Source organism: Vreelandella subglaciescola (assembly GCF_900142895.1).
GTDB classification, from domain to species: domain Bacteria; phylum Pseudomonadota; class Gammaproteobacteria; order Pseudomonadales; family Halomonadaceae; genus Vreelandella; species Vreelandella subglaciescola.
The window spans coordinates 56555-171897 of the sequence record NZ_LT670847.1; the positions used below are offsets into that span (position 1 = coordinate 56555).

Annotated in this window: 94 protein-coding genes, 1 tRNA gene, 1 other RNA gene and 1 pseudogene (2 of these 97 running past the window's edge); 66 read left to right on the top strand and 31 right to left on the bottom strand. The window is 59.7% G+C overall.

The window, feature by feature from the left end:
- From mrdA to lipB, 7 genes are all read left to right on the top strand, one after another.
- Positions 1–334, top strand: partial view of a penicillin-binding protein 2 gene (gene mrdA / locus B5495_RS00270; RefSeq protein WP_079550309.1) — the 3' end only. Its footprint begins 1568 nt before the window's first position; 334 of the gene's 1902 nt are visible here — the last part of the coding sequence; its start codon lies off the left edge, out of view; its stop codon occupies positions 332–334.
- 3 nt (positions 335–337) lie between these two features.
- A complete protein-coding gene (rodA, locus tag B5495_RS00275; RefSeq protein ID WP_079550311.1) occupies positions 338–1498 on the top strand; it encodes a rod shape-determining protein RodA in 1161 nt (386 codons plus the stop codon).
- 19 nt (positions 1499–1517) lie between these two features.
- Positions 1518–2591 (top strand): lytic murein transglycosylase B, encoded by a 1074-nt coding sequence (gene mltB / locus B5495_RS00280; protein WP_079550312.1) that lies wholly within the window; start codon positions 1518–1520, stop codon positions 2589–2591.
- A gap of 14 nt (positions 2592–2605) precedes the next feature.
- Entirely contained in the window at positions 2606–3625 is a 1020-nt protein-coding gene (locus tag B5495_RS00285) for a septal ring lytic transglycosylase RlpA family protein (protein WP_231897206.1), read from the top strand.
- Between the two features lie 175 nt (positions 3626–3800).
- Positions 3801–5024: a D-alanyl-D-alanine carboxypeptidase family protein gene (locus tag B5495_RS00290; protein WP_079554821.1), complete on the top strand. Its 1224-nt coding sequence runs from the start codon at positions 3801–3803 to the stop codon at positions 5022–5024.
- Between the two features lie 26 nt (positions 5025–5050).
- Complete coding sequence (locus B5495_RS00295) at positions 5051–5362, top strand: HP0495 family protein (RefSeq protein WP_079550316.1); 312 nt, start codon at positions 5051–5053, stop codon at positions 5360–5362.
- A gap of 1 nt (position 5363) precedes the next feature.
- Positions 5364–6032: a lipoyl(octanoyl) transferase LipB gene (gene lipB, locus B5495_RS00300; protein ID WP_079550318.1), complete on the top strand. Its 669-nt coding sequence runs from the start codon at positions 5364–5366 to the stop codon at positions 6030–6032.
- 57 nt (positions 6033–6089) lie between these two features.
- On the opposite strand, the gene lipA is transcribed toward lipB, so the two are convergent.
- Positions 6090–7175: a lipoyl synthase gene (gene lipA, locus B5495_RS00305; protein WP_079550320.1), complete on the bottom strand. Its 1086-nt coding sequence runs from the start codon at positions 7173–7175 to the stop codon at positions 6090–6092.
- Positions 7176–7456: 281 nt separating this feature from the next.
- Here lipA and topA point away from each other — a divergent pair, with 281 nt between their 5' ends.
- The 4 genes from topA (at position 7457) to B5495_RS00325 (ending at position 11888) form a co-directional block, all read left to right on the top strand.
- Entirely contained in the window at positions 7457–10087 is a 2631-nt protein-coding gene (gene topA, locus B5495_RS00310) for a type I DNA topoisomerase (protein ID WP_079550322.1), read from the top strand.
- A gap of 106 nt (positions 10088–10193) precedes the next feature.
- Positions 10194–10658 carry a hypothetical protein gene (locus B5495_RS00315; protein ID WP_079550324.1) on the top strand — a complete coding sequence of 155 codons (465 nt, stop codon included), beginning with the start codon at positions 10194–10196 and terminating at the stop codon, positions 10656–10658.
- 55 nt (positions 10659–10713) lie between these two features.
- A complete protein-coding gene (locus B5495_RS00320; RefSeq protein ID WP_079550326.1) occupies positions 10714–11346 on the top strand; it encodes a L,D-transpeptidase family protein in 633 nt (210 codons plus the stop codon).
- 278 nt (positions 11347–11624) lie between these two features.
- Entirely contained in the window at positions 11625–11888 is a 264-nt protein-coding gene (locus tag B5495_RS00325) for an Lpp/OprI family alanine-zipper lipoprotein (protein ID WP_079550327.1), read from the top strand.
- A gap of 105 nt (positions 11889–11993) precedes the next feature.
- Here B5495_RS00325 and B5495_RS00330 read toward each other — a convergent pair whose 3' ends face one another.
- Together B5495_RS00330 and mfd are read right to left on the bottom strand one after the other, a co-directional pair.
- Positions 11994–13202, bottom strand: a complete 1209-nt coding sequence (locus B5495_RS00330; RefSeq protein ID WP_231897207.1) for a L,D-transpeptidase family protein — start codon at positions 13200–13202, stop codon at positions 11994–11996.
- Between the two features lie 18 nt (positions 13203–13220).
- Positions 13221–16670: a transcription-repair coupling factor gene (gene mfd / locus B5495_RS00335; RefSeq protein WP_079550329.1), complete on the bottom strand. Its 3450-nt coding sequence runs from the start codon at positions 16668–16670 to the stop codon at positions 13221–13223.
- A gap of 276 nt (positions 16671–16946) precedes the next feature.
- Here mfd and B5495_RS00340 point away from each other — a divergent pair, with 276 nt between their 5' ends.
- The 8 genes from B5495_RS00340 (at position 16947) to nqrM (ending at position 25118) form a co-directional block, all read left to right on the top strand.
- Positions 16947–18428 (top strand): glyceraldehyde-3-phosphate dehydrogenase, encoded by a 1482-nt coding sequence (locus tag B5495_RS00340; protein WP_079550331.1) that lies wholly within the window; start codon positions 16947–16949, stop codon positions 18426–18428.
- Positions 18429–18708: 280 nt separating this feature from the next.
- On the top strand, positions 18709–20058 hold the full coding sequence (locus B5495_RS00345; RefSeq protein ID WP_079550333.1) for a Na(+)-translocating NADH-quinone reductase subunit A: 1350 nt from the start codon (positions 18709–18711) through the stop codon (positions 20056–20058).
- Complete coding sequence (locus tag B5495_RS00350; RefSeq protein ID WP_079550335.1) at positions 20058–21284, top strand: NADH:ubiquinone reductase (Na(+)-transporting) subunit B; 1227 nt, start codon at positions 20058–20060, stop codon at positions 21282–21284. Before B5495_RS00345 ends, B5495_RS00350 begins: the two co-directional genes overlap by 1 nt.
- Positions 21284–22093 carry a Na(+)-translocating NADH-quinone reductase subunit C gene (locus tag B5495_RS00355; protein ID WP_079550337.1) on the top strand — a complete coding sequence of 270 codons (810 nt, stop codon included), beginning with the start codon at positions 21284–21286 and terminating at the stop codon, positions 22091–22093. The genes B5495_RS00350 and B5495_RS00355 overlap by 1 nt, the downstream gene beginning before the upstream one ends.
- Positions 22094–22095: 2 nt before the next feature.
- Entirely contained in the window at positions 22096–22764 is a 669-nt protein-coding gene (locus B5495_RS00360) for an NADH:ubiquinone reductase (Na(+)-transporting) subunit D (RefSeq protein ID WP_079550339.1), read from the top strand.
- Between the two features lies 1 nt (position 22765).
- A complete protein-coding gene (nqrE, locus tag B5495_RS00365) occupies positions 22766–23383 on the top strand; it encodes an NADH:ubiquinone reductase (Na(+)-transporting) subunit E (protein ID WP_079550341.1) in 618 nt (205 codons plus the stop codon).
- Between the two features lie 70 nt (positions 23384–23453).
- Positions 23454–24686: an NADH:ubiquinone reductase (Na(+)-transporting) subunit F gene (nqrF, locus tag B5495_RS00370; protein WP_079550343.1), complete on the top strand. Its 1233-nt coding sequence runs from the start codon at positions 23454–23456 to the stop codon at positions 24684–24686.
- 171 nt (positions 24687–24857) lie between these two features.
- Entirely contained in the window at positions 24858–25118 is a 261-nt protein-coding gene (gene nqrM, locus B5495_RS00375) for a (Na+)-NQR maturation NqrM (protein ID WP_079550345.1), read from the top strand.
- A gap of 78 nt (positions 25119–25196) precedes the next feature.
- Here nqrM and B5495_RS00380 read toward each other — a convergent pair whose 3' ends face one another.
- The 5 genes from B5495_RS00380 to leuS all read right to left on the bottom strand — a co-directional run bounded on the left by B5495_RS00380 (position 25197) and on the right by leuS (position 30991).
- Complete coding sequence (locus B5495_RS00380) at positions 25197–26243, bottom strand: PA2778 family cysteine peptidase (protein WP_079550346.1); 1047 nt, start codon at positions 26241–26243, stop codon at positions 25197–25199.
- Entirely contained in the window at positions 26221–26610 is a 390-nt protein-coding gene (locus B5495_RS00385) for a PA2779 family protein (RefSeq protein ID WP_079550348.1), read from the bottom strand. The genes B5495_RS00380 and B5495_RS00385 overlap by 23 nt, the downstream gene beginning before the upstream one ends.
- A gap of 222 nt (positions 26611–26832) precedes the next feature.
- Positions 26833–27891 carry a DNA polymerase III subunit delta gene (holA, locus tag B5495_RS00390; RefSeq protein ID WP_079550350.1) on the bottom strand — a complete coding sequence of 353 codons (1059 nt, stop codon included), beginning with the start codon at positions 27889–27891 and terminating at the stop codon, positions 26833–26835.
- Entirely contained in the window at positions 27888–28397 is a 510-nt protein-coding gene (locus tag B5495_RS00395; RefSeq protein ID WP_079550352.1) for an LPS-assembly lipoprotein LptE, read from the bottom strand. Before B5495_RS00395 ends, holA begins: the two co-directional genes overlap by 4 nt.
- The gene (leuS, locus tag B5495_RS00400; protein WP_079550354.1) at positions 28394–30991 is read right to left on the bottom strand and encodes a leucine--tRNA ligase; all 2598 of its coding nucleotides are present in this window, start codon (positions 30989–30991) and stop codon (positions 28394–28396) included. The genes B5495_RS00395 and leuS overlap by 4 nt, the downstream gene beginning before the upstream one ends.
- A 185-nt stretch (positions 30992–31176) precedes the next feature.
- Here leuS and B5495_RS00405 point away from each other — a divergent pair, with 185 nt between their 5' ends.
- Positions 31177–31677, top strand: a complete 501-nt coding sequence (locus B5495_RS00405) for a zinc ribbon-containing protein (protein WP_079550356.1) — start codon at positions 31177–31179, stop codon at positions 31675–31677.
- 21 nt (positions 31678–31698) lie between these two features.
- Here B5495_RS00405 and B5495_RS00410 read toward each other — a convergent pair whose 3' ends face one another.
- Complete coding sequence (locus B5495_RS00410; protein ID WP_079550358.1) at positions 31699–33009, bottom strand: hypothetical protein; 1311 nt, start codon at positions 33007–33009, stop codon at positions 31699–31701.
- Positions 33010–33125: 116 nt separating this feature from the next.
- On the opposite strand from B5495_RS00410, the gene B5495_RS00415 reads away from it, so the two are divergent.
- Positions 33126–33749 (top strand): hypothetical protein, encoded by a 624-nt coding sequence (locus B5495_RS00415; protein ID WP_079550360.1) that lies wholly within the window; start codon positions 33126–33128, stop codon positions 33747–33749.
- Between the two features lie 27 nt (positions 33750–33776).
- On the opposite strand, the gene B5495_RS00420 is transcribed toward B5495_RS00415, so the two are convergent.
- Both B5495_RS00420 and B5495_RS00425 read right to left on the bottom strand, forming a co-directional pair.
- The gene (locus B5495_RS00420) at positions 33777–35042 is read right to left on the bottom strand and encodes a dicarboxylate/amino acid:cation symporter (RefSeq protein ID WP_079550365.1); all 1266 of its coding nucleotides are present in this window, start codon (positions 35040–35042) and stop codon (positions 33777–33779) included.
- Positions 35039–35959: a LysR family transcriptional regulator gene (locus B5495_RS00425; RefSeq protein WP_079550367.1), complete on the bottom strand. Its 921-nt coding sequence runs from the start codon at positions 35957–35959 to the stop codon at positions 35039–35041. The genes B5495_RS00420 and B5495_RS00425 overlap by 4 nt, the downstream gene beginning before the upstream one ends.
- 257 nt (positions 35960–36216) lie before the next feature.
- Between B5495_RS00425 and leuC the strand changes: the two genes are divergently transcribed.
- From leuC to B5495_RS00515, 18 genes are all read left to right on the top strand, one after another.
- Positions 36217–37668: a 3-isopropylmalate dehydratase large subunit gene (gene leuC / locus B5495_RS00430; RefSeq protein ID WP_079550369.1), complete on the top strand. Its 1452-nt coding sequence runs from the start codon at positions 36217–36219 to the stop codon at positions 37666–37668.
- Between the two features lie 3 nt (positions 37669–37671).
- Positions 37672–38331, top strand: coding sequence for a 3-isopropylmalate dehydratase small subunit (gene leuD, locus B5495_RS00435; RefSeq protein ID WP_079550371.1), 660 nt, complete (start codon positions 37672–37674; stop codon positions 38329–38331).
- Between the two features lie 18 nt (positions 38332–38349).
- Positions 38350–39435, top strand: coding sequence for a 3-isopropylmalate dehydrogenase (leuB, locus tag B5495_RS00440; RefSeq protein ID WP_079550373.1), 1086 nt, complete (start codon positions 38350–38352; stop codon positions 39433–39435).
- 84 nt (positions 39436–39519) lie between these two features.
- Positions 39520–40632, top strand: coding sequence for an aspartate-semialdehyde dehydrogenase (gene asd, locus B5495_RS00445; RefSeq protein WP_079550375.1), 1113 nt, complete (start codon positions 39520–39522; stop codon positions 40630–40632).
- 262 nt (positions 40633–40894) lie between these two features.
- The gene (locus tag B5495_RS00450) at positions 40895–42319 is read left to right on the top strand and encodes a type IV pilus assembly protein FimV (protein WP_079550377.1); all 1425 of its coding nucleotides are present in this window, start codon (positions 40895–40897) and stop codon (positions 42317–42319) included.
- Positions 42320–42333: 14 nt separating this feature from the next.
- The gene (truA, locus tag B5495_RS00455; protein WP_079550379.1) at positions 42334–43269 is read left to right on the top strand and encodes a tRNA pseudouridine(38-40) synthase TruA; all 936 of its coding nucleotides are present in this window, start codon (positions 42334–42336) and stop codon (positions 43267–43269) included.
- Positions 43266–43904: a phosphoribosylanthranilate isomerase gene (locus B5495_RS00460; protein ID WP_079550381.1), complete on the top strand. Its 639-nt coding sequence runs from the start codon at positions 43266–43268 to the stop codon at positions 43902–43904. The genes truA and B5495_RS00460 overlap by 4 nt, the downstream gene beginning before the upstream one ends.
- 92 nt (positions 43905–43996) lie before the next feature.
- The gene (gene trpB / locus B5495_RS00465) at positions 43997–45253 is read left to right on the top strand and encodes a tryptophan synthase subunit beta (RefSeq protein ID WP_079550384.1); all 1257 of its coding nucleotides are present in this window, start codon (positions 43997–43999) and stop codon (positions 45251–45253) included.
- Positions 45254–45331: 78 nt separating this feature from the next.
- Complete coding sequence (gene trpA / locus B5495_RS00470; RefSeq protein WP_079550386.1) at positions 45332–46147, top strand: tryptophan synthase subunit alpha; 816 nt, start codon at positions 45332–45334, stop codon at positions 46145–46147.
- An 86-nt stretch (positions 46148–46233) separates the two neighbouring features.
- A complete protein-coding gene (gene accD, locus B5495_RS00475; protein ID WP_079550388.1) occupies positions 46234–47337 on the top strand; it encodes an acetyl-CoA carboxylase, carboxyltransferase subunit beta in 1104 nt (367 codons plus the stop codon).
- The gene (gene folC, locus B5495_RS00480; protein ID WP_079550389.1) at positions 47330–48634 is read left to right on the top strand and encodes a bifunctional tetrahydrofolate synthase/dihydrofolate synthase; all 1305 of its coding nucleotides are present in this window, start codon (positions 47330–47332) and stop codon (positions 48632–48634) included. Before accD ends, folC begins: the two co-directional genes overlap by 8 nt.
- 19 nt (positions 48635–48653) lie before the next feature.
- Entirely contained in the window at positions 48654–49283 is a 630-nt protein-coding gene (locus B5495_RS00485; RefSeq protein WP_079550391.1) for an SPOR domain-containing protein, read from the top strand.
- 27 nt (positions 49284–49310) lie between these two features.
- A complete protein-coding gene (locus tag B5495_RS00490; RefSeq protein WP_079550393.1) occupies positions 49311–49859 on the top strand; it encodes a CvpA family protein in 549 nt (182 codons plus the stop codon).
- Between the two features lie 108 nt (positions 49860–49967).
- Positions 49968–51488 (top strand): amidophosphoribosyltransferase, encoded by a 1521-nt coding sequence (gene purF / locus B5495_RS00495; protein WP_079550395.1) that lies wholly within the window; start codon positions 49968–49970, stop codon positions 51486–51488.
- A 23-nt stretch (positions 51489–51511) separates the two neighbouring features.
- Positions 51512–52714, top strand: coding sequence for an O-succinylhomoserine sulfhydrylase (locus tag B5495_RS00500; RefSeq protein WP_079550396.1), 1203 nt, complete (start codon positions 51512–51514; stop codon positions 52712–52714).
- Positions 52715–52738: 24 nt separating this feature from the next.
- Positions 52739–53296: a cytochrome b gene (locus tag B5495_RS00505; RefSeq protein ID WP_079550398.1), complete on the top strand. Its 558-nt coding sequence runs from the start codon at positions 52739–52741 to the stop codon at positions 53294–53296.
- A gap of 28 nt (positions 53297–53324) precedes the next feature.
- Entirely contained in the window at positions 53325–53921 is a 597-nt protein-coding gene (locus B5495_RS00510) for a YceI family protein (protein WP_079550400.1), read from the top strand.
- A 179-nt stretch (positions 53922–54100) separates the two neighbouring features.
- Positions 54101–55381 carry an MATE family efflux transporter gene (locus tag B5495_RS00515; RefSeq protein ID WP_079554824.1) on the top strand — a complete coding sequence of 427 codons (1281 nt, stop codon included), beginning with the start codon at positions 54101–54103 and terminating at the stop codon, positions 55379–55381.
- Between the two features lie 63 nt (positions 55382–55444).
- Here B5495_RS00515 and B5495_RS00520 read toward each other — a convergent pair whose 3' ends face one another.
- Entirely contained in the window at positions 55445–56650 is a 1206-nt protein-coding gene (locus B5495_RS00520; protein WP_079550402.1) for an amino acid aminotransferase, read from the bottom strand.
- Between the two features lie 394 nt (positions 56651–57044).
- Here B5495_RS00520 and cobA point away from each other — a divergent pair, with 394 nt between their 5' ends.
- The 5 genes from cobA (at position 57045) to glpK (ending at position 63963) form a co-directional block, all read left to right on the top strand.
- Positions 57045–57878 carry a uroporphyrinogen-III C-methyltransferase gene (cobA, locus tag B5495_RS00525; RefSeq protein WP_079550404.1) on the top strand — a complete coding sequence of 278 codons (834 nt, stop codon included), beginning with the start codon at positions 57045–57047 and terminating at the stop codon, positions 57876–57878.
- A 135-nt stretch (positions 57879–58013) separates the two neighbouring features.
- Complete coding sequence (locus B5495_RS00530) at positions 58014–59531, top strand: hypothetical protein (RefSeq protein ID WP_079550406.1); 1518 nt, start codon at positions 58014–58016, stop codon at positions 59529–59531.
- Between the two features lie 187 nt (positions 59532–59718).
- The gene (locus B5495_RS00535) at positions 59719–61533 is read left to right on the top strand and encodes an SLC13 family permease (protein ID WP_079554826.1); all 1815 of its coding nucleotides are present in this window, start codon (positions 59719–59721) and stop codon (positions 61531–61533) included.
- Between the two features lie 113 nt (positions 61534–61646).
- Positions 61647–62405: a DeoR/GlpR family transcriptional regulator gene (locus B5495_RS00540; protein ID WP_079550408.1), complete on the top strand. Its 759-nt coding sequence runs from the start codon at positions 61647–61649 to the stop codon at positions 62403–62405.
- 76 nt (positions 62406–62481) lie between these two features.
- Positions 62482–63963, top strand: a complete 1482-nt coding sequence (glpK, locus tag B5495_RS00545) for a glycerol kinase GlpK (protein ID WP_079550410.1) — start codon at positions 62482–62484, stop codon at positions 63961–63963.
- Here glpK and B5495_RS00550 read toward each other — a convergent pair.
- The 5 genes from B5495_RS00550 to betI all read right to left on the bottom strand — a co-directional run bounded on the left by B5495_RS00550 (position 63921) and on the right by betI (position 72415).
- Entirely contained in the window at positions 63921–65609 is a 1689-nt protein-coding gene (locus B5495_RS00550) for a glycerol-3-phosphate dehydrogenase/oxidase (protein WP_079550412.1), read from the bottom strand. The two genes, glpK and B5495_RS00550, sit on opposite strands and share 43 nt — an antisense overlap.
- A gap of 242 nt (positions 65610–65851) precedes the next feature.
- Positions 65852–68344: an acyl-CoA dehydrogenase gene (locus B5495_RS00555; protein WP_079550414.1), complete on the bottom strand. Its 2493-nt coding sequence runs from the start codon at positions 68342–68344 to the stop codon at positions 65852–65854.
- 277 nt (positions 68345–68621) lie between these two features.
- Complete coding sequence (gene betA / locus B5495_RS00560) at positions 68622–70274, bottom strand: choline dehydrogenase (RefSeq protein WP_079550416.1); 1653 nt, start codon at positions 70272–70274, stop codon at positions 68622–68624.
- A 43-nt stretch (positions 70275–70317) separates the two neighbouring features.
- Positions 70318–71787: a betaine-aldehyde dehydrogenase gene (gene betB / locus B5495_RS00565; protein WP_079550418.1), complete on the bottom strand. Its 1470-nt coding sequence runs from the start codon at positions 71785–71787 to the stop codon at positions 70318–70320.
- Between the two features lie 22 nt (positions 71788–71809).
- Positions 71810–72415 (bottom strand): transcriptional regulator BetI, encoded by a 606-nt coding sequence (gene betI / locus B5495_RS00570; protein ID WP_197685629.1) that lies wholly within the window; start codon positions 72413–72415, stop codon positions 71810–71812.
- A 165-nt stretch (positions 72416–72580) separates the two neighbouring features.
- On the opposite strand from betI, the gene choX reads away from it, so the two are divergent.
- From choX to ffs, 3 genes are all read left to right on the top strand, one after another.
- Complete coding sequence (gene choX / locus B5495_RS00575) at positions 72581–73525, top strand: choline ABC transporter substrate-binding protein (protein ID WP_079550422.1); 945 nt, start codon at positions 72581–72583, stop codon at positions 73523–73525.
- 93 nt (positions 73526–73618) lie between these two features.
- A tRNA-Met gene (locus B5495_RS00580) sits at positions 73619–73695 on the top strand.
- 73 nt (positions 73696–73768) lie between these two features.
- Positions 73769–73865: signal recognition particle sRNA small type (gene ffs, locus B5495_RS00585), an RNA gene on the top strand.
- 146 nt (positions 73866–74011) lie between these two features.
- On the opposite strand, the gene B5495_RS00590 is transcribed toward ffs, so the two are convergent.
- Positions 74012–74503: a DUF302 domain-containing protein gene (locus B5495_RS00590; RefSeq protein WP_079550424.1), complete on the bottom strand. Its 492-nt coding sequence runs from the start codon at positions 74501–74503 to the stop codon at positions 74012–74014.
- Between the two features lie 229 nt (positions 74504–74732).
- Between B5495_RS00590 and B5495_RS00595 the strand changes: the two genes are divergently transcribed.
- From B5495_RS00595 to brxL, 12 genes are all read left to right on the top strand, one after another.
- Positions 74733–75293: a DUF1819 family protein gene (locus B5495_RS00595; protein ID WP_079550426.1), complete on the top strand. Its 561-nt coding sequence runs from the start codon at positions 74733–74735 to the stop codon at positions 75291–75293.
- Between the two features lie 141 nt (positions 75294–75434).
- Positions 75435–76043 carry a DUF1788 domain-containing protein gene (locus B5495_RS00600; RefSeq protein ID WP_079550428.1) on the top strand — a complete coding sequence of 203 codons (609 nt, stop codon included), beginning with the start codon at positions 75435–75437 and terminating at the stop codon, positions 76041–76043.
- 117 nt (positions 76044–76160) lie between these two features.
- Positions 76161–79883 (top strand): BREX system P-loop protein BrxC, encoded by a 3723-nt coding sequence (gene brxC / locus B5495_RS00605; RefSeq protein WP_079550430.1) that lies wholly within the window; start codon positions 76161–76163, stop codon positions 79881–79883.
- Positions 79884–79891: 8 nt separating this feature from the next.
- Positions 79892–80065: an AlbA family DNA-binding domain-containing protein gene (locus B5495_RS14505; RefSeq protein ID WP_154045156.1), complete on the top strand. Its 174-nt coding sequence runs from the start codon at positions 79892–79894 to the stop codon at positions 80063–80065.
- Positions 80066–80096: 31 nt separating this feature from the next.
- Complete coding sequence (locus B5495_RS14840; RefSeq protein ID WP_231897251.1) at positions 80097–80447, top strand: ATP-binding protein; 351 nt, start codon at positions 80097–80099, stop codon at positions 80445–80447.
- On the top strand, positions 80347–84000 hold the full coding sequence (gene pglX, locus B5495_RS00615; protein ID WP_079550434.1) for a BREX-1 system adenine-specific DNA-methyltransferase PglX: 3654 nt from the start codon (positions 80347–80349) through the stop codon (positions 83998–84000). The genes B5495_RS14840 and pglX overlap by 101 nt, the downstream gene beginning before the upstream one ends.
- Positions 83997–85181: an AAA family ATPase gene (locus tag B5495_RS00620; protein ID WP_079550436.1), complete on the top strand. Its 1185-nt coding sequence runs from the start codon at positions 83997–83999 to the stop codon at positions 85179–85181. The genes pglX and B5495_RS00620 overlap by 4 nt, the downstream gene beginning before the upstream one ends.
- Positions 85159–85911, top strand: coding sequence for a hypothetical protein (locus tag B5495_RS00625; protein ID WP_079550438.1), 753 nt, complete (start codon positions 85159–85161; stop codon positions 85909–85911). Before B5495_RS00620 ends, B5495_RS00625 begins: the two co-directional genes overlap by 23 nt.
- Positions 85912–85947: 36 nt before the next feature.
- Complete coding sequence (locus B5495_RS00630) at positions 85948–86268, top strand: hypothetical protein (protein ID WP_079550440.1); 321 nt, start codon at positions 85948–85950, stop codon at positions 86266–86268.
- A 169-nt stretch (positions 86269–86437) separates the two neighbouring features.
- Positions 86438–87994, top strand: coding sequence for a Fic family protein (locus tag B5495_RS00635; protein ID WP_079550442.1), 1557 nt, complete (start codon positions 86438–86440; stop codon positions 87992–87994).
- Positions 87995–88107: 113 nt separating this feature from the next.
- Positions 88108–90768, top strand: coding sequence for a BREX-1 system phosphatase PglZ type A (pglZ, locus tag B5495_RS00640; protein ID WP_079550444.1), 2661 nt, complete (start codon positions 88108–88110; stop codon positions 90766–90768).
- Positions 90769–90914: 146 nt separating this feature from the next.
- The gene (brxL, locus tag B5495_RS00645; RefSeq protein ID WP_079550446.1) at positions 90915–93002 is read left to right on the top strand and encodes a protease Lon-related BREX system protein BrxL; all 2088 of its coding nucleotides are present in this window, start codon (positions 90915–90917) and stop codon (positions 93000–93002) included.
- Positions 93003–93342: 340 nt separating this feature from the next.
- On the opposite strand, the pseudogene B5495_RS00650 reads toward brxL, so the two are convergent.
- From B5495_RS00650 to B5495_RS00690, 9 genes and pseudogenes are all read right to left on the bottom strand, one after another.
- Positions 93343–93772 (bottom strand): annotated as a pseudogene (locus tag B5495_RS00650) (transposase); the annotation flags it as partial.
- Between the two features lie 299 nt (positions 93773–94071).
- Positions 94072–94878, bottom strand: coding sequence for a thioesterase family protein (locus B5495_RS00655; RefSeq protein WP_079550448.1), 807 nt, complete (start codon positions 94876–94878; stop codon positions 94072–94074).
- Positions 94879–95005: 127 nt separating this feature from the next.
- Positions 95006–96694 (bottom strand): AMP-binding protein, encoded by a 1689-nt coding sequence (locus tag B5495_RS00660; protein WP_079550450.1) that lies wholly within the window; start codon positions 96692–96694, stop codon positions 95006–95008.
- 53 nt (positions 96695–96747) lie between these two features.
- Positions 96748–97326 (bottom strand): peroxidase-related enzyme, encoded by a 579-nt coding sequence (locus B5495_RS00665; protein ID WP_079550452.1) that lies wholly within the window; start codon positions 97324–97326, stop codon positions 96748–96750.
- Positions 97327–97335: 9 nt separating this feature from the next.
- A complete protein-coding gene (locus B5495_RS00670) occupies positions 97336–98235 on the bottom strand; it encodes a hydroxymethylglutaryl-CoA lyase (RefSeq protein ID WP_079550453.1) in 900 nt (299 codons plus the stop codon).
- Complete coding sequence (locus B5495_RS00675) at positions 98235–100238, bottom strand: acetyl/propionyl/methylcrotonyl-CoA carboxylase subunit alpha (protein ID WP_079550455.1); 2004 nt, start codon at positions 100236–100238, stop codon at positions 98235–98237. Before B5495_RS00675 ends, B5495_RS00670 begins: the two co-directional genes overlap by 1 nt.
- Before the next feature lies 1 nt (position 100239).
- On the bottom strand, positions 100240–101064 hold the full coding sequence (locus tag B5495_RS00680) for an enoyl-CoA hydratase-related protein (RefSeq protein ID WP_197685630.1): 825 nt from the start codon (positions 101062–101064) through the stop codon (positions 100240–100242).
- Positions 101065–101079: 15 nt separating this feature from the next.
- Positions 101080–102687 carry a carboxyl transferase domain-containing protein gene (locus tag B5495_RS00685; RefSeq protein ID WP_079550457.1) on the bottom strand — a complete coding sequence of 536 codons (1608 nt, stop codon included), beginning with the start codon at positions 102685–102687 and terminating at the stop codon, positions 101080–101082.
- A gap of 170 nt (positions 102688–102857) precedes the next feature.
- Positions 102858–104024, bottom strand: a complete 1167-nt coding sequence (locus B5495_RS00690; RefSeq protein ID WP_079550458.1) for an isovaleryl-CoA dehydrogenase — start codon at positions 104022–104024, stop codon at positions 102858–102860.
- 244 nt (positions 104025–104268) lie between these two features.
- Between B5495_RS00690 and B5495_RS00695 the strand changes: the two genes are divergently transcribed.
- Positions 104269–105687, top strand: coding sequence for an IS1380 family transposase (locus B5495_RS00695; protein ID WP_079550240.1), 1419 nt, complete (start codon positions 104269–104271; stop codon positions 105685–105687).
- 241 nt (positions 105688–105928) lie between these two features.
- Here B5495_RS00695 and B5495_RS00700 read toward each other — a convergent pair whose 3' ends face one another.
- Positions 105929–107347 carry an IS1380 family transposase gene (locus tag B5495_RS00700; protein WP_079550240.1) on the bottom strand — a complete coding sequence of 473 codons (1419 nt, stop codon included), beginning with the start codon at positions 107345–107347 and terminating at the stop codon, positions 105929–105931.
- 491 nt (positions 107348–107838) lie between these two features.
- On the opposite strand from B5495_RS00700, the gene B5495_RS14985 reads away from it, so the two are divergent.
- The 3 genes from B5495_RS14985 (at position 107839) to B5495_RS00710 (ending at position 109658) form a co-directional block, all read left to right on the top strand.
- A complete protein-coding gene (locus tag B5495_RS14985) occupies positions 107839–107961 on the top strand; it encodes a hypothetical protein (RefSeq protein ID WP_269457140.1) in 123 nt (40 codons plus the stop codon).
- Positions 107962–108070: 109 nt separating this feature from the next.
- The gene (locus B5495_RS00705; protein ID WP_079550460.1) at positions 108071–109087 is read left to right on the top strand and encodes an IS30 family transposase; all 1017 of its coding nucleotides are present in this window, start codon (positions 108071–108073) and stop codon (positions 109085–109087) included.
- 22 nt (positions 109088–109109) lie between these two features.
- Positions 109110–109658, top strand: a complete 549-nt coding sequence (locus B5495_RS00710) for a TRAP transporter large permease subunit (protein ID WP_231897252.1) — start codon at positions 109110–109112, stop codon at positions 109656–109658.
- A gap of 142 nt (positions 109659–109800) precedes the next feature.
- Here the strand turns inward: B5495_RS00710 and B5495_RS00715 are convergent, their stop codons facing one another.
- A complete protein-coding gene (locus B5495_RS00715; RefSeq protein ID WP_079550256.1) occupies positions 109801–111219 on the bottom strand; it encodes an IS1380 family transposase in 1419 nt (472 codons plus the stop codon).
- A 68-nt stretch (positions 111220–111287) separates the two neighbouring features.
- On the opposite strand from B5495_RS00715, the gene B5495_RS00720 reads away from it, so the two are divergent.
- A complete protein-coding gene (locus tag B5495_RS00720) occupies positions 111288–111476 on the top strand; it encodes a TRAP transporter large permease subunit (RefSeq protein ID WP_079550464.1) in 189 nt (62 codons plus the stop codon).
- 233 nt (positions 111477–111709) lie between these two features.
- Here B5495_RS00720 and B5495_RS00725 read toward each other — a convergent pair whose 3' ends face one another.
- On the bottom strand, positions 111710–113128 hold the full coding sequence (locus B5495_RS00725) for an IS1380 family transposase (RefSeq protein WP_079550466.1): 1419 nt from the start codon (positions 113126–113128) through the stop codon (positions 111710–111712).
- A 138-nt stretch (positions 113129–113266) separates the two neighbouring features.
- A complete protein-coding gene (locus tag B5495_RS00730; protein WP_079550468.1) occupies positions 113267–113713 on the bottom strand; it encodes an RrF2 family transcriptional regulator in 447 nt (148 codons plus the stop codon).
- 250 nt (positions 113714–113963) lie between these two features.
- Between B5495_RS00730 and hmpA the strand changes: the two genes are divergently transcribed.
- Together hmpA and B5495_RS00740 are read left to right on the top strand one after the other, a co-directional pair.
- Positions 113964–115133: an NO-inducible flavohemoprotein gene (gene hmpA / locus B5495_RS00735; protein WP_079550470.1), complete on the top strand. Its 1170-nt coding sequence runs from the start codon at positions 113964–113966 to the stop codon at positions 115131–115133.
- 197 nt (positions 115134–115330) lie between these two features.
- Positions 115331–115343 carry the start of a nitrate reductase subunit alpha gene (locus B5495_RS00740; protein WP_079550473.1) on the top strand. 3764 nt of this gene lie beyond the right edge of the window, so only the first 13 of its 3777 coding nucleotides appear in the window; it begins with the start codon at positions 115331–115333; its stop codon lies off the right edge, out of view.

A 115343-nucleotide genomic window follows, 5' to 3' on the forward strand; every position in this document is an offset into this window, starting at 1 on the left:
TGAAGGCACGGCACGGCGTTCGGGCAAGGGGCTTGAGTATCGCATGGCGGGAAAATCCGGCACCGCGCAGGTGTTTTCGCTGGGTCAGGACGAACGCTATAACGCCGAAGAGTTGGCCGAGCGGCTGCGCGATCATGCGCTGTTTATCGCGTTTGCACCGATTGACGATCCGCAAATTGCGGTGGCGATCATTGTGGAAAACGTCGGTGGTGGCAGCAGTCATGCATCGCCGCTGGCGCGTGAGATGACGGATGCCTGGCTGCTGGATGAAGGCCACCTTCCCGGCAGTGATGATCCCGCTGCCACTAATGCTCGCGCCGAAGAGGAGCGGTAAGCCATGCCCTGGACCACGTTTTCACGTCTGCTGAACCGCCACCCCGTACGCCCGCCGGATAGCGGCATATCGCGGCGTAAAAGCCTGTGGGAAAACATTCATCTGGATCCGTGGCTGCTGGGGCTGTTGTTGCTGCTGATGAGCTCAGGGCTGCTGGTGCTGTATAGCGCTTCCGGACAGCACGCTGAGATGGTGCGCGGGCAGGCGCTGCGCTTTGGCGTGGCGCTTGCGGTCATGGCGGTATTGGCCCAGTTCCCGCCCGGGACCTTTTTACGCTGGGCGCCGCTGGCCTATGGGGTTGGGGTGGCGATGCTGCTGGCGGTGGAGCTGGTGGGCGATATCGGCATGGGCGCGCAGCGCTGGCTGGAGATTCCCGGCGTCATTCGTTTTCAGCCCTCGGAAATGATGAAACTCGCTACGCCGCTGATGGTAGCTGCCTATCTCAGTCGCACCGGCATGCCGCCCCGGCTGCGCCATCTGTTGGTTTCCGCACTGATTATCGGCGCGCCGGTGGTGCTGATTGCCATGCAGCCGGATCTGGGCACGTCGATTCTGGTAGCGACCGCGGCGCTGATCGTGGTGCTGCTGGCGGGGCTTTCGTGGCGGCTCATCGGGTTTTTCCTGCTGGTGCTGGGGGCAGCGCTGCCGCTGCTCTGGATGAATTTGCAAAACTACCAGCGCCAGCGCGTGCTGACGTTTTTAAATCCCGAAAGTGATCCGCTCGGCGCCGGCTGGAATATTATCCAGTCGACCACGGCGATCGGCAGCGGTGGCGTCTGGGGCAAGGGCTGGTTCGAGGGCACCCAATCGCAGCTGGAGTTTTTGCCCGAGCGCCATACCGATTTTATTATCGCCGTGCTGGGTGAAGAGTTTGGCCTGGTGGGCATGACGGCGCTGCTGGCGCTGTACGTGATTATTGTGTGCCGGGGATTGTGGCTGGCGGCCGGCGCACAGGATACCTTCGGGCGGCTGGTGGCCGGCAGTATCATCCTGACCTTTTTCATCTATGTCTTTGTCAACGTGGGGATGGTCAGCGGTATTCTGCCCGTGGTGGGCGTGCCGCTGCCGCTGATCAGCTTTGGGGGCACCTCAAGCGTGACCCTGCTGGCGGGGTTCGGTATTCTCATGTCGGTTCACGCCCATCGCCGGCTGCTGCCGCGTTAACTTTCTGGAGTCAATCCTAATGTATAAAGCCTCTCAGCTACGCTTTCGACTGCAGGCGGCGGCCATGGTGCTGGGCGCACTGGGCGCACTGGGCGTTGCCGGCAGCGCCGTTGCCGCGCCTGATTTTGATCCTCGGCAGGCGGGCTCGGATGCCGCAGTGCTGGTGGATGAGCTTAGCCAGCAAGGCCTGCCGCGTGACTTTCTCGTCGACACGCTGAGCCAGGCAAATGCCAGCCAGGAAGTGCTGGACGCCATGTCTGGTGCCGCCGAGTTTCGTATGGAATGGCCGGAGTACCGGGCTATTTTCATGTCCGATCGGCGCATTGAGGAAGGCGCCGCGTTTATGCGCGAGTATCGCGAGGCGCTGGATAGAGCGCAGGCAGAATATGGCGTGGATCCCGAAGTGATAACGGCGATTATCGGCGTGGAAACCTACTACGGACGCTATACGGGAAAGCACCGCGTGCTGGATTCGCTGGCCACGCTGGCCTTTGAGCACCCGCAGCGCGGCGACTTCTTCCGCGGCGAGCTGGCGGCGTTTTTGCGCCTTGCCTTCGAGCAGGGCGTCGACCCCGGCACGCTGCTGGGTTCTTATGCCGGTGCCATGGGCTACCCGCAGTTTATTCCTACCAGCTACGACGCTTATGCGGTCGACTTTGACGACGACGGCAAGCGCGATCTGTGGCACAACCCGGTGGATGCCATTGGTAGCGTAGCCAGCTATTTTTCCGAGCACGACTGGCGTGCCGGCGAGGCCGTTTACCAGGCGGCAGAAGGGCCGGAAACGCCGCCTGACGCCATCGCGCTGAATCAAACCTCGCGGCCGTCGGTGACGCTTGATGAGGCAGCGCAAGCCGGTATCAAGCCGGTTGGAAGCGGTGCTGAGTCATTTGCTCAGGACCTTGAGCGCCTTGTGGTGCCGCTGCGTTTTGCCATGGAGGAGGGCGCGCCCGAATACCGGCTGGGCGGGTTCAATTTTTACGTGATCATGCGCTATAACCACAGCCACCTTTACGCCATGGCAGTGGCCGAGCTGGCCGAGGCTATTGCGCAAAAGCACGCGTCACTCGATCAAGATGAGGAGCAGGCATGAGACACCGCCGAGGCATGACATGGCCCGTCGTTACGCCCCGCACGCTGTTGTGTACAGGTATTGCCTGCACGCTGCTGACGCTTGCCGGCTGTGCCAGTCAGAGCGCTGCGCCGCCGACGCCTGAAAGCGCTACCGAAGCGCCCGCGAAAAAGGCCGCGACGGGGGGTGGCAACACCGATGATGATGCCTCGGGCGGCGGGCGCTATGCCATGAGCGCCGACGCCTATCCGCTTGATCCGCCTGACGTATCTGACGTGCCCGACGCCATACCGCGCAAGGAGCCGTTGTCCCGGGCGGGCAATCGTTCCACCTACTCGGTGTGGGGGAAAAGCTACCGGGTACTGCCTGATGCCAAGGGCTATAACGAAACCGGCACGGCGTCCTGGTATGGCAAAAAATTTCATGGCTATGCCACGTCCAGCGGTGAAATTTACGATATGTACGAGATGAGCGCGGCGCACCGTTCACTACCGCTGCCCACCTTTGCCCGTGTCACGCGGGTAGGCACCAACAAGTCAGTGATTGTACGGGTCAATGACCGTGGGCCTTTTCATAGCGAGCGGGTGATTGACCTGTCTTACGCCGCGGCCTCACGGCTTGGGCTGACCGACCACGGTACGGGGCGCGTCAACGTGGAAGCCATTGACCCGGACCAGTGGCTGGCCCGGCACGGCAACGTGTCATCGGGTGAGAGGCCACCCCGCGCCATCGCGCGCAAGGATGTACCCAGCAGTGACGTATCAAGCAATGACGTCACACAGCCTGCGGCAGCGCCTGAAGCACCGGCAGGTCAGGCTGAGCCGGCCGCGTCAGATAGCGGCACCTATTGGCAGGTAGCGGCGCTGGAAAGCCGGCAGGGCGCCGTGAAACTGAAGCGTCGCCTGCAAGGCGAGCTGAGCCACGCGGTGCGGATTGCCGAAGCCGATGGCATGTATCGGGTGCAGGTCGGGCCGGTTGGCTCGGTCTCCGGCGAAGCCGCCCTGCGCGACACTTTGCGCCGCGCAGGCTTTCCCCAGGCGTTTATCGTGCGATAATGCGCCCCTTTTCCGGTAAGCGGCAGCGGGTACGCTGTTGTTGAACGTCATCGAATGCTTGATAAGCGAGAGTCATGTAATGAAAGCGTTGTTAAAAAAACCGTTTAATAAACAGCTAAAAACACGGTTAACGAACTCGTCGGGAAAACGGTCAATGTTCAGCCTGGCGGCCCCGATGGGGCAGTCTTTACGCCTGTTCTCTTTACGTACCTTTGTCGGTGCTGCCCTGTTTTCGGCTGCATTGGTGTCGGTTGGCACACTGACATCCATGCCGGCAAACGCGCAGACCATTCCGCAGCCGCAAACCATTATTCCCTCCGCGCCGCAGCTGGCGGCCAATTCATGGATTCTCATGGACGCCAACAGCGGCCATATTCTGGCGCAAAACAACGCCGATGAGCGCTTGCCGCCGGCCAGTCTGACCAAGCTGATGACGGCGTATCTCGCCGAGCGTGAGCTGGATCGCGGCTCGCTCAGTCCGGATGACAAGGTCAACGTCAGCGAAAAGGCCTGGCGTACCGGCGGCTCCAAGATGTTTATTGAAGTGGGCAGTCAGGTGCCCGTGGAAAAACTGCTGCACGGCATCGTCATCGTCTCGGGCAACGATGCCAGCGTGGCCATGGCGGAACATATTGCCGGCGGTGAGGCGCAGTTTGCCGACCTGATGAACCAGCACGCGGCTCGTCTGGGCATGGAAAACACCCACTTTGAAAATGCCACCGGCCTGCCGGTGGAGGGGCACTATTCAAGCGCACATGATTTGGCGCGGCTGGCCCAGCATATTATCAACGACTACCCCGAACACTATAAAATGTACTCCGAGCGCGATTTTGCCTATGGCGGCATCGAGCAGTCCAACCGTAACCGCCTGCTGTGGCGCGACCCTTCCGCTGACGGGCTGAAAACCGGCTGGACCGAGGCGGCGGGCTATTGCCTGGTATCGTCGGCCAAGCGCGAGGATATGCGGCTGGTTGCGGTGGTCATGGGAACAAAATCAGAAGAAGCCCGGGTTCAGGAATCGCAAAAGCTGCTCAGCTACGGTTTTCGCTTTTATGAAACCAAGCACCTCTACGAGCGCGGTGCCGTGCTCGCGAATCCGCGGATCTGGGGCGGCGACATCAACGAAGTGCGCGTTGGCGTCGACAAGGAAGTCTTCATGACGCTGCCGCGCAACCGCAACGAAGAGCTGCGCGCCCGGATTAATTTGAAAAGTGACATGAGCGCCCCCATTTCGGTAGGCGATGACGTCGGCACGCTTGACGTCACGCTGGGCGACAAGGTGGTCGGTACACGCACGCTGGTGGCGCTTGAAGACGTCGAAGAAGGCGGGTTCTTCAAGCGCCTGATGGATCAGGTGCAGCGCTTTTTCAGCGGCTTGTTTAGCCGCTTTACCGACTAAATACGACCAACCGCGTGGAAAGAATTATGCAGCCAAGCGGCACCAAATCATTTCGTGATTTACGCCAGACAGGGGGCAAAACGCCCCCCAAAATCACCTTCCCGTGCGACTACCCCATCAAGGTGGTCGGCGATGCGGCGGACGACTTTTCCGCAGCGGTGTGTCAGGTCGTCGAGCGCCACGCGCCCGACTTCAACGCCGCCAATATTCAGGTGATCGACAGCCGCAACGGTCGCTTTCAGTCGGTGCGTTTGACCATTCGCGCCACCGGCGAGCAGCAGATCAACCAGCTGTTCGTTGATCTGAAAGCCACCGGTCGCGTTCATATGGTGGTGTAGCGTGAGTGACTCCACCGGGATTGCGCTGCACCGTTTGGGCCTGCGTTCTTACCTGCCCGTGTGGGAAGCCATGCGCGAACTGACTGATACGCGCGACGCGCAAACGCCGGATCAGTTCTGGCTGGTGGAACACGAGCCGGTGTTTACCCAGGGGCAGGCGGGCAAGCCCGAGCATGTGTTGATGCCCGGCGATATTCCCGTGGTGCAGACCGACCGCGGCGGTCAGGTCACCTACCATGGCCCCGGCCAGGTGGTGCTGTATCCGCTGTTGGACGTGCGCCGCGCCAAATGGGGCGTACGCGACCTGGTGACGGCGATGGAAAATGCGGTGATCGACGTGCTGGCGGGCTACGGCATTAGCGCCCGCGCGCGGCCGGATGCGCCGGGCGTTTATGTGACCCATAACGGCGGTGAAGGTGGCGAAGACGAGGCCAAGATTGCCTCGCTGGGGCTGCGTATTCGTCGCGGCGCGAGTTTTCACGGCGTGGCGCTGAATGTTGACTGCGACCTGGAACCGTTTTCGCGGATTAATCCCTGCGGCTATGCGGGCCTGCCGATGGCGCGAATGTCAGCGTTGACCGAGCGTCGCGTGAGCGTCGCTGAGGTGGGCGAGCAGCTGGCGCAAGCGCTGGCAGCGCGGCTCGAACGCACGCTTGTGACCCGGGAATAAAAAGCCCCACCTGCCGCTCTACGACAGGTGGGGCTTTGGGCGCCAGATAGGCCAGCGTTAGCCGACGTTCTCGACCGCAATCAGGTTGGCGTTATCGGCGGTTTCCTGGCCGGGCACTGCGGCGGGCGAGGCCAGCCCCAGGTTATTTTTCTCGAATACGCGGTCAGCACGGTAGCTGGAGCGCACCAGAGGGCCCGACGGCACTTCCATGAAGCCTTTTTCCAGCCCCAATACGCGGTAGCGGTCAAACTCCTCGGGCGTAACCCAGCGCTCCACCGGCAGGTGGTTTTTGGTCGGGCGCAGGTACTGGCCGAGGGTGACGATATCCACGCCGATCTCGCGCAGGTCATCAAACGTCTGCAGGATTTCTTCGTCGGTCTCACCCAGCCCCAGCATCAGGCTGGTTTTGGTGATGACGTCAGGGCGGTAGCGCTTGGCGTGGGCGAGTACGTCCAGGGTTTTACGATAGCCTGCGCGCGGGTCGCGCACGCGGCCGGTCAGGCGCTCAACGGTTTCGACGTTCTGGGCAAACACCTCAAGGCCGGAATCCGCGACCCGCTCGATAGCCGCTGGATCGGCGTCAAAATCGGGGGTCAGCGCTTCCACCACGACCTCGGGCGTGCGCGCCTTGATCGCACGGATGCAGCTGGCGTAGTGGCCGGCGCCGCCGTCGTCGAGGTCGTCGCGGTCAACCGAGGTCAGGACGATATAGCGAAGCCCCATCAGCTCGACCGACTTGGCGGTGTTTTCCGGCTCGTCGGTATCCAGCCAGCCCTGAGGGTTGCCGGTATCCACCGCGCAGAAACGGCAGGCGCGGGTACAGACCGCGCCCATCAGCATGATGGTGGCGGTGCCGTTGCTCCAGCACTCGCCCATGTTAGGGCAGTGCGACTCGGCACACACGGTGCTCAAACCGTGGTTGGCGACGTTTTTCTTGACCGCTTCAAAACGCTCGCCGCCGGGAATCCGGGCACGCAGCCATTTTGGCTTGCGCTCCAGCGGCTGGCTTGTAGACGCCGTTTCAGCGGCGGGCGCTGCCGGCTGAGCCTTACGCTGTTTGATCCCGTCCTTGATGACAGACGTGCCGCGTTCGTTGCGGAACTTTGCGCCGCTTTGCACGCGCTGCGAGGTATCGTTGCTCATGGGTGAAAAGAGCCTCTACTGTGCGATGACGGGCTAAACCGCCAAAAATCGGGGGCATCAGCACGTCAATGAATACGTCGGTAAATACGACTAATGTAACATGACAACCGGCACGCAAGATATTCCCGGTAGCGCGGTAATGCCGGAACCGGGCTAGCGCTTCTTTTGGGCGTGGGTTAGGGTAGGCGCATTTTTTCACTCGTGCAAAAGCGCCACGCAGCGCGCGATATGGCCTGTTAACTGCCGTTTTATCGTCGGCACATTTATTTAAGTGGAGCACTATGGGCAAGTCACTGGTCATCGTGGAGTCGCCAGCCAAGGCGAAAACGATCAACAAGTATCTCGGCAACGATTTTATCGTCAAGTCGAGCGTGGGCCACATACGTGATCTACCGACCAGCGGCTCGAGTAAAACCGCTGTCGACCCTAAAGAGCGCGCGCGTCAGGCGGCGATAACCCGCAAGATGTCGGCAGACGAAAAGGTGGTGCATAAAAAGCGCAAGGCGCACACCCAGCTCATCCGCCGCATGGGCATCGACCCGGATAACGGCTGGGAGGCGCAATACGAAACGCTGCCGGGTAAAGAGAAGGTGGTGGCAGAGCTTAAAAAGCTGGCCGCCGATGCCGACGCCGTCTACCTGGCCACGGATTTGGACCGCGAAGGCGAGGCGATTGCCTGGCACCTGCGCGAGACCATCGGTGGTGACGAAGGGCGCTATAAGCGCGTGGTGTTCAACGAGATCACCAAAAACGCGATTCAGGACGCCTTTAAAGCACCTGGCACGCTGAACATTCCCCGGGTAGAAGCGCAGCAGGCGCGGCGTTTTCTCGACCGCGTGGTGGGCTTTATGCTCTCGCCGCTATTGTGGGCCAAAGTGGCCCGCGGGCTGTCGGCGGGGCGGGTGCAGTCGGTGGCCGTGAGGCTGATCGTCGAGCGCGAGCGCGAGATCCGCGCGTTTATTCCTGAAGAGTTCTGGGACGTCCACGCCGATCTGGTAACGCCCGAGGGCGAGGCCGTGCGCTTTGCGCTGGCGCGCCAGGACGGCAAGGCTTTCCGTCCCACGTCAGAGGCCGACACCCTTGAGCGCATTGCCGCGCTGAACAAGGCCGACTTTTCGATTACCGCCCGGGAAGACAAGCCCACGCGTTCCAAGCCCGGCGCGCCCTTTATTACCTCGACGCTGCAGCAGGCGGCCAGCGGGCGCCTGGGCTTCTCGGTCAAAAAGACCATGACCATGGCCCAGCGCCTTTATGAGGCGGGCTACATTACCTACATGCGGACCGACTCCACCAACCTGTCCAACGACGCGGTGGAAGGCGTGCGCGGCTTTATTGGCGAAGAGTTTGGCGAGCGTTACCTGCCCGCAGACGCTATTCGCTACACCAGCAAGGAAAGCGCTCAGGAAGCGCACGAGGCGATTCGCCCGTCAAGCGTTGAGCGCAAGGCCACCGACTTGGCCGGCATGGAGCGCGACGCCGAGCGTTTGTACGAGCTGATCTGGCGGCAGTTTGTGGCCTGCCAGATGACCCCGGCCGAGTACCTGTCGAGCACCCTGAGCATCGACGTGAAAGGTTTTGAGCTGCGCGCCAAAGGCCGCGTGCTGAAGTTTGACGGTTATACCCGGGTGATGAAGCCGTCGGGCAAGAACGAGGATCAGCACCTGCCCGATCTGCCCGAAGGCACGCCGATGACGCTCGACGCGCTGGATCCGCAGCAGCACTTCACCAAGCCGCCGGCGCGCTACACCGAGGCGGCGCTGGTCAAGGAGCTGGAAAAGCAGGGCATTGGTCGGCCATCGACCTATGCGGCGATTATTTCCACCATTCAGGATCGCGGCTACGTCAGGCTGGAAAGCCGGCGTTTCTACGCCGAAAAGCTTGGCGACATCGTCACCGAGCGGCTCAAGGAGTCGTTCCCCGACCTGATGGACTATTCCTTTACCGCGCGGATGGAAGGCGGGCTGGACGACGTGGCCGAGGGTGAACGCAACTGGCGCGCGCTGCTCGACGCCTTTTACCATGAGTTCCGTGAAGAGCTTTCCCGCGCCGAAAGCGAAGACGGCATGCGTCCCAACGAGCCGGTGCCGACCGACATCGAGTGCCCCAAATGCGGCCGTCACATGCAGATCCGCACCGCCTCGACGGGGGTGTTTCTGGGCTGTAGCGGCTATAACCTGCCGCCCAAGGAACGCTGCAAAACCACCATTGACCTGATTCCCGGCGAAGAAGCCGTTGCCGACGACGCCGGCGCAGATGCCGAAACCGACGCGCTGCGCGCCAAACGCCGCTGCCCCCGTTGCGAAACGGCCATGGACAGCTACCTGATCGACGAGGCGCGCAAGCTGCACATCTGCGGCAACAGCCCCGACTGCCGCGGCTACGAAATAGAAGCCGGCAAGTTCAAGATCAAGGGCTATGAAGGCCCGGTGATCGAGTGCGACAAGTGCGGCAGCGAGATGCAGCTGAAATCCGGGCGCTTCGGCAAGTACTTCGGTTGCACCAACGAAGAGTGCAAGAACACCCGCAAGCTGTTGCGTAGCGGCGAAGTCGCGCCGCCCAAGATCGATCCGATCCCCATGCCCGAGCTTGCCTGCCAGAAGGTGGAAGACCACTACGTGCTGCGCGACGGCGCCAGCGGGCTGTTCCTCGCGGCGAGCAAGTTTCCCAAGAATCGTGAAACCCGCCCGCCGCTGGTCAAAGAGCTGAAGGCGCACGCCGACGAACTGCCCGAGAAGTATCACTTCATTCTCAAGGCGCCCAGCGAAGACCCCGACGGCCGGCCGACCCAGATACGTTTTTCGCGCAAGAGCAAGGAGCAGTTCGTGATGACCGATGAAGACGGCAAAGCCACGGGCTGGAAGGCCAACTTTGCAGACGGTCAGTGGGTCGTGGAAGACAAGCGTAAAAAGTAACGGCGAGGGCAGTGAAGCAGGCGTTTCGCCAGGCGTTGTGTGTGAACCCGGGGCGTGTGCCGGTGTCGTACGCGTGGCGTGTCACGAGCATACAAAGGAGAGGGATATGCGCTATAACCAAGTTCGCGATCTGGTGGCCTGGGCCGCTGATTTTCATGGGCGAATGGCCCGCCAGTTCAGCGATACGGCGAAAGAGGCCGAGAGCGAGCGCCTGCAAATGGCGCTCGACTATCTCGCCAGCGAAGAGCTGCGTATGAAAACCGGGCTGGAGGATGCTCTTGCCGACGATTCCGAGCATCAGAAAGTGCTTAACACCTGGTTTGACGATGCGTCGGATTTTCCCCAGCCTCCCGAACTTGAGCGTCTGGCGCAGTACGCCACCTACGACAGCATTGATGCGGCCATGAATGTCTCGGTGGAGGCGCATAACGCGCTTCAGCGCCTGTACGCGTACCGCGCAGAAAAAGCGGCCATTCCCGAATCGGCCGATTTTTTCAACGCGCTGGCCGAAGGCCACGAAGCCGAAGTGCGCCGTATCGTGTCGCAGTTTGAAGAGTTCAGCGATCTTTAGCTAGGAACGTATAGCGAGAACGTACAGCGAAACAGCACAACGAAAGAGTACGCCTATGTTTTTACACCGTCGCCGCTTTCTTGTCGGCGCGCTGGCTTGTATGGCCACCTACGCGGCGCCGGCAAGCGCCGGCTTTCTGGCGGAGATCGCGTTTGTGGATCTGGTCGACAAGCAGCTGGCCACAGCGGTCAGGCCCCGCCATCCGGATGAGCTGTGGGTGCTGGTGGATGATAAGGCGTCGACCCTGGATATTTATCGCGGCCATGACCGCATTGAGCACTTTACGCCGGTGTCGCTTGGCCGCGGTGGGGCAGAAACCCAGCGCATTCGCGGGGGCAGTGTCACGCCGCTGGGCGAGTTTCGTATCAACCGCTTCAATTATGCCAGCCGCTGGCATATTTTCATGGGGGTCGACTACCCCACACCGGCACATGCGCGCATGGCGCTGCAGTCAGGGGTTTATTCACAGCAAGACTACGATGCGTATTTCGATCATTACCGCCGGTACGGCGCACCACCGCAGAATACCGTGCTGGGCGGCGCTATAGGCCTGCACGGGCTGGGTGAAGCCGATCCTGAGGTGCACAGGCGCTTCAACTGGACGCAAGGCTGCGTGGCGATGACGGATACGCAGGTGGAGCGCATGGACGAGCTTGTGGGCATCGGCACTCGCATTGTTATTCGCTAACTCAATTGTTATTCGCTAACTCAATTGTTATTCGCTAACTCAATTGTTATTCGCTAAGCTGTTGTTGTCGAAGATTGTTCAAAGTTTCAGCATTTGGACATGCGATGCTAGACAAACGTTGTGCGCTGTAATACAACTGCGTTTCGCGTCTGTGCTTCGCGGCACAGGTCGCTGCAGTGAGCCTGCTTTTTGCAGGTAGACAAGGTGGTCCAAGGCCTTTAGTCTTGGCGCCTGTCGTTCAATTAATGTAGTACCAAGGAAGACTCAAGGAGAACATTATGACTCTGAAGACGACCCTGAAAATGTCCGCCGCTGCCGCTTCACTGGCAATCCTCGCTGGTTGTGCCTCTTCCGGCGCGCTGGAAGAAGTTCGCACGACGGCAGAATCAGCTCAGGCTGACGCCGCTGAAGCACGTAGCACCGCTTCTCAGGCGCTGAATACTGCAAACCAGGCACAGCGTGACGCACGTGCTGCCCTGCAGATGTCTGAAAAGAACCGTGAAGAGATGAACCGCATGTTCGAGCGCTCCATGCAGAAGTAAGACCGCATGGAAGCCGCAGCGGGCTTTATGCCTTATGCGGTGCTTGTACAAAGCACAAAAAACCCTGCCTCGGCAGGGTTTTTTGTTTGTCTGGTCGTTGCTATTTTATTCTCCGGCTGAGGCACTTTCCAGCTGAATCTCCTCAAGTAACTCTGCCGTGTTGCGTGACTTGGCGGCGTCGGGCGTTGGCGATGCCTGGGGGCCGGTAAGCGCGATGATGCTGGCGTCAGAGTCCCCAATGGCCTGTTTTACCCGGGCATAGTCAATCTCGACGCCGTCTTTGGTTTGCGCGTCGACCATTTTCAGCGCGTCGAGCAGCGGTTCCACATCTACGCTGTTTTCTTCGAGCTGGGGAAACGACTGCACCAGCAGGCTGCCGTCAGCGTCCCAACCGGCCTTGAAAGGTGCGTCGATCAAGTTGACCCGGGTGTTGCCGGGCAGGCGCTCGTACAGCGATTTGATGTCTTCCGGGTACATGCGGATGCAGCCGCGGCTGACGCGCATGCCGACGCCCTCGGGGCGGTTGGTGCCGTGAATCAGGTAGCTCGGAAGGTCCAGCAGGATGGCGTGCCGCCCCAGCGGGTTATCCGGCCCGGCGGGCACGATTTCAGGCGCCGGATCGCCACGCTCGGCGGCTTCGCGACGCATGGAGGCAGGCGGTGCCCAGGCGGGGTCCTTGACCTTGATAGTGGTGCGCGTGACGCCCACGGGAGTGGCGAACTCTTCACGCCCGACGCTGACCGGGTAGGTTTCGACGATGCCCGGTTTGTCGGCGGGATAGTAATACAGACGCAGTTCGGAAAGGTTGATGATAATGCCTTTGCGCGGCGCGTCAGGCAGCAGGTAGCGGCTGGGGATGGTTACTTCGGTGCCCTTGCCGGGAACCCATAGGCTAACGCCGGGATTCGCCATGCGGATTTCTTCGTAGCCGATGTTGTGCTGGCGGGCGATGTCCACCAGCGTCTGCTCCTGGTCCTGCACGACGATGGTGTAGTGCTTGCCGATTACATCGCCTTCGTCGGGCAGGTGAAACTGCCCGCGCGGCAGGTCGTTGGGAGTAGCAGCCGGCGCCGGCTGCCTGGAGGTCTGCTGTTTCTTTGACGCCGCTTGTTCCTGTTGTGCGGTCATCAGCGTTTTAACGCTGCTCAAGGCTGCCGCAGAGATATTGCCCGTCTCTTCAGCAGCAGCGTCTTTCAGCGATACCGCGCTGGCGGTGGCCGGCAGGGTCAGCCAGGCCGCACCGATGGCGGCGGCCAGTAGCGTGACGGCAGGTGCCTTGCGCAGGCGGCGATGGTCAGTTTTTTGTGATGTCATGTGGGGTCCTTGACGTTATCAGGCGGCGGCGGTTTTCTGGTTAAGCGTATGCAGTAGGGCTTCAATCTGCTCAAAACGTGCGTCAACGCTCTCCATGGGCAGCGTAAAGCGTAGCGTGTCAGAGCCGTCCAGGCGGTATTCGGCAGGCGCGCGCTGAATCAGGCTGACAAGCGTCATCGGGTCAACCCGGGTCTTGGCATCAAAGATGAGGCGGCCGCGCGCCGCACCGGCTTCCAGGCGCTTGATGCCCAGCTGTTCGGCGCGCTGGCGCAGTCGCGTCTGGCGCATCAGATGCTTGAGCGGCGCGGGCAATAGCCCGAAGCGGTCGATCAGTTCAACCTGCAGCTCTTTCAGCTCGCCGTCGTCGGTGGTGTTGGCAATCCGCTTGTACATGACCAGACGCTGCTGCACGTCGTGGATGTAATCATTAGGAATCAGCGCCGGCAGGTTCAGGCTGATTTCCACGCCGCTATCAAAGGGTGCGTCGATGTTGGGCGTTTTGCCGGCGCGGATGGCCTTCACCGCACGGTCGAGCATTTCCATGTACAGCGTGTAGCCGATGGTTTCCATCTGCCCGCTTTGCTCGTCGCCCAACAGTTCGCCGGCGCCGCGGATTTCCATGTCGTGGCTGGCAAGGGTAAAGCCCGCGCCCAGGTCGTCTGATGCGCTAATGGCCTCCAGGCGTTTGATCGCATCCCGAGTCATGGCTTTGGGCGGCGGGGTGAGCAGATAAGCGTAGGCCTGGTGGTGGCTGCGGCCAACGCGCCCACGCAGCTGGTGCAGCTGGGCGAGACCGAACTTGTCGGCGCGCTCAATCAGAATGGTGTTGGCGCTGGGCACGTCAATGCCGGACTCGATGATGGTGGAGCACACCAGTACGTTGAAGCGGCGATGGTAGAAATCCGACATCACCCGCTCCAGGCTGCGTTCGGGAAGCTGGCCGTGGGCTACTACCACGCGCGCGTCGGGCACCAGTTCGCGTATTTTTTCCGCGGCATTTTCGATAGTTTTGACTTCGTTGTGCAGAAAATAGACCTGACCGCCGCGGAGTATTTCCCGCAGCAGGGCCTCTTTGATCACGCCGTCGTTGCGCTGCTGCACAAAGGTTTTTACCGATAGGCGCCGGGCCGGCGGCGTGGCGATGATCGACAAATCGCGGATGCCGCTCATGGCCATGTTGAGCGTGCGCGGTATCGGCGTGGCGGTCAGCGTCAGAATGTCGACTTCGGCGCGCAGGGTTTTGAGTTTTTCTTTTTGCGTGACGCCGAAACGGTGTTCTTCGTCGATGATCAAAAGCCCCATCTTGGGCAGCTCGACGCTCTTGGACAGCAGCTTGTGGGTGCCGATCACGATGTCGGTTTGCCCGTTTTTGATTTTTTCCAGTGCGTCGCTTGAACCTTTGCCGCCGGTAAAGCGCGACAGCAGGCCAATATTGACCGCGGTATCGGCAAAGCGGTCGCGGAAATTTTCAAAGTGCTGGCGCGCCAGCAGGGTGGTCGGCACCAATACCACTACCTGGCGCCCGGACTGCACGGCGAGAAAGGCCGCGCGCATGGCCACTTCGGTCTTGCCGAAGCCGACGTCGCCGCAGATCACGCGGTCCATCGGCTGTGGCGCGGTCAAATCCCTGACCACGGCGTTGATGGCGGCCTCCTGATCGGGAGTTTCTTCGAACGGGAAGCTGGCCGAAAAGCGCTGGTAGTCGTCCCCCGGCGTGTCGTAAACCACGCCTTGTTGAGCTTCGCGGCGGGCGTAGATATCGAGCAGCTCGGCGGCGGTGTCGCGGATTTTTTCGGCGGCTTTCTTGCGCGCTTTTTCCCACTGATCCGACCCCAGCTTATGCAGCGGTGCGTGCTCATCGTCGGCGCCGCTGTAGCGCGAAATCAGGTGCAGGCTGTCGACCGGTACGTAGAGTTTGGCGCCGTTGGCGTACTCAAGCGCCAGAAATTCGCTGGCCTGGCCGCCTGCCTCCAGCGCTTCAAGACCCTGATAGCGACCCACGCCGTGGGCCTGATGCACCACCGGTGCGCCGGGCTTGAGCTCGGACAGGTGACGCACGGCAAATTCGTTGTCGTCGGTGGCTTTTTCGCGCCGCCGGCTCTGGCGCACCACGTCGCCGAACAGCTCGGTCTCGGTGATGACGACGACGTTTTGCGCGTCAAGCCAGAGGCCGGCGTCGACCTGACCTTCGGTCAGCGCAAAGCGTTGGCTTCCGTCGATAAAGTCGGCAAAGCGCTCGACGTGGGCGAGTTTGAGCGATAGCGGTGCGAGCAGGTCTTCCAGCGCTTCGCGCCGGCCGCGGGACTCCGCGACAAACAGGATGCGGGCATCCGGCTGCTGGGCGATAAAACGCTCAAGTGCGGCCAGCGGCGTGTGGCTACGCGCGTTGATGGCTACGTCCGGCGGCGGCATGGCGCCGGGCGTCTGGGCGTGGCGGTGATCGGTGTCGTCGGTGAGCTCGATGCGCGGGCGCTGCTTGATCGCGGCAAAGATGTCGCTAACCGGCCAGAAAGCGCGGTGGGGCGGCAACAGCGGGCGCGTCGGGTCAACGCCTAAGTTGGCGTAGCGCGCCTCGATGGCATTCCAGTGCTGTTCGGCGGCGTTGAACACGCCAGGCAACAGCGCGACGTGGGTGGCGTCGGTCAGGTGCTCGAAAAGCGACGCGGTCTGTTCAAAAAATAGCGGCAGGTACTGCTCAAGCCCGGGTGACGGGATGGCCTTGAGGGCGTCATTATACAGCGGGCACTGGCGCGGATCGACGTCAAACAGCGTCTCGAACTGTTCGCGGAAGCAGGCAATAGCGCTGCGCGACAGCGAGTATTCGTGAGCGGGCAAAAGCTCCACGCGCTCGACTTTTTCACTGGAGCGCTGGGAGCCGGGGTCAAAGTAGCGCAGGGTGTCGATTTCATCGTCGAACAGGTCAATGCGAATGGGCTGTTCCATACCCATGGCGTAAAGATCGATCAAGGCGCCGCGCATGGCGTATTCGCCGGGCTCAAATACGGTTTCGACCGCGCGGTAGCCAGCGCGAGTCAACGCTTCACGTAGCGGCTCGCGGTCAAGCGTATCGCCGGCGGCAAGCGTGAGTACGCGCCCGGCGATGTAGTCCACCGGCGGCAAACGCTGCATCAGCGTGTTGATGGGCACCAGCACAATGCCGTGAACGCCGCCCTGAAGCTTGCGCAGGGTGCGCAGCCTGGCCGAGACGATATCCTGATGCGGGGAAAAGCTGTCGTAAGGCAGCGTTTCCCAGTCGGGAAAGGGCAGCACCGGCACGTCGCTATAAAAAGCCAGGGTTTGCTCAAGGCGCTGAGCGCTTGCGGTGCTGGGTGTGATGACCAGCAGCGGAGCGTGCCTTGCGGCACGGGCCAGCGCCAACGCCGCGGCACTACCGGGCGGTGAGGTCCAGAAAAGCGTATCGCGGGTACCTTGGGGCGTGGGCGGTTCGAGCAGGGAAAAAGTCGGCATAGTCGATGGCATAGTCGATATCGGTTTGCGCTGGAAAGGAAAGACGGGAAAGAAAGCCCTGATCATACACGATTGGCTGTTCAAGCATTGTGCAGCCGATCAGTCAGGCCCCGTTGTTTGGTAGATTCGTTAGCTGGCAGGCTCGTCAGCTGAGTAAAGCGTGGCTGTTGTAGCCCGCCTACAGCGGCTGCGACCATCCAGTGATTGCGGTACGGGCGTCAGGTCAGGATAATGCGGCGCACCAACTTCTTCCTTCATTACCCAGAGAGGTCGCACGTGAGTCAGCCAACGCTTGATAATATTTTTCAGGAATGGCAGAGCAACGAAGCCCTTGCCGAGCAGATGATTCCGCTGGTGGGGCTGTTGTACCGTCAAAATAACGTCGTGGCCACCATGTTCGGTCGTTCGCTGATCAAGCAGTCGGTGATCCGGATTCTGAAAGACCATCGCTTTGTGCGCGAAATCGAAGGCACCGAGCTTACCGTGGACGACACGCTCCCCATCATTCGGGCGATGGTTGAGCTCAATCTGGGGCCGGCTCACGTGGACGTGGGCAAGCTGGCGGTGCTGCTCAAGCGTCAGAGCATTGAAGAGCCGAGCGGCGCCGATGTGGAGACGTTCCTGCGTAAGGAATTGGGCGAAATAATTGATGGCTACCAGCCCGGCGTCAGCACCGGCGAGCCTCAGGACGTGGTGCTTTACGGCTTTGGCCGTATTGGCCGTCTCCTGACGCGGGTAATGATCGAGAAGGCCGGCGGCGGCAATTTACTGCGCCTGCGGGCGATCGTGGTGCGTGGTCGCGGCGATGTCGCCAAAGATCTTGAAAAACGCGCGAGCCTGTTGCGCCGTGACTCCGTGCACGGCCCGTTTGAAGGCACCATCGACGTGGACGCCGAGGCGCGCACGTTGACCGTCAACGGCAACATGATTCAGGTGATCTACGCTGATTCACCGAGCGATATCGACTATACCGACTACGGTATCGATAACGCCGTGATCGTGGATAACACCGGCATCTGGCGCGACGAGGCCGGCTTGGGTCAGCACCTTGAATGCCGCGGCGCGGCCAAGGCGCTGTTGACCGCACCGGGCAAGGGCGACATCAAAAATATCGTGTACGGCGTGAATCACGCTGATATCGGTGAGGAAGATCGTATTTTGTCGGCGGCCTCGTGCACCACCAACGCGATTGTGCCGGTACTCAAGGTGTTGAACGACGAGTACGGCGTGGCCACTGGCCATGTGGAAACCGTGCACGCCTACACCAACGACCAGAACCTGATCGATAACTATCATGCAGGCGATCGTCGCGGGCGCAGTGCGGCGCTCAACATGGTGCTGACCGAGACCGGCGCGGCCAAGGCCGTGGCCAAGGCGCTGCCCGAGCTTGACGGCAAGTTGACGGGTAACGCCATTCGCGTACCCACGCCTAACGTTTCCATGGCCATTCTCAACTTGACGCTTGAGAAGAGCACTGATGCCGAGTCGCTCAACGATTACCTGCGCGGCATGTCGATCCACTCGGCGTATCAGAAGCAGATCGACTTTGTTGATTCCGCGGAGGTGGTGTCGTCAGATTTTGTGGGCAATCGCAAGGCCGGCATCGTTGATGCCAAGGCGACAATCGCCAACGGCAATCACGCGGTGGTCTACCTGTGGTATGACAACGAATTTGGCTATAGCTGCCAGGTCATTCGCCTGCTGCAGCATATTTCTCACGTCAATTTTTTGAAACTGCCCCACGAAAAAAATAGATAAGGCGGCGCCAAGCGCTGCGCTGTCCCTTTAACGCCACCTTCGGGTGGCGTTTTGCATGGATTTTTATTCGTACACGGACAAACGACGTGCGTATATACCACCTTTGGGAGACAGGACGGATGTGGCCATTGGCCGCGCTTATCTTTATAATACGGTGGAATTTTGGGGTGGTTCGAGTACGCCTCGGGCCCGACTGGTAATAAACTACGCGGAAAATAAGAATTCGAACCCTTTCGAACCCCTTATCTTCGTATATCCGATCCATCAACTGGGCGAGACTATGATCGAAGTCAAAAAAGGCCTGGATCTCCCCATCGCGGGGGCGCCGGAGCTGCGCATTGCGGATGCGCAGCCGGTGCGCCACGTGGCCATCCTGGGCACTGACTATGTCGGCATGAGGCCGACCATGGAAGTAAAGGTTGGGGATAAGGTCAAACTAGGCCAATTGCTTTTCACTGACAAGAAAATTGCGGGGGTTTGCTTCACGGCACCCGCGGCCGGTGAGGTTGTCGCTATTAACCGCGGCGAAAAGCGTCGTTTGCTGTCTGTTGTGATCAAAGTCGATGAGAACGAAGAGGCCGTGTCTTTCACGGCACATGAGCGCAGTGCCATCGAGAGCCTGGAACGCCAGACGGTCGTTGACCAGCTGGTGGATTCCGGTCTCTGGACAGCGCTGCGCACGCGCCCGTTCTCGCGTACGCCGGCACCAGACAGCAAACCTGCCGATATTTTCGTGACCGCCGTAGATACCCATCCGCTAAGCCCGGATCCTGCGGTGATCATCAACGAAGCGCCCGAGGCGTTTGAAGACGGGCTGAAGGTGCTGGCCCGCCTGACCGAAGGCAAGGTGTACTTGTGCACCGGAAAAGACGCTTCGATCCCCGGCGGTGATGTTAATGGCGTGACTTCGGAAGCTTTTTCCGGACCGCACCCGGCAGGGCTTGTCGGCACGCATATTCATCATTTGTCGCCGGTCGCCCTGCACAAGCACGTTTGGCATATCGGGTATCAGGACGTGATTGCCATGGGCAAATTGTTTGCCGAGGGCAAGCTCGACGTCAGCCGCATCATGGCTGTCACCGGGCCGCGCGCTGAAAAACCGCGCCTGCTGCGCACTCGCGTTGGCGCCAACACCGATGAGCTTCTCGTCAACGAAGTTATTCAACCCGACGACACGCGGGTGATTTCCGGCTCGGTATTCTCCGGCTTTGCCGCCGAAGGCAACCTGAGCTATGCCGGGCGTTTTCACAACCAGTTCAGCCTGCTGGAAGAGGGCAACAAACGCCTCTTCATGGGCTGGCTGTCTCCGGGGAGTGAGCGCCACTCGGTGATGGGAATTTACCTGTCGAAGATTAAGGGGCTGAGCAACTACGCGCCGACGACCTCAACCAACGGGTCGGAGCGCGCCATGGTGCCGATTGGCGCTTATGAGACGGTAATGCCGCTGGATATCATGCCGACTCAGCTGCTGCGTTCGCTGATCGTGGGCGACATTGAGGCTGCCATGCAGCTTGGGTGTCTGGAGCTGGATGAAGAGGATCTGGCGCTTTGCACGTACGCTTGCCCCGGCAAGTACGAGTACGGCCCCATCCTGCGTGACAACCTCACCATGATCGAGAAAGAGGCCTGATGATGGGTATTCGACAAACGCTCGATAATATCGAGCCGCATTTTCACAAGGGCGGCAAGTACGAAAAGTTCTACCCGCTGTTTGAAGCGGTAGACACGATGCTCTACACGCCGCCAAGTGTGACCAAGACGACCGCGCATATCCGCGACGGCATTGATCTCAAGCGCATGATGATCACTGTCTGGCTATGCACCTTTCCGGCCATGTTCTTCGGTATGTGGAACGCAGGTTTTCAGGCCAACAGCGCTATCGACGCCGGCTCCGTTTCCATGGAGGGCTGGCGTGAAGCGCTGATGATGACGCTGTCTTCAGGGCACAACGCCGACAGCCTGTGGGCTAACCTTGTGCTCGGGGCGACCTACTTCGTGCCGATTTATTTCATCACTTTTGTGGTGGGTGGCTTTTGGGAAGTGCTGTTTGCGATGAAGCGCGGCCACGAGGTCAACGAAGGCTTCTTCGTCACCTCGATCCTGTTCGCGCTGATTCTGCCGGCAACGATTCCGCTGTGGCAGGTCGCACTGGGCATTACCTTTGGCGTGGTGATCGGCAAGGAAGTGTTTGGCGGTACCGGCAAGAACTTCCTGAACCCGGCGCTAACGGCTCGCGCGTTTTTGTATTTTGCCTACCCTGCGCAAATTTCCGGCGACTCGATCTGGGTAGCCGCTGACGGCTATACCGGCGCTACTGCGCTGTCTATGGCCTTTCAAAACGGCATGAATCAACTGACGTCTTCCGTCAGCTGGTGGGACGCGTTCTGGGGCTTTATTCCCGGCTCGGTCGGTGAAGTATCCACCTTTGCTATCTTGCTCGGCGCTATCGTACTGCTATGGACGCGGATTGCCTCTTGGCGCATCATGCTTGGGGTGTGCTTGGGCATGATCGCGACGAGTACGCTGTTCAACCTGATTGGCTCTGATACCAACCCCATGTTTGCCATGCCTTGGTACTGGCACTTTGTGGTGGGCGGCTTTGCTTTCGGCATGGTGTTTATGGCGACCGACCCGGTGTCGGCCTCCATGACCAATCAGGGGCGTTGGATTTTCGGCGCCCTCATTGGCTTTATGACCGTGCTGATTCGTGTGGTAAACCCGGCTTTCCCCGAGGGCATTATGTTGGCGATTCTATTTGCCAATCTGTTTGCGCCGCTGATTGACCATTTCTTTGTCCAGGCCAACATCAAACGTCGCGTCAAGCGCGTTGGCGTGCCGGCCGAGGAGACTGCTTGATGGGTAATAACTCGACCAAAAAGACGCTGCTTGTGGCGTTTGTGCTGTGTATCGTCTGCTCCGTGATTGTCTCCACGGCGGCGGTAGCGCTGCGCCCACAGCAGCAGCTCAACCAAGAGCTGGATCGCAAGACCAACGTTCTTAACGTGGCCGGGTTCAACGAGCCGGGCATAGACGTGGAAAGCGTGTTTAGCGAGCAAATGAACGCGCGCGTGGTCGATATGCAAACCGGCGACTATACCGACGAGTTCGACCCTGAGACCTTTGATAGCTTCGAAGCCGCTAGCGATCCGGCGACAGGCCGCACGCTCTCCGGTAAAACGGATATCGCCGGTCTCTCCCGCGTAGAAAACTACGCCACCGTGTACTTGGTAGGTGATCCTGATGATCCCGATCAGATTGTGCTGCCGATTCGTGGCCAGGGCCTGTGGGGGGTGATGCGCGGCTTCTTGTCGGTGAAGGGTGATGGCAATACCATTATCAGTATCACCTACTATGAGCTTAGCGAAACGCCGGGGCTGGGCGGTGAGGTGAATAATCCGCGCTGGCAGGCACTCTGGGAAGGCAAGAAAATCTACGACGACAAGGGCAGCTTGTCACCGGAGATTCACCTGTCTAAAAGTGCCAGCGGTGAACATGAAGTCGATGCACTGTCGGGCGCTACGCTGACCAGTAACGGGGTGACGAACATGCTTCAGTTCTGGTTGAGCTCGGAAGGTTTCGGTGAATATCTGGCTAAGTTTCGCAGCGGCGTGAGCCAGAATGAGGCGCAAAACGCCGACGGCGAACGTGAATTCGAAGGAGCCTAACCATGGCAGACGTCACTCCTAAAAGCGTCTTGTTGACGCCGATCTTTCAAAACAACCCCATTGCGTTGCAAATTCTGGGGATCTGTTCTGCACTAGCGGTCACGACCAGCATGGGGCTCTCACTGGTAATGACATTCGCCGTTATCTTTGTGACCTCGCTGTCGAGCTTCTTTGTCTCGCTGATTCGTAACCACATCCCGTCGTCGATCCGGATCATCGTGCAGATGACCATCATCGCGTCGCTGGTTATCGTGGTGGATCAGATCCTCAAGGCCTACGCCTATGAGATGTCCAAGCAGCTGTCGGTGTTTGTCGGCCTGATCATCACCAACTGCATCGTGATGGGGCGCGCCGAAGGCTTTGCGATGTCCAACTCGCCGGGGCTTTCGTTCCTCGACGGCGTGGGCAACGGCTTGGGCTATGGCTTCGTCCTTATGTTCGTGGGCTTTGTCCGCGAGCTTTTGGGCTCGGGTAGCGTCTTTGGCTTTACCGTACTGCAAACCGTGCAGGACGGCGGCTGGTATGTCGGTAACGGCTTGCTGCTGCTACCACCGTCGGCGTTCTTTGTTATCGGCCTGTTAATTTGGGTAATGCGTTCGATCAACCCCGATCAGGTTGAAGAGAACGAATTCCAGATGAAGGAAAACACTCAGCCGAAGGAGGCCGTGTAACATGGAACATTATCTGAGCCTTTTGGCGAAAGCGATTTTCGTCGAGAATATGGCGTTGGCGTTCTTCCTTGGCATGTGTACGTTTCTCGCTGTGTCAAAGAAGGTGTCATCGGCGCTGGGGCTGGGTATTGCGGTGATTGTGGTGCTGTCGATCACCGTGCCGGTCAACAACCTGGTGTATACCTATCTGCTGCAGGAAGGTGCGTTAACGTGGACAGGCATTTCCGGAACGGAGAACATTGATCTCTCGTTTCTGGGGCTTTTAAGCTATATCGGCGTGATTGCTGCGCTTGTGCAGATCATGGAAATGTTTCTGGACAAGTACGTGCCCGCGCTTTACAACGCGCTGGGCGTGTTTCTGCCGCTGATTACCGTTAACTGTGCCATCTTGGGCGGTGTGCTGTTCATGGTGGAGCGCAAATACAACTTCGGCGAGTCCGTGGTGTATGGTTTTGGCGCAGGTGTAGGCTGGGCGTTGGCGATTGCCGCGCTTGCCGGTATTCGCGAAAAGCTGAAGTACAGCGACGTGCCGGCCGGCCTTCAAGGGCTGGGTATTACCTTCCTCACGGTGGGGCTGATGTCGCTTGGCTTTATGTCTTTCTCGGGCATTCAGCTTTAACGCAGCGGTTTTTCTGGCGGCGCCAGGGCGCCGCCGGAATCGGAACAACCTTCAGCAATAGGAAACCGACATGGTTGATATATTTGTCATCTTGCTCGGTGTTGTCATGTTCACGGTCATCGTCATCAGTTTGACGGTGATCATTCTGGCAGCCCGAAGCAGACTGGTGAGCAGCGGAGACGTGACCATTGAGGTCAACGGCGACCCTGAGCACAAGTTAAGCACCCAGGCCGGCGGCAAGCTCTTGAATACGCTGGCGGCAAACGGCATTTTCCTGTCGTCTGCCTGCGGCGGCGGCGGCTCCTGCGCGCAGTGTAAATGTCGCGTGGAAGAAGGCGGTGGCTCCATTCTGCCGACCGAAGAATCCCACTTCACCATGCGCGAGAAAAAGCAGGGCTGGCGTCTTTCTTGCCAGGTGCCGGTGAAGCAGGACATGAAGATCGAAGTGCCTGAAGAGGTCTTCGGGGTGAAGAAGTGGGAATGTGAGGTTGTCGCCAACCATAACGTTGCTACTTTCATCAAGGAGCTTAATCTCAAGCTGCCCGAAGGCGAAGACGTCGCTTTCCGCGCCGGTGGCTATGTGCAGCTTGTCGCACCGCCCTACGATATCAAATTCGCTGACTTTGATATCGACGAAGACTACCAGGGCGATTGGAAGAAGTTTAACCTCTTCGATGTTGCGCATAAGAACAACGAGGAAGTCATCCGTGCCTATTCCATGGCTAACTACCCGGAAGAGAAGGGCATCCTCAAGTTCAACATTCGTGTGGCCACGCCGCCGCCGGGCACCAGCCACCCGCCGGGTCTGATGTCGACCTACGTGTTCAACATGAAGGTGGGCGACAAGGTGACGGTGATGGGGCCGTTCGGCGAGTTCTTTGCCAAGGACACCGATGCCGAAATGATCTTCATCGGCGGTGGCGCGGGTATGGCGCCGATGCGCAGCCATATCTTCGATCAGCTCAAGCGTCTTGATACCAAACGCAAGATCAGCTTCTGGTACGGTGCGCGTTCCTGGCGCGAGACCTTCTATAACGAAGAGTACGACAAGCTGGAAGATGAGCACGACAACTTTGAATGGCACCTGGCGCTGTCTGACCCGCAGGATGCCGACAACTGGGAAGGACCGACCGGTTTCATTCATAACGTGCTGTACGAAAACTATCTGAAGGACCATCCGGCGCCGGAAGATTGCGAGTTCTACATGTGCGGGCCACCCATGATGAACGCCTCGGTCGTCAAGCTGCTGCTTGATCTTGGGGTAGAGCCGGAAAACATCATGCTGGATGATTTCGGCGGCTAGCGTATAAGTTATTATTTGTGCAAACGCCCGCGGGGCTGGCCGATGCGGTCAGCCCCGTTTGTGTTTTTGCCTGTACTTTATGATAATGGCACTTACGGATGGCGCCGTTGTCAATGAGGTAGACGGCCTGAGTGTTATGCTCATTACATCCGCGTCCAAGAGGTATTAGCAATGACAATCTGGCTACTGGCATTAGGTTTCATGCTGTTGGTAATGACCGCAATGGCGGTCGGTGTGCTGATGGGGCGCAAGCCCATCGCCGGCTCCTGCGGCGGCTTGAATCAGCTGGGGTTGAAAGACGGCTGCGATATCTGCGGCGGCAAAGATGACGTTTGCGAAGAAGAAAACCGCAAGCGCCAAGGCGTTAGCGCCCGCCGGCAAAGTGATGAAGGTCGTGGAGCGGGGTTGGGCTATAACATTGCTCGCCGTTAGATGATCACCCGCTGCTATGCAAAAAAGCCCGAGCTATTACGCTCGGGCTTTTTTTGTAGCTGCACTTGTATGATAGCGCTACAGCGCGTCAAGCGCGGTGCGCGCTTGTTCCTGCCATGCACCGGGCAGCGCGGCAGCTTTTTCAAGGGCCTCGCGAGCCTTGTCGCTTTTCTCTTGTGACTTGTATAAAAGCCCCAGATTCAACCAGGCCACGCCCAGCGTATCGTCGGCAGCGGTGGCGCGCTTGAACGCCTGTGCGGCTTTTTCCGGCTTATCAAGCGCATAGTAGGCGTTACCCAACGCGAAGTAGCCCATGGCGTTTTGCGGCTGCGCGGCGACGAGTGCCTGCCAGCTTGAAAGCGCGGCTTTGGCACCATGCTGTGTTTCGTAGTCGCTGATGGCATCGACGGCGCGCTTGGCGGTAACGCCATTGGGGATACGTCCTGGCTTTGCCAGCACGAACCCCCAGCGTTTGCTGCGCGCCCAGGTGGCATCAAAGCGGCCAAACGATAGCGTGTGCCGACGGATCTCGCCGCTGCGCATGATCAGCGTTTCGTCGGGCAGGTCATAGCCGATTACAATCGCGTAGTGCCACATGGGCCAGGCGGGAAGCGATAGATTCTGCATGACCACCACCGGGTCGCCGGCGGCGACGTGCCCAAGCAAGGCATCAAAGGTGGGGCGGATGGGAAACGCGATGCGTTGGTGGCGGCGCGTGGTGGCCAGCATTTCCGGCTGTACGCTGCCGTCCCGGCCGGGAATAAAGACCTGGGGAATCAGACTGCTGACGCTGATTTCAGCGTCTCTGGCGCCATCCTTCTCAGCTTTTTCGGCAGATGCGGGCGTGGCCGTCCAGGCTGCGTTCGGCGTCGCCGGTGAGTAATTGAGCACCGTCGCCAGCGCGGCTGGGCCGCACTGATACTTTTCCTGCGGATAAAACGGCACGCCCTCAAGCTCAACGTGCGCAGGCAGCGTTTGGTAGCTGCTATCGCGCAGAGCGGGGCTTGCGGCGCAGCCGCTCAATAGCACGGCCAGCAGGGCACAACACAGCAAAACGCCCGCGGGGCGGGCGTTTTGCTGACGGCGGTGGCGCAATGTGCGTTTAGCGGGTAAACGGGAAGACATTGGTCAGGCCCAGAATATCGGTTACCAGCAGGATCACGAAAACGGCAAACAGGGCGCCAATAACACCGCCCGCACCGGCGGGCATGGCATCAAGCTGGTCGGCCATCTGGCTGACCTCGGCATTGCTCAGGGCGGCAACGCGGTCCTGAACCTGATCAACGCTTACGCCCTGAGCCAGCAGCTGGTCTTGTACATCGGCGCGGGCCAGAACGTCGTTGATGCGTTCACGGTCGCTGCTGACCGTATCGGCCTGGAGGGCTGACTGGGTAGTGACGAGACCGGCCGTCTGGGCGGCGGCCACGGGCAGGCTGCTGATCATCAATATGGCAATCAGCAGCATGGCTACGTAGCGACGAAGATAAGGCATGGTTATTTTCCCTTGTTGATAACAGTTGTTGATTTAGCGTTATTGGTGGAGTGGGCGTTATGCGTCAGGTAAGCCGCGTTGGCGCCATGCTTTCGCAAAATCGCGGGTAAAAGAAGGCGGTGCCAGCATCGGCCTTAGTATAGGAAGAAACCCCGGCGTATTTAAGGCTTCCTTGTGCATTAAAGCGCCATGTTTGTAGCGTTGAGTAACTCGTGAGGCGCTTTAATGCAGCCGGTATGTCCAGGCGGCTTCAGCCAGCAGGCCGCGTCCACCGGCAAGCGTCAGGGCCAGATCGTGAAGGCCTTGCCACAGCGGTACCGGAGAGGCGCCCTTGACGGCCAGGTCCAGCCGCTGTGCCATAAGGAGAAGTTTGTGCAGCCGGCGCATGGGCAGGCGTTTAACGGCGCTTTGATACGCCGGGCGGCGGCGGTCAAAGATCATCGGCTTTTGTGCCTTGCAGGCCTGCTCGAAGCTTTGCCCCTGCTCCAGATGCTGATGGAGGGAAAGCAGCGTGCGCATTTCCCGTCCCAGTGCCCAGAGCACGATTGGCGCTTCAACGCCTTCACTTTTGAGCCCGTAGACAATCCGCGAGGCACGCGTTGTTTCGCCTTTCAGGCAGGCGTCTGCCAGGTTGAACACGTCAAAGCGTGTGCTGTCTTCCACGCCCTGGGCGATGTCTTCAACGCTGACACGGGCGTTGGCCGGCAAGATCAGCGCAAGTTTCTGCAACTCCTGATCGGCGGCCAGCAGGTTGCCCTCGGTGCGCTCACCCAGCAGGCGTGCGGCGTCCATATTCAGCTGCAGGCCGTGGCGTTGGGCGCGGTCGCGTAGCCAAAAGCCCAGCCGCGAGGCATCCACCGGCCATACCGGCACAAACAGACCGTTTTTATCCAGCGCCTTGAACCAGGCGCTTTTTTGCTGTCTGGCATCGAGTTTGCCCATGCTGATGAGCAAGACGTCATCGCTGTGAGCCAGCTGTTCGGCGTACTGCCCAAGCACCTTGGCGCCATCCTGGCCCAGCTTTTGACGCCCCAGACGCACCTCGATTAGTTTTCGCGTGGCGAAAAGCGAGAGGTTGCCGGCCACTTCCAGCAGCTTCCCCCAGGCAAAGTTGGGCTCTACGTCGATGACTTCGCGCTCTTCCACGCCCGCCTGACGCGCCGCTGCGCGCACCGCATCGCAGGCGTCGCGGTGCTGCAGCGGTTCGTCGCCGGCGACGATGACCGCCTGAGGCAATCGCTTGGCGAGCGCGCCGGGAAGCTGGTCGGCAAAAACCTTCACCGTAGCGCCTCGACGCTTGCCAGGTGCTCGATGATGCGCTCGGCCAACTGCTTGGACAGCTGCCGGCGGGCTTCATCAATCAGCACATCGCGGTTGAGCAAGTCGTCATCGCTGACGCGCAGCCGCGTGGCGCTACTGATCGATTCGCGGTTCCACACGTAGGCCTGATCAACACGCTGCTGCAATGATACCCGGGCGCTCAAGGTAAATTCGTGCTCGCGACTGCCACGGCCGTCGCCGCCCAGGCGCCGGTTATGCATCTCGACCGCACTGAGCGTCAGCCGCCAGGGGGCATCTTCACGGATGCCGCTGCCACGCGTGTGCAGCAGCTGGGCCAGCGCCTGGCCAAGATCGCTTTGCGTATCGCCTTCAAGCGCGAAGGCCGGCAGCGTCGGCAGGCTGTCGCGGCCACGCAGATGAAAGCCGCAGCCGCTTAACATAACCGCCGCTGATGCTGTCAACGCCGCGCCGATAAAGGCGCGGCGGCCTGGCCGCTGGGTATTCATGGGCTCACCACGATATTAACCAGCTTGCCGGGCACCACGATCACCTTGCGTACGGTTTTTCCGTCGATGTGGCGCTTGACGTTGTCGTCGTCCATGGCTAGCTGCTCAACGGCGGCTTTGTTGGCATCAGCCGGGGCGGCAAGGCGCGCGCGCAGCTTGCCGTTGACCTGCACCACAAGCTCGATGCTGTCGCGGGTCAGCGCGCTTTCATCGAGCACCGGCCAGACGGCGTCGATAGCCGGCTCGTCGTGACCCAGATGTTGCCACAGCGCGTGGCAGAGGTGGGGCGTAATCGGGGCGAGCAGCAGTACGCAGGTGTCGAGCGCTTCGCGGGCAACGGCCAGATCGGCGGGCGTCGTCGTGCCCGTCTCGTGGGTGAAACGCCCGAGCGTGTTGGACAGCTCCATGACGGCAGCAATGGCGGTATTGAACGTGGTACGTCGGCCAATATCGTCGCTGGCTTTGTTGATGGTTTCGTGGGTTTTACGCCGCAGCGCCTTGTGCGCTTCATTAAGCGTGACGCTGTCCAGCGCCGCCGGTGTGCCGGCGTCTACGTGCTCGTGCACCTGGCGCCACAGGCGTTTCAGGAAGCGGTGTGCGCCCTCAACGCCGGAGTCCGACCATTCCAGAGACTGCTCGGGCGGCGCGGCGAACATCATGAACAGGCGCACGGTGTCGGCGCCGAATCTGTCGATCATTGACTGCGGATCAACGCCGTTGTTTTTCGATTTGGACATTTTCTCGATGCCGCCGGCGACTACCGGCTGGCCGTCGTCGGGGAGAATCGCGCTGATCGCCCGGCCCTTTTCGTCGCGTTTGACCTCGACGTCCGCGGGGTTGAACCACTGTTTGCCGCCGTTGGCAGTGGGGCGGTAATAGGTTTCGGCGATCACCATGCCTTGGGTGAGCAGCTGCTGGAAGGGTTCGTCGGAGTCCACCAGACCGAAATCGCGCATCAGCTTATGGAAGAAGCGCGCGTAAAGCAGATGCAGGATGGCGTGCTCGATACCGCCAATGTACAGATCCACCGGCAGCCAGTAGTTGGCGCGCTCGTCGAGCATGGCCTCAGTGTTATCCGCGCAGCAGAAGCGCGCGTAATACCACGACGATTCCATGAAGGTATCGAAGGTGTCGGTTTCGCGGGTCCAGCCGTCGCCCAAGTCGGAAAATTCGGGCATTTTCTTCAGCGGCGAGCCCGAGGCGTCCACGGTAACGTCCATCGGCAACGCGACCGGCAGCTCGTCATCGGTGAGCGGTACGGTCTGGCCTTCGGGGCCGTATTTCACCGGAATCGGCGCGCCCCAATAGCGCTGGCGGGCAACGCCCCAATCGCGCAGGCGGTAGTTGGTTTTAACCTCGCCGCGACCCTGTTCGGCCAGTGCGCGAGCCACGGCGTCAAAGGCGGCGTCAAACTCAAGGCCGTCAAAATCGCCCGAGTTGATCAGCTTGCCGTGCTCGATAAACGCGCCCCCGGAAAGGTCCGGCGCATTGCCTTCTGCATTGGCGATCACCGGCGTGATGGGCAGGCCGTACTCGGTGGCAAACTCCCAGTCGCGCTGGTCGTGGCCGGGGACGGCCATGACCGCACCGGTGCCGAACTCCATGAGCACGAAATTGGCCGCGTAGACGGGCACGGTCTTGCCGGTGAGGGGGTGAATGGCGGTGTGCCCGGTGGCCATGCCCTTTTTCTCTTTGGTGGCCATTTCCGCTTCCGAGGTGCCGCCCTTGGCGCACTCCTCGCGGAAAGCGGCAAGCTCAGCGTTGCCTTCAGCGGCGCTTTTGGCCAGCGGATGGTCCGCGGCCACGGCGACGTAGGTCACGCCCATCAGCGTATCCGGGCGCGTGGTGTACACCGCCAGCGGCTCGCACTCGCCGCCGTCGGTATCCTTGATGGCAAAGGTCAGCTCGACGCCGCGGGATTTGCCGATCCAGTTGCGCTGCATGGTCTTGACCTGCTCGGGCCACTCGACGTGATCCAGCTCCGCCAGCAGCTCATCGGCGTAGTCGGTGATTTTCAGGAACCACAGCGGGATTTCGCGGCGCTCAACCGGCGCGCCGGAACGCCAGCCGCAGCCGTCGATAACCTGTTCGTTGGCGAGCACGGTCTGATCGACCGGGTCCCAGTTGACCGTGGACATCTTCTTGTAAACCATGCCGTTTTCCACCAGTTTGGTGAAAAACCACTGTTCCCAGCGGTAATAGCCGGTGTCGCAGGTGGCAAACTCGCGGTCCCAATCGTAGGCAAAGCCCAGCGCCTTGAGCTGGCGGCGCATGTAGTCGATGTTGTCGTAGGTCCACTTGGCCGGCGGCACCTGGTTTTGAATCGCGGCGTTTTCCGCGGGCATGCCGAAGGCGTCCCAGCCCATGGGCTGCATGACGTTTTTGCCCTGCATGCGCTGAAAGCGCGAGACCACGTCGCCAATGGTGTAGTTACGCACGTGGCCCATGTGCAGCTTGCCGCTGGGGTAGGGGAACATCGAAAGGCAGTAGAACTTTTCGCGGTTGGCATCCTCTACGGCTTTAAAGCACTGATTCTGGTTCCAGTACTGCTGGGCGTCGCGTTCAATCTCACAAGGGCTGTAATGTGCGTCCATCGGTTTATGTCATGCCTTGGGCTGCTCGCCCGAAATGCCGGGCCGAGAGTGAATGATAAAAGTCGAATGTCAGAGCGTTGGCTCGATTGTATCCTATGAAGGTGTAACCTTGAACGGCAAGCGGGGTTTATCCGCACCGGGCCGAAGACAACGCCGCAGCCGAACATGCGGAAAAGGAGAACGTCATGGAAAAGCACAACGAAAACCGTCTGCGCGAAGGCTACGAGCGTCTGTTGGAACGTTTGAAAGACGGCGCCAACGAGCTGACCTGGGAAAACCTGCAGAAAGATCTGGATGACGCGGTCGAGTTTGAAGGCGAACTTTCCGAGTACACCAAGGACGAGTTGGCGCTGCTGCGCGCCTGGGTCGAGCGCGATTTGCGCGACATGCGCGGCTATCTCGGCGGTACTGGCCGGCAAGTGGCCGAATGGTTGGGCATTGATCTGGGGTATCTGTCGCGCCGCGTCAGCGAATCGCTGCTTTCCATTGCCGACCGCAGCGTGGTCGAGCGCGAGCGCTTCGACGAGGATCTGGAGGCCGCCCGCGCCGACTACTGCGAAGGGGAAATGGCGGTTCCCGGCAAGATGGCCTGCGTACACTGCGACGCCGAAGTCACCCTTGAGCGGGTACAGCTGCTGGAGCCTTGCCACCAGTGCGGAAGCCGCTATTTTTCCCGGATGCACTAACGGCCTTGTATCACGCTCGTCTTACAGCCGTGCGGCGAGCACGGCGATGGCGATCAGGGCGAGCGTGCTCATCAGCGCGGCGTAGCCGAGGTTGTGCTTCATCAGATAATAGCCGCTGGTGCCGTAGCGCCCCTGCAATGACAGGTTAATCCCCGAAAGCGGCCCCACGGCGGTGCCCACCGCCCAGGCCGCCAGCGCGACAAAGGCAAACAGCGTTTGTTCGCTGCCTTCCAGGGCAAGAATGGACGCCAGCGTGGACACGCCGATAATCGGGTGCAGCCCGATGATGGCGCTCAGCACAATCACCACAAAGCTCATCATGGCCTCGGGCGTGCCGAAGTGGGCAAACAGCGTCCACTGTTCCTGAGTCGCGGCGTCCACCAGCGTAGAAAGCCCCAGGGTGAAAAGCCCGGCGGCGAGAAACAGCGAAATTTCCCCGCGCATGGCCGGCAGCCGCGTCATGCTGTGCTGGTGAATCCGGCGCAGCGCATAAACGGGGCCTTGGGACAGGTTGAAGGCCAGCGCCACGGTGGGCAGCAAAAACGTGATAATGCCGACGATCGAAAGCGTCGGGGTCAGCCAGAAGTGAAAAAGCATCACCAGTGCGGCCATGCACAGCGGCATCAGCAGGCTTTGGGGCGCCAGCGAAAAGCCCTCGACTTCGGTCAAGTCGAAGCGTCGACGCAGCTCAAGGGTGGTGATCAGCCCTGCGGCCATGGCCAGCGGAAACCCGGCCAGCGCCACGTAGCCGTATTGCATGTTGGGCACCAGCGCGATGACCACCCCCATCGACGCGAAAAACGGCGACCACAGCGCGGCGCTAGACAAACCGCGGTTGAGCGCCAGCAGCTGGGGCGTAGACAGCGGCTTTTCCCGGGACAATCGGTCGCCCACCATAAACACCGCGGAGAGATTTAAAATCGTGCCGAGAAAATGCACCCCCAGCCAGGTGCGCAGCACGCCGCCGGTGCCGGTAACGCGCTGCCCTTCAGTGCGCCGGTTGCCTTGGGTGCCAATCAGCGCAATAAAGCTCACGCCCACCAGCATGGCCACCACGAAGGCATTGCGGGTGAATATGCCCGGCCAGTCAACGCGGGCGCCGTAGCCCCACCGTGCCACCAGCAGCATGCCAATGCCCAGCGCGATCAGCACGCCGGCCTGACGCCGCGAACGCAGCGGAATGTCACGCCACAGCAGCACCACGGCAAGCCACAGCCCATAGCTCACCGCGTAAGTGGTGTTGATAACGCCGCTGAAACCGGCAATTTGCAAAAGTAGCGCGAGCAGAATCAAGCCGCCCGCGATGCGCTGGCGTGGGGTACTTTCGTGCATGGTCGCTTTCCTGAAAAAAACCACCGGCAGGCTAACGGCAACGCCCGGTGAAAGCCAGCGCAGCACGGATGCTATGATGCTGGCCGCCATTCACGACAGTACACAGAGGACAAACCATGTGGGATAAATCCATCTACCAGTGGCTGGGCGCTAGCGTACTAGCCGCGAGCCTGGCGGGCTGTACGTCTGAGAATGGGCCCGACGAGGAGCAGGCGAGCAGCGGCGCCGAGCAGGCCGAGAGCGCCGAAAAAGTTGAATCAGCGAGCGCTGATCCTGGGGGCGCCACGGCGCTCAAACAGACATTGCTGGCGCGCTATCCCGACTACTTGGGTGAGGTGCGCTACTTTCAGGCCGAAGAGGACTTGAACGATGACGGCACCCCCGAAGTGATTGTGCATATCGTCGGCCCGCAGGTGTGCGGCAGCGGCGGCTGCGAAACGCTGGTGTTCAGCCGCGAAGCGGAAGAGTTAACGCTGGTGGCTGAGATCACGCTAACGCGCCCGCCGGTGATTGTCGCTGAGGCTAGCACCCACGGCTGGCATGATCTGGGCGTGGCGGTCAGCGGCGGCGGAGAATCGGGCAGCTATGCCCGCCTGCGCTACGACGGCGAGCAGTATCCCTCCAACCCGACGGTCTCGCCCGCTGAAACCAGCGGTGACAAGATCGAGGGCAGCGTGGCGATCCCTACCTTTGAGGACTTCACCGAGGGTAAGCTGTTACGCAAGGATACCGGCGCCTGATCTGGCTGCTGGGCGATCAGGCGGCCGTTAGTCCGTCAGCGGTTCAGGCACGCTTTTTTCGCGCGTCGCCGGCTTTTCATCATCGACCACCGCAGCGCCGACGATATCGCCGGTGACGTTGAGCGCAGTGCCGCCCATGCCGATCAGCGCATCGACGCCGGCGATCAGCGCGACCACTTCAAGCGGCAGTCCGAACATGCTGAGTACGGCGGAAAGCGTGACCAGCCCCGCCGCCGGCACGCCGGCGGTGCCCACCGAAAGCAGCGTGCCGATCACCACGATAATCACAAAGCCGCTGAAAGAAAGATCCAGTCCGGTAATGTTAGCGGCAAATACCAGCGATACGCCCATGCGCAGAGCGCCACCGTCGGAGTTGAAGATAGCGCCGAGGGGCAGGGAGAAATTGGCGGTTTTTTCCGACACGCCGGCCTTTTTAGCCGCTTTAATCGCAATGGGCAGGGTGGCAATGCTGCTGGAGGTAAAAAACGCCGTGGTGAATGCTTCACGAATGTTTTTGTAAAACGCCCCGACTGAGTGCCGGGACAAGCTGATAAAGGCGGTATAAACCACGCTCCAGAGAACGATCAGCCCCAGGTAAAACACGCCGGTAAAATACAGCAGCGACTTCAGCGTCGCCCACCCCTGGCTGCCAAACGTGGAGGCGCTGATGGCAAAGACGCCGATGGGCGCATACAGTAAAATACCGTTCAGCAGGCGGTAGAACATTTCGTTCATGGCGGTAAAGAAACGGTCGAGTATCGCGCCGTGATCGCGCATTTTTTCATCGCTGGAAAACAGCATCGTCGACACCGCCATGCCGATGATAATCGCGACGAAGAGGATGGCCATTAGATCGCCGGCGGTAAACGCGGCGAAGAGATTACGCGGGACGATTTGCAGCAGAATGTCGGAAAAGTGCGGGATATCCGGTTTATCGACCGAAGCGTCGGGCAGCGTAATGCCTTCGCCGGGGTTGAAGAACAGCGCCAGCGACACGCCAATCAGCACCGCCAGCGCGGTAGTGGTGAGGTAATACAGCAGCAGCTTGCCGCCCATTTTGCCCAGCTGGGGGAGGTTCATCTGGCTGACGGCCAGCACCACCGTGAGAAAAATCACCGGAATGGCAATCAGGCTCAGCAGATGAATCAGCAGGGTGCCCAGCGGTTTGAGCAGCGCGGCCTGCTCACGAAAAATCAGCGCTGTGGCGATGCCCAGCAAAAAGCCCGCCGCCATTTTGAGCACCAGCGGCGTATCGCGATAGGTTTTCCATGGTGTCTGAGTCCATAACGTCATGGTGTGGTTTCCTGCTTGGTAAAGGTGACCCAGCGCATCGCGCTGCTTTCCCGCGCCTGTTCAAGCTCTGCAATCAGGCGGCGGGCGGCGTTGGATAGCGTACGGTTTTTATGCACCAGATAGCCCAGCGGGCGGTACAGCGGCGGGGTGTCAACGTCAAGCGACACCAGTTCGTGGTCGATCATGCTCTCGGGCAACAGGCTCCAGCCAAGCCCCACGCTACACATCATTTTCAAGGTTTCCAGATAGTTGGTCGCCATGCTGGCCTCAAGCTCCAGCCCGTAGCGCTCCAGCCGCCGGCGCAGAAGCGCACGGGTGAAGGTCTGGGCACCGGGGAGGACGCTGGCGTGCCGGCACAGCTCGGCAAGCGTCAACGCAGGTACGTGGCACAGCGGGTGATCCGCCGCACAGACAAAACACATGCGATCCACCCAGACCGGCACAACCTCAAGCTGTTCGTGTGGCTCGGGAGCCAGCGTGACAATGGCGATTTCCAGCGTGCCGTCAAGCACGCTCTGATAGGCCTGTTCGGAGTCCAGAAAGCGCAGCGCCATGTGTACGTCGGGATGGTGCTGGGTATAGCGCCTCAGCAGCGGCGGCAAGCGGTGCAGGCCGATATGATGGCTGGTGGCAAGACTTAGCTGCCCGCCGACCTGGCCGGAAAGATTGGCCAAGGTCCGGCGGCTGTCGTCCACTGCCAGCAAAATATGCTGCGCCCGGGGCAGCAGCAGCTGGCCGGCCTCGGTCAGGGTAATACGCCGGCCTATGCGGTCAAACAGCCGGCTGTTGACCTGATTTTCCAGCACCGCAATACGTTTGCTGATGGCCGGCTGGGTCAGGTGCAGCTGCTCCGCTGCCCGTGAGAAGCTTTGGCAGTTGGCCACGGCCAGAAAGGCCTGGAGGCTTTGGGTATCCATTGCTATTCCTTTAAGGAATCCAAACCATAAATAACATGAATTGCATTTATCTTCGCGGAGGGTAGCATTGCCGGTAGAGGTTACACCATAGCGCCTGTCCTGCGGGTGCATGAGAAGCGTAAGTTATACACATCTTTTATACAAAAATAATTTTATTGAATTATTGTTAATGAGAAGTTGTAAAATATCGCGTTATAAAAGAATGAAGCTATAAAAGACCGCAATGCGTTATATAGGGCATCCGCCCGGGAGAGAACATGGCAGCTCAAACGCTTTATGACAAACTCTGGGAACAGCATCTGGTCAAGCAGCGCGACGACGGCACCGCGCTGGTTTACATCGACCGCCACATGCTCCACGAAGTCACTTCTCCGCAGGCGTTCGAGGGCTTGCGCCTTGCCGGCCGCAAGCCGTGGCGGCTGGATACCAACCTCGCCACCACCGATCACAACGTGCCCACTACGCTTGCCGAGCGCGCCCAGGGTAATAAAGGCATCAAGGACCCGATCTCGCTGATTCAAGTGCAGACGCTGGACGATAACTGCAGTGAATACGGCATTGTCGAGTTCGGTATCAACGATCCGCGCCAGGGTATCGTCCACGTGGTGGGTCCCGAGCAGGGCGCGACGCTTCCCGGCATGACGGTGGTTTGCGGCGATTCCCATACCGCCACCCACGGTGCGTTTGGCGCGCTGGCCCACGGCATCGGCACCTCCGAAGTCGAGCACGTGCTGGCCACCCAGTGCCTGTTGACACAGAAGATGAAAAACATGCAGGTGCGCGTGGAAGGCGAGTTGGGCACCGGCGTTACCGCCAAGGACGTGGTGCTGTCGATTATCGGCAAGATCGGCACCGCCGGCGGCACCGGCCATGCCATCGAGTTTGCCGGCAGCGCCATCGCAGGGCTGTCCATGGAAGGTCGCATGACGGTGTGCAACATGGCCATCGAAGCCGGCGCCCGGGTGGGCATGATCGCCGTTGACGACACCACCATCGATTACATCGGCAACCGCCCGTACTCGCCTGAAGGCGAGCAGTGGGACGCCGCCGTGGCCGACTGGCGCGAGCTGGTGTCCGACGCCGACGCCGCGTTCGACAAGGTCGTGACGTTTGACGCCGCCGACATCGAACCGCAGGTAAGCTGGGGCACCAGCCCCGAGATGGTCACCGGTATTTCCGGCGAGGTGCCCGACCCCAACGCGGCAGCGGACGACACCATCGCCACCAGCCACACCCGCGCGCTTGAGTACATGGGGCTTTCAGCCAACCAGAAAATCACCGATATCCGCCTCGACAAGGTGTTCATCGGCTCGTGCACCAACTCGCGCATCGAAGACCTGCGCGAAGCCGCCGCCGTGGCCAAGGGGCAGAAAGTCGCCGATACGATCATGCTGGCGATGGTGGTGCCGGGGTCGGGGCTGGTCAAGCGTCAGGCCGAAGAAGAAGGGCTGGACAAGATCTTTATCGACGCGGGCTTTGAATGGCGCGAGCCGGGCTGCTCGATGTGTCTGGCAATGAACGCCGACAAACTCGGCGCCGGCGAGCACTGCGCCTCGACCTCCAACCGCAACTTTGAAGGCCGTCAGGGCTACGGCGGGCGCACCCATTTGGTCAGCCCGGCAATGGCCGCCGCCGCCGCGATTGCCGGTCACTTTGTGGATGTGCGTCGCCTGCCCGCCAATGATGTCAGCCACGCGAAAAAGGCCTGAGCCATGAAAAAGTTTACCCGTTTTGAAGGCGCGGTCGCGCCGCTTGACCGCGCCAACGTCGATACCGACCTGATTATTCCCAAGCAGTTCTTGAAGTCGATCAAGCGCACCGGATTTGGCGTCAACCTGTTTGACGAGCTGCGCTATATGGATGAAGGTCAGCCCGGGCAGGACTGCGCCAATCGTCCGGTTAATCCGGATTTCGTGCTCAACAAGCCGCGCTATCAAAATGCTGAAGTGCTGCTCGCGCGGCGCAACTTCGGCTGTGGAAGCTCCCGCGAGCACGCGCCCTGGGCGCTTGAAGACTTCGGCTTTCGCGTGGTGATTGCGCCAAGTTTCGCCGATATCTTCTACAACAACGCGTTCAAGAACGGCCTGCTGCTGGTGGTGCTCGACGAAGACACCGTGGATCGCCTGTTCAAGGCCGTTGAGGCCAACGAAGGCTACGCGCTGGACGTGGATCTGGAGCGCCAGCAAATCACCACGCCCGACGGCGAACAGCTCAGCTTCGACGTCGATGCGTTTCGCAAGCACTGCCTGCTGGAAGGGCTTGACGACATCGGCATCACCCTGCAGGACGAAGACGCCATTCGCGAGTTTGAAGTCGGTCACCGCGCCAAGCGCCCGTGGCTGTTCCGCGATAATGCTTCAACCAGCGCTTAAGACATTAAAGGACGCTTCATGACACGCAACGTACTGTTACTGCCGGGTGACGGCATTGGCCCGGAAATTGCCGCTCAGGCAGCGCGTCTGCTGGAAGCCTGCCAAAAGGCGGGGCTGGATATCGAGGTCGAAGAAGCGCTGGTTGGCGGGTCGGCCTACGATGCCCACGGTGAGCCGCTGCCGGCCGCCACGCTGGACAAGGCCAAAGCGGCCGATGCGATACTGCTGGGCGCGGTGGGTGGGCCTAAATGGGATAGCATCGAAGACTTGTCCAAGCGCCCGGAGAAAGGGCTATTGGGGCTGCGCAAAAACCTGGGCCTGTTCGGCAACCTGCGCCCGGCGCTGCTGTACCCGCAGCTGGCTGATGCCTCAAGCCTCAAGCCCGAGCTGGTTTCGGGGCTGGATATCATGATCGTGCGCGAGCTTACCGGCGGCATTTACTTTGGCCAGCCCCGGGGCATTGAGGAGCGCAACGGCGAGCGCGTGGGCTACAACACCTACGTTTACAGCGAATCGGAAATCGAGCGCATTGGCCGCGTGGCGTTTGAGATGGCGCAAAAGCGCAGCAAGAAGCTGTGCTCGGTGGACAAGGCTAACGTGCTAGAAGTCACCATGCTGTGGCGCGAAGTGATGGAGCGGCTGGCGCCGGAATATCCCGACGTCGAGCTTTCGCACATGTACGTCGATAATGCCGCCATGCAGCTGGTACGCGCGCCCAAGCAGTTTGACGTGGTCGTCACCGGCAACATGTTCGGCGATATTCTCTCCGACGCCGCCGCCATGCTCACCGGCTCGATCGGCATGCTGCCGTCGGCATCGCTCAACGAATCCGGGCAGGGCATGTATGAACCGTGCCACGGCAGCGCGCCGGATATTGCCGGCAAGAACCTGGCCAACCCGCTGGCGATGATGCTCTCGGTGGCCATGATGCTGCGCTATTCGCTGGACGAAAACGCCATGGCCGAGCGCATCGAGAACGCCGTGGGCAAGGTGCTGGATGACGGCCTGCGCACCGCCGATCTGACTGCCGACAGCGCCAGTGCCATCGGCACCGATGCTATGGGCGATGCCGTGCTTGAGGCTTTTGCCCGTCAGTCGGCCTGATAGTCGAACCGGCAGTGCGGCCGCCAAAAAAACAGGCTGCGCAATCGTGTATAATGGCGGCACATTTTTATTGGAGGACTTTTCATGTTGAAAGTCGGTTTTGTCGGATGGCGCGGTATGGTGGGCTCCGTGCTGATGCAGCGGATGCTCGAAGACGGTGATTTCAACGGCATCGAGCCGGTGTTTTTCACCACCTCCCAGGTCGGCCAGCCCGGCCCCGATATCGGCGTGGACGTTCCTGCACTGAAAGACGCCTTCGCGCTCGACGACTTGAAAGCGCTTGACGTGATCATCACCTGCCAGGGTGGCGACTACAGCAAGGCCGTCTACGGCGATCTGCGCAGCGGCGGCTGGAAAGGCTACTGGATCGACGCGGCCAGCACCCTGCGCATGGCCGACGATGCCACCATCGTGCTCGACCCGGTCAACCGCGGCGTTATCGACGCCCAACTGGCCAGTGGCGCCAAGACCTTCGTCGGCGGTAACTGCACCGTCAGCCTGATGCTGATGGGGCTGGGTGGCCTGTTTGAAGCCGATATGATCGAGTGGATGACCTCCATGACGTATCAGGCGGCCTCGGGCTCGGGTGCCAAGCACATGCGCGAGCTGCTCAATCAGATGGGCGGGCTGCGCGATAGCGTCGGTGAAGAGCTCAAGGATACCTCCAGCGCGATTCTCGACATCGACCGCAAAGTCACTGCGGCCATGCGCAGCGGCAGCTTCCCCACCGATAACTTCGGCGCACCGCTGGCCGGCAGCCTGCTGCCGTGGATCGACAGCAAGCTGGACAACGGCCAGAGCCGCGAAGAGTGGAAAGGCGGCGCTGAAACCAACAAGATTCTGGGGCTCGAGAACAACCCCGTTCCCATCGATGGCCTGTGCGTGCGTATCGGCGCGATGCGCTCGCACAGTCAGGCGTTTACCATCAAGCTCAAGCAGGACGTGCCGCTGGATGAAATCGAAGACCGTCTGGCCAAGCACAATGAGTGGGTCAGCGTTGTGCCCAACGAGAAAGATGCCACCATCGAGCAACTCACGCCGTCGGCCATCACCGGCACGCTGCAGGTGCCGGTAGGTCGGCTGCGCAAGCTTGCCATGGGCGGTGAATACCTCTCGGCGTTCAGCGTCGGCGACCAGCTTCTCTGGGGCGCGGCGGAACCCATCAAGCGTATGCTGGGTATTCTGCGCGAGCAATAACCTCACGCGAGTCCGTACATCGCAACGCAGGTACATGGGCAGCGGGCGCTGATTCAAGCGCCCGCTTTTTGTGCGCGAACATAAACCGTGACTATCGTTGAGTTATGTCGCATTTTTGTATCCTGCATTTTGTGCGGCGTTTTTATGCGACATAATAACGGATTGATGATAAATACAGCGCTGATACATAGGGATAGGTGTGTTGGTGTATCAGCGCTTTTGGGCGATTCAGCGCGCCAGATCCAGGGATTCAGAGACGTTCATGAAACAATCATTTGCGCTGGCAACGCTTGTCACGTTGACGTTAGCCAGCCCCATCGCTTACGCATTAGGGTTGGGACAGCCTGCGGTTCATTCGTATCTGCATGCGCCGCTTAATGTGTCTATTCCACTGGTCGATGCCGACCAGTACGACCCCGGACAGCTACGCGTGCGCGTGGCCGGACGCCCGGCATTTCAGGCCGTGGGGCTTGAGTGGAACGCCCTTGCCGCCGGCGTCAGGGCGGAGGTTCATGCCGGCAGCGATACGCCGGAAGTGCGACTGACCTCAACCGCGCCGGCCACTACCCCCTGGCTTGATCTGCTATTGACGCTGAGTTCGCCCGACGGCGATGTCACCCAGAACGTGACGCTGCTGTTTGATCCGTCCGTGAATGCACATCAGGGTGATGCTGCTGAAAATACTGTCGATCCGAGCGGTGCCAGGGCCTTGGTAGCGGGCATTGATTCAACCGCGTCATCTACCCGGGTGCACAACGGCGATACCCTGTGGAGCGTCGCCGAGCGGCTCAAGCCCGCATCGGCCAGCATCGAACAGGTGATGCTGGCGCTGGTGGCGGCCAATCCCGGGGCCTTTCCCAGCGGCAATATCAACGGCCTGAACGCGGGTTTTGAGCTTAGCGTGCCGACAACCGCGCAAATGCTGTCGCGTCGCAAGGCGCAGGCGGCGCAAACCATCGATTACATGAATACCGCATGGCGCATCCGTGGCCCCAATGGCCCGGTTCACGTACCGCTGGGGCCGTCTGGCACCGCCGGTCCGCCGTCGGCTGAGCCAGAAGAAGAGGCGCAAGCCGAGGCGGCAGCAACGTCACCGGCGCTAAACAGCGAAGCCCTTGACGTGGCCAAAGCGCTGGGTCAGGGCGCAGCGGCGAGCGAGCTGGAGCAGGATCAGGCAACGCTTGAGCGTATTATCGGTCAGCGTGACCGGCTGCGCGAAGAGGTGTCCCAGCTGAAGGCCGAGATGTCGCAGCTGACCGACGAGCTTGCGCTCCAGGAAGTGGAGCTGGCGCGTCAGGAAATGCGCGGCGCCACACCGTTGCCCGCGCTGCCGGCAGAAGAAGGGACGGCCGTGCCTGACGGGTCGGCGGAAAACACCGCCGTGTCGCCACCCGCCAGCGAGCTGGCGATTGCGGGCCGCGGCATGATGGCTATCGCGAGCGAGTATCGCTGGCCGCTGGCGGGCGCGGCGTTGTTACTGCTGGTGCTGCTGGTATGGCAGTGTCGACGCCGGCCGTTATCGTCTGCGCCGGAGGCATGGCATGACGAAGCGGATGACAGTGACGATGCCATGCTGGGCAGAAGCCAGGCAGCGGGGCTGGCGTCATCCCGGCGTGATGAGCAGCGGGGCACTGAAGAGGTGGCATTCGGGCCGTCGAGTCAGGATAATACGCGCTCCACCTCCTGAATTGACGTAAGTTAATGACGACGCTGTTCGACCTCTTTGATGAAACAACACCGCTGACCGGGCGGCTGGCCATGGGTATCGAATACGACGGTACCCACTACCGCGGTTTTCAACGCCTGAGCCATTCCGCCTCGGTGCAATGGTCGCTGGAAAAAGCCCTGTCGCGGGTTGCCGCCACCGCGGTGCGTGTTCACGCCAGCGGGCGCACCGATTCCGGCGTCCACGCCACCCGCCAGATCATTCACTTTGACTCGCCCGTGCCGCGCAGCGAGAAAAGCTGGATTTTTGGCGCCAATACGCATTTGCCCAAGGATATCTCCGTGCGCTGGGTGGCCCCGGTGCCCGATGATTTTCATTCGCGCCTGAGCGCGCTGGCGCGACGCTACCGCTACCTGTTGATCAACCAGCTCAACCGCCCGGTGCTTGAGCGCGCCAACGTCACCTGGTGCCGTGATCCGCTGGACGTCGATGCCATGAATCGGGCAGCACAGGCGCTGGTGGGCGAGCACGACTTTTCCAGTTTTCGCGCGGCCGGCTGCCGCTCGAATACGCCGTGGCGCCACATGCATTTTCTCGAAGTCAAGCGCCACGGGCCGCTGGTGGTGGTGGATATTCAGGGCAACGCCTTTTTGCACCACATGATCCGCAATATCGTCGGTGCGCTGGTCAGCGTGGGCCGTGGCACCCAGGATGAAGCCTGGATCGAGCGGCTGTTAGCGCTCAAGAACCGCAGAAAAGGCGACGCCACCGCGCCGGCCTGCGGGCTGCACTTTGTCGATTCGCGCTACGATGAGGCCTTTGCGCTGCCCCAGGAACCGCTGGGGCCCAATTTGCTGGCCTTTACCGGCGAGTGGAGCGGTGAGCGGGCAATCCCCGATTCGCGCATGGTGCGCCTGCGGCGTGGCCGCCCCCGGCAGTTAACTCATCCGGAGAAGGAGCGCACGCCATGAGCACGCCTTGCCCCCGTACGCGGATCAAGTTTTGCGGCCTGACTCGGCAAGCCGATATAGCCCATGCCGTGGCGCTTGGCGTCGACGCGCTGGGCTTTGTCATGTGGCCGCAAAGCAAGCGCGCGATCAGCGTGGATACGCTGGCGATGCTTGCCGCCGAGGTGCCGGCGTTTGTCACCCGGGTGGGGCTGTTTGTTGACGCCGACCCGGCGTTGATCGAGCAGTGTGCCCCGTATCTGGATCTGCTGCAGTTTCACGGCAGCGAGCCGCCGGCGGACTGCGCGCGCTACAACATGGCCTGGATCAAGGCGCTGCGTATGCGTGACGACGTTGACCTGCACCGCGAGGCCGAGCGCTATCGGGCCGCCTCGGCGCTGCTGCTGGACGCCTATCGTCCGGGCGTGCCGGGCGGTACCGGCGAGACCTTTGACTGGTCAAGAATCCCCGCAGCCCTGGCAAAACCTGTTATCCTCGCCGGTGGCCTGACGCCGGATAATATTGGCCATGCCATCCATCAGGTAGCGCCCTACGCGGTGGATGTTTCCGGCGGTATCGAGGCGTTTCCCGGCGGTAAGGACACGGCAAAAATGGCCGCGTTTGTGCATCAGGTCGCCGCGGCGAACCAACCACGATAAAAGCTGCCTGATGGGCAGCGTCTGCTGACTCTCCCGTTAGCTGTTATGACTTGTTTACTGCTTAATTTTTGGCGTTTTTGTGAGGTGTTTCCGTGACCGTCTCTGCTACTCAGTCCAGCACTACTCAGTCCAAAACTACCACGTTCAGTGAGTTGACCCGGATGCCGGATGCCCGTGGCCATTTTGGCCCCTATGGCGGCCGCTTTGTGTCGGAAACGTTAAGCTTTGCCCTGGAAGACCTGGAACATATTTATACCAGCCTGCGCAATGACCCGGCCTTCCAGGCGGAGTTTGATCGCGACCTCGCGCATTACGTCGGGCGCCCGTCACCGCTGTACCACGCCGAGCGCTGGTCCGAATCGCTGGGCGGCGCACAGATCTGGCTCAAACGCGAAGACCTCAATCACACCGGCGCTCACAAGGTGAATAACACCGTGGGTCAGGCGCTGCTGGCGAAAAAAACCGGCAAACCGCGGGTGATTGCGGAAACCGGCGCCGGCCAGCATGGCGTTGCCACCGCGACCGTGGCCGCGCGGCTGGGGCTTGAGTGCGACATTTACATGGGCGCCGTCGACGTCGAGCGCCAGAAGCTCAACGTCTACCGCATGCGCTTGCTGGGCGCGCGGGTGATCCCGGTAGAATCGGGCACCAAAACGCTGAAAGACGCCATGAACGAGGCGCTGCGCGACTGGGTCACCAACGTTGATAACACCTTCTACATTATCGGCACCGTCGCCGGCCCGCATCCGTACCCGCTGCTGGTGCGCGATTTCAACTCGGTGGTGGGGCGCGAAGCCCGCGTCCAGTCCCTTGAGCAGATCGGCCGGTTGCCCGATGCGCTGATTGCCTGCGTGGGCGGCGGTTCCAACGCGCTGGGGCTGTTTTACCCGTTTGTCGAAGACGCCGAGGTGGCCATGTACGGCGTGGAAGCCGGCGGCGACGGCCTGGAAACCGGCCGCCACGCCGCGCCGCTTTCCTCCAACGCGCCCCGCGGCGTGTTGCACGGTAATCGCACTTACCTGATGTCCGACGAGGCCGGTCAGGTGTCTGATACCCACTCCATTTCCGCCGGGCTCGATTACCCGGGCGTGGGCCCCGAGCACGCGTTGTGGAAAGACGTGGGGCGGGTCAACTACGTGACGGCCAACGACGATGCCGTGCTTGAAGCCTTTCGCGAACTGACTCAGATGGAAGGCATCATGCCGGCGCTGGAGTCGGCCCACGCGCTGGCGCATGCCAAGGTGCTGGCGCCGACCATGCGGCCCGACCAGCACATCGTGGTCAACCTTTCCGGGCGCGGCGATAAAGACATCATGACGGTTGCCAAACTCGACGGTATTGAATTTTAACGGCCGGTTTTCCAGAGATAGTTTTTCAGAGATAGTTTTTCAGAGATAGTTAACGAGCCCGTTTTTTAAGAGAACACCATGAACCGTATTGATCAACGATTCAGCGAACTCAAGCAGCAGGGACGCCGCGCGCTGATCCCTTTTATTACCGCGGGTGACCCGGCACCGCGCTACACCGTGGGCTTTATGCACGCGCTGGTGGAAGCCGGCGCCGACGTGCTCGAGCTGGGCGTGCCGTTTTCCGACCCCATGGCCGACGGTCCGGTCATTCAAAAAGCCTGCGAGCGGGCGCTCAAAGAGGGCACGCGGCTGGTCGACCTGTTTGACATGGTGGCAGAGTTTCGTCAGACCGATAGTCAGACGCCGGTCGTGCTGATGGGCTATCTTAATCCTGTTGAACGTATCGGCTACGACGCCTTTGCCCAACAGGCGGCCAGTGCCGGCGTTGATGGCGTGCTGATGGTGGATATGCCGCCGGAAGAAGCCGACGAGCTGGCGCCGCTGCTGAAAACCAACGGCATCGCGGCGATTTTCCTGGTCGCGCCGACGACGTCAGCAGCGCGCGCTGCTACCATTTGCGCCCACGGTGAAGGGTATCTGTACTACGTCTCGCTCAAGGGTGTGACCGGGTCGGCAACGCTGAACGCCGACGATGTCGCCGAACACCTGTCACCGCTGCGCGAGCTGACCGACCTGCCGCTGTGCGTCGGCTTTGGTATACGTGACGGCGCCACCGCCGCTGAAGTGGCCAAAGTGGCGGACGGCGTCATCGTCGGCAGCGCTCTGGTCAACCGCATTGCCGACAACACGGCAACGCCCGAGGCGATTCCCGGCGAGCTGAAGCGCGTGCTGGGCGATATGCGCCGCGCCATGGATGCCGGCGCCGAACACTGAAGAGACTCTTTCACGTATTAACCCGGGCCTGGTACCGCCGGGCGTTAACGTATAACGGAAGCCTTTGATAACGGAAGCTTTGTGATATGAGCTGGCTAGATAAAATTGTGCCCTCCACGATGGGACGAATCCAGCGTAAGGATCGCCGTGCCAGCGTGCCCGACGGTCTTTGGCGTAAATGTCCCAAGTGCGAGGCCGTGCTGTATTTGCCCGAGCTGGAAAAGCTCCACAGCATCTGCCCCAAGTGTGACCACCACCTGCGCCTGACCGCGCGCAAGCGTCTGGAATGGTTTCTGGATAAAGACGGGCGCGAAGAGATCGCGGCCGAGGTGGAGCCCGTTGACCGGCTGAAGTTCCGTGACTCCAAGAAGTACAAGGATCGCCTGGCGGCCGCGCAGAAAGCCACCGGTGAAAAAGACGCGCTGCTTGCCATGCGTGGCCAGCTCGACGGCCTGCCGGTTATCACCGTGGCGTTCGAATTCACCTTCATGGGCGGCTCGATGGGTGCGGTTGTCGGCGAGAAATTCGTGCGGGCGGCAACGCTGGCCCGGGAAGAAGGGCTGCCGCTGATCTGCTTTTCCGCGTCCGGCGGGGCGCGGATGCAGGAGGCGCTGTTCTCGCTGATGCAGATGGCCAAGACCTCGGCCGCGCTGGAGCGGTTGAAAGAAGCCGGCGTGCCGTACGTGTCGGTGCTCACCGATCCGGTCTTTGGTGGCGTATCGGCCTCGCTTGCCATGCTGGGCGACTTGAACGTGGCCGAGCCCAACGCGCTGATCGGCTTTGCCGGCCCGCGGGTTATCGAGCAAACCGTGCGCGAGACCCTGCCCGAAGGCTTCCAGCGCAGCGAGTTTTTGCTGGAGCACGGCGCGATCGACATGATTGTTCACCGCGATGACATGCGTGCCCGTCTGGGCGGCATGCTGCGCAAGCTGACCCATCAGACTCCGGTTGATGCAGTCGCTGATCCGGCGCCTGAAGTGGCCACGGTTGGCATCGAAGAGCCGGAACAGCCGGCTGACGCCGCAGCACCCGAAGGTTCGGATGCGCCGGATGCGCAGGCGCCTGAGGCTCAGCACGCAGCAACGGCGCAAGACGATGCCGCTGCCGATGAGGCGTTGGCCGAGGATCAGACCGCCGCCGAGGAAGTGTCGGACCGGGCTGAGCGCGACGACAAGTCCCGCGATGCCTGACACGTTTTCTAACGACCTGCCCAAGACTCTGCCCGCCTGGCTTGCCCACTGGGAGCAGCTGCATCCGGTGGGCATCGATATGGGGCTTGCGCGCGTGAGCGAGGTGGCCGAGCGCATGGGGCTGATACGCGGTGGCCGCCTGCAAGGAGAGCGCTCGCCGCAGGTCATTACCGTGGCCGGCACCAACGGCAAAGGTTCGACCGTTGCGCTCTTGGCGAGCCTTGCCCATGCCCACGGCAAGCGCGCGGGCTCTTATACCTCACCGCACCTGATCCACTATAACGAGCGGGTCACGCTTGACGGTGAACCGGCAAGCGATGCGCTGCTGGTGCAAGGCTTCGTGCAGGTCGAAAAGGCCCGCCGCGCCGTGCCCGAGATCAGCCTGACCTACTTTGAAGCGGGTACGCTTTGTGCCCTCTGGTGCCTGGCGCAGTCCGCGCTTGACGTGGTCGTGCTGGAAGTGGGGCTGGGCGGTCGCCTGGACGCAGTCAACATTATCGACGCCGACGTGGCGATTGTGACCACCATTGCCCAGGACCACGCCGGCTTTCTGGGTAACGACATTGCTCAGATCGGGCGCGAAAAAGCCGGTATCTTCCGTGCCGGCCGCCCGGCCGTGCTGGGCAGCCAGACGCTGCCGTCAAGCGTTGCCGAGACCGCCGCGGCGTTACCGGCGCCGGTGTATGCGCTGGGCGAGGCGTTTTCCCGCACGCCGCTGGAACACGGCGCGTGGTCGTTTCAGGGCAGCTCGGCGCCTTCGCTGACGGCCTTGCCCGACCCCGGTTTGCCGCTGGATAACGCCGCCACCGCGTTGCAGGCGCTGGCGCTTGCCGGCGTTGAGCTAACGCCGCCAGCCGTTGCCGCCGCGCTTGAACAGGTGAGCCTGCCCGGACGCATGCAGTGGCGCGGCCAGTGGTGCCTGGACGTAGGGCACAACCCCCACGCTGCGGCCTACGTGGCCGAGCGCTTCAAGGCGCTGCCGGAAGGCGGCCGACGCTGGTGTTTGCTGGGCATGCTCGATGATAAAGACGCCGCCGGCGTGATTGCCGCGCTCAAGCCGGTCATCAGCGACTGGGTGTGCGTGAGCCTTGACGGCCCGCGGGGGCGTGACGCGGACGCGCTGGTAAACGACGTAGCGGCGCAGGGCGGGCGCGTTCATCACTGCGCGGGGTCACCCGAGGGGGGCGCCGAATGGCTGAGGGAACGCCTGGCCGACGACGATATCGTATTAGTGGCCGGTTCGTTTTTCACCGTGGGTGCGCTGCTTGCAGCACCACACTTTGGTAGCAGCGGCTGACCTGGCAGAGGACAGACACATGAAATACGGCAAAACAGAGCGCATTAGCGGTATTGTCATCTTGCTGGCGCTTGCCGCCATCCTGGTGCCGTGGCTGATGAGTGACCCGGCACCGCGCGAAGAGCAGCCCCAACCCTCGTTTACCATTGAGCAGCCCGTCGACGTGCCGCGCCACGAGGTGCCCGCGCCGGAACAACCCGATTCCATCGGTCGAGATACCTCCATTATCGATACCGCTCCGCTGGAAAGCGCGACAAGCCCCGCGGATGGCGATGAGCCGGCGTCAGAATCAGAGTCACAAACGGCTGCGTTACCAGAAGACGCGTCACCAGACAGCCAGCCGCAAACAGCGCTCGAGAAAAAAACTGACCCTATCGCCGAGCTGATGCAGGGCGACGGTGCGCCGAAGGCGACGCCCAGCGGCGAATGGGCCGTTCAGGTCGGCAGTTTCGGCCAGGCAGATAACGCCAAACGACTGACAAAAGAGCTCGAAGAGAAAGGTTTTCGCGTGTATACCCGCGCTCGGAACAATGATTTAACCACCGTGCTGGTCGGGCCTTTCGCCAGCTCCGAAGACGGTGAGCGCGCCCGCGCGCTGGTCAAGGAGCGCGCCAATCAGCAGGGGCTGTTGATTCGTGTCAAGGACTGAAGCGTATGACATATCAAGGACAAAACCGTGGCGCTAACCTGGATTGATACGCTGTTTCTGGCCGTGCTGGCGCTTTCCATGCTGGCGGGCTTTGTCCGCGGGCTGGTGCGTGAAGCGCTGGGGCTCGCCGCCTGGGTCGTGGCCTTGATGGTGGCGCGGGTGCTGGCCGAGCCCGTTGCCGAGCTGCTCGAAGACTGGATTTCAAGCTTTGACGCGCGGCTGGTGCTGGCGTTTGCGCTGGTGATTTTTGCCGTGATCCTGATTTGCGGCATCATCATTCGTGCGCTTCACGCAGCAATAGTGTGGGTCGGCATGGGCTTTTTGAACCGTCTGGCCGGCGCCATTTTCGGGCTGGCGCGGGGCGCCGCCATTCTGCTGGTGGCCACCATACTGTTGACGCTGACGCCGCTTGAAGAACTTGATGCCTGGCAGGATGCCACGCTACGCCCCACCTTCGAACAGCTGCGCGGCTGGGCTCTTAGCCAGCTCGACCAGTGGGAGCACGATTTCCCGCCGGCGCCGGAATCGCTCAAAGAGATTCGGCTGCCGGATTTCAACCTGCGTGACGCTTCCTGAACGGCGCAGTAGCACGGCCTGGTGCTGGCAGTTTTTGCCGGCGGCAGGGCGCGTTCATGAATCACTGGCTTACGTCCTCGGTAAGTCGCGAAATAGCGAGGTAACAGCATGTGCGGTATCGTCGGCCTTATGGCCACGCAGGCGGTTAATCAGGCCATTTACGATGCCTTGACCGTTCTTCAGCATCGCGGCCAGGACGCGGCCGGTATGATGACCTGGAACGAAGGACGCTTTTTTCTGCGCAAGAGCAACGGCCTTGTGCGCGACGTGTTTCATACCCGCCACATGGCGCGGCTGAAAGGCAATCTGGGCATTGGCCACGTACGCTACCCGACGGCGGGCTCGTCCAGCGAAGCGGAATCGCAGCCGTTTTACGTCAACTCGCCCTACGGCATTGCGCTGGCGCACAACGGCAACCTGACCAACTCGGACCAGATCAAGCAGGAGCTTTTCTCCAGCGACCTGCGCCACATCAACACCAGCTCGGATTCGGAAGTGCTGCTTAACGTGTTCGCCCACGAGCTGGGTAAGCAGGGGCAGCACCTTGAGCCGGAAGACGTGTTTGACGCCGTGCGCCGCGTGCATCGCCGCTGCAAGGGCGGCTACGCTGCGGTGTCGGTGATCAACGGCGTGGGCATGGTGGCGTTTCGCGATCCCAACGGCATTCGTCCGGTGGTCTTCGGTACGCGCACGGTCGACGGCCAGCAGGAAGTCATGGTGGCCTCGGAATCCGTGGCGCTGGACGTCGGCGGCTTCGAGCTTGAGCGCGACCTTTCCCCGGGCGAGGCGATTTTCGTCGATATGCAGGGCCGCGTGCATACCCAGGTGTGCGCCGACCGCCCGCAGCTGCGTTCGTGTATTTTTGAGCACGTGTATCTGGCACGCCCCGACTCGATTCTGGACGGCGCCTACGTCTACGGCACGCGCATGCACATGGGGCGCAAGCTCGGCGACCGGGTACTGAACGAATGGCCCGATCACGACATCGACGTGGTCATCCCGATTCCCGATACCTCGCGTACCTCGGCGCTGGAAATGGCCCAGCACTTGAACGTGACGTATCGCGAAGGCTTCATGAAAAACCGCTATATCGGCCGTACCTTCATCATGCCCGGGCAAACCCAGCGCAAGAAGTCGGTACGCCAGAAGCTCAACGCCATCGACATCGAGTTCAAGGATAAAAACGTGCTGCTGGTGGATGACTCCATCGTGCGCGGTACGACCTGCCAGCAGATTATCCAGATGGCCCGCGATGCCGGCGCGCGCAAGGTGTATTTTGCCTCGGCCGCGCCGCCGGTGCGCTATCCCAACGTCTACGGCATCGACATGCCCGCCGCCGACGAGCTGATTGCCCACGGGCGTACCGAAGCCGAAGTGGGCGAGCTGATCGGCGCTGACCGGATCTTTTATCAGGATCTGGACGATTTGAAAGCCGCCTGCTATGAAGTCAACCCGGCGTTTGAGGGCTTCGACTGCTCGGTGTTTGACGGCAACTACGTGACCGGCGATATCGACGCGGCCTATCTGGCCGAGCTTGAGGCCAGCCGCAACGACGCCGCCAAAGACGAAAGCGCCGGCGATCACGCGTTGGTGGGGATGCATAACCACGATGACGATCTGGACGATTAACCCAACACCACCGGGAACCCGATATGCACGATGATTCGCAAGACGCGCCGTGGTCGCTGGAGACGCTGGCCATTCGCGCAGGCCACGACCGCACCGCCGAGCAGGAGCACGCCGAGCCGATTTTTCCGACCTCAAGCTTCGTCTATGAAAGCGCGGCCGAGGCGGCACGCAAGTTCAAGGGCGAAGAGCCGGGCAATATCTACTCGCGCTTTACCAATCCCACGGTGCACACCTTCGAAAAGCGCCTGGCGGCGATGGAAGGCGGCGAGCGCTGTGTCGCAACCAGCTCGGGCATGTCGGCCATCTTGTGTACCGCGCTGGCGCTTTTGTCCGCCGGCGATGAAATCGTTGCCTCGCGTTCGCTGTTCGGCTCCACGGTCAGCCTGCTGGATAAGTATCTGGGCAAGTTCGGCATCATCACTCGCTATGTCGAGCTGTCGGATTTGAACGCCTGGGAAGCGGCGATGACGCCGGCCACGAAGCTTCTGTTTGCCGAAACGCCGTCCAACCCGCTGTCGGAAGTCGCTGATATTGCAGCACTGGCCGAGATTGCCCACCGCCACGACGCGTTGCTGGCCATCGATAACTGCTTTTTAACGCCGGCGCTGCAGCGTCCGCTGGCGCTGGGTGCTGACCTGATCATCCACTCGGCCACCAAGTACCTTGACGGCCAGGGGCGTGCGATTGGCGGCGCGGTTGTCGGCGGCCACGATCTGCTTGAGGGCGTGTTTGGTGCGGTGCGCACGGCAGGCCCCTGCCTGAGCCCGTTCAATGCCTGGATTTTCACCAAGGGGCTGGAAACACTCTCGCTGCGCATGCGCGCCCACTGCGAAAACGCCCAGCGGCTGGCCGAGTGGCTGGAACAGCATCCGGGCGTCGCGCAGATATATTACAGCGGCCTTGAAAGCCATCCGCAGCACGCGCTGGCCGCCCGCCAGCAGACGGGCTTTGGCGCAGTACTGGGTTTTGAAGTGCACGGAGGCCAGGCGGAGGCGTGGCAGGTGATTGACGCCACGCGGCTTATCTCGATTACCGGCAATCTGGGCGATGTGAAGTCCACCATTACGCACCCGGCGAGCACCACCCACGGGCGGCTGTCGGATGAGCAAAAGCAGGCGGCGGGTATTACGCCGGGGCTACTGCGCGTTTCGGTAGGGCTTGAAAGCTTTGACGACATTCAGCGCGATCTGGCGCGAGGGCTTGACGCCCTGGCACGGCGCGGCTGAACGTTAACGCGCAAGGGGGCGTTTATGTGGCGAAACACGCGTAGCGGTTGGGGATGGGTCAGCATCGCGCTGCACTGGCTAAGCGCACTGGCGATTATCGGCCTGTTTGCGCTCGGCTGGTGGATGACCGGGCTGGATTATTACAGCGGCTGGTATAACGAAGGGCCGTGGATTCACCGCTCGGTGGGTGTTTTACTGCTGCTGGCGACCGTTGGCCGGCTGGTTTGGCGACTTTTTCAGCCCACGCCCCACGCCGAAGGCGGCCGTTTTGAGGCCCTGGCAGCGCACCTGGGGCATTTGGCCCTGTACGCGCTACTGCTGGTGGCGCTGGTGAGCGGCTACTTGATTTCCACCGCCAAAGGCGGCGGTATCAGCGTATTTGGCTGGTTCGAGCTTCCGGCAACCGTCTACGGCTTTGCCAATCAGGCCGAGATGGCGGGAACTGTTCACTGGTATAGCTCTCTTACGTTACTGGTGCTGGCGGCGGGGCATGCGCTGGTGTCGTTCAAGCACCATTGGTTGGATAAGCGCCTGACGCTTTTACGTATGCTTAGCGCCCGGTATGCCCGGCGTAATTCATGACGGCGAAACCCCTGCAAGGAGAAACAGGATGTTGACAGCAAATACGCTCAAGAAGACCGCTGCGGCGGCGGCCATCACTGCAGTAATGCTGCCGTTCAGCCAGGCACAGGCAGACAGCTATACGGTTGATATCGAAGGCAACCACGCCTTTGTGCAGTTCAAGATCAGCCATCTGGGTTTTTCGTATATTCTCGGTAGCTTCGAGGATTTCAGCGGTGAGTTTAATTACGACCCCGAAAACCTTGAAAATGCGTCGGTAGACTTTGACGTGCAGGTCGCGAGCCTGAACAGCAACCACGCCGAACGCGACCGGCATATCCTCAGCGAGGATTTCCTCGATGCCGATGAATACCCCACGGCAACGTTTGAGTCCACCGGCTTTGAATCCACCGATGATAACGAAGGTGTCGTGACCGGTGAGCTGACGCTGCATGGCCAAACTCAGACCATCGAAATGCCGGTAACGCTGCTGGGCGAAGGCGACGACCCCTGGGGCGGCTACCGTGCCGGCTTTGAAGGCAGCACCACGCTGGTACTTTCCGAGTTCGGCATTGATATGCAGAAATTCCCCGAATCCATGCGCGAGCTTGAGCTTTACGTCACGTTTGAAGGCATTCGCCAGTAACAGCGGGCCGGCAACAAAAGCGCCACCGTCTTGTCCGAGGCGGTGGCGTTTTACGTTTGAGGCCCCTTCTTTTCCCCCACATTCTGGTAAACACGAGGAGTTATTGACCCGTGGCAAACGCGCAGCAGGCGACATCCGCAGGCCCTTTGGGTAAGCAGCTATGGCAACAAACCTGGCCGATGGCCATCGGTGTTCTGGCGCTGCTGGGCTTTCAACTGGTCGACAGCGCTTTTATTGCCCGACTGGGTACGGCGCCGCTGGCGGCGCAGGCGTTTACCTTTCCGCTGTCGTTTCTGATCATCGGTATTCAGGTGGGCATCGGCATTGCCATTGCTGCGCTGATCTCCCGGGCGCTGGGCGGCGGCGAACCCCAGCGTGCCAGGCGTTTGAGTACCCTGGTGCTGATGGTAGGCAGCACGCTGATTGGCGTGCTGGCCGTGGGGCTGTGGCTGGGGCAGCGGCCGGTATTTACCCTGCTGGGCGCTGATCAGGTTGCGCTTGACTACATCCGCCGCTACTGGCCTATTCAGCTGCTGGCGGGCTGGCTTGGCGCGCTGGCATATTTTGCCTACAGCGTTTTTCGCGCCCACGGCAATACGAAATTGCCCGGCAACATGATGCTGCTGACCAGCCTGATTAACCTCGCGCTGGATCCGCTGCTGATTTTTGGCTTTGGCCCCTGGGACGGGCTAGGACTGCCGGGTGCCGCCTGGGCCAGCGTAATCGCCTTTGGCACGGGGCTTGGCTTTACCGGCACCTGGCTGTGGCGCCAACACTGGCTCACGCGTCGTGGTTTGGGCGCGGAAACCCGGCGTTCGCTACGGCCGTTCATGGGGATCGCCGGCCCGGCCATGGTCAGCCAGTTGATGCCGCCGCTGTCGGCCATGCTGGCCATTGCGGTGGTGGCCGCCATCGGTGAGACGCACGTGGCCGCCTGGGGGCTGGCCAGCCGGCTTGAGACGCTGTCGCTGATGGCCATTCTGGCGCTGACCATGTCGCTGCCGCCGTGGCTGGGACGCTGCTACGGCGCAGGAGACTGGGCGCAAATCAAGCGCCTGATGCGCCTGGTATTAAAGGTGGCGGTGCTCTGGCAGCTGGCGCTGGGGATCATCATGGCGCTGGCCGCGCACTGGATTGCGCTGGCGCTGGCTGGCCAACCGGCGGTGCAGGAGGAGCTTGCGCTGTTGATTCGCTTTTTGCTGCCCAGTTACGCCGCATTGGGGGTGTGCATGCTGGTGGTATCGGCGGGGAACGCGCTGGGGTTTCCGCTGTGGTCGATGGTGCTATCGGGCGTGCGGCTGTTTATCTGCTATTTGCCCTGCCTGTGGCTGGGTATGCAGCTGGGCGGCTGGACGGGGCTGGCGCTGGGCGCGGCCATCGGCAACGTGCTGGCCGGCCTGGCGGCGTGGCGCATGCTGAAGCGGTTGCTCTCCCGCCCGCAGCGGACGAGAGAGGTTTAGGAAGGCTTCAAAAAGGCTTCGGGAAGGCGGGCGTTTATAAGACCGTCTAAGCGCTATGGCGCGTTAGTCGTCAATCACGACGTCGTTGACCACGGCGATGGCACGCGCCAGGTAGGGCAGGTTCTGCTGGGAGAAACCGGCGACGTTGGCACGGCCCGAGCGCACCATATAGATGCCGAACTCGTCGCGCAGGCGCTCAACCTGATCCGGCGTGAGGCCGGTGTAGGAGAACATGCCGCGCTGCTCGCCGACGCAGGCGTACTTTTTATCCAGCCCGTAGGGCTTGAGCGCTTCGACGAAGTCGCGGCGCAGCGTGTTCACGCGGTCGCGCATTTCGGTTAGCTCGTCGCGCCACATGGCAGAAAGCTCGGCGTCGTGCAGGATCTCGCTGACAATTGCGCTGCCGTGCGCCGGCGGGTTGGAGTAGTTCTCCCGGGCGACGATGGCAAACTGCGAGCGGATGTTGTCTTTCTGCTCGGCGTCCTTGGCCACGGCAATCAAGCAGCCGGTACGCTCGCAGTAGATGCCGAAGTTCTTCGAGCAGGAGCTGGTGATGATGACTTCGTCGAGCTGCTCGGCAAACAGGCGCACGCCATAGGCGTCTTCGTCGAGGCCCTGGCCAAAGCCCTGGTAAGCGAAGTCGATCAGCGGCAGCAGGTTGCGCTCGCGAACCACGTCGAGCACGGTTTGCCACTGCTCGGCCGACAGATCAAAGCCGGTGGGATTGTGGCAGCAGGCGTGTAGCACGACCACGTCGCCGTCGGGGATTTTCTTGATGGCGGCCAGCATGCCGTCAAAATCCAGACGGTTGTCGGCATCAACGTAGGGGTACTTGTGCAGCTCGATGCCCGCCGCGGTGAAAATACCGTGGTGGTTCGGCCAGGTCGGATCGCTGACCCAGATGCCCTTGCCGGGCAGCTGTTTGGCGATGAAGTCAGCGGCTAAGCGCAGCGCCCCGGTGCCGCCGGGCGACTGGGTGGCGCTGGCGCGATCGGCTTCCAGCACCGGGGAGTCGGCACCCAGCACCAGCGGCAGTACTGCGTCACCGTAGGCCGGCGCGCCGTGAGAGCCGATGTAGGTCTTGGTGGTTTCGCTCTTGAGCAGGCGCGTTTCGGCTTCTTTTACCGCCCGCATCACCGGCGTGTTGCCATTATCATCGCGGTATACACCCACACCCAGGTCGACTTTTTGCGGGTTGGTGTCTTTTTTGAAAGCTTCGATCAGCCCGAGAATGGCATCTCCGGGAACTCGTTCAATACGCTCGAACATTGCGTGGGCTACCTCGTTGTCTGGCGGTATGGATAATGAAGTGGCTTTGGCGTAGACGAAACGCTCGTGGATGACACGTTAGCGCGTCGCCGGTGACGCCAAAACCGAACCTCGTTTCCCCTTCATCATGCCATCGCAAGGCGACATCTGCCACTGCCCATATAAGGGTACCCTGACGCTATTTGCCGCTGTTGCCGTGCTAAACGCGTGTGCTGGCAAGCTGAAAGGGGAGAATGCGGACGTTCAAAGGAATGGGGTTAAATATCCTTTTATTCTTTTTTGGAATTATATATTTATTATTTATTACTTTTTATGCTGTAAAAAGTCCGCTATGTTGCGCCAAAGCGCGTGTGATGTGCGTTAACCGTTAGCTGTATTTTTACCGAGGTGCCGCGTGGCTTTGTTAGATCGTATTTCCCTGCAACCGGCGGGCAGCGTCAGTCTGGTCGGCGCCGGCCCCGGCGACCCTGAGCTGTTGACGCTGAAGGCGTACAAGCGCCTGCTGAATGCCGATATCGTGCTGTATGACCGCCTGGTGAGCCAGGAGGTGCTGGACATCATTCCCGCTCGTGCGCGGCAGCTTTATGTGGGCAAGGCGTGTTCGAACCATAGCGTGCCCCAGTCAGGGATCAATCAGGCGCTGGCTGACTGGGCGCTGGCCGGTCACGCCGTGGTACGCCTGAAGGGCGGTGACCCGTTCATTTTCGGCCGCGGCGGTGAAGAGCTGGAAACGCTGGTGGCCCAGCAGATTCCGGTCGAGGTGATCCCCGGGATTACCGCCGCCTCGGGGTGCTCAAGCTATGCCGGCATTCCGCTGACTCACCGCGACTATGCCCAGTCGGTGCGGCTGGTCACCGGTCATCTGAAAAATGGGCGCTGCGAGCTGGACTGGGCATCACTGGCCCGCCCGGGGCAAACGTTGGTGTTTTACATGGGACTTGGCAGCCTTGAGCTCATTTGCGCGGCGCTGATTGAGCACGGCCTGGCGCCGGAGACGCCGCTGGCGCTGGTGTCTCAAGGCACAACGCGCGATCAGGCGGTGCATGCCGGCCGCCTTGATGCACTGCCCGAAGGCTTTATCAGCGGTGAGATCAAGTCGCCGACGCTGCTGATCATTGGCGATGTCGTGGCGCTGCGCAACACGCTGGCCTGGTTTGATGCGCCCGGTGGCCGCGCCAGCGGCTTTATTGAAGGCCGCCACGCTGCGCCGCTACGCTGCGTGCAGTAAACAGCATGTGCGTGATCCGTCGTACACAGGGTAAAAAAAGCCTGTAAGAAACGCTCGGGTGGTCAGACGCGAATCGCCGTGTATGCTGTTAGGGTGTAGTTATATTTCGGTACTCAACGCGAGAGGGATTCATCCATGGCAGACGATAACCGTCCAGAAGACCAGAAACCGGGCGATAACCACGAGCCGGAAAACGGTCAAGACAGCGAAAACACGCCGGAATCCGGTAACCATTCGTCCAGTGATCAAAACGCACGGGATCGCACTACGGGCGACACGGACGCCAAGCCGCCGATGGGCACCCTGGTGAAGGATAACCGCGTCAAGGCGATTGCCGGTATTGCTGCCATCGCCGTGGTATGGGCGATTATTGCCCAGTCCAGCGCCGGCTCGCGCGCAGAGCGCGTGGAAAATCTCGAAGGCCAGCTGGCTGATTCTCAGCAGCAAAGTCAGAAGTTAAACGCCGAGCTGTCCGAGCAGCAGGATGCAGAGAAAAACATCGCCGAGCTGCAAAATCGTATCGCCTCGCTGAAAGAGCAGCAAAACAAGGCGCAGGGCACGCTTGAAGAGACGCAAAACGAGATTAAAAAGGCCGAAGAAACGCTTCAACAGCGGCAAGGTGAACGCGAAACACAGCAGCAAAAGCTCGACGCGCTTAACCAGAAAGTAGACGAGACCGAACAGAAGCTGGCCACCCTGCGTGAGAACGAAGAAAAGATCGAGACCGCGCAAAAAGAAGCCGTAGCAGCGCGTCAGGAAGCTGAGGACGCACGTCAGGACGCCGAGAAAGCGCGCCAGAAAGCCGAGGAAGATCGCCAGAAAGCCGAAACCGAGCGTCAGCAGGCAGTCGAAGAGCGTCAGCAGGCCGAAGACAAGCTGAGCACGCTGGAAAAAGACATCGACAGCGCCGAGATGCGTCTGCAATCAGCCCAAAAAGACGTAAGCAGCGTGGAGCAAAAGCGCGATGAGCTGACTCAGGCGCGCGATGACGTACAGGCCGAGCGCGATGCGCTGCAGGCCAAGGTCGATGCACTGGGCAAGCAGCGCGAAACCCAGGCGCAGGAGCTTGAGCAGGCGGGCACCAAACTTGGCGATCTCACTTCAATGCTGGGCACCGGGCGCGACGAGCTGGGCAAGGTCAACAGCGGTATCAGCCAGCGTGAGAGCCAGCTTGAAAATCTTCAGACGCAGCTTGACCAGTGGCGCAGCGAGCTGGGTTCGCTGGAAAGCCGCCTGACCGACAAGGCCGATGCCAACGCTGAACAGAACGGCGCGTCAGAGCAGAAAACCGCATCTGGTGAGAAGAACACGTCTGACAAGCAAGGTGCATCAGACAAACAAGCGTCAGACAAGCAAGGATCGGACAAGAAAGAGTCGGATAAGAAAGCGTCAGACAAACAAGAGTCCGACAAGAAAGCGCAGGACAGCCAGGCCAAGAGCGTCCAGTTTGAATCCAGCAGCAATGCTGACACCTCGAAAGACGACGCAAAAGCCGCTAAGTCCGACGCTCAGGACAAGGGCAAAAACGGCCAGGAGAAAGCCAGCGAGGATAAAGCAGACCAGAAGCCAGAAGGTCAGCAGAGCGACAGCAAACAGGCCTCAGACAACGATGGTGCCAAGGCCGCTGACGATGCGCAGGACAAAAGCGCCTGATAGCGTGTGGTTTGCCATAAGCTGGCTGGCGTAGGTAAAACGGGTACTTGTTAACGGCAAGTACCCGTTTTTTGTTGCCGCCAGATGCCATTAACCCAAGGAGTTGAGGGTGATTGAGAGTATTCCGTTCGGGTTTGCCCCCAGCACGCTGGTATTTTTGATTTTGGGCGCCACGCTGGTGGCGTTCATGTGGGGGCGTTTTCGCTATGACCTGGTCGCCCTTTGCGCGCTCTTGCTCTCGGTGATGCTGGGGCTGGTGCCGGCCGACGCGGCGTTTGCGGGATTTGGTCACCCGGCGGTGATAACCGTGGCCGCGGTGCTGGTGCTAAGTCGCGGCTTTGAGCGTGCCGGCGTGGTAGATCTGATTGCCGAGCAGGTATTGAAAGCCGGCGATCGGCTGATATTGCAGCTGATGCTGCTGGTGGGCACGGTGGTGGTGCTGTCCGGCGTGATGAACAACGTCGGCGCGCTGGCGCTGCTATTGCCGGTGGCCCTGCGTTTGGCGCGCGAGCACAACACCTCGCCGTCGCTGTTATTGATGCCGCTGGCGTTTGGCTCGCTGCTGGGTGGACTGACCACGCTGATCGGCACGCCGCCTAACATTATTATTGCCAGCTATCGCGGCACCCTCACCGGCGAAAACTTCAGCCTGTTCAGCTTTTTTCCGGTGGGCGTGGCCGTGGCGCTGGCGGGGCTGGCCTTTATCGTGCTGGTGGGCTGGCGCCTGACGCCCCAGCGGGCGGGGCAGGCATCCAATGCCGATATGTTTGATACCGCAAGCTATCTGGTCGAGCTCAAGGTCGGCGAAGATGCCAAGGCCAACGGCCTGACGCTGCAGCAACTGCGCGAGGAGATCGACGACGCGATTCCCGTGCTGGCGGTGGTCCGCGACGAAAAGCGCCACGCCGGCTACGCGTTTTACCGTACGCTGAAAGCGGGCGATATCCTGCTGCTGGAGGCCGACCCCGACGAGCTAAAGCTGCTGGAAGGCAAGGCCGGCCTGAGCGTGGTCAGCGAGCCGGAAGATACAAGCGAGGATCAGGCGCAATCTCAGGATTACCAGCCGGTGGACAATGCGGCAGCGCAGGCATCTGATGCCACCGCTGAAGAGAAGGCAGAGAAAGCCTCCCGTAAAGTGGATACCGAAGGCCTGCAGCTGGTAGAAGCGGTGGTGCGTACCGACTCGATGATGGCTAACCGCAGCGTGCGCCAGCTGCGGCTGCACCACCAGTTTGGCCTACATCTGGTGGCCGTGGCGCGCGACGGGTCACGGCTTAAACAGCGGCTGCGTGATATCCGCTTTCAGTCCGGCGACGTGCTGCTGCTGCAGGGCGGTGAAAACGAGATGCACGAAAGTCTGGCGACCCTTGGCTGCCTGCCGCTGGCCAGCCGTGAGCTGACGTTTGGGCAGCCGCGTAAAATGGCGCTGTCGATCGGCGTTTTTGCGTTGGCGATTGTGGCCATGCTGCTGAATTTCTTGCCGGCGGCCGTGGCGCTATCCAGCGCTGCCGTGGTGACGCTGTTGATTGGCGTGCTGCCGCTGCGCGAAGGCTATCAGGCGATTGACGGCCCGGTGATCGTGCTGCTGGGGGCCATGCTGCCGGTGGGCAAGGCGCTGGAAACCAGCGGCGGCGCGCAGCTGATTGCCGACGCCATGATGCAGGCCGGCAGCCAGTGGCCAGTAGTGGTGACGCTGAGCGGGCTGTTTGTGCTTTCGATGGTGTTGTCCAACGTGGTCAACAACGCCGCCGCCGCACTGCTCATGGCACCGATCGGGGCCAGTCTGGCGCAGGGCTTTGGGGTGTCGCTGGATCCGTTTTTGATGGTGATTGCGGTCAGCGCGTCCTGCGCGTTTCTGACGCCTATCGGGCACCAGTCGAATACGCTGGTGCTGGGGCCGGGGGGCTACCGGTTTGGCGATTACTGGAAGCTTGGCCTGCCGCTTTCGCTGGTGGTCATGGCGGTCGCGATGCCCATGATTCTATGGCGCTGGCCGCTATAAATGCCCACACTGTGTTTAAGAAAGGCACTTGCTAATAAAGGCACAGGCCAGCAGGTAAACAGGCTGGGCATGAGCCAGCCGAAATATACAAAACGCATATAAAACAGGCACCCATGAAGCAGAATGACCGCCAAGAGGCCATGATCGAGCTGGTGCGCGAGCACGGTTATATGAGCATCGAGCAGCTGGCCGAGCATTTTAGCGTGACGCCGCAAACCGTGCGGCGCGACCTCAACCGGCTGGCGCGCCACGGCCAGCTGCGGCGCGTACACGGCGGCGCCGGGCTTGAGTCGAGCACCGTCAACACCGCTTACAGCACGCGTAAAACGCTGTATCGGGACGAAAAAGCGCGTATTGCTCGCTGCCTGGCCGAGCAGATTCCCGATCATGCCTCGCTGTTTATCAATATCGGCACTAGCAACGAGGTCATTGCTCAGGCGCTGTTGCACCATCGCGGGCTTGAGGTGATTACCAATAACCTCAACGTTGCTGCCATTTTGCAGCACAAGGAAGATTTTACCGTGATCGTTGCGGGCGGGCAGGTGCGCCCGCGTGACGGCGGGTTGATCGGCGAAGCCACTATTGATTTTATCAACCAGTTCAAGGTGGATTACGGCATTATCGGCATTAGCGGTATCGACGAAGACGGCTCGCTGCTGGAGTTTGACTATCAGGAAGTGCGCGTGGCTCAGGCGATTATCGCCAATTCGCGGCGGGTATATCTGGCCGCCGATGCGTCCAAGTTTCATCGCAATCCGGTCGTCCGTCAGGGCAACCTTGCCCAGCTGGACGCGCTGTTTACCGACCAGTCGCCGTCCGGCGCCGTGTGTGAGTTATTGAGCCGCCATGATGTGGCGCTGTATATCGCCTAGCGGGCTGCATCTTGAGCCTTGGCGGGCGCTGGCGTAGCCTCTGGACGATAAGCCAACTTGATAAAGCGAAGCCGCCATGCCGTCGTATATTCTCGCCGTTGATCAGGGGACTACCAGTTCGCGCGCCATGCTGTTTGACCGGCGTGGGCAGGTGGCCGGTAGTGCCCAGCAGGAGTTTACCCAGCATTACCCCAGCGATGGCTGGGTCGAGCACGACCCTGAAGAACTCTGGCAGAGCGTGCTTGCTACCTGCCGCGAGGTGCTTTTCCGCATGCCTGAGGGGGATACTGCGCTGGGACTGGGGATTACCAATCAGCGCGAGACCACGCTGCTGTGGGACCGCGCCACCGGCGAGCCGCTCTACAACGCCATCGTGTGGCAGGACCGGCGCACCGCCGAACACTGCCAGCGCCTGCGCGATGACGGTCATGGCGGAACGGTGCAAGAGCGTACCGGGCTTCTGATCGACCCGTATTTTTCCGCCACTAAACTGGCCTGGCTGCTGGAAAACGTCGACGGCGCCCGCGCGCGTGCCGAACGCGGCGAGCTGGCCTTTGGCACCGTGGATACCTTTCTGATCTGGCGGCTGACCGGCGGGCAGCGCCACCTGACCGATGCCACCAACGCCTCGCGCACCGCGCTGTTCAATATTCATACCCAGCAATGGGATGACGAGCTGCTGGCGCTGTTTGGTATTCCCGCAAGTCTGCTGCCCGAGGTGAGGGACTCAAGCGATGATTTTGGCACCGTTGAGGCGCAGTGGCTGGGCGGCGAGCTGCCGATTGCCGGCGTTGCCGGCGACCAGCAGGCCGCGCTGGTAGGGCAGGCCTGTTTTACCCCGGGCATGGCCAAAAGCACCTACGGCACCGGCTGTTTTATGGTGGTGAATACCGGCGAGGAGCCGGCGCGTTCGCGCAACCGCCTGCTGACCACCGTGGCCTACCGGCTGAACGGGCGGACGACCTACGCCATGGAAGGCAGCATTTTTGTTGCGGGGGCCACCATGCAGTGGCTGCGCGACGGGCTCAAACTGTTTGAAAACGCTGCTGAAAGCGAAGCATTGGCGTGCCAGACCCGCAGCGGCCACAGCGTGTATCTGGTGCCGGCGTTTACCGGCCTGGGCGCGCCGTACTGGGACCCCAAAGCGCGCGGCGCGATTCTGGGGCTGACCCGGGATACCGGCATCGCAGAAATCGTCGCCGCCGGGCTTCAGGCCGTGTGCTATCAGACCCGGGACTTGCAGCGCTGCATGCACGATGACATGCAGGCGCCGCCCGGTAAGCTGCGAGTCGACGGCGGCATGGTCAGAAATAACTGGGTCATGCAGTTCCTGGCCGACATGCTCGGTGTACAGGTGGATCGCCCGGATATTCTCGAAACCACCGCGCTGGGCGCGGCGTTTCTGGCCGGTCTGCAGCTGGGCTGGTACGAAAGCCTTGATGAGCTGGCCGCCCTCTGGCGCTGCGAAACAAGCTTTACGCCCACCATGCCCGACGCCCAGCGCGAAACGCTTTATCAGGGCTGGCTGGACGCCGTGGGGCGAGTGCGCTCGCACTGATCGGCGCTCAAGGTACCGGCTGTTGCTTCCGGCGGGTGAGCAAAATATTCATCAAAGCGCGCCTGCGCCCGTTCGCCGAAAAGCCGTTGGCAGGCTTCCCAAAGCCCCGGCGAATCGCGCAGCGTGGCGTGGGGCACCACCAGTGAAATTTTGGTGCGCCGGCGTAAAAAATCCTCCAGCCGGGTGATCATTTCATCCCGGCAGGCAAAGTCCAGTTCGCCACGCAGGTACTCGGCGCCGTCAATCAGCGGCTCGGCTTCGCGCGGGTCTTGCTCAATGCGTTCCAGCAGCACCAGCGCCTGGCCGGCGTAGCGCCGCCACAGACGTTGGGATAACGGCTCGGTAAAGCCGGCGGGCGTCAGCGCATCCAGCCCCATGCGCCTGGCTTTGCGCATAAACGTCTGTTTTACCGCGTTGGCGGGTTCGCCATACCATTTGGCTGCGGCGCAGGGCAGAGCAACGCCCAGCGCCTGTACTTCCCGGGTCACTTCTTCGCCCACGTTCAGGCAGTCGGTCAGCTTGCCGCCAAAAATGCTCAGGTGCGCCTGTGCGGCGTTGATATCGACCACGTGCTTGCGCGACAGCTGCAAAAAATCGCGTTGGTCGCCCTGTTCCGCCTTGACGGCCAGCGGCCTGACGCCGCAGCGGGTTGAAATAATGTCGGCGCGGGTCAGCGGGGCGCTTAGGGCCAGGCGCTTGTTGATGTTATCCAGCACAAAATCCACATCTTCCCGGGTGATCCCGACCTCGGGGGTGGGCGTGTGGGTGTCGGTGGTGCCTATGCAGGTGCGCGTGCCCATGGGAATCACGAAAAAAAGCCGGCCATCGTCGGCGAAAAACGCCAGCACGCGCCGGGCAGCGGTCAGCTGCGGCACGATCAGGTGAATGCCCTTGGAATACAGGTGATGGTAGTCGGTCTGCTGGCCGGTCAGGGTATTGTGCCGGTCAACCCAGGGGCCGGCGGCGTTGATCATCACTTTGGCGCGCAGGCTGAACGTGGTGTCATCGGTGAGATCGCGTACCCGCGCTACCCACCCTTGATCGGTGTGCTCGGCGCCTTCTGAGGCCACGTAATTGACCGCCGCCGCGCCGTTATCCAACGCGCGGCGGATAAAACCGAACACAAAGCGAGCATCGTTATCGTGCAGGTAGGCATCGGAATACTCGAAGCCGCCAGCCGCCCCCTCGGTGTTGATGATCGGTTCCAAACGTTTGATTTTCCGCGGCGAAAACAGCCGGGGCGTGCGGGTAAAACCGTTGCCCATCAGCCAGTAAAGCCAGGTGCCGGCATAAAGGTAGCTGGGCCGATAGCGAAAGTGCTTGCCAATGGTGGTGAGAAAACGGATTTCCTCAACCGTTGACGGGTAACTTTTGATCAGGTGGTTACGGCTTTTGCACAGCCTGCGCACCAGCGCAAAATCGTTGCTTTCCAGATATTTGATGCCGCCCCATACCAGGTTGGAGGAATGCATGCTGGTACTGCCGGCAAAGTCGCCGCGGTCGATCAGCGCCACCTTGACGCCTTTGCCCGCCAGCGCGGCGGCGGCCGCCGCCCCGTTGATCCCGCCGCCAACGATCAAAACATCAAAAGACTCGTGTTCGAGCCGGTCGCGGTTGCGCTGGCGAAGTGTGCTGGCATTGGGCATGGCAAAGCGCTTCCTTCTGTTTCATAGCGACTATCTATAGCGCCGACGAGTGTAGCAAAAGGCTAGTCTTTGCTTTTCGCTAAAGCAAATAAAACAGCCGTTGTTTTCGAAAGTGAACATAAGGGCGAGGGTGTCGTGAAGAGGATAAGCGTCGTGAACAAGAAAACCCCGGCGCGAGGCCGGGGTCAAGGTGTGCTGGCATTACGCTGTGCCAGAGAGTCATTGCGCTTGGATAACCGAGCCTAGTGCGTTGTGTGCGCCGGATCCGCCGGCGCCTGGTGTCCCGCTATCGGGGCGTTGTGATAAATCACCTTGGCTTTATTGCTTGCCAGTTCGTCGTAGGCGAAGTCGTCCACGGTGAGAAGCTCCAGCACCTGGGCTTCGAAGTCGCGCATGAACTGGGCGTCTTCGTCGCTGATCAGGCCTTTCTCAAGGCCGGCCTCTACCCGCTGCTCGGGGTGCAGCGCCGTTTTAGGCAGCTCGCCCTTGGCGTAGGCTTTGTTGAGCTTACGGTAGAGCGCGTCAGCACGGTCGTATTCAATCAGCAGAGCGTTGTAGGTGGCCAGCGGGTTGGGTTGCGCGCCGTCGTTCTGATCCCAGGTGTTGGCCAGCAGGTGGGTGCGCAGCGCCGAGTGCGTGGAAACACGCTTGGCGATATCACGCGCCAGGTCGTCGTGGGGCTTATTCCAGCGGCGGCCGGTGGGCATCACGATCCGCTTCAGCGTTTTGCCCAGCGCGCGGTTAGGCAGGTTGTCAAAGATCTCGACAAACGCCTGCTCGGCGCGTTGGAGCAAAAAGCGGCAGCTGAAGTGCAGCAGCGCTTCTTCGCCTTCTACCTTGTCGCCGGCTTCCCACTGCTTGAGCACCATCGAGGCCAGGTACAGGTTGGAGAGCACGTCGCCCAGCCGCGCGGAGAGCATTTCGCGCTTTTTGAGCGCCGAGCCAAGGCTCGCCATGGCGGCGTCGGCGCACAGGCCAAAGCCGGCGGAAAGCCGCGCGATATCCTGGGCGTAAACGTTAGCCGGGGCGCTGAACGGCACAGCAGGTTTGCCGAGGCCAAACCCGAGAGTGAAGGCGCGAGCGGCGTTGCCGAAAATCAGCCCGATATGGCCGAAGAACGCTTTGTCGAACGCCTTGGCATCATTGGCATCTTTCGCTGCCAGCTCGTCGAGCACATAAGGATGGCAGCGGATCGCCCCCTGACCGAAGATCATCAGGTTGCGGGTCATGATGTTGGCGCCTTCCACGGTGATGGCCACCGGGTTGGCGCTATAGCCGATGCCGAGGTAGTTGCGCGGGCCAAGCGTGACGGCCTTGCCGCCGTGGACGTCCATGGCGTCGCTAAGCAACACGCGCTGGAACTCGGTCAGCTGGCTTTTCAGAATCGCCGAGGGCACGGCGGGCTTCTCGCCGTGGTCGATCAGGTTCGCGGTTTGGTACACGGTGGCCTGGGCGATGTAGGCCATCGAAGCCATGCGCGCCAGCGGTTCCTGAACGCCTTCCATTTCGGCCACCGGCACGTTGAACTGACGGCGAATGCGGGTAAAGCCGCCGCTCCAGCCCAGCGCATAGCGCGCGGTGCCGGTAGCGCCCGAGGGCAGGGTGATGCAACGGCCGATGGACAAACATTCGACCAGCATGCGCCAGCCTTCGCCGATCATGGGCTCACCGCCGATGATGGTGGAAAGCGGTACGAACACGTCCTTGCCCTTGATCGGGCCGTTAAGGAACGGGCTGCCGATGGGCGCGTGGCGCCGGCCGATTTCCATGCCGTGGGTATCTCGGGGAATCAGCGCCAGCGTAATGCCGCGGTCTTCTTTTTCGCCGAGCAGGTTGTCCGGGTCAAACAGGCGAAAGGCCAGGCCGACGACCGTGGCGATGGGCGCCAGCGTAATCCAGCGCTTTTCAAAGTTCAGGCGCAGGCCCAGCACTTCTTTACCGTCGACCATTTGCTTGCAGACGATGCCGGTATCGGGAAGCGACGTGGCATCAGAGCCCGCGCGAGGGCCGGTCAGGCCAAAGCAGGGGATCTCGCGGCCATCGGACAGGCGCGGCAGATAGTGGTCTTTCTGCTCTTCGGTGCCGTATTTCAGCAGTAGCTCGCCCGGGCCCAACGAGTTGGGCACGCCAACCGTGACCATCAGCGTTTCGTTGACGGCAAGCTTTTGCAGCACCATCGATTGCCCCTTGGCGGAAAAGCCCAGCCCGCCGTATTCTTTGGGGATAATCATCCCGAAAAAGCCTTCTTTTTTCAGGTAGTCCCAAAGCTCCTGGGGCAGGTCGGCGCGCTCCCGGGCGATATCCCAGGCGTTGCACATGCCCGCCGCCTTGGCGCACTGGACGTCAAGAAAGACCTGTTCGTCATCGGTTAATCCGCTGTCGGCATAGTCGAGCAGCTTGCTCCACTGGGGTTTGCCGGAGAAAAGCTCGCCGTCCCAAGAAACGGTGCCGGCCTCAAGGGCGGTGCGCTCGGTGTCGGACACTTTGGGCGCGACTTTTTTGAACATGGCAAAAAGCCGCGGAGTCAGCCACATCCGGCGCAGCACCGGCAGGCCGGCAACGGCGGTCACCGCCGCACCGATCAACAACAACACGCCAATCACTGGCGCGCCCAGGCCAAGGCCTACAAGGCCCAGCACGCCAAGCACCAGCAGCGTGGCCGAGGCTCCGGCTTCGCGCCGCATCACCACCAGCAGGCCAATCACGGCCAGCACAATCAAAAATAAGGTGAGCATAGACTTTCTCCAGGTAACGTCAGAACGATAGCGTCAGACGGGTATTCGAACACTCGTTTGAATAGTGGCAGACTCCCGCCTTGCCGCGCAAGCATTCCGGGCGTCTTTTTATCAGGCTGTCTATCAAGCGTTCCATCAAGGTCTTTACACTTGTTCTATCAAGCTATCGCCTAACGCCGTAAAGCACAAAAAAGCGCCGCGGCATGGCCACGGCGCTTGATACTTGATCTGAGGTTCAAACAGAGTTAGTCAGGCAGGGTTAGTCAGGCAGAGTTAGTCAGGCGACATAGTAGGGCACATCGCGGCGAGGCAGCGGCGTGCGGCCACGAATCTTGTCGGCGATTTTTTCCGCCAGCATAATCGTTGGCGCGTTGAGGTTGCCGGCAGGAATCAGCGGAAACAGCGAGGCATCCACTACGCGCAGGTTCTCTACGCCATGAACCCGGCCCTGGCCGTCGGTGACCGCCATAGCGTCTTCGCCCATACGACAGGTGCCGCACGGATGATAGGCGGTTTCGGCCTTTTGCTGAATGAAGGCGTCCAGCTCGGCATCGGAATCGGCGGCGACACCCGGGGCAATTTCACGCCCGCGATAGTCGTCAAACGCCGGCTGGCGGATGATCTCGCGGGTCAGGCGGATGCCGTCGCGAAACTCCTGCCAGTCTTTCGGCGTGGCCATGTAGTTGAACAGAATGCTGGGGGCGGTACTCGGGTCTTTCGAGGTCAGGCGAACGCGGCCGCGACTTTCCGAGCGCATCGAGCCGACGTGCGCCTGAAAGCCGTGGGCCTGTACCGCACTTTTGCCGTTGTAGCTGATGGCGATGGGCAAAAAGTGATACTGCAGGTTCGGCCAGGCTTCGTTTTCATTGCTGCGGATAAAGGCACAGGCTTCAAACTGGTTGCTGGCGCCGATGCCGGTGCCGGCAAACAGCCACTGCGCGCCGATTTTAGGCTGGTTGTACCACTTGAGCGCGGGGTAGAGCGAAATTGGCTCTTTGCACTCGTACTGCAGGTACATTTCCAGATGGTCCTGCAGGTTTTCGCCCACGCCGGGCAGCGCATGCACCGGGGTAATATCCAGCGCATCAAGCAGCGAGACCGCGCCGATACCCGAGCGCTGGAGTATCTGCGGCGAGGCAATGGCGCCGGCGCACAGCAGCACCTCGCGGCGCGCATGGGCCCGCATCGGCTGGCCTTTGCGCGTATAGCGCACGCCCGTGGCGCGCTTGCCGTCAAACTCGATCACGTCGGTGAGCGCATGGGTTTCAATGGTCACGTTAGCACGTTGTTTGGCGGCATCCAGATAGCCGCGGGCGGTCGAGGCGCGGCGGCCTTTGGGCGTAACGAAGCGATCCATGGGGCCGAAGCCTTCCTGGCGGTAGCCGTTGACGTCGTCGGTTTCGGCGTAGCCGGCCTGCACGCCGGCGTCGATAAAGGTGCGGTACAGCGGGTTGTTACTCGCCGTCCGCGGAGTGGCCACGTCAATTGGCCCGTCGCCGCCGTGGTAGTCGTTGGCGCCGGTATCACGGCGCTCGGACTTTTTGAAGTAGGGCAGGCAGCTGAGGTAATCCCAGTCTTCAAGCCCCGGGTGTTTCGCCCAGCCGTCGTAGTCCAGCGCGTTGCCGCGGATGTAGCACATGCCGTTGATCAGCGAAGAGCCGCCCAGCCCCTTGCCGCGGCCGCACTCCATGCGCCGGCCGCCCATGTGTGGCTCGGGGTCGGTTTCAAATGCCCAGTTGTTACGCGTGCCCTGCAGCGGGTAGGCCAGCGCGGCGGGCATCTGGGTGCGAAAATCCAAGCGGTAGTCGGGGCCGCCGGCTTCCAGCAGCAACACGCTAGCGTCGCTGTCTTCGCTAAGGCGCGCGGCGAGCACGTTGCCCGCCGAGCCGGCGCCGATAATCACATAGTCAAATTCGCGGAGTTGGGACATGACGGTTTCCTGACATCGTTGACGGGGAGAAAAACAGTGCGCGTTAAAACGCCGACTCAAACGGGCCCATTTCCACCTGAACCGATTTGGTCTGGGTGTAGTGGCCAAGCGTCTCAACGCCGTTTTCCCGCCCAATACCCGACTGCTTATAGCCACCCACGGGCATTTCAGCGGGCGAGTCGCCCCAGGTGTTGATCCAGCAGATGCCCGCTTCCAGCTGATGAATGACGCGGTGCGCGCGGTTGATGTTTTCGCTGAACACGCCGGCGGCCAGGCCGTACTCGGTGTCGTTGGCGCGGCGGATGGCTTCATCTTCTTCATCAAAGGCGAGCAGCGCCATCACCGGGCCAAAGATTTCCTCACGCACGATGCGCATGTTGTCATGGCAGTCGGTAAAGATAGTGGGAGCCGCCCAGGCGCCGCGAGCGAACGCGCCTTGGGTAAACGCCGCCTCGTCGCAGGCCAGTACGCGCGCGCCTTCTTCCTTACCCAGTGCGATGTAGCCCAGCACTTTTTGCTGATGCTCAAAGCTCACCAGCGGGCCGAAGTTGACGCTGAGGTCGAGCGGGTCGCCGGGGTGAATGCGCGCTACGCGCTCAAGCAGCTTGGCTTCAAACGCGTCTTTCACCGAGCGCTCAATAAATACGCGGGTACCATTAGTGCAGACCTGCCCGCTGGAGTAGAAATTGGCCATCATCGCGGCGTCGGCGGCGCGGTCAAGGTCGGCATCGGCGAAGACCAGCAGCGGCGACTTGCCGCCCAGCTCCATGGTGGCGTCTTTCAGCGTGGAACCGGCAGCGGCGGCCATGACTTTCTTGCCGGTGCCCACTTCGCCGGTAAAAGAAATCTTGGCTATCCCTGAGTGGCGCGTCAGCATTTCGCCCACGCGGCCGTCGCCGTGAACCACGTTGAACACGCCGTCGGGCAGGCCGGCCTGGGTGAAAATGTCGGCCAGCTTCATGACGGTCAGCGGGGTGACTTCGCTGGGCTTGAACACCACCGCATTGCCTGCGGCGAGCGCCGGAGCGGCTTTCCAGCAGGCAATTTGCAGCGGGTAGTTCCACGCGCCAATAGCGCCAATCACGCCCAGCGGCTCGCGGCGGGTGTAGACAAAAGAGCTTTCGCGCAGCGGTATCTGGCTGCCTTCGAGCGCGGGCGCCAAGCCGGCATAATACTCAAGGGCATCGGCGCCGGTGTGAATATCCACCGCGGTGGTTTCACTCAGCGGCTTGCCGGTATTGCGGGTTTCAAGCTCGGCCAGCGCGTCGTTTTGCTCACGCAGTAGCGCCACGGCGCGGTGAAGTACCCGGGCGCGCTCCATGCCGGTCATCGCCGCCCAGACTTTCTGGCCACGCACGGCACTGGCGACGGCGGCGTCCACGTCGGCCTCGCTTGCCTGACCGATGGTAGCTAACAGGCTGGCATCAAAGGGGTTGGTCACGCTGAAGGTGTCGCCCGAGGTCGCAGTAACCGGGTGGCCGTCAATATAGAGCGGTTGAATGTCGTGAGCCATGAGGGTCTCCTTCGGCGGCTGATTATGCTGCGGTGGTGCCACAGTGGTGGGCTAACAGCTGGTCAAGGTAGGCGAAGGCCAGGCGCCGCGCGCCGTCGGCGTTGAGCCCGCCGGGCGTGAGCGCGCCACGCAGCCAGAGGCCATCGATCATCGCGGCCAGGCCGCGTGCGGCATTGCGAGCCTCTACGCGAGGCATCACCCGGGAGAAGTGGTAGCACAGGTTGTCGTACAGGCGGCGGTCGTTGACGTTTTGCAGCCGTGCCAGCGCGGGTTTGTGCATGCTGCTCGTCCAGAAGGCAAGCCAGGTCTTGGCGGCGGGGCCGGTCACCTGGGTGTGGTCGAAGTTGCCTTCGATCACCGCGCCGATGAGGGCGCGGGGCGAGTCGTCGTCAAGCTCGCGCCGGCGCGAACCGACGGCGTTGCCAAGATCGGTGAGAATCTGGCGCATTGTCGCTTCAAGCAGGCCGTCCTTGCCGCCAAAATAATGGCTTATAATGCCCGCCGAAACGCCGGCATGGCGCGCAATGCGCACTATCGTCGCGTCAGCCAGCCCCACCTCGTTAATCGCGTTCATGGTGGCGTTGATTAACTGCTGACGGCGTATTGGCTCCATTCCCACCTTGGGCACAGCGTTCTCCTTTTGCGTAGCGGTTCACCCTTGAAACCAGCGTTAAAGCGTGATTACCTGTGCATCGTAATATTTTTTTATTGAACGTTCAATCAATAAAGGTCATGTGATTTTCGGCCTGTTATCTTCCAAGACGACGTTTCAAAATCACCAGAGGATTTCGCCATGAGCTTGTCGACCCCATCACATTCACGCTGGCTGGGTGCTTTAGTGCTCGCCGCCGGCGTGCCTGCCACCGCACTGGCTCAGCAGTGCGATACCGTGCGTTTTGCCGAAGTCGGCTGGACGGACATTACCGCCACTACCGCGCTCACCACCGAAGTGCTAGAAGGCCTGGGCTATGACACCCGGGTGGATACCGTCTCCGTGCCGATTGCCTACTCGGGCATGAAAAACAACGACTTCGATGTGTTTCTGGGCAACTGGATGCCGACCATGGCGTCCATCAGCGACAAGTACGTTGAAGGTGGCGGCGTAGACCGCCTGGATGCCAACCTTGAAGGCGCCAAGTACACCTTGGCCGTGCCGCAGTACGTCTACGACGCCGGCGTGACGTCGGTTACCGATCTGGCCGAGCATGCAGAAAAGTTCGATTCTGATATCCACGGCATCGAAGCCGGTAACGACGGCAACCAGATGATTCAGGGCATGATCGACGACGGTGCCTACGGCCTTGACGGCTGGAATCTGGTGGACTCCAGCGAGGCGGGCATGCTCTCCGAGCTGAAAGCACGCACGCCCAATGAGAAGTGGATGGTGTTTCTCGGCTGGGAACCGCACCCGATGAATAGCAACTTCGACATGGCCTATCTGGCCGATGCCGATGACTACTTCGGTCCGGATCTTGGCGGCGCCACGGTATATACCAATACGCGCGGCGGCTACGTTGAGGAATGCGCCAACGTGGGGCAGCTCCTGAACAACCTGACGTTTACCCTGGAAATGGAAAACGAGCTGATGGCCGACATCATGGATGACGGCCAGAAGCCCCGCGAAGCGGCCCGCGCCTACCTTCAGGAGAATGACGACATTCTGGATGAATGGCTTGACGGCGTGACGACGCGTGACGGCGAGCCGGGCGCGCCCGCTGTACGTGCCGCGCTGAACTAAACCAAACCGTGACAGCGTTTTAGGCAAAGGCAGGCCAAAGGCTTGTCTTTACCGCTAAACACAGGCATAATCTTGCCCCGCTGATGAGGAAAAGGCTACGTAGCTCAGTTGGTTAGAGCACATCACTCATAATGATGGGGTCCCCTGTTCGAATCAGGGCGTAGCCACCACGGCGTAGTATATGTAGAATTAGTATTTGTAAGCGTAGTATCCGCAAGCTTCGGCTTGCCGCGATGGTGGCCCCTTAGGTCCTCCCGCAACGCTAAACTGCAAACCCCGCCAGGCCCGGAAGGGAGCAACGGTAGTGGTGGATGCGTGTGCCGGGATGTGGCTTTTGGGGCCGCCTCCATTTTAGACCCTTCCGTTTTACCCCTTCGCTATTTCAGCCCTCCGTTTCGTACGTATACCTGCTCTGTATCCGGCATTTAGTGCCGTTTTTTCGTGTCAGAATTCTCGCGACAGAATCTTTAGCAACGGCTCGGTCACTTATTCGAGCGCGGCCGCTGCAACCGCGGCGAAGTCCGTCTCGAGCTCCTCGGCGGCGGTGGCTAGCGCCTCGCCACCTTCTTCCCTGTAGGGTTCATAGACGTAGGTGGGCAGTTTGTACGACAAGGTCGCGGTGCCATCGGGCGCTTCGGTGACGTACATGCGGATCGGCGCCTCGATCATCGCTGCCGTGGATACCTGCAGGATCCGAACGGCGTAGTCGTTGTTGAACAGGCCGATGACCCGGTTGCCGGGTATTTCGATACCACGATCAGCCGCCGCCTGGGTCGGGCCGGCTTCGGTGACGACCCCGAGCTCGCTGTTTTCGGCGGCCGCCTTCACGTCATCAACTAACTCCTGATATAGCTTGTCGCTGTCGTGAACGGCCCAACCATCCTGCGGGCCGACGGTGGGGATAGTGTCTTGCGCGGAGGCAGACGCTGTCGCGAGAAGCGCGCAGCCGAGAAGGCCAGCGGAAATCAACTTGTGCATTGCATGCTCCCGAAGTGGTGTTGGATCAACATAGTGAAAAGGTAGGCACTCGAAAACCAGCGTGCTGTCTTTTGTTGGTTCTCAAGGAGACATTAGTGACCCTGTCGTGGCATGACTCGACTTTGCACGATGCGTATCTATATTCTTCACCCCCTTTCATACATACAGCCTTGGGCATGCCGTGACTGCTTCGTTTACCTATAATTCTGACCTCATTGGGGGCGCGCTGATGGTACGCGAAAGCCGCATCATTGCCGGTCTGATGCTTGACGGTACCGATGATGCCACTTGGCATCAGACCATCATGGTGGACAATTGCCTGCAGAAAAACCGTCCAGCCACTGCTAAGCGTATGGCGCAGGCGATTCGCAAACGTCTCGAGCGGTTAGAACCGCCGTTCTGGCAGGCACTTCAAGAGGGTGATGCCTTACTCGCGACGCAGGTTTCTTTTTGTGCGGCGATGGCGCGTAACCTGCTGTTGGTCGAGTTTTTAGAGACGGTGGTGGCCGATGCCTTCGCGACCCGAGCGGAACGGCTGGAGGCGTATTGGTGGGATGACTTTCTTGCCGAGCGTGCTTTCCGTGACCCGGCGATAGCGAATTGGGCAGCGTCTTCTCAACGAAAGATGGGCCAGGTTGTATTCCGGATGCTGACTGAAGTCGGCGTGCTGGAAAACACCCGCAGCCGCCGGCTGTGCTCACTTTTGTTGCAACCCGATGTAGAGAGGTTGCTGGAAAGCCATGGCATGGTGCGGCTACAAAATTGCCTGGGCGCCTTGCGGTTTCGTTAGCGCATCCAGGGCGTCGGCAAATCTATACGTTAAGCGGCGTAATGGCATAGATGACGCAGCGGCGAAGTATCGCAATGACGGTGGGTAGCACGTAAGATCATCATCATCTAAACAAGAATGACAGTCGCAAGGTGAGACCATATGTCACTAGCTCCACAGGGCCCAGCTCGCCGCGAAGACCCCCACCTGCAGGATCGCCTCAATCAGATCGCCGAGAAGATCACCAGCCCGACATTTCTCTCTGGGGAAGGACTGGGTAATGAGATCGGCTTCTGGATTTTTGAGTATCCCCCCGAGCACGAACTCCAGGTGCGTGAATACCTGACTTTTCTAGAAGGGGTGCTGGCGCGTCAGTACGGTGAGTTAACCGTGGATCGCGTCAATTTATTGCGCGTGCTGCGTGATTATCTTAGTGAACGCGGCTTTCTTGATAAAGCGATTGCCCTGCAGCAGCATAAGGGCGATGCGGCACTGAACAAAGCGCTGCGCGGCCCGCTACACATGGATAAGTTTGCGCCCTTCATGATCCGCCATGCGCTGTCGCACGACCCCGACATCATTTTGCTGTCCGGCGTCGGCAGCGTCTGGCCGGTCATGCGCGCGCATAGCTTGCTCAACGCACTACACGGGCTACTTGGCCATAAGCCGCTGGTGCTTTTTTATCCCGGCCGTTATGACGGTCAGACGCTAACTCTGTTCAACCAGATCGCCAGTAATAATTACTATCGCGCCTTTGCGCTGGTGCCCTGAAGGGCAATAATATCGCGGCCCGCCTCGTTGTAACTCATCATGGCTTATGGCCTTACCACCTCCGCTACAGCCTGAACTCAACCAGTAAGGCGCTGTCCGTTAAGGAATTCATTGAGCATGCGTATCCAGACTCTTTTCCAGAAACCCTTGCATCGCTCCATTAACGGCGTGGTCAAAGCCGATCAGCGCGATGACGCCACGATATATCAAGAGCTCGACGAGTACGTTGTGACCAACGAGCTGGAAAAGCACTTTAGTGCCTTTTTTGACTCCTACGCCACGCCGCTCAGCGATCCTTCCATCGCCAACCGCGTGGGAGTGTGGGTCTCGGGCTTCTTTGGCTCGGGTAAGTCGCACTTTCTTAAAGCGCTTTCCTACCTGCTGGCCAACATCGAAGCCCATGACGATGCCGGTAACGTTTACCAAGCAGCGGATTTCTTTGACGAGGGCAAGCTGCACGATGCCATGATCCGGGCCGACATCGCCAAAGCGATACAAGAGCCAGCGGACGTCATCCTGTTCAACATCGACAGCAAAGCCAGCTCTAACGATGACGGCAACCCGATCCTCAGCGTCTTCCTGCGGGTGTTTAACGAGTCGCAAGGCTTTAGCGGTGATCATCCGCATATTGCCCACATGGAGCGTCACCTGGCCCAGCGCGGCGTTTATGCCCGCTTTTGCGAGGCGTTCCAAACGGCCAGCGGCATGGTGTGGAAGGAGGAGCGCGACGGTTACCAGTTCTACCAGGATGACATTGAGCAGGCGGTCAGTCAGGCGCTGGACCTCTCGCCCGACGCTGCCCATAAGTGGTTTGAGGAGTCCGAAGAGGCCTTTAGCGTGTCGGTAGAAAACTTCTGCCATTGGGTCAAAGACTATTTGGATGAGCAATCACCCACGCAGCGCATTGTCTTCATGGTCGATGAAGTAGGCCAGTTCATCGGCAGCAATACCCGATTGATGCTAACGCTGCAAACGTTGACCGAAAACCTGGGTACCATCTGCGGCGGTCGGGCCTGGATTGTGGTCACCTCTCAGGCCGATATGGACGCCGTGCTGGGTGAGATGACGGCGACCAAAGCCAATGACTTCTCCAAGATTGCCGGGCGCTTTAAAACGCGCTTGTCGCTTTCTAGCTCTAACTCTGACGAGGTGATCCGCAAGCGGCTGTTGGCCAAGACGCCAGAGGCGCGTGATGAGCTCGGGGACGTATTCGACGCCAAGGGCGCGATTCTGCGCAACCAGCTTACCTTTGACAGTACCGGCCCTACGCTGCAAAACGTGGACGATGCAGAAAGCTTCATTGCCAACTATCCCTTCGTGCCTTACCACTTTCAGCTGGTGCAGAAGGTCTTCGAGGAAATTCGCAAGGTCGGGGCGACCGGCGCGCACCTGGCTTACGGCGAGCGTTCGATGCTCGATGCGTTCCAGATGGCGGCCAAAGCGGTAGGCGACGATGACGTCGGTGCGCTGGTGCCCATGTATCGTTTTTATAGCTCGGTGGAAGGTTTTCTGGATACCACCGTCAAGCGCACGATCGACCAGGCAGACGGGAATCCCGCGCTGAATGCCTTCGATGTAGAGATCTTGCGCACCCTGTTTATGATCCGCTACGTCGATCTGGTCAAGGGCACTCTCGACAACTTGGTGACGCTCTCCATCACCCGCATCGACGATGATCGGCTGGCCATTCGAGAGCGCCTGGAAGGCACCCTGGTACGGCTAGAAAAGGAAAGTCTGGTCATTCGCAACGGCGAGGAGTACCTGTTCCTCACCAACGAAGAGCGCGATATCACGCGCCAGATCAAGGCCACCGACATTACCGGTAGCGATGAAAACAAGGAGTTGGCGAGTCTGATCTTCAGAGACTTGCTGCGCGACCGCAACAAATATCGCTACCCGCTGAACAAGAGTGACTACAGCATCGGCCGCTATCTGGACGGCCATACCCTCGACGGCCGTTATCAGGCCCAGCTGCGCGTCGAGGTGGTGTCCCCGCTGGATATTGATTATCTCCAGCACTACGGATCTCAAGCCGGTGAGGCGGGGTGCATCTACAAAAGTAGCGAAAACCACGGCCAAGTGTTGCTCAAATTAACTGATGACAACGCCTTCTTTGCCGATTTGCGCACCTTCCTGAAGACGGAAAAGTTCATCCGCCTTAATGCCGCCTCCGGCGATAGCAGCGTTGAGCGTATTCTGGCCGACCGTGGCCGCGAGAATCAGGAGCGCAAAAAACGCCTGCGCGTGTGGCTGGAAGAGATGCTGCTCGACGCCGACGTTTATGCACTGGGGCATAAGCTCGATATTAACCGTCGCCAGCTGAATACCCGGCTGGATGAGGCCTGCCAATATTTGCTGGAAAATACCTACGGCAAGCTTGGCTATCTCAAAACGCTGACGTCTGACCCAATGCGCGAGCTGCTGGCGGTGCTAACCGCCGATGATATTGGCCAGCTGGGCATCGCGCTGGACGGCGAGGAAGGTAACCCTCAGGCAGTGCATGAGGTCGAGCAGTACATCAGCCTGCATGGCGGTGAACCGGTAGCGCTTAACCCGCTGCTTGAGCGCTTCAGCGGGCGTCCTTTTGGCTGGCCGCCCGAAGAGACACTGTTGATTTTGGGCCGCTTAGCCGCGGTAGGGCGACTGACCTTCCACACCGCCGGCCCCGCGCTGTCGGGCAAGGACGCTTTTGATCTGCTCAATAACGCCCGGCGTCGTAGCGAAGTTCGGTTGCAGAAAAAGCGCCAGACCGACGATGCGGTGCTGCGCCAGGTGCGTAACCTCACCAAAGAGCTATTTAGCCAGCTTGGCCCCAACGGGGAAAAGGAGCTTTACGACTTTTACGTCACTCAGTTCGGCCAGTGGCGAAATCACCTGGGAGCCTACAAAAGTAAAACCGATGTGGGGCACTTTCCTGGGCGCAAAACCATCGAAAACACGCTGAAAGAGGTCGATCGATTACTACGCATTGACGACAGCTTCGATTTCTTCAAGGAGGTCGTCGCCTGCAAAGAGGCGCTGTTGGACCTTGAAGAAGACTACCGCGACCTGCACGAGTTTTTTACCCGGCAGCTCACCACCTGGCAGCAGCTGGGTCATGCGCTGACGCGGTTTCAGCCTAACCGTTCTGCGCTAGAGAAATCACCGGAGGCGCACAAGGCGCTGGCCGAACTGGACAGTATCTATGCCGATGAGGCGCCCTACGCCAAGCTGCCCCGGGTTGCCGTGTTGATCGAAACGATTGATGGCGTCAACGGCCAGCTGCTCGAGCAAAAGCGCGAGCATGCTATGGGGTTAATCGACAAGCGTATCGCCAGCCTCAGCGCAGAAATCGTCAAGAGTGGCATCGGCACGCCAGAGCTGAGCAACCAGCTGCTGCGCCCGCTGCAGCTGCTCAAAGACGATATCGCCACGGTTATGGGCGTGGCGCAGATTTATTTGCTGCAGGGCGAAACCGCTGCCGAGCGCGAACAGGACAGCCTCGATCGGCTTTATCGGGCTCAGCAGGACGAAGCCGAACGCCAGCGCGCGGTCGCCAAAGCGGCTAACAGCGGTAGCGGACAAAAGGCCCCGGCCACAACGGACAACGCTAGCGGCGGTCATCAAGGCACTGATGCCACAGGGCCGAGCCCCACCAGCGTCGTCGATGAAGTGCGCGAGCCCCATCCGCCAGTGGCGCCGCCCAAGCCGGTCGTCAACGTCAGCGTCAGCCAGGTGCTCAGCCGCACGCACAGCGGTGTTTATCTGGAAAGCCAGCAAGAGGTGGATGCCTTTATCGACAAGCTAAAAGACGAGCTGGATGATGCCATCGCCGCCCATAAGCGCATTCGGGTACGTTAAGGAACGTCATGGCACCTAGCACAGTGAGTACAATGGAACACTTGCTTGCTCAGCCTGAAGGCAAGCAGTTGGAGTTCAAGCGCGATATTTCCTCGCTCAAGCCGTTGCTGAAAGCGCTGGTGGCCTTTGCCAACACCGCCGGTGGACAAATGCAGCCCCATCCGTATCGCCTTCTTCGATGACCGCATTGAGATTGAAAGCCCCGGCCTGCTGATGCCGGGCATGACCGTGGCCGACATGAAAAGCGGTGTCTCGATGATCCGCAATCCGGTTATTGCCCGCGTGTTTAGCGAGCTTCGGCTGGTGGAGCAGTGGGGGAGCGGAGTTAAGCGCCTCTCGGCAAGTCCGCCATTGCTAAACAGCTGGGCCACAAAGGCGTATCCGGTGAACTCAACAAGCAGATCAGCCGACTGCAGCAGTACCGCCTTACCGCTGATGGCGAAACGTATCTCAAGGATAAAATATGAACACAGGGAACATCAAGCAGTACGCCCCCAAAGCGCGGACTCGGTTTATCGAGACCATGGCGCGCCAGGCCGCCCGCTACGGTATTACCCCGGGTGAGCAGGGCGGAGGCCACGCTGCGCCCATGGAGATCCGCGGCGACGTGATGCTGATTACCACGCAGGATGGCCAGACCCACAGCTTCCCCAAGGCGCTGCGCGGCCCCCGCGAGGCGCTGGCCAAGTGGGTCACCCAGTTGGGCTTTGATCAAGCCATTGAGCAAGCCGCCTACAGCTGGTTCAACCGCCTGTGCGCGATCCGCTTTATGGAGCTCAAGGGCTATCTGGACCACGGCCGGCGGGTGCTCTCGCATCCGGATCACGAGGGCGGCGTACAGATTCTTGATGATTGCCTGGAGATCGAGCTGCCCGGCCTGGCACCTGCCCGGGTGCGCGAGCTAAAACTCGATGGCACCCAGGACGAAACGCTTTACCGTGAGCTGCTGCTGGCCCAGTGCAACGCCCTGCATAGCGCCATGCCGTTTCTGTTCGAGCCGCTGGACGACGCCAGCGAGCTGCTGCTGCCGGATAACCTGACCAAGACCGACTCGCTGATCCGCGAGCTGGTGGAAGCGATTCCCGAGGAAGACTGGCAGGACGTCGAAGTCATCGGCTGGCTCTACCAGTTCTACATCAGCGAGAAGAAGGATCAGGTGATCGGCAAGGTGGTGAAGAGCGAAGATATTCCCGCCGCCACCCAGCTGTTCACCCCCAACTGGATCGTCCAGTACCTGGTGCAGAACTCCATCGGCCGCCAGTGGCTGCAGACCTACCCAGGCTCGCCCCTCAAGGCTGAGATGCCGTACTACATCGAGCCCGCCGAGCAAGAGCCCGAGGTGCAGGCCCAGCTGGACGCCATCACCCCTGAAAGCCTCGACCCCGAAACGATCAAGGTGCTCGACCCGGCCTGCGGCTCCGGCCATATTCTGGTCGAAGCCTACAACGTGCTGAAGGCCATCTATGAGGAGCGCGGCTACCGCAGCCGCGATATTCCCAAGCTGATCCTGGAACATAACCTGTTCGGCCTGGACATCGACGACCGCGCCGCCCAGCTCGCCGGCTTTGCCCTGCTAATGAAGGCCCGCGAGGACGACCGACGGATATTTAGCCGGATGGGTGACAATAAAGGGCGGCTGAACGTGCTGGCCCTGCAGGGCACCCAGCACCTGAGCGCCAAGGCACTATGGCGCGATCTCAACCTCACTGGCGACTCGCACCAGGGCCAGTCTCAGGGCCTGTTCGATAGCGAGCAGCAAGACCTCTCCAGCAATGACAACACCTACAAGGCCATTGCCGACCTGATCGAGCGCTTCCAGGACGCCAAGACCTTCGGCTCGCTGATCGAAGTGCCCAATAGCTTCGAGGCCCCGCTCAAGACTCTGCTGGACAAGCTGCGCGAGCTGGAAGCCAGCGGCGACACCCTGCAGAAGTCCGCCGCCAAGCAGCTAACTCCCATCGTGCAGCAGGCGTGGGGTCTGGCGCAGCGGTATGATGCCGTGGTGGCAAATCCGCCGTATATGGGTAGCAAGTACCAAACACCAGCGGTGAAGAAATACCTGAAAGACGCCTACAAAGGCTACGAGAAAGATCTTTTCTCCGCCTTTATCGTCCGCAATCTAGATTTTGCCAAAGACCACGGCCAGCTTGGCTTTATGACGCCGTTTGTCTGGATGTTCATTTCCAGCTACGAGCAGCTACGCAAGCGCTTGATTGAAGAGGATGTCATCACCAGCCTGATTCAGCTGGAATACTCAGGCTTTGATGGCGCAACGGTGCCGATTTGTACCTTTATGCTCAGCAAGGGCCACATTGCCAGCTATACCGGCAGCTATATTCGGCTGTCTGATTTCCGAGGCGCGGTAAATCAGGGGCCGAAAACGCTGGAGGCCATTCAGGACCGCGAGTGTGGCTGGTTCTACGAAGCCAAGCCGGATGATTTCAAGAAGATTCCGGGAAGTCCGGTTGCGTATTGGTTAAGTAGCGCAGTGAAAGATGCTTTTTCAAACAATAAACCACTTGCACAGTATGCATTTTCAGATGGAAAAAATATTACAGGTGATAACGAGAAATATCAGAGGTTTTTTTGGGAAACTTCGGTCTCAAAAATTGGTGACGCGAAAAAATGGAGGTTCATATCAAAAGGGGGCGGGTTTAAAAAGTGGACTGAAAGTAATGATGTGACTATAGATTGGTCTGAAAAAGCTCGTGACCACTATCGGGAAAGTAAAATTGGGAGGATCATACCTAACAGTATATGGTTTCGAGAGGGTATTACTTGGGGCTTGATAACCTCTTCGCTACCAAGCTTCAGGTTTCTTGATGAGAATACAACCTTTAGTGATGTAGGCATTTTTTTCAAAAAAAATGATGATATATTGCCTGTGTTGGCCTTTTTGAATTCCAAAATTTGCCATTACTTTCTCAATGTGATGAATCCAACCCTAAACTATCCTGTGGAAGTTGTTTTAAGAATCCCTGTCTCTAAAGCCATAGAAAAAAAGTTAGGCTATGAAAATGGCAAGAGAATACAAGAAATTGATCCATGGAAAATTTCATTTGATGAGTCAACATGGGGTTTTTCCTTACTCCCATTATTGAATAAGAAGGTTTTTTATAAAAGTATTGCAGGTTCATATAGTCGGCTTCGTAAGCATTGGCATGAGATGATTCTTGAGGTTCAACAACTGGAGGAAGAGAACAATCGCACCTTTATCGACGTCTATGGCCTTCAGGGTGAGATGACTCCCTGCATCTCCCTGAAAGAAATTACTCTCACATGCAACCCCCACTACCGCTATGGTGGCAACCGCTCCGAGGAAGAGCTGGAAACCTTACTTCAGTGCGACACGCTCAAAGAGCTGGTCAGCTATGCCATCGGCTGCATGATGGGCCGCTACTCGCTGGATAAGCCCGGCCTGATCCTCGCCAGTCAAGGCGAAACTCTCCGCGACTACTTCGCCCGAATCCCCGACCCCAACTTTGCACCGGATGAAAACGCCATCATCCCGTTGACCGATCAGGAGTGGTTCCCCGACGACGCCACCAATCGCTTCCGTGATTTCGTTAGCACCGCCTGGGGCGAAGATCACCTGCAGGAAAACCTCGACTTCGTTGCCGAAAGCCTTTGCCTGCACGCGATCAAACCCAAGAAAGGCGAAGCCGCACTGGAAACCATCCGCCGCTATATGAGCGCCCAGTTCTTCAAAGACCACCTGCGTACCTACAAGAAGCGCCCCATCTACTGGCTGTTCAGCTCCGGCAAGCAGAAAGCCTTCGAGTGCCTGATCTACCTGCACCGCTACAATGAAAGCACCCTGGCCGAGATGCGCACCGACTACGTCATCCCGCTGACCACCAAGCTCGCCAGCTACGTCGAGACGTTGGAAAAAGACAAAGACGCCAGCGCCTCCGCTGCCGACACCAAGCGCATCGAAAAACAGCTGAGCAAGCTCCACAAACAGCAGGCCGAGCTCAACACCTTCGACGAAAAACTCCGCCACTACGCCGATCAGCGCATCGCGCTGGATCTCGACGATGGCGTTAAGGTCAACTACGGGAAATTTGGGGATCTGCTGGCGGAAGTGAAGGACGTCACAGGAGTTAAGCCAACATGATAAAAAGAATCTATATCGACAACTTCAAGTCGCTGATGGATTTTGAGCTGAATCTGGCGGCGTTCACCTGCCTGGTGGGGCTAAACGGGGCGGGTAAATCCACGGTGCTCCAGGCGCTGGATTTTATCTCTCAGCAGATGCGGGGCGATATAGACGAGTGGCTGTTTCAGCGGCAGTGGCAGCCAAGTGATATTGGCTCCAAGCTTACCGCCAAGAAAAATATTGAGATTGCCCTGCAGCTGGAAAACCAGGACCACGGCCTAATCGAATGGAAAGCCAGCTTTAACCGCCATTCCTTGCGCTGCACAAGAGAAGAAGCCACCAGCAACGGCAAGCTGGTGCTCAAGGTAGAAGACGGCGAGTTTTTCATTAATAAGAATGTCAGCTCTGAAGGTTCGCGTAGCGCAAGCCATAGCATCATGTTTGATTACCAAGGCTCGATTCTGTCTCAGCTGAAGCAAAACCAGCTTGGCCCGGGGCTGCAGGTATTAAAAGAGACGTTGGCCAATATCCGCTCGCTGGACCTGCTCTCGCCTGAACATCTTCGCCAGCGCACCCGCGACTCCGCCGGGCATCTGGGGCTGGGCGGGCAAAAACTCTCGGCCTACCTACACGAGCAAGGCAGTGAAGCGCGCCAGCGGCTGCTGACAAAGCTGCAAACCGTATACCCACAGCTGACCAGTATTGATACCCGTTCGATGCGCTCGGGGTGGAAGCACCTGGATATCGCCGAGCAGTTTGCGAAAAAAATGCTGAAAACACCGGCACGCCACGTCAACGACGGCTTGTTGCGCCTGCTCGCCGTGCTGTCTCAGTTGGAATCAGACGAGCAGTTTTTGCTGTTTGATGAAATCGAGAATGGCATCAACCCCGAGCTGGTCGAGTTCCTGGTGGATGCGCTTGTCGAGAGTGAGCATCAGGTAATGGTCACCACACACAGCCCGGTGATTCTTAATTACCTGGAAGATGAAGTCGCCAAGCAGGGCGTGATCTATCTCTACAAGAATGCCAGCGGTGCGACCCAGGCAATCCACCTGTTTGAAATTCCGTCGCTGGCGGAAAAGCTGCGCGTAATGGGGCCAGGGGAAGCCTTTCTTGATACCCGGCTCACCGAGCTGGAAGACGAAATACAGGGCCTAAGCCAGCAGGAGGGCAAGGATGCATCTGCTACTGAGCGGTGAAGGCCCCAGCGATATCGGCGTATGCTATCCGGCTGCTGAATACTGCCAATCGGAAAACTTCAAGCCGGGGCCAATGGCGTGGCTGGCTGATCAGTGGGTAGAAAGGTGCCAAGGGTATAATTTATCGCACCTTGAAAGCGGGCTGGTGCACTTCGTCAACGAAAAATACTTGGCAAAAAACAAACCTGATCCCGCTAAAAAAGCCATGCGGCTGCGGGGCAAGCGTACGCCCGGTGAAACGGCTTATTACTTCTACAACGCCCGTGCGCTGGCCAAGCGCGCGATCTCCCTGGCGCACGAGGTCGACGATCAGGTAGTGGCGGTGCTGTTCCGCGACGCTGACGGCACCGCCTCAGCCGGGCGCGGAGAATGGCAAGCCAAGTACGACTCCATGCTTGAAGGCTTCGAGGTTGAAGGCTTTGTCTATGGCGTTGCCATGCTGCCCCAACCAAAGTCAGAAGCCTGGCTGCTTTGCGCGCTAAACCCCCAGTCGCCTTATCAGCACTGCGCCAGGCTGGAGGAGGAATCAGGTAACGACAAAAGCCCGTATTCGCTGAAAAGCCAGCTGGATGTTGCTTGCCAGGGCAATACCTCGGCCGACCAGCTAGCCGAAGTGGTCCAGGCAGGCGGCGTCCAGTGGGAAAAGATTGACATGCCTTCATTGAGTGCGTTTAAGAGCCGGTTGGAAGAAGTGGTCGCACGGGCGGTAAAGCGGAAAAACCAAGTGTAAGCAGCAAATCCAAAAAGCGAGTATCAAGGAGCAGCAATGAGCTATCCCATCGGTCGCTGGCGTATCACCTGGATGGAAACGTGGGACCAGGAATTTGTCGACCTGATCGAGCCTGGCCACTTCCGATTCGATGAAAACGGGCTGGGTTTTTTTATTTTCGGTGCTGTTGAGGGGCAGGTTGATTACCGCCTATCAGACGATGGCCAGCGCATCGAGTTTTCCTGGTCGGGTAATGATGATGGCGATGAAAAATCCGGCCGCGGCTGGTTTGAGCTGACATCCTCAAACACCGCCAAGGGGCGATTTTTTATCCACTGCGGCGATGAGTCGGCGGTGGAAGTACAGCTTCAAGCCTGAGCAGTGACACGGATAAGATCCCCCGGCTGTTCGCTCGCAATGTTGGGCCCTGCGATGACAAGGGGCGGTGGGAGTGATGGAGTGCCGGGATTTTTGCTTCAGGATCTACTAGAATTGTTTTTGTCAGATATTTTTGGTTTTTAATCGTTTTTGGGGCTGAATAATCATTTTGAGCGCGATAACAGGTGATGAAATCGGTTATGCCTGGCTGGCGGCACACTACAAAGTGCGAACCATTCAGCCGCTACCTGTGGAGAGCTGTATCGGACGCAGGCGCCAGACCCATCAACAGGCTGGCCGTTGCGAGGAGTTCTATACGGAAGCGATGCGCCCTCAAGCTTCGCTGGGCGCGCACCTAACGTTCGCGTTGAAGCATGAAGGGGTGGTGCTGGAGTTTCTGGCAAGATTGTTTGCGCTCGTACCACCAGAGGCGCTTGCTGAATGGATATGTTCTGAACCGACAGGCCAGTATGCCCGGCGTGCCGGTTTTTTTTACGAGTGGCTGACCGGTAATACCCTGTTAGTTGAGGGTGTTGGCGGTAACTATCGTTATGCTCTGGATCCTAGGCTTTTCGTTACTGCGGTCACCGGGGTGCGTCGCAACCGCCGTTGGCGGATTAATGACAACCTGCCGGGGAGTCCTGAGTTCTGCCCTCTTGTGCGTCGTACAACGCCATTGCTGGAAGCCGGCCAGTACGACATCGCCGATAGACTCGCGGCGATGGAGGTTGAGTTCGGGCCAGATATTATTCGTCGCAGCGCCGTGTGGCTGACCATTAAAGAGAGTCGTGCCAGTTTTGTGATTGAGCACGAAGGGCAGCACCAGGACCGAATACGCCGGTTCGCCTCCGCCATTGAGCGTTATTGCGGGCGGTTGGAGTCGCCCCTCGGTGAAAGTGCCCTGAAGGAGTTTCAGTCGGCCATTCTGGGTACCACGACGGTCCGGACGGGCTTGCGCCAGTCTCCGGTTTTCGTCGGAAGTAGTTCGATCGATTACGGTGCGGTCGTACATTACGTTTGCCCCCACTGGGAGTGGTTGCCAGGCATGCTGAAAGGGCTGCAACAATTTCTGGCACACACTGATGCGCAAGATGCAGTGGTGCGCGCTGCTGTGGCAAGTTTTGGATTTGTGTTTATTCACCCACTGGCAGACGGCAATGGGCGAATCTCTCGCTTTCTGGTGAATGACACCCTCCGCCACGACGGTGTGGTGCCTGAGCCCTTCATTTTGCCGATTTCAGCGGCGATAACCTCCTCAGCGGTAAGGCGCGCCGAGTATGACCAAATTCTTGAGCGCTACTCTGGGCCATTGATGTCGGCTTGCCGTGATTCGGCCGACTTCAGCCATGAGCGTGTGGTGTATGCAGATGGTATTGAATCGGACTTTGTTTTTGATGCCTATGACGAAGCGGCGCCGTTCTGGCGCTACCCAGACTTGACGGAGCAATCGGAATACCTGTTTGCGATCATTCGCCATACCCTGGAGCACGAGATGCATCATCAGGCTGCCTTTCAGCGGGCATGGTATCGCACGCGGGAGGCGGTCAAAGATTGGGTGGAAGGCCCTGATGATCACATCGACCGGATAATCCGGTCGATACGCCAGCATGGCCGAGTGAGTGGCAAATTGACGAAGGAGTTTCCTGTCATAGCGCAGGCTGGCCTGGCATCTGAATTAGAGCGGGTGGTGGCTGAGGGGTTTGCTGATTTGCCAGATGCGCTTTAGCTTTTTCCTGAACGCATTTTGTCTGTAGCAAAAAAAGAAGCAGCAAAAATAGCCCGGCTCGATTGATGTCGGTATTGGGTACGCACTTATTCAGTGTTTTCTAAGGAGGCTAAATGCAGCTCGATCAACTCCAGCAGGGGCTTCAATACGCTTTCTTCACCGACGGCCACCGCTTGGTCTTCTGGTACGACGCTCCGGGCCACTTTGCTGACGTGTTGGATGAGCTGTCGCTAGATGGCGTGCAGGTCCTCAACATGGCGGGGCAGTCCACCTTTGGCGTAAAACTGCGCCTGGAGCTGGACGAGCCGGATACACCGACGCTGCTCTATTTCCCTTACGCCGAGCCTGCGCCTGAGGATGACTGGCTGTTGGATATCAAGCTCTACTCCGGGCGTTTCTATGCCGACCGGATCTCGATGATCTTCAACGAGCTGGGACTCACCCGGCACGTGCTGCGCGAGCACCTGGGCCAGCGGCAGGCTTTCTTGGGTAGCCGCAAGCGCATCGATGCGCTGAAGCGTTTGGTCACACCCAGCGTCGATGAAGAGGGCGTGGACCTCGCAATGTGCGCGGCGGTGTTAGGGGCACAGGCGTCGGATGTGGCTACGCTGCTGTTTCACCTGGCCACCGAGGCGGTCAAAGAAGAGACCGGGCTTGAAGCCAACCCCACAGCGCTAAACGAGATGGATAAGTACGGCTTGGTGCCGGCGCTGGTCCAGGCGTTGCAGGTGGAAGTGGGCTATTCCGCGACTCAGGAAGAGCCCGATCTTGAAAAAGAAGACGGTAAGGCACCGCTACACTTTGGCCAGCTGATGCTGCGCTTGCTGACCACCGGCTACTGCGAGAGCATTTCCGCTATTCCCGACTGGGCGCAAAGCCACGCCATTGCTTCGGTGAATGCGCGGGCTACCTCGCGGGCACTGCTGTCGCGCTGGCGCGATAGCTCGAGCTTTTACCCGGCCTTTGATGTCATATCCGGCTGGGTAGCCGACGCGCTACGCATTGAAGATAAAATCCGCGACGTGCCTCTGGAGCAACTGGCCAACGCCGCAACGTTTGAAGCGGTGGAACAGCAGGTCATTATCGATCTTTGCCAAGCCGTTCCCCAGGCGGATAGCCGTGATCTGGCCGTGTTTCGCGGTGTGATTGCCAACCGGTTGGACGGCTACTGGGCTTCCCGCCATAAGAACGACGAGCGGCGCATCCGTTATCGCCAGCTTTATGCCGCGCTGAGTGCGGCGATTGATCTGTTCGTGCTGCGCCAGCAATACAGCGACGGCTTTCACTATCAGAGCGTTGAAGCGCTGTACCACGCTTACTGCGCAGAGCTTTATCGCTTCGATACGGCCTACCGTCACTATGCCGTCGCCTCTGACAGCGCCGGGGTGGAGCTACTCAAACGCCTGGATGACGCGGTGGAGTGCTGCTACGACGAATGGTTTCTGGGCCAGCTCACGCGTAACTGGAGCGAGCGGGTGGATGCCGAAGGGCGGCTCGCCGACTGGAAGCTACCGCGGATTCCCCAGCAGCAGCACTTCTTCCGGGAAGCCGTTCAGCCACAGCTGGATGCCCACCGCAATAAGCGCCTGGTGGTGATCATTAGCGATGCCTTTCGCTTTGAGGCCGCCGAAGAGCTGCGCGAGCGGATCAATGCCAAGCGCTACAGCGAGGCTACCCTAAGCAGCCAACTTGGCGTCGTGCCCAGCTACACCACCTTAGGCATGGCCTCGCTATTGCCACACCGCGAGCTGGCGTATAAACCCGACAGCGATACCGTGCTGGTCAACGGGCAGTCGAGCCAGGGCACTGCTAACCGCAGCAAGCTGCTTAGCGATGCGTTGAACGGGCAGGCCATGGCGGTCACCGCCGAGGAGGCCAGGGGCTGGTCGCGCGGGCAAGGCCGTGAGGCGCTCAAAGGCATGCAGCTGGTGTACGTCTACCACAACGTGGTGGATGCCCGAGGCGATACCGCCAGTACCGAGAGCGAGACGTTTGCCGCGGTGGAAGATGCCATTGATGAGCTTGACCAGCTAACGCGCAAGGTCTTGATGCACTTCAATACCAGCACGGTACTGGTGACCGCCGACCACGGCTTTCTGTTTCAGCGCGGCAAGCTGGATGCCACCGACCGGACGGCGCTGGGTGAAAAACCGGCTATGGCCTTCAAGAGCAAGAAGCGCTATGTGTTGAACTCGCCGCAGGCAGGGCGCCGCCTACCCGATAACCCCAGCGTCTGGCATGGCCACACCCGCGATACCGCCGGTACGAGCTGCGATACCGAGTTTTGGATTCCCAAGGGCGCACATCGCTTCCACTTTGTCGGTGGGGCGCGTTTCGTGCACGGCGGCATTATGCCCCAGGAAATCGCGGTGCCGGTACTGACCGTGAAGCAGCTGCGTGGGGAGAAGGCCGAAAAGCGTACTCGGCGTAAGGTCGGGGTGATCTCGCCCAAGGCTTCGATGAAGATGGTCAATAACATCCAACGCTTTGAGCTGATGCAGACCGAGGCGGTGAGCGAGCAGCACCGCCCGGTCACGTTGGCCGTGGCCATTTACGCGGGTGATGCGATTGTTTCTAGCGAAGAGGCCGTCACCTTCGACAGTGCCAGTGGTGATATGAACGACCGCATGAAGTTGGTGCGGCTATCGCTTGCGGGTACCGACTTTGACCGCAAGCGCGACTATTTTTTGGTGCTGCGCGATAAAGACCTGGGCACGGAGTTGGAGCGCTACCGGGTGGTGATTGACCTGGCGTTTACCGATGACTTTTTCTAAGCCCCGGCGCTATTTTGTCGTATGGGGACTTGTCGCTATCGTTTTGTCGCCCTGACACGACATTTTTCGTGGATGGCGTTGGTAGACAGTTTTGGTAGATGCTTTTTATAGATCGTTTTTATGAACGGCTTTTATGGACAGTTTTTATGGACAGTGAAACGCAATTTGATGTGTCCCGTGGCACCGAGACTGGCCTGGAAGCTGATCTCGATACGCTGCTGAATAGCCACTTCGCCGGGCGGGTGGTGCGTAAGGACCTCACCCAGCGGGTCAAGGAAGGCGCTAACGTGCCGGTCTACGTGCTGGAGTACCTGCTTGGCATGTACTGCGCTTCCGATGATGCGGAGGTGATCGAGCAGGGACTGGTCAACGTCAAAAAGATCCTGGCCGAGAATTACGTACGCCCCGATGAGGCCGAGAAGGTTAAGTCACTGGTTCGCGAGCGCGGCAGCTTTAAGGTGATTGACCGGGTCACGGTGCGGCTCAACGAGAAGCAGGATTGCTATGAAGCGGCGTTTAGTAATCTGGGCATCCGCGACGCCGAAATCTCTGCGGGTATCGTCAAAGCGCACGAGAAGCTGTTGGTGGGAGGGATCTGGGTCATCGCCACGCTGAGCTACTTTCACGAAGAGGGTCAGCGCGGCTCGCCGTTCGGTGTGAGCCAGCTCAAGCCGATCCAGATGCCCCACATGAATATGGACGAGCTCTTCGAGGGGCGGCGTGGCTTTACAACCGAGCAGTGGCGCGAAGTACTGGTGCGCTCTATCGGAATGGAACCCACGTCGCTCGACGAAACCGTGCAGTGGCACTTGCTGGCGCGGATGATTCCGTTTGTTGAAAATAACTATAACGTCTGCGAGCTGGGGCCACGGGGCACCGGTAAGAGCCATATCTACAAGGAGTGTTCACCCAACAGCATTCTGGTGTCTGGCGGGCAAACCACGGTGGCTAATCTGTTCTATAACATGAGCTCGCGGCGCATCGGGCTGGTGGGCATGTGGGACCTGGTGGCCTTCGATGAAGTCGCCGGCATTTCGTTCAAGGACAACGACGGCGTGCAGATCATGAAGGACTACATGGCCTCGGGGTCTTTCGCCCGCGGACGCGAGCAGATGGAAGCGTCGGCCTCCATGGTGTTTATCGGCAACATAAACCAAAGCGTTGAGTCGCTGGTAAAAACTAGCCATCTGCTGACGCCGTTTCCCGATGCGATGATCGATGCCGCCTTCTTCGACCGCTTTCACGCCTACATTCCGGGCTGGGAAATTCCCAAAATGCGGCCGTCGTTCTTTACCCAGCGCTACGGCTTCATCGTCGACTACCTGGCCGAATTTTTCCGCGAGATGCGCAAACGCAGCTTCGCCGACGCCATCGATCAATATTTCAGCCTGGGCGACAACCTCAACCAGCGCGATGTGATTGCCGTGCGCAAGACGGTCTCGGGGCTGCTCAAACTGCTTTACCCGCACGGCGGCGAGTCACCCGGGCTCGCCAAGGAAGAGGTGCGCCCCTGTTTGGAATATGCGCTGGAGGTTCGCCGCCGGGTCAAAGAGCAGCTCAAGAAAATCGGCGGCATGGAGTTTTACGACGTCCACTTCAGCTACATCGACAAGGAAACGCTGGAAGAACACTTTGTGTCGGTCAAAGAGCAGGGCGGCGGCGGCCTGATCCCCGAAGGCCCGGGCAAGCCGGGTACGGTGCATACCATTGGCCTCAGCGATAAGGGCATGCCCGGCGTCTATCGGCTGGAGCTGCAGATCACCGCCGGCAGCGGCAAACTCGCTACCTCCGGGTTGTGGAACTCCAGCGCTGCCAAAGAACAGGTGAAAATCGCCTTCGACTATTTCAAGGCCAACGCGCGCGGTATCAGCGCTTCCAGCAAGGTGCTCGACCACGATTACCACCTGCACGTGGTGGAGCTGCAAAACACCGGCCCGCTGCGTGACCTGGCGTTGGCCAGCCTGGTCGCGTTTTCTTCGGGGCTGTTGGGCAAGCCCACGCAGGGCCAGATGGTGGTGTTGGGGGACATGAGCTTGGGTGGCAGCCTCAAACCCGTGGAAAGCCTCGCCGAGTGCCTTCAGGTGGCCTTTGACGCCGGTGGCAAGCGGGTGAAGTTACCCATGAGCAGCGCCGTGGACATAGCGACCATTCCCGCCGAGCTCTTCACCAAGTTTCAGACCAGCTTTTATTCCGAGCCCGTCGATGCCGTAGTTAAAGCGTTGGGAGTCGAGTGAGAAGGGCGGGGGCGTGATAGGAGCCGATTCTGAAATGCCCCTCCCTAACTGCGCAGGTGACAGTGCAGCTAGGGAGGACGAGATAAGCAATGACATTACAGCCTAACTCCCGCCTTATTCATCAGGACGTTGAACGAGCGTTTTATGTCCAGTGGTGACCGGTACCGACCGATTTTTATGTCATGCAGTTGCTGAGTAGCCGGTCAGCATATAGTTTTTACAGATTGATGACGGTCTCTTCCATAACGTTAGGGTATTGATTTCAAGCAGCGGCGCAGTCGTGTCCGTCAGCCTCCGTGGTGGCCGACGTGTCTGCTGGCAAAGGCGGGGTAATGCGGCGTGTCAGTGCCGTCAGCCGCGGTAACCCTTTCAGCAAGGATGGCCACCATTTGTCGGCGGCATCGCCGAGGTGCACGGTGATGCGCCGGGCGTGCACCGCCAGCGTGGCGGCTACCTTGAGTACCTGCTCGCGCATCCGCCTCAGGCTCCAGCCCTGCCGGGTCTGGCGTTCCAACAGGCAACGCAGCCCCGTGTAGCACCTGATAGGCGTAGAGGCTCAGCAGCAGGCTCACTTCGTTGCGGGCCATCACGTCCTGAACGCTCGAGGCGCCGCGATCCGTCGAGGAGAGGTGCACGTCGAGCGACGATTTCACCTCGCCCATGTGGGCCTCGGCGCTGCCGCGCTTGCGATACAGCGCCAGGACCTTCTCCGGCGGCCAGTCGAACTGGCTGAGATTGGTGACCAGGAAGAAGGCATGCAGCAGCAGATCACCGCGATCCGGATAGCGGTGATCGACTAGGTGGTCCTCAAGTGCGGCGATCATGCCGCTGTTGTCGAGGGTTTCACGCAGCAACAAGGCACCGCTATCGCTAGTGGTGCGGTGACCGCGGAGCTCGACGCGGATGGACCCGTTTCAGGACGGGCTCCAGGGGGATAGGCTTTCACCCATGGCGAGGGGTCTTCTTGAATCAATTTTGTTGGGAACATATTGATTCTACAAGAGAAACCGCTCGCCATCTTCTTTTCTGCCTCCGCCCGGTGAATAAGGCGGGTTCAGGGAGGGGGCAGTCAAGAGTCTTTGTTAACTCTGCGTACGGTCAAGGTTTGTTCGCTGCGGCCAAATATTCCGAGTTCATCGTGCAGTATCGAACTGGTTAAGCCAATGCCATCATTTCCATGTTTTTGAATAGCATTAAGGCCTAACCAGCGTCCTTGAGGAAGTCTTAGTAGATTAATATTTAAGTCCACATTCGGGAATATCCATTCGCCGGGTTTAATTCGGGTAGCCACACCATTGGCGGTGTCGACCATCCCTAATAGATGTACAAAAGAAGAGGTAAGCTTACCTTCAATCATGTTGAGATCATTACTCATCCAGATGATCCCTTGATCTTCTCGACGTTGATCATCTATTTTAAATGTCATGCTCTCAATAAAGCCGCCGCCCCACTTTTGCATACCGCTCCATTCTTGCATGGTCTCAGGGTTAACGGTGCATGTGTTTTCCAATTCGGAGACTTCTTGAGTATCACTAATTTGCATGCGCCAAGCCGTCGCGACGATACAAGTTCTACCTTCGGCCTCCATGCGGGATTCAACCAGTTCTATGGTTCGGCCAGGTCGCAAAATACGGGTTTTAATGGTAAACGGAGAAAACCAGATGACTCCCCAGATATCGAGATTAATACGACCAATACGCAAGTTGCTACGGGGGTGGTATTTCTCTATCTCGGCACATATCACACCGGTGGCAGGGGCCATGTGTTGCTCATTTGGGTTCCAGGCCCCTTGGGCAGCGTGATTAGGCTCATAGTGAGCGGTAACCACACCCTCAGTGTCAATGTTTCTATCGATTAGACGATAATATGCTGACATGTATTTTCCTTTATTAAGTGTTGGATTCTCGGTGATTGATAGCTCGTTCGATAAAAAGTCCGGCAGTCAATGCCGGCGCTTCGCCCGGGTTTTCGGAGCGCGGTTATTTAGGCAAAGAGCCTGATAATTATGGTGAATCGCCCATTTCCTCAATGTAAAATTGGCGCATCTTGAACTTCTGTATTTTGCCAGTCGCGGTCATCGGGAATGCGTCCACGAATTTGTAGTGCCGGGGAATCTTAAAGTGGGAAATTTGGCCCTGGCAGAATGCGATCAAATCGTCGGCATCCATTGGGTCGGCATCGGAGCGCAGTTGGACCCAAGCGACCAGCTCTTCACCGTAAGTTTTATCGGGAATACCGGTCACTTGAACTTCGTGGATGGCAGGATGCGTATACAGGAATTCTTCGACTTCTTTGGGGTAGATGTTTTCACCACCACGGATCACCATATCCTTGATGCGGCCGACAATCTTCACGTAACCTTCGTCGTCCATAGCGGCCAGGTCGCCGGTGTGCATCCAGCCGGCCGCGTCTATGGCCTCGTGGGTTTCCTCCTCGTTGTTCCAGTATTTTAGCATCACGCTGTAGCCCCGCGTACACAGTTCACCTATCTCGCCGCGGGGCAGCACGTTGCCGGTTACCGGGTCGACGATTTTGGTCTCCAGGTGTGGCTGGGTACGGCCCACGGTGGTTACCTGCTTATCGAACGGGTCACGGGAGCTGGTTTGCGTCGATACCGGGCTGGTTTCGGTCATGCCATAGGCGATTTGAACATCCTTGATATTCATCTGTTCGTTGACTTTCTTCATGACTTCGGCAGGACAGATAGAGCCAGCCATAATGCCCGTGCGCAGGCTGGATAAGTCGCAGTCGTGAATGGCCGGGTCGGCCAGTTCGGCGATGAACATGGTGGGTACGCCGTAGAGGACGGTGGCCTTTTCCTGGTGTACGGCATCCAGCACCGCCTTGGGTTCAAAGCCTTCCCCCGGGTAAATCATGGTGGAACCGTGGGTAATACATCCCAGATTACCCATCACCATGCCGAAGCAGTGATATAATGGAACGGGAATAACCATCCGGTCTTTTTCGCTCAACCGCTGGCTTTCACCGACAAAAAATCCGTTATTGAGAATATTGTGGTGGGTCAGCGTAGCCCCTTTGGGGTTGCCGGTAGTGCCGGATGTAAACTGAATGTTGATGGGATCATCGAACTGGAGCTGGTCTTGCACTTTGTTCAGATCTTCCTGGGGAGTGTCCCGGGCAAAGCCGATAAATTTGTCCCAGCTCCACATGCCGGCGTGATCTTCTGTGTCCATATTGATGACGGCACGCAAGTCAGCAAGACGTTGTGATTTGACCCTGCCCGGCGTGCAGGTATGCAATTCGGGGGAGACTTCATAGAGTGATTGGCGGTAGTTGGAGGATTTGAACTTATCGGCCGTTACCAGCACGCTGATGCCCGCCAAGTTCATGGCGTATTCCAGCTCATGTGCGCCGTAGGCCGGGTTAATGTTGACCAGAATGGCGCCAATCTTGGCAGTGGCAAACTGGGTCAGCGTCCATTCATAGCGATTGGGTGACCAGATACCGACACGATCACCGCGCTGGACGCCAATGGCCAAAAAAGCCCTTGCGGCTTCATTGACCTTGGCCACGAACTCCTTGTATGTCCAGCGAATGTCCTGATGCAGGCACACCAGGGCCTCGGTGTCAGGGTACTTGTCGGCGGTTCGGTCCAGCATTTCGCCGATGGTCATGCCCAGCAGTGGGGTTTTGGAGGTACCGCTGGCGTAGCTTGGAAGAGTCTGATTCATTGTATGTCTCCATTTATTTTTGTCGTCAAGGTCTAACAGGGTAGCTGAGCCTGTTAGCGACTCTGGCTGTGATACTCGGGATTTGGTTGCATGTCGCTGGCGATCGCCACGCGATTGGACATATTGTAGAAGCCGATTACGTTGCTCAGATCCCAGATGCCACTGTCGCTGAAGCCGGCATCTCGCAGTGCCTGAACCTGGTTTTCCATAACCGTTTGCGGGGAGCGGGTAAGATGGGACGCGAAGTCCAACATGGCGCGCTGACGCCTATCCAGTTTGGTGGTCCGGTAGTTCATTACCAGGTGTTCGCCCAGGGTCGGGTCTGCGCTCATTACCCGTACGGCGGCGCCATGGGCGACTAGGCAGTAGAAGCATTTGTTTTCTGAGGAAACCACGACGGCAATCATTTCCCGCTCCAGCTTGCTGAGCTCGCTTTCGCCCATCATCAGCTCATTATAGAAGCGGATGAAACCGTCCAGTTGCTTCAGGTTCTGGCTGAAGGCGGTGAGCACATTGGGAACCATCCCCAGCTTTTCCAGGCAGATATCAAAGTACTTCCTGACATCCGCCGGAAGGTCTTCCACATCGGGAATGGGCAGGTCCAGAGCGACAATGTTTTTGTTGTTGGTCATTTCAGATCCTTACCGTTGAAGAGCCTGTCCCACTTTCGAGCCGTTATGGCGATTGAGCTGGCTGCTGATCCATTCGCCGGTGGCGACCAGATTGTCCAGATCCACGCCTGTGCTGATGCCCAGGCCATTGAGAAGATAGAGTACGTCTTCGGTGGCGACGTTACCGGAGGCGCCTTTGGCGTACGGGCACCCGCCCAGGCCGGCGACCGAGGCATCAATAACACCGACGCCTTCTGCCAATACTGCGTAGAGGTTAGCCAGCGCCTGGCCATAGGTGTCGTGAAAGTGTGCTGCCAGGCGCTCTATAGGCACCTGTGTGGTTACGGCTTCCAGCATGCGTTTGGCTTTCAGCGGCGTACCTACACCAATGGTATCGCCCAGGGAAATTTCATAGCAGCCCATGTCGGCCAGCTCCCTAGCGACGTTCGCCACCTGTTCAGGAGCAATATCGCCTTCATAGGGGCAGCCCAGCACGGTAGAAACATAGCCGCGCACGGGGATATGGTGTTTTTTCGCCGCTTCCATCACCGGCTGGAAGCGCTCCAAGCTCTCTGCGATGGAGCAGTTGATGTTCTTTTGGCTGAAGGATTCAGATGCCGCGGCGAACACCGCTACTTCATCCACGCCCGCCGCCAGGGCATTTTCGAAGCCTCTGAGGTTGGGGGTCAGAACCGAATAGCGCACACCGGTCTTGCGCTTGATGCCAGCCATCACGTCAGACGCATCGCCCATTTGTGGCACCCACTTGGGTGAGACAAAGCTGGCCGATTCGATATGGTTGAGGCCGCAATCAGCAAGCCGGTTGATCAGGCCGGTTTTGATATCGGTGGCAATCATCGGGCCGGCTTCGTTTTGTAAGCCGTCCCGGGGGCTCATTTCAACCAGCCGTACCTGTTTCGGGAAGGTCATTAGCCAGCCTCCTCTGCACTCTTATCGGTGACCTCTATGGCAATCAGTTCCGCGCCATCGGAAACCTGCTCGCCTTCGGAAAAGAAGATCTCGCTGACCACTCCATCGGCCGGAGCCTTGATCGCATGCTCCATTTTCATCGCCTCCATGATGACCAGTGTCTGGCCAGCGGTAACCGTGTTGCCTACCTTAGCCTGCACAGTCACAATAGAACCGTTCATGGGGGCACTCAGGCCACCTTCGGGGGGCATGTCCTCAAAAGTGTAGTTTTCCTGGTACAGAGTGCACTGGAAGGTGTCTCCTTCGTAGAAGAGCACAAGCTGATCGTGGTGCAGGTTGCCGTGGATGCTGATTCGGTGACCATTGATCACTGCCTGAAGGTAGTCGTCCTCCAGCTTTGCGGTGAGGTTGTAAACACTGCCATTCACAAACACTCGATAATGGTCATCCCGCTCGATAATTTTCAGCTCGTGGATGTCGCCGTCCACCTGAAACTGCAGAGGCTGAGCATATTCGGAGTTCAGGCGCCAACTGTTGCGGCGGCCGAACGGTGACCACGGATCTGTGCTTACGGACTCCCTGGATTTGCGTGCTTCCAGTACAAAGCCGGCGGCCAGCACCAGAGCTTTGTGGGTGTCCAGTTTTGATTTGGTGAACAGTAAATCCCGGTGGTCTTCGATAAAGCCGGTTGTCAGATCGGCTTCCCGGAACGGTTGTGCATCGGCCAGAGCATGCAGGAAACGGATGTTGGTTTTTACCCCCGCGATCCGGTAGTGCTCCAGAGCCTGAACCATGCGGTTGATGGCCTGGTCACGGGTTTCGTCCCAGACAATCAGTTTGGCGATCATCGGGTCGTAGTGAATACTGATGTCATCGCCTTCGACGACCCCGGTATCCACTCGCACATGGGCGCTTTCGTCGGGCGTGCTCAGGTAGCGCAGGTTGCCGGTGGCGGGCAGGAAGTCCTGGTCCGGATCTTCAGCATAGATACGGGCTTCCAGAGCATGGCCGCGGGTTCTTACCTGAGACTGCTCCAGCGGCAGGGGATCACCCCAGGCCACTTTCAGTTGCCATTCCACCAGATCCTGACCGGTCACCATTTCGGTAACCGGGTGCTCTACCTGCAGGCGCGTGTTCATTTCCATAAAAAAGAAGGAACCGTCGACATCGTAAAGAAACTCCACGGTGCCCGCGCCCACATAGTTGATGGCCTGGGCCGCTTTAACCGCTGTTTCACCCATGGCTTTGCGGGTTTCGTCGCTCAGCCCCGGTGCTGGGGCCTCTTCCAGAACTTTCTGGTGGCGACGCTGAACCGAGCAATCCCGCTCGGCCAGATACACGCCGTGACCCTTCTGGTCACAGAACACCTGGATTTCAACATGGCGCGGTTGGGTCAGGTAGCGCTCGATCAGCATGTCCGGGTTGCCGAATGCATTCGTTGCTTCACGCTTGGCAGCGGCGAGTGCTTCGTCGAACTCGCCCATGCTCTCCACCACGCGCATGCCTTTGCCGCCGCCCCCGGCAACCGCCTTCAGTAGCAGCGGGAAACCGCATTTTTCGGCTTCGATGCGCAGAGTTTCTGGCGTTTGGTCATCGCCGTGGTAACCGGGCACCAGGGGCACGCCGGCTTTGTCCATGATGACTTTGGCGGCGGATTTGGAGCCCATCGACGCAATGGCAGAGGAGGGTGGCCCGATGAATACTAGGTTGTTGGCCTCACACGCCTCGGCAAAATCGGTGTTCTCGGAAAGAAAACCATAGCCCGGGTGGATAGCCTGGGCGCCGCTCTTTTTGGCGATTTCGATGATTTTCTCAGCGCGCAGGTAGCTTTGTGAACTGGGCGCTGGGCCAATGCGAAAGGCTTCGTCGGCCAGAGCCACGTGGTGGGCGTTGGCGTCGGCATCGGAATATACCGCGACACATCGGATACCCATGCGCTGTGCAGTCTGGATAATGCGGCAGGCGATCTCGCCCCGGTTGGCAATCAGGATTTTACTGAACATGTTATGTGCTCTCCGGAATCCAGTTGGCGCGATGTTTGTTGAGGAAGGCGTTGAGCCCTTCCTGACCTTCTTCGCCTACGCGGATATCAGCGATGCGGTGCGCAGTGTCGTCAATCACCGTGCTGTCGATGGGCTGGTGGCTGACGGCAAACACCAGGCCCTTGGCGGCTTCCATAGCTTCCGGGCCATTCTGCGCGAGCTGTTGCAGCATCTGATTACAGCGGGCGTTCATGGCGTCAACATCGTCGCAGACGATATGCACAAGGCCGAAGCGTTCCGCGTCCCGGGCACTGAGTACTTCCGCTGACAGGAAGTAGCGGCGCGCCTGGCGCTCGCCAATGGCGCGCACCACGTAGGGGCTGATGACAGCGGGAATCAGTCCGAGCTTCACTTCGCTCAGGCAGAAGCTGGTTTTTTCTGTGGCGATGACAATATCGCAGCAGGCAGCCAGGCCGACGGCACCGCCGTAGGCTGCGCCCTGAACAAGGCCAATGACGGGCTTGTTGAGCTCGTTCAGGCATTCCATCATGCGCGCAAGCTGGCGGGAGTCATCCAGGTTTTCCTGGTGGCTGTTGTCCGCCATGCGGCGCATCCAGGCAAGATCTGCTCCGGCAGAGAAATGCTTGCCCTCGGAGCGCAGGATTACCGCCTTGGTGTCACTGTCGGCGTGTACGTCGGTGAAGGCGCTGATCAGTTGCTGAATGATCACATCGTCAAACGCGTTGCGCTTTTCTGGCCGGTTCAGCACGATCTCGGTCACGCCGTTAGCGTGGCGTTTGGTCAGAACCACCGACTCTTGGTCTGGCACTGTGTTGGTATCTGTCATGGTCATTCTCCCGGATTACATCCGGAACACGCCGAAGCGCGTGGGCTTCGCCGGCCGGTTGAGGGTGGCGGAGAGACTGAGGGCAACCACTTCCCGGGTTTGGGCCGGGTCAATAACACCGTCGTCCCATAGTCGGGCACTGGCGTAGTAGGGGTGACCCTGCTCCTCGTAGGTATCGGTAATCGGTTTTTTGAACGCCGCTTCTTCTTCCTCACTCCATTCCTGGCCTTTGCGCTCCATGCCTTCACGGCGAACCTGGGCCAGTACGCCGGCAGCCTGTTCGCCGCCCATGACGGAGATGCGGGCATTTGGCCACATCCACAGGAAGTCGGGGCTGTAGGCGCGGCCACACATGCCATAGTTGCCGGCGCCATAGCTGCCACCGATCAATACGGTAATTTTGGGTACGTTGGCGCAGGCGACGGCCATCACCATTTTGGCGCCGTGCTTGGCAATGCCTTCGGCTTCGTACTTCTGGCCCACCATAAAGCCGGTGATGTTCTGCAGGAACAGCAGGGGGATATTGCGCTGGCAGCAAAGCTCGATAAAGTGCGCGGCTTTCTGCGCTGACTCACTGAACAATATGCCATTGTTGGCGATAATGCCCACGGGATAGCCGTGTATGTGGGCAAAACCGGTTACCAGGGTCTGACCATAGTAACGTTTGAATTCGTCAAACTCGGAGCCGTCTACCGTGCGCGCGATCACGTCGCGCACGTCGAACTGTTTGCGCAGGTCGGTGCCGACGATGCCGTAGATTTCATCGGGGTCGTACAGTGGCGCCCTGGGTTTTTGAATCTCTACGTCAACGGGCTTGCGACGGTTGAGATTGGAAATGCAGCGCCGGGCGATGTCCAGGGCGTGGCCGTCGTTTTCAGCATAGTGGTCGGCTACGCCCGAGGTTTTGCAGTGTACGTCGGCACCCCCCAGATCTTCGGCGGTAACGACTTCACCGGTGGCGGCTTTTACCAGCGGCGGGCCGGCCAGGAAGATAGTGCCCTGGTTGCGCACGATGATAGATTCGTCGGCCATGGCGGGTACGTAGGCGCCGCCGGCGGTGCACAGGCCCATCACGACGGCGATCTGGGGAATGTCGTCGGCGGACATGCGGGCCTGGTTGTAGAAGATGCGGCCAAAGTGGTCACGGTCAGGGAAGACTTCGTCCTGCCGGGGCAGGTTGGCGCCGCCGGAATCGACCAGGTAAATGCAGGGCAGGCGGTTTTCCAGGGCGATTTCCTGGGCGCGCAGGTGTTTTTTAACCGATAGCGGGTAGTAGGTGCCGCCTTTTACCGTGGCGTCGTTGGCAATGATCATGCATTCGGTGCCGGAGACTCGGCCTATGCCTGCGACAACGCCGGCTGCGGGGACGTTGTCGTCGTAGACGTTGTAGGCGGCAAGTTGGCCAATTTCCAGCAACGGTGAGCCGTCGTCGAGCAGGCGGTTGATGCGCTCTCTGGGTAGAAGTTTGCCGCGGGCGATGTGGCGTTCTTGGTAGGAGGGGCCGCCGCCTTGCTGGATGGTGGATACTTTATCCCGCAGATCTGCAACGGCTTCTGCCATGGAGGCCTGGTTGGTCTGGAATTCTTCAGACCGTGGGTTTATTTTGCTTTGCAGTATCGTCATAGCCTAATAGTCCGTGCATCGGGCTGGGGGTGTCGTTCAGGGAGATGCTATGAGCACTTCCATGTGCGCCTGTCTGTGGCCGTCCCTGGCCACAGGCACTCCCGGAACGCCCCCTCAGCCCCTTGTTGTACTTGGTACGTTTACCCGCTCTTATTCGTGCCGAGTACCCATTAGTTGTTCAGGAACAGCTCTCTGCCAATCAGCATGCGGCGGATTTCGGAGGTGCCCGCACCGATTTCATACAGCTTGGCGTCACGCAGCAGGCGGCCTGTGGGGTATTCGTTGATGTAGCCGTTGCCGCCCAGAAGCTGGATGGCGTCCAGGGCCATTTTGGTAGCCATTTCGGCGGAGTAGAGGATCGCGCCGGCGGAGTCTTTGCGGGTGGTTTCGCCGCGGTCGGCGGATTGGGCCACCATGTAAACGTAGGATCGGGCGGTGTTCATGGCGGTGTACATGTCGGCTACTTTGCCCTGGACCAGTTCAAATTCACCAATGGGTTGGTCGAACTGTTTGCGCTCACGAATGTAGGGCACGACGACGTCCATAGCCGCCTGCATGATGCCCAGCGGACCGCCGGAGAGTACGAGGCGTTCGTAGTCGAGACCGCTCATGAGTACGCGGGCACCACCGCCCACGCCACCGAGGACGTTTTCTTTCGGTACTTTGCAGTCTTGGAATACCAGCTCACAGGTGTTGGAGCCACGCATGCCGAGTTTGTCCAGTTTCTGATGCTGACTGAAACCTTCGGAACCCCGCTCTACGATGAAGGCGGTGATGCCTTTGGAGCCGGCATGTATGTCGGTTTTGGCGTAGATAACGTAGACGTTGGCGTCGGGGCCGTTGGTGATCCACATTTTGTTGCCGTTGAGCACGTAGTGGTCACCGGCGTCTTTGGCGCTGAGCTTCATCGAGATAACGTCGGAACCGGCGTTGGGCTCGGACATGGCCAGGGCACCAACGTGTTCGCCGCTAACGAGCTTGGGCAGATAGGCCTGCTTTTGTTCTTCGGTGCCGTTGCGGTGAATCTGGTTAATGCAGAGGTTGGAGTGGGCGCCGTACGAAAGCCCAACAGAGGCAGAGGCGCGACTAATCTCTTCAACGGCGATAACGTGAGCCATATAGCCCATGCCTGAGCCGCCGTAGGCTTCATCCACGGTAATACCAAGCAAGCCCATATCGCCGAGCTTCTCCCACAGGTCGGCCGGGAATTCATTGGCGCGGTCGATATCTTCGGCGCGCGGGGCGATCTCGGTGGCGGAAAAGTTATTAACCTGCTCACGCAGTATGTCAAGTGTTTCGCCAAGGCCGAAATTGAGCTCCGAATACGATGATTTCATGTTTTCTCGCCTTTTGATTTAACGGGGGTAAATGTCAAAGCTACGACAGAGTCATTTGTCAGGCGCGCCGCCAGCTGGCACCTGCTAAGGTTTTTCTTCTGCACGTCATGGGGGTGCTTTCCGGCAGCATGTCGATGCCAAGTCAATTTCCACCTTAACCTTATCGATACTCTTTTTATCCCGCCTTATTCACCGGGCTGAGACAGAAAAGAAGATGGCGAGCAGTTTCTCTTGTAGAATCAATATGTTCCTAACCGAACTTGACTCAAGAGGACCACTCGCCATGGGTGAAAGCCTATCCCCCTGGACCCCGTCATGCAACGGGTCCATCCGCGTCGAGCTCAGCGGCCATCGCACCACCAGCGACAGCGGTGCTTTGCTGTTGCGTGAAGCCCTCGACAACAGCGGCATGATCGATGCGCTGGACGACCATCTGGTCGATCATCGCGACCCGGATCGCGTCCGCCACTCGTTAGCCAGCCAGCTGCGTACCCTGGTGCTGCAGCGTTCGATGGGCTGGATCGACCTCAGCGATACCGACACGCTCCGCCGTGACCCGCTCTGGCAGCTAGCCTGCAGTGATGCCCGCGGGACAACGCCGTTGGCTCAGGACCGGCCATCTCAAGCGACGCTGTCGCGGCTGCTGACGTGCCTGGGCCGCGACGACAATATCGATACCGTGCATGAGGGCCTGCTGCGGCTGGCGGTCTGGCGACTGACCTCGCTGGACGGCGGCGAACGCCCCGAGCATCTGACGCTGGACATCGACGGCTTGCCGATCGACGTCCACGGCCACCAGGGCGGTTCGGCGTTTCATGGACTTTACGGGGCCAGAATCTACTCGCCTTTGGTGGCCTCGCTGGCAGAGACCGGCGACATGGTGGGCGGTCTGCTGCGTGAAGGTAACGCCGGCCCAGCCGAGAATGCCGATACCTGGATCCCACATCTGGTGCGGCGACTCAACGAGAGCACCGGGGCCAAGGTCAAGGTACGCATCGACGCGGGTTTCACCGACAACGACACGCTTGAGGCGCTGGAAGATCGCGACATCGAGTATCTGGGCCGGTTGCGCAGTCATACGGGCCTGCAGACACTGGCAGCGCCACATCTGAAGCGGCCACGCGGCCGGCCCCCCGAGCAACCTCGGGAATGGTGCCATGACCTGGCGTACCAAGCCGGTACCTGGCCGGCGCCGCGGCGCGTGGTGCTGGTGGTACAAGAGCGGCCCGATGATCTGCTGCTGCATGCCTTCTTTTTGGTCACCAACCTCGGCAAGTTCAACTGGCCGCCGGAAAAGGTCCTGGCGCTTTATCGCAAGCGCGGCAGCGCCGAAGCCCACATGGGCGAGGTGAAGTCGGCGCTCGACCTGCATCTCTCCTCGACTGATCGCGGTGTCTCCACCGTCCAGGACGTCATGGCCCGCAACGAGGTAAACCTGCTGCTGACTCTCTGCGCTTATCAGGTGCTACACGGGCTGCGTTGCCTGTTGGAACGACAGACCCGGCAGGGCTGGAGCCTGAAGCGGATGCGCGAGCAGGTGCTTAAGGTGGCCGCCACGCTGACAGTGCACGCCCGGCGCATCACCGTGCACCTCGGCGATGCCGCCGATAAATGGTGGCCATCTTTACTGAAAGGGTTGCCGCGGCTGACGGCATTGACCTGACACGTCGCATTACTCAGCCTTTTCCAGCAGACAAAACGGCCACTATGGAGGCCGACGACCACGGCTGCGCCGACACTCGAAACCAATGAACTTCAGTTATAAACATCACGTCATTGATACGATAAAGCTATGCGCTAATCGGCTACGCAACGACCGTATGACATAAAAGTCGGTCGGTACCGGTCATCACGGGACGTAAAACGCTCGTTCGGCGTCCTGATGAATAAGGCGGGGCGACGTGTCAGGTCAATGCCGTCAGCCGCGGCAACCCTTTCAGTAAAGATGGCCACCATTTATCGGCGGCATCGCCGAGGTGCACGGTGATGCGCCGGGCGTGCACTGTCAGCGTGGCGGCCACCTTAAGCACCTGCTCGCGCATCCGCTTCAGGCTCCAGCCCTGCCGGGTCTGTCGTTCCAACAGGCAACGCAGCCCGTGTAGCACCTGATAAGCGCAGAGAGTCAGCAGCAGGTTTACCTCGTTGCGGGCCATGACGTCCTGGACGGTGGAGACACCGCGATCAGTCGAGGAGAGATGCAGGTCGAGCGCCGACTTCACCTCGCCCATGTGGGCTTCGGCGCTGCCGCGCTTGCGATAAAGCGCCAGGACCTTTTCCGGCGGCCAGTTGAACTTGCCGAGGTTGGTGACCAAAAAGAAGGCATGCAGCAGCAGATCATCGGGCCGCTCTTGTACCACCAGCACCACGCGCCGCGGCGCCGGCCAGGTACCGGCTTGGTACGCCAGGTCATGGCACCATTCCCGAGGTTGCTCGGGGGGCCGGCCGCGTGGCCGCTTCAGATGTGGCGCTGCCAGTGTCTGCAGGCCCGTATGACTGCGCAACCGGCCCAGATACTCGATGTCGCGATCTTCCAGCGCCTCAAGCGTGTCGTTGTCGGTGAAACCCGCGTCGATGCGTACCTTGACCTTGGCCCCGGTGCTCTCGTTGAGTCGCCGCACCAGATGTGGGATCCAGGTATCGGCATTCTCGGCTGGGCCGGCGTTACCTTCACGCAGCAGACCGCCCACCATGTCGCCGGTCTCTGCCAGCGAGGCCACCAAAGGCGAGTAGATTCTGGCCCCGTAAAGTCCATGAAACGCCGAACCGCCCTGGTGGCCGTGGACGTCGATCGGCAAGCCGTCGATGTCCAGCGTCAGATGCTCGGGGCGTTCGCCGCCGTCCAGCGAGGTCAGTCGCCAGACCGCCAGCCGCAGCAGGCCCTCATGCACGGTATCGATATTGTCGTCGCGGCCCAGGCACGTCAGCAGCCGCGACAGCGTCGCTTGAGATGGCCGGTCCTGAGCCAACGGCGTTGTCCCGCGGGCATCACTGCAGGCTAGCTGCCAGAGCGGGTCACGGCGGAGCGTGTCGGTATCGCTGAGGTCGATCCAGCCCATCGAACGCTGCAGCACCAGGGTACGCAGCTGGCTGGCTAACGAGTGGCGGACGCGATCCGGGTCGCGATGATCGACCAGATGGTCGTCCAGCGCATCGATCATGCCGCTGTTGTCGAGGGCTTCACGCAACAGCAAAGCACCGCTGTCGCTGGTGGTGCGATGGCCGCTGAGCTCGACGCGGATGGACCCGTTGCATGACGGGGTCCAGGGGGATAGGCTTTCACCCATGGCGAGTGGTCCTCTTGAGTCAAGTTCGGTTAGGAACATATTGATTCTACAAGAGAAACTGCTCGCCATCTTCTTTTCTGTCTCAGCCCGGTGAATAAGGCGGGGTCGCATTACTCAGCCTTTTCCAGCAGACAAAACGGCCACTATGGAGGCCGACGACCACGGCTGCGCCGTCACTCGAAACCAATGAACTTCAGTTATAAATATCACGGCATTGATACGATAAAGCTATGTGCTAATCGGCTACTCAGCGACCGTATGACATAAAAGCCGGTCGGTCCCGGTCACCACGGGACGTAAAACGCTCGTTCGGCGTCCTGATGAATAAGGCGGGATAAAAGTCGGTCGGTACCGGTCACCACTGGACATAAAACGTCGAAGAGCCAAAAATTATCTGATAATCAGCTTGAAAAATTTCGCGAGGCGACACAGCCTGCGTATGATAAATGGTCTGAAAAGGTTGGTTATGATCTTGTAAGAACTTTTGAAGATGCGATAGAGAGCGCTTCAAATGAAGAATAAAAGCCTCGATGCAAGTTGCAGAAATGGTTTTAGCTTATGAAATCGATCTGGCAGTACTTGGAAGAAACAGTCTGCGTGGCTGTTTTTTTGTGCATGACATTGCTGGGGTTCGTCAATGTTATGGTGCGTAATCTTACCAGCTACTCACTAGCTTCAACCCAAGAGCTAGTTATCAATGGAATGGTCTTGGCCGCAGAAACTGAGTGCAACACCTGACCATTCCGCTAAGGTGTTGCCCCTATGTCCTACGTCGAACTTAGCATCGAAGAGCGTGCCACTATCCAGGTCAGCCGTGCTCAAGGCATGAGCCTCCGACACGTCGCCCGCGTCTTGAACCGATCCCCCTCAACGGTCTGTCGCGAGATCCGGCGCAACCGAACATCTCCGGGCCGCTACTGTGCTCGCCGTGCCCAGAAATACCGGCAGAGTCGGCGTATTCCGTGCCGCCCTTGGCGCAAACTACCACTAGGCAGCGAACGCTTTGATCTTGTTGTCCACCTACTGCGTCAACGGTTGTCTCCCGAACAAATTGCCGGCAAGCTCAAGGACATGGATATACCTAGCCTTCGAGATGCCTACGTCTGCCGCGAAACGATCTATAGCGCCATCTATGCGCTACCTGTTGGCCAATTGCGCAAGGAACTGATCCATTGCCTGCGCCAAGGGAAAGCAACACGCAAGCCGCGTCGCGGCGACGTTGATCGACGTAGTCAGATTCCCGATATGGTTAGTATCCACCTGCGCCCGCCAGAGGTCGAAAAGCGTGAAATGCCTGGTCACTGGGAAGGTGACCTGATTAAGGGCAAGAACAACGGATCAGCGGTCGGCACCCTGGTGGAACTCAGCAGTGGCTATCTGATTCTGGCCAAAATGATCGATGCGACCGCCACCTCAGCGGTTGAGGGCTTCAGTGCGGCATTAAATCAAATGCCTCGGGCGGCCCGGAAGAGCATGACCTATGACCAGGGCCGGGAAATGACTCGGCACGCGGAGATCACTCAGAACTCGGGGGTTGCCATCTACTTCTGCGATCCGCACAGCCCATGGCAGCGAGGGAGTAACGAGAACATCAATGGCCTGATTCGCCAGTATCTTCCAAAGGGAACCGACCTATCGGGCCATAGCCAAGAGGAGCTGGACGCCATCGCGTTCGAGCTCAATATGCGGCCCCGGAAACGCTTCGACTTCAGGTGTCCCATCGAGAAAATGGGCGAACTGATGGCGAAGTATCACGAAGGCCCATCGTCAATCCAATGAGCGTGTTGCACTCAGAGCCTGCATCCGCCCATTTTTAGAAGCTTTTTGGGGGTTGCTCACACCGGTGGTGATTCTCGGCGGCATTTATGGAGGGCTATTCACCCCGACTGAAGCTGCCATTGTTGCGACTGTTTATGCCATGTTTACCGGCTTCTTTATTTATCGCACGTTAAATTTAAAATCTCTTTTTATTTGCGTAGCTGCATCAGCACGATCCTCTTCAGTCGTTATGCTAGTCGTTGCTTTTGCCAGTTTGTTTGGATGGGTTGTCGTAACGGACGGGCTGGTTAGCGATTACTCAGGCGCTTTGTTAAGTGTTAGTGGCAGTGACTGGGTGGTAGTGCTGGTGATGATGCTCATTCTTTTGCTGGCCGGTATGTTTATGGATGCCATCACTATTATGTTTATCACTTTACCAATTTTCCTCCCTGTGGTTGACAGTATAGGTCTTGACACCACCTGGTTTGGGGTTGCGCTGATCCCGCCTTATTCATCAGGACGCCGAACGAGCGTTTTACGTCCCGTGGTGACCGGGACCGACCGGCTTTTATGTCATACGGTCGCTGAGTAGCCGATTAGCACATAGCTTTATCGTATCAATGCCGTGATATTTATAACTGAAGTTCATTGGTTTCGAGTGACGGCGCAGCCGTGGTCGTCGGCCTCCATAGTGGCCGTTTTGTCTGCTGGAAAAGGCTGAGTAATGCGACGTGTCAGGTCAATGCCGTCAGCCGCGGCAACCCCTTCAGTAAGGATGGCCACCATTTGTCGGCGGCATCGCCGAGGTGCACGGTGATACGCCGGGCGTGCACTGTCAGCGTGGCGGCCACCTTGAGCACCTGCTCGCGCATCCGCTTCAGGCTCCAGCCCTGCCGGGTCTGTCGTTCCAACAGGCAACGCAGCCCGTGTAGCACCTGATAAGCGCAGAGAGTCAGCAGCAGGTTTACCTCGTTGCGGGCCATGACGTCCTGGACGGTGGAGACACCGCGATCAGTCGAGGAGAGATGCATATCGAGCGACGACTTCACCTCGCCCATGTGGGCTTCGGCGCTGCCGCGCTTGCGATAAAGCGCCAGGACCTTTTCCGGCGGCCAGTCGAACTTGCCGAGATTGGTGACCAAAAAGAAGGCATGCAGCAGCAGATCATCGGGCCGCTCTTGTACCACCAGCACCACGCGCCGCGGCGCCGGCCAGGTACCGGCTTGGTACGCCAGGTCATGGCACCATTCCCGAGGTTGCTCGGGGGGCCGGCCGCGTGGCCGCTTCAGATGTGGCGCTGCCAGTGTCTGCAGGCCCGTATGACTGCGCAACCGGCCCAGATACTCGATGTCGCGATCTTCCAGCGCCTCAAGCGTGTCGTTGTCGGTGAAGCCGGCGTCGATGCGCACCTTGACCTTGGCCCCGGTGCTCTCGTTGAGTCGCCGCACCAGATGTGGGATCCAGGTATCGGCATTCTCGGCTGGGCCGGCGTTACCTTCACGCAGCAGGCCGCCCACCATGTCGCCGGTCTCTGCCAGCGAGGCCACCAAAGGCGAGTAGATTCTGGCCCCGTAAAGTCCATGAAACGCCGAACCGCCCTGGTGGCCGTGAACGTCGATCGGCAAGCCGTCGATGTCCAGCGTCAGATGCTCGGGGCGTTCGCCGCCGTTCAGCGAGGTCAGTCGCCAGACCGCCAGCCGCAGCAGGCCCTCATGCACGGTATCGATATTGTCGTCGCGGCCCAGGCACGTCAGCAGCCGCGACAGCGTCGCTTGAGATGGCCGGTCCTGAGCCAACGGCGTTGTCCCGCGGGCATCACTGCAGGCTAGCTGCCAGAGCGGGTCACGGCGAAGCGTATCGGTATCGCTGAGGTCGATCCAGCCCATCGAACGCTGCAGCACCAGGGTACGCAGCTGGCTGGCTAACGAGTGGCGGACGCGATCCGGGTCGCGGTGATCGACCAGATGGTCGTCCAGCGCATCGATCATGCCGCTGTTGTCGAGGGCTTCACGCAACAGCAAAGCACCGCTGTCGCTGGTGGTGCGATGGCCGCTGAGCTCGACGCGGATGGACCCGTTGCATGACGGGGTCCAGGGGGATAAGCTTTCACCCATGGCGAGTGGTCCTCTTGAATTGTGTTCGTTCAGGAACATCTTGATTCTACAAGAGAAACTGCTCGCCATCTTCTTTTCTGTCTCAGCCCGGTGAATTAGGCGGGCTGATGACAGCCCTGTCCATTGGACTTATAACGCCTCCTGTAGGCATTAATCTTTTTGTTGCTGCAAATATTACACGTTTACCACTTGGCAAAATATCTCTGGGAGTGCTTCCATTCCTCTTGATGTCACTTATTGGACTGTTATTAATTACTTATATTCCCAGCCTGACACTCTTTTGGATAGATGATTAACCCGCCTTATTCATCAGGACGCCGAACGAGCGTTTTACGTCCCGTGGTGACCGGGACCGACCGGCTTTTATGTCATACGGTCGCTGAGTAGCCGATTAGCACATAGCTTTATCGTATCAATGCCGTGATATTTATAACTGAAGTTCATTGGTTTCGAGTGACGGCGCAGCCGTGGTCGTCGGCCTCCATAGTGGCCGTTTTGTCTGCTGGAAAAGGCTGAGTAATGCGACGTGTCAGGTCAATGCCGTCAGCCGCGGCAACCCCTTCAGTAAGGATGGCCACCATTTGTCGGCGGCATCGCCGAGGTGCACGGTGATACGCCGGGCGTGCACTGTCAGCGTGGCGGCCACCTTGAGCACCTGCTCGCGCATCCGCTTCAGGCTCCAGCCCTGCCGGGTCTGTCGTTCCAACAGGCAACGCAGCCCGTGTAGCACCTGATAAGCGCAGAGAGTCAGCAGCAGGTTTACCTCGTTGCGGGCCATGACGTCCTGGACGGTGGAGACACCGCGATCAGTCGAGGAGAGATGCATATCGAGCGACGACTTCACCTCGCCCATGTGGGCTTCGGCGCTGCCGCGCTTGCGATAAAGCGCCAGGACCTTTTCCGGCGGCCAGTCGAACTTGCCGAGATTGGTGACCAAAAAGAAGGCATGCAGCAGCAGATCATCGGGCCGCTCTTGTACCACCAGCACCACGCGCCGCGGCGCCGGCCAGGTACCGGCTTGGTACGCCAGGTCATGGCACCATTCCCGAGGTTGCTCGGGGGGCCGGCCGCGTGGCCGCTTCAGATGTGGCGCTGCCAGTGTCTGCAGGCCCGTATGACTGCGCAACCGGCCCAGATACTCGATGTCGCGATCTTCCAGCGCCTCAAGCGTGTCGTTGTCGGTGAAGCCGGCGTCGATGCGCACCTTGACCTTGGCCCCGGTGCTCTCGTTGAGTCGCCGCACCAGATGTGGGATCCAGGTATCGGCATTCTCGGCTGGGCCGGCGTTACCTTCACGCAGCAGGCCGCCCACCATGTCGCCGGTCTCTGCCAGCGAGGCCACCAAAGGCGAGTAGATTCTGGCCCCGTAAAGTCCATGAAACGCCGAACCGCCCTGGTGGCCGTGAACGTCGATCGGCAAGCCGTCGATGTCCAGCGTCAGATGCTCGGGGCGTTCGCCGCCGTTCAGCGAGGTCAGTCGCCAGACCGCCAGCCGCAGCAGGCCCTCATGCACGGTATCGATATTGTCGTCGCGGCCCAGGCACGTCAGCAGCCGCGACAGCGTCGCTTGAGATGGCCGGTCCTGAGCCAACGGCGTTGTCCCGCGGGCATCACTGCAGGCTAGCTGCCAGAGCGGGTCACGGCGAAGCGTATCGGTATCGCTGAGGTCGATCCAGCCCATCGAACGCTGCAGCACCAGGGTACGCAGCTGGCTGGCTAACGAGTGGCGGACGCGATCCGGGTCGCGATGATCGACCAGATGGTCGTCCAGCGCATCGATCATGCCGCTGTTGTCGAGGGCTTCACGCAACAGCAAAGCACCGCTGTCGCTGGTGGTGCGATGGCCGCTGAGCTCGACGCGGATGGACCCGTTGCATGACGGGGTCCAGGGGGATAGGCTTTCACCCATGGCGAGTGGTCCTCTTGAGTCAAGTTCGGTTAGGAACATATTGATTCTACAAGAGAAACTGCTCGCCATCTTCTTTTCTGTCTCAGCCCGGTGAATAAGGCGGGCTAATGGCTTGGGCAGTGTATTACGTCTTTAGAGGTATAAGAAGTGGTGACGCTACCTCTTTGGGCAGAGCATCTAAACGCTGACGGTGGGAATTTTCATCAGCTTGGAGAGTTCGGCGCTGCGGCCGTCGAGCAGATCCGCCAGGGTATAGGCGTCGAGCACGCGCAAAAACGCATCAAGGGCTTCGGCAAGAATAGGCTGCAGCCGGCAGTGGGGGGTAATCACGCAGGCGTTGTCGTCACGAAAGCACTCCACCAGCGCCATTTCCTGTTCGGTATCGCGAATCACCGCGCCCAGGCTGATGCTATGCGGTGAGCGGTTGAGCAACAGCCCGCCGTGCTTGCCGCGTATGGCTTTCAGGTAGCCTTTTTGATTCAGCTCCTGAACAATTTTCATCAGGTGATTACGCGAAATATTGAACGTCTCGGCGATTTCGCTGATCGTCGAGCGCTGCTCACCCTTGGCCGCAAGGTACAGCAGCACGCGAACGGAGTAATCGGTAAAGCGCGTCAGGTGCATAAGACACCGCCTCAAAAAAGCGTTAAAAAGCGTTTCGTCATTATACGATGTTTGTCCGCGTTTTGCTTTTTTGCGGCACACTTTACTTAGTCATATTGTTTTGGAATAGCCGGCGGGGGCGCTGGCCGGCGTGTTTCAACGGAGCGTCGCGGTGAATTGTCGCGGTGAATTGCCGAAGAGCGAAAAGCTTGGTAATTTAAACATGCATTTAGAATGCATCTTATGAAGGCGACTGATAAAAGAGGTAGCCATGCTGACGCAGGCACAAGAACAGATCATCGACGCCACCGCTCCCGTGGTAGCCGAACACCTTGACGCAATCACCCAGCGTTTTTATCCCCTGATGTTTACCCGCTACCCGGAAGTGGCACCGCTGTTCAACCAGGCGCACCAGCAGGATGGCGGGCAACCCCGCGCCTTGGCCGGCGCCATTCTGGCCTATGTGCAGCTACGCCAGACGCCCGAAACGGCGCGCGCTACGCTTGAAATCGTGGTCAACAAGCACATATCGCTGGATATTCAGCCGGATCAGTATCCTATCGTCGGCGAGTGCCTGATGGCGGCCATCGCTGAAGAGCTGGGCGAGGCGATAACGCCCGAAGTGGCAGAGGCCTGGACGGCGCTATACAACGAGTTGGCCGGGCTTTTGATCGAGCTTGAAGAGCAGCGCTACCAGGAGTTTGCCAACCGCCCGGGCGGCTGGCGCAGCACGCGCCGTTTCAAGATTGCGGCAACCCGTCAGGAAAGCCGCGTCATCCGCTCGTTCGTGCTTGAGCCCGAAGACGGTCAGCCGGTGGCGACCCATTCGCCGGGGCAGTTTATCGGCGTCAGGCTCACTATCGACGGCACGCCGGTATATCGTCACTACAGTCTGTCTGACGTGCCTAACGGGCGCAGCTACCGCGTGTCGATCAAGCGCGAAGCCGAAGGGCTTGCCAGCCGCTATTTCCACGATCGACTGGACGTGGGCGATACGCTGGAACTGCTGCCGCCGGCCGGCGAGCTCACCCTGGCCAAGGGCGACGAGCCGCTGCTGCTTATCAGCGGTGGCGTCGGCCAGACCCCGCTTCTGCCCATGGCACGCCAGGCGCTTGAAGAAGGCCGTCAGGTGACCTACGTACACGCCGCGCTTGATGCCGAGCACCACGCCTTTGGTGACGCGCTGGCAAGACTGACCCGGGCGTATCCACAAACGCTGAAAAACGTCACCGTGTACGAGACAGGCGACGCAGCCGACCATCAGGGGCGGATTAACGATGCGCTGCTGGCCACTTACGTCACGCCGCAGGCGCGCTGCTACTTTGTTGGCCCGCACGGCTTTATGGCCGCGGTGAATCAGGGGCTTGAGCGGCTGGGCGTGCCCGACACTCATCGCCACTACGAATATTTCGGCCCCGCCCAAGACCTGACCGCCGCGTAGTCAATGGTGTCGCCGTCAGCGTGATGCTCGTTTTTATTCTGCTGTTCAGCCGTCTTTTTCACCCCCTATCCCCTAAGTGGTAGGGGGTGATTATATGGAGGTAACCGGGCAGAAATTAGCGCTCTAATCCTTCAATATCGATCCCAAGGTGCCTGTTATCAGGTGATTGCTTTTACTTAAAGCCAGGGAGATCGACCATGAGTCATTTCA

What these genes read in the sequence shown, in the direction of transcription:
- B5495_RS00505 (WP_079550398.1), top strand. Translation starts at nt 52,739, where the DNA reads ATGTGGCGAAACACGCGTAGCGGTTGGGGATGGGTCAGCATCGCGCTG.
- B5495_RS00420 (WP_079550365.1), bottom strand. Translation starts at nt 35,042, where the DNA reads ATGACGTTATGGACTCAGACACCATGGAAAACCTATCGCGATACGCCG.
- B5495_RS00500 (WP_079550396.1), top strand. Translation starts at nt 51,512, where the DNA reads ATGCACGATGATTCGCAAGACGCGCCGTGGTCGCTGGAGACGCTGGCC.
- pglX (WP_079550434.1), top strand. Translation starts at nt 80,347, where the DNA reads ATGAACACAGGGAACATCAAGCAGTACGCCCCCAAAGCGCGGACTCGG.
- B5495_RS00725 (WP_079550466.1), bottom strand. Translation starts at nt 113,128, where the DNA reads ATGTTCCTAACCGAACTTGACTCAAGAGGACCACTCGCCATGGGTGAA.
- choX (WP_079550422.1), top strand. Translation starts at nt 72,581, where the DNA reads ATGAGCTTGTCGACCCCATCACATTCACGCTGGCTGGGTGCTTTAGTG.
- purF (WP_079550395.1), top strand. Translation starts at nt 49,968, where the DNA reads ATGTGCGGTATCGTCGGCCTTATGGCCACGCAGGCGGTTAATCAGGCC.
- B5495_RS00450 (WP_079550377.1), top strand. Translation starts at nt 40,895, where the DNA reads ATGAAACAATCATTTGCGCTGGCAACGCTTGTCACGTTGACGTTAGCC.
- B5495_RS00460 (WP_079550381.1), top strand. Translation starts at nt 43,266, where the DNA reads ATGAGCACGCCTTGCCCCCGTACGCGGATCAAGTTTTGCGGCCTGACT.
- topA (WP_079550322.1), top strand. Translation starts at nt 7,457, where the DNA reads ATGGGCAAGTCACTGGTCATCGTGGAGTCGCCAGCCAAGGCGAAAACG.
- B5495_RS00695 (WP_079550240.1), top strand. Translation starts at nt 104,269, where the DNA reads ATGTTCCTAACCGAACTTGACTCAAGAGGACCACTCGCCATGGGTGAA.
- B5495_RS00415 (WP_079550360.1), top strand. Translation starts at nt 33,126, where the DNA reads ATGTGGGATAAATCCATCTACCAGTGGCTGGGCGCTAGCGTACTAGCC.
- B5495_RS00320 (WP_079550326.1), top strand. Translation starts at nt 10,714, where the DNA reads ATGTTTTTACACCGTCGCCGCTTTCTTGTCGGCGCGCTGGCTTGTATG.
- B5495_RS00395 (WP_079550352.1), bottom strand. Translation starts at nt 28,397, where the DNA reads ATGAATACCCAGCGGCCAGGCCGCCGCGCCTTTATCGGCGCGGCGTTG.
- nqrE (WP_079550341.1), top strand. Translation starts at nt 22,766, where the DNA reads ATGGAACATTATCTGAGCCTTTTGGCGAAAGCGATTTTCGTCGAGAAT.
- B5495_RS00520 (WP_079550402.1), bottom strand. Translation starts at nt 56,650, where the DNA reads ATGTTCGAGCGTATTGAACGAGTTCCCGGAGATGCCATTCTCGGGCTG.
- B5495_RS00720 (WP_079550464.1), top strand. Translation starts at nt 111,288, where the DNA reads ATGACAGCCCTGTCCATTGGACTTATAACGCCTCCTGTAGGCATTAAT.
- B5495_RS00530 (WP_079550406.1), top strand. Translation starts at nt 58,014, where the DNA reads ATGGCAGACGATAACCGTCCAGAAGACCAGAAACCGGGCGATAACCAC.
- B5495_RS00540 (WP_079550408.1), top strand. Translation starts at nt 61,647, where the DNA reads ATGAAGCAGAATGACCGCCAAGAGGCCATGATCGAGCTGGTGCGCGAG.
- glpK (WP_079550410.1), top strand. Translation starts at nt 62,482, where the DNA reads ATGCCGTCGTATATTCTCGCCGTTGATCAGGGGACTACCAGTTCGCGC.
- B5495_RS00600 (WP_079550428.1), top strand. Translation starts at nt 75,435, where the DNA reads ATGTCACTAGCTCCACAGGGCCCAGCTCGCCGCGAAGACCCCCACCTG.
- B5495_RS00685 (WP_079550457.1), bottom strand. Translation starts at nt 102,687, where the DNA reads ATGACGATACTGCAAAGCAAAATAAACCCACGGTCTGAAGAATTCCAG.
- B5495_RS00690 (WP_079550458.1), bottom strand. Translation starts at nt 104,024, where the DNA reads ATGAAATCATCGTATTCGGAGCTCAATTTCGGCCTTGGCGAAACACTT.
- hmpA (WP_079550470.1), top strand. Translation starts at nt 113,964, where the DNA reads ATGCTGACGCAGGCACAAGAACAGATCATCGACGCCACCGCTCCCGTG.
- B5495_RS00535 (WP_079554826.1), top strand. Translation starts at nt 59,719, where the DNA reads ATGTGGGGGCGTTTTCGCTATGACCTGGTCGCCCTTTGCGCGCTCTTG.
- B5495_RS00665 (WP_079550452.1), bottom strand. Translation starts at nt 97,326, where the DNA reads ATGACCAACAACAAAAACATTGTCGCTCTGGACCTGCCCATTCCCGAT.
- rodA (WP_079550311.1), top strand. Translation starts at nt 338, where the DNA reads ATGCCCTGGACCACGTTTTCACGTCTGCTGAACCGCCACCCCGTACGC.
- B5495_RS00550 (WP_079550412.1), bottom strand. Translation starts at nt 65,609, where the DNA reads ATGCCCAATGCCAGCACACTTCGCCAGCGCAACCGCGACCGGCTCGAA.
- mfd (WP_079550329.1), bottom strand. Translation starts at nt 16,670, where the DNA reads ATGCCGACTTTTTCCCTGCTCGAACCGCCCACGCCCCAAGGTACCCGC.
- B5495_RS14985 (WP_269457140.1), top strand. Translation starts at nt 107,839, where the DNA reads ATGCAAGTTGCAGAAATGGTTTTAGCTTATGAAATCGATCTGGCAGTA.
- brxL (WP_079550446.1), top strand. Translation starts at nt 90,915, where the DNA reads ATGGACAGTGAAACGCAATTTGATGTGTCCCGTGGCACCGAGACTGGC.
- B5495_RS00705 (WP_079550460.1), top strand. Translation starts at nt 108,071, where the DNA reads ATGTCCTACGTCGAACTTAGCATCGAAGAGCGTGCCACTATCCAGGTC.
- B5495_RS00285 (WP_231897206.1), top strand. Translation starts at nt 2,606, where the DNA reads ATGACATGGCCCGTCGTTACGCCCCGCACGCTGTTGTGTACAGGTATT.
- nqrF (WP_079550343.1), top strand. Translation starts at nt 23,454, where the DNA reads ATGGTTGATATATTTGTCATCTTGCTCGGTGTTGTCATGTTCACGGTC.
- B5495_RS00625 (WP_079550438.1), top strand. Translation starts at nt 85,159, where the DNA reads ATGCATCTGCTACTGAGCGGTGAAGGCCCCAGCGATATCGGCGTATGC.
- leuB (WP_079550373.1), top strand. Translation starts at nt 38,350, where the DNA reads ATGACACGCAACGTACTGTTACTGCCGGGTGACGGCATTGGCCCGGAA.
- B5495_RS00380 (WP_079550346.1), bottom strand. Translation starts at nt 26,243, where the DNA reads ATGTCTTCCCGTTTACCCGCTAAACGCACATTGCGCCACCGCCGTCAG.
- leuS (WP_079550354.1), bottom strand. Translation starts at nt 30,991, where the DNA reads ATGGACGCACATTACAGCCCTTGTGAGATTGAACGCGACGCCCAGCAG.
- B5495_RS00355 (WP_079550337.1), top strand. Translation starts at nt 21,284, where the DNA reads ATGGGTAATAACTCGACCAAAAAGACGCTGCTTGTGGCGTTTGTGCTG.
- B5495_RS14505 (WP_154045156.1), top strand. Translation starts at nt 79,892, where the DNA reads ATGGCACCTAGCACAGTGAGTACAATGGAACACTTGCTTGCTCAGCCT.
- B5495_RS00555 (WP_079550414.1), bottom strand. Translation starts at nt 68,344, where the DNA reads ATGCTCACCTTATTTTTGATTGTGCTGGCCGTGATTGGCCTGCTGGTG.
- trpA (WP_079550386.1), top strand. Translation starts at nt 45,332, where the DNA reads ATGAACCGTATTGATCAACGATTCAGCGAACTCAAGCAGCAGGGACGC.
- B5495_RS00590 (WP_079550424.1), bottom strand. Translation starts at nt 74,503, where the DNA reads ATGCACAAGTTGATTTCCGCTGGCCTTCTCGGCTGCGCGCTTCTCGCG.
- B5495_RS00730 (WP_079550468.1), bottom strand. Translation starts at nt 113,713, where the DNA reads ATGCACCTGACGCGCTTTACCGATTACTCCGTTCGCGTGCTGCTGTAC.
- B5495_RS00670 (WP_079550453.1), bottom strand. Translation starts at nt 98,235, where the DNA reads ATGACCTTCCCGAAACAGGTACGGCTGGTTGAAATGAGCCCCCGGGAC.
- B5495_RS00515 (WP_079554824.1), top strand. Translation starts at nt 54,101, where the DNA reads ATGGCCATCGGTGTTCTGGCGCTGCTGGGCTTTCAACTGGTCGACAGC.
- mltB (WP_079550312.1), top strand. Translation starts at nt 1,518, where the DNA reads ATGTATAAAGCCTCTCAGCTACGCTTTCGACTGCAGGCGGCGGCCATG.
- B5495_RS00485 (WP_079550391.1), top strand. Translation starts at nt 48,654, where the DNA reads ATGAAATACGGCAAAACAGAGCGCATTAGCGGTATTGTCATCTTGCTG.
- B5495_RS00405 (WP_079550356.1), top strand. Translation starts at nt 31,177, where the DNA reads ATGGAAAAGCACAACGAAAACCGTCTGCGCGAAGGCTACGAGCGTCTG.
- B5495_RS00345 (WP_079550333.1), top strand. Translation starts at nt 18,709, where the DNA reads ATGATCGAAGTCAAAAAAGGCCTGGATCTCCCCATCGCGGGGGCGCCG.
- B5495_RS00330 (WP_231897207.1), bottom strand. Translation starts at nt 13,202, where the DNA reads ATGACATCACAAAAAACTGACCATCGCCGCCTGCGCAAGGCACCTGCC.
- truA (WP_079550379.1), top strand. Translation starts at nt 42,334, where the DNA reads ATGACGACGCTGTTCGACCTCTTTGATGAAACAACACCGCTGACCGGG.
- B5495_RS00655 (WP_079550448.1), bottom strand. Translation starts at nt 94,878, where the DNA reads ATGTCAGCATATTATCGTCTAATCGATAGAAACATTGACACTGAGGGT.
- B5495_RS14840 (WP_231897251.1), top strand. Translation starts at nt 80,097, where the DNA reads ATGCCGGGCATGACCGTGGCCGACATGAAAAGCGGTGTCTCGATGATC.
- B5495_RS00425 (WP_079550367.1), bottom strand. Translation starts at nt 35,959, where the DNA reads ATGGATACCCAAAGCCTCCAGGCCTTTCTGGCCGTGGCCAACTGCCAA.
- B5495_RS00325 (WP_079550327.1), top strand. Translation starts at nt 11,625, where the DNA reads ATGACTCTGAAGACGACCCTGAAAATGTCCGCCGCTGCCGCTTCACTG.
- leuC (WP_079550369.1), top strand. Translation starts at nt 36,217, where the DNA reads ATGGCAGCTCAAACGCTTTATGACAAACTCTGGGAACAGCATCTGGTC.
- asd (WP_079550375.1), top strand. Translation starts at nt 39,520, where the DNA reads ATGTTGAAAGTCGGTTTTGTCGGATGGCGCGGTATGGTGGGCTCCGTG.
- B5495_RS00660 (WP_079550450.1), bottom strand. Translation starts at nt 96,694, where the DNA reads ATGAATCAGACTCTTCCAAGCTACGCCAGCGGTACCTCCAAAACCCCA.
- B5495_RS00715 (WP_079550256.1), bottom strand. Translation starts at nt 111,219, where the DNA reads ATGTTCCTGAACGAACACAATTCAAGAGGACCACTCGCCATGGGTGAA.
- B5495_RS00410 (WP_079550358.1), bottom strand. Translation starts at nt 33,009, where the DNA reads ATGCACGAAAGTACCCCACGCCAGCGCATCGCGGGCGGCTTGATTCTG.
- accD (WP_079550388.1), top strand. Translation starts at nt 46,234, where the DNA reads ATGAGCTGGCTAGATAAAATTGTGCCCTCCACGATGGGACGAATCCAG.
- leuD (WP_079550371.1), top strand. Translation starts at nt 37,672, where the DNA reads ATGAAAAAGTTTACCCGTTTTGAAGGCGCGGTCGCGCCGCTTGACCGC.
- B5495_RS00290 (WP_079554821.1), top strand. Translation starts at nt 3,801, where the DNA reads ATGGGGCAGTCTTTACGCCTGTTCTCTTTACGTACCTTTGTCGGTGCT.
- B5495_RS00680 (WP_197685630.1), bottom strand. Translation starts at nt 101,064, where the DNA reads ATGACAGATACCAACACAGTGCCAGACCAAGAGTCGGTGGTTCTGACC.
- lipA (WP_079550320.1), bottom strand. Translation starts at nt 7,175, where the DNA reads ATGAGCAACGATACCTCGCAGCGCGTGCAAAGCGGCGCAAAGTTCCGC.
- nqrM (WP_079550345.1), top strand. Translation starts at nt 24,858, where the DNA reads ATGACAATCTGGCTACTGGCATTAGGTTTCATGCTGTTGGTAATGACC.
- B5495_RS00360 (WP_079550339.1), top strand. Translation starts at nt 22,096, where the DNA reads ATGGCAGACGTCACTCCTAAAAGCGTCTTGTTGACGCCGATCTTTCAA.
- B5495_RS00510 (WP_079550400.1), top strand. Translation starts at nt 53,325, where the DNA reads ATGTTGACAGCAAATACGCTCAAGAAGACCGCTGCGGCGGCGGCCATC.
- B5495_RS00595 (WP_079550426.1), top strand. Translation starts at nt 74,733, where the DNA reads ATGGTACGCGAAAGCCGCATCATTGCCGGTCTGATGCTTGACGGTACC.
- folC (WP_079550389.1), top strand. Translation starts at nt 47,330, where the DNA reads ATGCCTGACACGTTTTCTAACGACCTGCCCAAGACTCTGCCCGCCTGG.
- betB (WP_079550418.1), bottom strand. Translation starts at nt 71,787, where the DNA reads ATGGCTCACGACATTCAACCGCTCTATATTGACGGCCACCCGGTTACT.
- brxC (WP_079550430.1), top strand. Translation starts at nt 76,161, where the DNA reads ATGCGTATCCAGACTCTTTTCCAGAAACCCTTGCATCGCTCCATTAAC.
- pglZ (WP_079550444.1), top strand. Translation starts at nt 88,108, where the DNA reads ATGCAGCTCGATCAACTCCAGCAGGGGCTTCAATACGCTTTCTTCACC.
- B5495_RS00295 (WP_079550316.1), top strand. Translation starts at nt 5,051, where the DNA reads ATGCAGCCAAGCGGCACCAAATCATTTCGTGATTTACGCCAGACAGGG.
- B5495_RS00385 (WP_079550348.1), bottom strand. Translation starts at nt 26,610, where the DNA reads ATGCCTTATCTTCGTCGCTACGTAGCCATGCTGCTGATTGCCATATTG.
- B5495_RS00315 (WP_079550324.1), top strand. Translation starts at nt 10,194, where the DNA reads ATGCGCTATAACCAAGTTCGCGATCTGGTGGCCTGGGCCGCTGATTTT.
- B5495_RS00630 (WP_079550440.1), top strand. Translation starts at nt 85,948, where the DNA reads ATGAGCTATCCCATCGGTCGCTGGCGTATCACCTGGATGGAAACGTGG.
- B5495_RS00700 (WP_079550240.1), bottom strand. Translation starts at nt 107,347, where the DNA reads ATGTTCCTAACCGAACTTGACTCAAGAGGACCACTCGCCATGGGTGAA.
- betA (WP_079550416.1), bottom strand. Translation starts at nt 70,274, where the DNA reads ATGTCCCAACTCCGCGAATTTGACTATGTGATTATCGGCGCCGGCTCG.
- B5495_RS00350 (WP_079550335.1), top strand. Translation starts at nt 20,058, where the DNA reads ATGATGGGTATTCGACAAACGCTCGATAATATCGAGCCGCATTTTCAC.
- B5495_RS00620 (WP_079550436.1), top strand. Translation starts at nt 83,997, where the DNA reads ATGATAAAAAGAATCTATATCGACAACTTCAAGTCGCTGATGGATTTT.
- B5495_RS00675 (WP_079550455.1), bottom strand. Translation starts at nt 100,238, where the DNA reads ATGTTCAGTAAAATCCTGATTGCCAACCGGGGCGAGATCGCCTGCCGC.